The sequence below is a fragment of the Enterobacter sp. 120016 genome (assembly GCF_018383635.1).
In the GTDB taxonomy this organism is placed as follows: Bacteria; Pseudomonadota; Gammaproteobacteria; order Enterobacterales; family Enterobacteriaceae; genus Enterobacter; species Enterobacter asburiae_D.
Map to the genome: position 1 here is coordinate 1 of NZ_JAHAWC010000011.1, position 111,537 is coordinate 111,537.

General features: G+C 55.8%; 114 protein-coding genes (1 of these 114 only partly in view). 55 read left to right on the forward strand and 59 right to left on the reverse strand.

Annotated features, from left to right (window positions below; all coding sequences use genetic code 11):
* Positions 1-451: 451 nt before the first annotated feature.
* Positions 452-1,252, reverse strand: a complete 801-nt coding sequence (locus KIF87_RS15620) for a YdcF family protein (protein WP_213329281.1) — start codon at positions 1,250-1,252, stop codon at positions 452-454.
* A 389-nt stretch (positions 1,253-1,641) separates the two neighbouring features.
* On the opposite strand from KIF87_RS15620, the gene KIF87_RS15625 reads away from it, so the two are divergent.
* The 5 genes from KIF87_RS15625 (at position 1,642) to KIF87_RS15645 (ending at position 7,987) form a co-directional block, all read left to right on the forward strand.
* Positions 1,642-2,961 (forward strand): MFS transporter, encoded by a 1,320-nt coding sequence (locus KIF87_RS15625; protein ID WP_213329284.1) that lies wholly within the window; start codon positions 1,642-1,644, stop codon positions 2,959-2,961.
* A gap of 157 nt (positions 2,962-3,118) precedes the next feature.
* Positions 3,119-4,771: an MFS transporter gene (locus KIF87_RS15630; protein WP_213329287.1), complete on the forward strand. Its 1,653-nt coding sequence runs from the start codon at positions 3,119-3,121 to the stop codon at positions 4,769-4,771.
* A gap of 22 nt (positions 4,772-4,793) precedes the next feature.
* Positions 4,794-5,876: an HlyD family secretion protein gene (locus tag KIF87_RS15635; RefSeq protein WP_213329289.1), complete on the forward strand. Its 1,083-nt coding sequence runs from the start codon at positions 4,794-4,796 to the stop codon at positions 5,874-5,876.
* Positions 5,873-7,252 (forward strand): efflux transporter outer membrane subunit, encoded by a 1,380-nt coding sequence (locus tag KIF87_RS15640; protein WP_213329292.1) that lies wholly within the window; start codon positions 5,873-5,875, stop codon positions 7,250-7,252. Before KIF87_RS15635 ends, KIF87_RS15640 begins: the two co-directional genes overlap by 4 nt.
* A 75-nt stretch (positions 7,253-7,327) precedes the next feature.
* Entirely contained in the window at positions 7,328-7,987 is a 660-nt protein-coding gene (locus KIF87_RS15645; protein WP_213329295.1) for an O-methyltransferase, read from the forward strand.
* A gap of 70 nt (positions 7,988-8,057) precedes the next feature.
* On the opposite strand, the gene hrpA is transcribed toward KIF87_RS15645, so the two are convergent.
* Positions 8,058-11,960 carry an ATP-dependent RNA helicase HrpA gene (gene hrpA, locus KIF87_RS15650; protein WP_213329298.1) on the reverse strand — a complete coding sequence of 1,301 codons (3,903 nt, stop codon included), beginning with the start codon at positions 11,958-11,960 and terminating at the stop codon, positions 8,058-8,060.
* Positions 11,961-12,165: 205 nt separating this feature from the next.
* Here hrpA and azoR point away from each other — a divergent pair, with 205 nt between their 5' ends.
* Entirely contained in the window at positions 12,166-12,771 is a 606-nt protein-coding gene (gene azoR, locus KIF87_RS15655; protein ID WP_080327161.1) for an FMN-dependent NADH-azoreductase, read from the forward strand.
* 90 nt (positions 12,772-12,861) lie between these two features.
* A complete protein-coding gene (locus tag KIF87_RS15660; protein ID WP_213329301.1) occupies positions 12,862-13,548 on the forward strand; it encodes an RluA family pseudouridine synthase in 687 nt (228 codons plus the stop codon).
* Between the two features lie 7 nt (positions 13,549-13,555).
* Here KIF87_RS15660 and KIF87_RS15665 read toward each other — a convergent pair whose 3' ends face one another.
* Positions 13,556-14,095: a DUF2058 domain-containing protein gene (locus KIF87_RS15665; protein ID WP_029740565.1), complete on the reverse strand. Its 540-nt coding sequence runs from the start codon at positions 14,093-14,095 to the stop codon at positions 13,556-13,558.
* 253 nt (positions 14,096-14,348) lie between these two features.
* Here KIF87_RS15665 and KIF87_RS15670 point away from each other — a divergent pair, with 253 nt between their 5' ends.
* Both KIF87_RS15670 and KIF87_RS15675 read left to right on the forward strand, forming a co-directional pair.
* Positions 14,349-15,323 (forward strand): DUF1852 domain-containing protein, encoded by a 975-nt coding sequence (locus tag KIF87_RS15670; protein WP_213329303.1) that lies wholly within the window; start codon positions 14,349-14,351, stop codon positions 15,321-15,323.
* A gap of 23 nt (positions 15,324-15,346) precedes the next feature.
* Positions 15,347-16,375, forward strand: coding sequence for a methionine synthase (locus tag KIF87_RS15675; protein ID WP_213329305.1), 1,029 nt, complete (start codon positions 15,347-15,349; stop codon positions 16,373-16,375).
* Positions 16,376-16,379: 4 nt separating this feature from the next.
* Here the strand turns inward: KIF87_RS15675 and KIF87_RS15680 are convergent, their stop codons facing one another.
* The gene (locus KIF87_RS15680) at positions 16,380-17,312 is read right to left on the reverse strand and encodes a LysR family transcriptional regulator (protein WP_213329307.1); all 933 of its coding nucleotides are present in this window, start codon (positions 17,310-17,312) and stop codon (positions 16,380-16,382) included.
* Between the two features lie 95 nt (positions 17,313-17,407).
* Here KIF87_RS15680 and KIF87_RS15685 point away from each other — a divergent pair, with 95 nt between their 5' ends.
* The gene (locus KIF87_RS15685; RefSeq protein WP_023335619.1) at positions 17,408-17,842 is read left to right on the forward strand and encodes a DMT family transporter; all 435 of its coding nucleotides are present in this window, start codon (positions 17,408-17,410) and stop codon (positions 17,840-17,842) included.
* A gap of 4 nt (positions 17,843-17,846) precedes the next feature.
* Positions 17,847-18,305, forward strand: a complete 459-nt coding sequence (locus KIF87_RS15690) for a DMT family transporter (protein WP_213329309.1) — start codon at positions 17,847-17,849, stop codon at positions 18,303-18,305.
* Here KIF87_RS15690 and KIF87_RS15695 read toward each other — a convergent pair.
* Genes KIF87_RS15695 through KIF87_RS15730 form a run of 8 tightly spaced genes read right to left on the reverse strand, consistent with a single transcriptional unit; the run spans position 18,302 to position 24,180 of the window.
* Positions 18,302-18,835 (reverse strand): DUF3833 domain-containing protein, encoded by a 534-nt coding sequence (locus KIF87_RS15695; RefSeq protein WP_121423644.1) that lies wholly within the window; start codon positions 18,833-18,835, stop codon positions 18,302-18,304. The two genes, KIF87_RS15690 and KIF87_RS15695, sit on opposite strands and share 4 nt — an antisense overlap.
* A complete protein-coding gene (locus tag KIF87_RS15700) occupies positions 18,832-19,353 on the reverse strand; it encodes a hypothetical protein (RefSeq protein WP_213329310.1) in 522 nt (173 codons plus the stop codon). Before KIF87_RS15700 ends, KIF87_RS15695 begins: the two co-directional genes overlap by 4 nt.
* Positions 19,350-19,835 carry a DUF2878 domain-containing protein gene (locus KIF87_RS15705; RefSeq protein ID WP_213329311.1) on the reverse strand — a complete coding sequence of 162 codons (486 nt, stop codon included), beginning with the start codon at positions 19,833-19,835 and terminating at the stop codon, positions 19,350-19,352. The genes KIF87_RS15700 and KIF87_RS15705 overlap by 4 nt, the downstream gene beginning before the upstream one ends.
* A complete protein-coding gene (locus tag KIF87_RS15710) occupies positions 19,832-21,052 on the reverse strand; it encodes an SAM-dependent methyltransferase (protein WP_213329312.1) in 1,221 nt (406 codons plus the stop codon). The genes KIF87_RS15705 and KIF87_RS15710 overlap by 4 nt, the downstream gene beginning before the upstream one ends.
* On the reverse strand, positions 21,049-21,771 hold the full coding sequence (locus KIF87_RS15715; protein WP_213329314.1) for a DUF1365 domain-containing protein: 723 nt from the start codon (positions 21,769-21,771) through the stop codon (positions 21,049-21,051). The genes KIF87_RS15710 and KIF87_RS15715 overlap by 4 nt, the downstream gene beginning before the upstream one ends.
* On the reverse strand, positions 21,768-23,033 hold the full coding sequence (locus KIF87_RS15720; RefSeq protein WP_213329317.1) for an NAD(P)/FAD-dependent oxidoreductase: 1,266 nt from the start codon (positions 23,031-23,033) through the stop codon (positions 21,768-21,770). Before KIF87_RS15720 ends, KIF87_RS15715 begins: the two co-directional genes overlap by 4 nt.
* Positions 23,030-23,749 carry an SDR family NAD(P)-dependent oxidoreductase gene (locus KIF87_RS15725; RefSeq protein ID WP_213329320.1) on the reverse strand — a complete coding sequence of 240 codons (720 nt, stop codon included), beginning with the start codon at positions 23,747-23,749 and terminating at the stop codon, positions 23,030-23,032. Before KIF87_RS15725 ends, KIF87_RS15720 begins: the two co-directional genes overlap by 4 nt.
* Complete coding sequence (locus tag KIF87_RS15730) at positions 23,746-24,180, reverse strand: nuclear transport factor 2 family protein (protein WP_063145714.1); 435 nt, start codon at positions 24,178-24,180, stop codon at positions 23,746-23,748. The genes KIF87_RS15725 and KIF87_RS15730 overlap by 4 nt, the downstream gene beginning before the upstream one ends.
* 256 nt (positions 24,181-24,436) lie before the next feature.
* On the opposite strand from KIF87_RS15730, the gene KIF87_RS15735 reads away from it, so the two are divergent.
* Both KIF87_RS15735 and KIF87_RS15740 read left to right on the forward strand, forming a co-directional pair.
* Positions 24,437-24,634: a hypothetical protein gene (locus KIF87_RS15735; protein ID WP_024908361.1), complete on the forward strand. Its 198-nt coding sequence runs from the start codon at positions 24,437-24,439 to the stop codon at positions 24,632-24,634.
* 1 nt (position 24,635) lies between these two features.
* Complete coding sequence (locus tag KIF87_RS15740) at positions 24,636-25,418, forward strand: hypothetical protein (protein WP_213329322.1); 783 nt, start codon at positions 24,636-24,638, stop codon at positions 25,416-25,418.
* On the opposite strand, the gene KIF87_RS15745 is transcribed toward KIF87_RS15740, so the two are convergent.
* Entirely contained in the window at positions 25,399-25,911 is a 513-nt protein-coding gene (locus tag KIF87_RS15745; protein WP_213329323.1) for a GNAT family N-acetyltransferase, read from the reverse strand. The two genes, KIF87_RS15740 and KIF87_RS15745, sit on opposite strands and share 20 nt — an antisense overlap.
* A gap of 197 nt (positions 25,912-26,108) precedes the next feature.
* Here KIF87_RS15745 and KIF87_RS15750 point away from each other — a divergent pair, with 197 nt between their 5' ends.
* Entirely contained in the window at positions 26,109-26,696 is a 588-nt protein-coding gene (locus KIF87_RS15750; RefSeq protein ID WP_249665931.1) for a histidine phosphatase family protein, read from the forward strand.
* A gap of 43 nt (positions 26,697-26,739) precedes the next feature.
* On the opposite strand, the gene KIF87_RS15755 is transcribed toward KIF87_RS15750, so the two are convergent.
* The 3 genes from KIF87_RS15755 to KIF87_RS15765 all read right to left on the reverse strand — a co-directional run bounded on the left by KIF87_RS15755 (position 26,740) and on the right by KIF87_RS15765 (position 29,225).
* The gene (locus KIF87_RS15755) at positions 26,740-27,570 is read right to left on the reverse strand and encodes an oxidoreductase (RefSeq protein WP_213329326.1); all 831 of its coding nucleotides are present in this window, start codon (positions 27,568-27,570) and stop codon (positions 26,740-26,742) included.
* A 116-nt stretch (positions 27,571-27,686) separates the two neighbouring features.
* Positions 27,687-28,694, reverse strand: coding sequence for an AraC family transcriptional regulator (locus KIF87_RS15760; RefSeq protein ID WP_213329329.1), 1,008 nt, complete (start codon positions 28,692-28,694; stop codon positions 27,687-27,689).
* Positions 28,695-28,733: 39 nt separating this feature from the next.
* Positions 28,734-29,225: an OsmC family protein gene (locus KIF87_RS15765; RefSeq protein WP_213329331.1), complete on the reverse strand. Its 492-nt coding sequence runs from the start codon at positions 29,223-29,225 to the stop codon at positions 28,734-28,736.
* A gap of 121 nt (positions 29,226-29,346) precedes the next feature.
* On the opposite strand from KIF87_RS15765, the gene KIF87_RS15770 reads away from it, so the two are divergent.
* The gene (locus KIF87_RS15770) at positions 29,347-29,997 is read left to right on the forward strand and encodes a GntR family transcriptional regulator (RefSeq protein ID WP_213329333.1); all 651 of its coding nucleotides are present in this window, start codon (positions 29,347-29,349) and stop codon (positions 29,995-29,997) included.
* 12 nt (positions 29,998-30,009) lie between these two features.
* Here KIF87_RS15770 and KIF87_RS15775 read toward each other — a convergent pair whose 3' ends face one another.
* Positions 30,010-30,588: a TetR/AcrR family transcriptional regulator gene (locus KIF87_RS15775; RefSeq protein ID WP_213329334.1), complete on the reverse strand. Its 579-nt coding sequence runs from the start codon at positions 30,586-30,588 to the stop codon at positions 30,010-30,012.
* 103 nt (positions 30,589-30,691) lie between these two features.
* On the opposite strand from KIF87_RS15775, the gene KIF87_RS15780 reads away from it, so the two are divergent.
* Positions 30,692-31,159: a nuclear transport factor 2 family protein gene (locus tag KIF87_RS15780; protein WP_213329336.1), complete on the forward strand. Its 468-nt coding sequence runs from the start codon at positions 30,692-30,694 to the stop codon at positions 31,157-31,159.
* A gap of 39 nt (positions 31,160-31,198) precedes the next feature.
* Here KIF87_RS15780 and KIF87_RS15785 read toward each other — a convergent pair whose 3' ends face one another.
* Entirely contained in the window at positions 31,199-31,738 is a 540-nt protein-coding gene (locus tag KIF87_RS15785; RefSeq protein WP_213329339.1) for an ester cyclase, read from the reverse strand.
* Positions 31,739-31,907: 169 nt separating this feature from the next.
* On the opposite strand from KIF87_RS15785, the gene KIF87_RS15790 reads away from it, so the two are divergent.
* Together KIF87_RS15790 and KIF87_RS15795 are read left to right on the forward strand one after the other, a co-directional pair.
* A complete protein-coding gene (locus KIF87_RS15790; RefSeq protein WP_213329342.1) occupies positions 31,908-32,819 on the forward strand; it encodes a LysR family transcriptional regulator in 912 nt (303 codons plus the stop codon).
* A gap of 112 nt (positions 32,820-32,931) precedes the next feature.
* Positions 32,932-33,246: a PTS sugar transporter subunit IIB gene (locus KIF87_RS15795; protein ID WP_213329343.1), complete on the forward strand. Its 315-nt coding sequence runs from the start codon at positions 32,932-32,934 to the stop codon at positions 33,244-33,246.
* A 44-nt stretch (positions 33,247-33,290) separates the two neighbouring features.
* Here the strand turns inward: KIF87_RS15795 and KIF87_RS15800 are convergent, their stop codons facing one another.
* Positions 33,291-33,659: a MerR family transcriptional regulator gene (locus KIF87_RS15800; protein ID WP_213329345.1), complete on the reverse strand. Its 369-nt coding sequence runs from the start codon at positions 33,657-33,659 to the stop codon at positions 33,291-33,293.
* Between the two features lie 96 nt (positions 33,660-33,755).
* Between KIF87_RS15800 and KIF87_RS15805 the strand changes: the two genes are divergently transcribed.
* From KIF87_RS15805 to KIF87_RS15835, 7 genes are all read left to right on the forward strand, one after another.
* Positions 33,756-34,550: an SDR family NAD(P)-dependent oxidoreductase gene (locus KIF87_RS15805; RefSeq protein ID WP_213329348.1), complete on the forward strand. Its 795-nt coding sequence runs from the start codon at positions 33,756-33,758 to the stop codon at positions 34,548-34,550.
* Positions 34,551-34,758: 208 nt separating this feature from the next.
* Positions 34,759-35,373 carry a TetR/AcrR family transcriptional regulator gene (locus KIF87_RS15810; protein ID WP_213329350.1) on the forward strand — a complete coding sequence of 205 codons (615 nt, stop codon included), beginning with the start codon at positions 34,759-34,761 and terminating at the stop codon, positions 35,371-35,373.
* 74 nt (positions 35,374-35,447) lie between these two features.
* Positions 35,448-36,557, forward strand: a complete 1,110-nt coding sequence (locus KIF87_RS15815; protein WP_213329352.1) for an efflux RND transporter periplasmic adaptor subunit — start codon at positions 35,448-35,450, stop codon at positions 36,555-36,557.
* Positions 36,554-39,643, forward strand: coding sequence for an efflux RND transporter permease subunit (locus KIF87_RS15820; protein ID WP_213329355.1), 3,090 nt, complete (start codon positions 36,554-36,556; stop codon positions 39,641-39,643). The genes KIF87_RS15815 and KIF87_RS15820 overlap by 4 nt, the downstream gene beginning before the upstream one ends.
* Positions 39,644-39,677: 34 nt before the next feature.
* A complete protein-coding gene (locus KIF87_RS15825) occupies positions 39,678-40,271 on the forward strand; it encodes a TetR/AcrR family transcriptional regulator (RefSeq protein ID WP_213329357.1) in 594 nt (197 codons plus the stop codon).
* Between the two features lie 73 nt (positions 40,272-40,344).
* The gene (locus KIF87_RS15830; protein WP_213329359.1) at positions 40,345-40,944 is read left to right on the forward strand and encodes an NAD(P)H-dependent oxidoreductase; all 600 of its coding nucleotides are present in this window, start codon (positions 40,345-40,347) and stop codon (positions 40,942-40,944) included.
* 303 nt (positions 40,945-41,247) lie between these two features.
* Positions 41,248-41,790: a cysteine hydrolase family protein gene (locus KIF87_RS15835; RefSeq protein WP_213329361.1), complete on the forward strand. Its 543-nt coding sequence runs from the start codon at positions 41,248-41,250 to the stop codon at positions 41,788-41,790.
* Between the two features lie 65 nt (positions 41,791-41,855).
* Here KIF87_RS15835 and KIF87_RS15840 read toward each other — a convergent pair whose 3' ends face one another.
* Entirely contained in the window at positions 41,856-42,332 is a 477-nt protein-coding gene (locus KIF87_RS15840) for a WbuC family cupin fold metalloprotein (protein WP_213329363.1), read from the reverse strand.
* 268 nt (positions 42,333-42,600) lie between these two features.
* Between KIF87_RS15840 and KIF87_RS15845 the strand changes: the two genes are divergently transcribed.
* Complete coding sequence (locus tag KIF87_RS15845; protein WP_213329365.1) at positions 42,601-43,071, forward strand: hypothetical protein; 471 nt, start codon at positions 42,601-42,603, stop codon at positions 43,069-43,071.
* Positions 43,072-43,117: 46 nt separating this feature from the next.
* Here the strand turns inward: KIF87_RS15845 and KIF87_RS15850 are convergent, their stop codons facing one another.
* Positions 43,118-44,041: a LysR substrate-binding domain-containing protein gene (locus tag KIF87_RS15850; protein ID WP_213329366.1), complete on the reverse strand. Its 924-nt coding sequence runs from the start codon at positions 44,039-44,041 to the stop codon at positions 43,118-43,120.
* A gap of 24 nt (positions 44,042-44,065) precedes the next feature.
* Positions 44,066-44,602 carry a MarR family winged helix-turn-helix transcriptional regulator gene (locus tag KIF87_RS15855; protein WP_213329368.1) on the reverse strand — a complete coding sequence of 179 codons (537 nt, stop codon included), beginning with the start codon at positions 44,600-44,602 and terminating at the stop codon, positions 44,066-44,068.
* Between the two features lie 130 nt (positions 44,603-44,732).
* Between KIF87_RS15855 and KIF87_RS15860 the strand changes: the two genes are divergently transcribed.
* Together KIF87_RS15860 and KIF87_RS15865 are read left to right on the forward strand one after the other, a co-directional pair.
* Positions 44,733-45,893 (forward strand): MFS transporter, encoded by a 1,161-nt coding sequence (locus tag KIF87_RS15860; RefSeq protein ID WP_213329370.1) that lies wholly within the window; start codon positions 44,733-44,735, stop codon positions 45,891-45,893.
* Between the two features lie 82 nt (positions 45,894-45,975).
* Positions 45,976-46,413 carry a VOC family protein gene (locus KIF87_RS15865; protein WP_213329373.1) on the forward strand — a complete coding sequence of 146 codons (438 nt, stop codon included), beginning with the start codon at positions 45,976-45,978 and terminating at the stop codon, positions 46,411-46,413.
* A 113-nt stretch (positions 46,414-46,526) separates the two neighbouring features.
* Here KIF87_RS15865 and KIF87_RS15870 read toward each other — a convergent pair whose 3' ends face one another.
* Entirely contained in the window at positions 46,527-46,913 is a 387-nt protein-coding gene (locus tag KIF87_RS15870) for a VOC family protein (protein WP_213329375.1), read from the reverse strand.
* 707 nt (positions 46,914-47,620) lie between these two features.
* Between KIF87_RS15870 and KIF87_RS15875 the strand changes: the two genes are divergently transcribed.
* Positions 47,621-48,088, forward strand: coding sequence for a GNAT family N-acetyltransferase (locus KIF87_RS15875; protein ID WP_213329378.1), 468 nt, complete (start codon positions 47,621-47,623; stop codon positions 48,086-48,088).
* Between the two features lie 105 nt (positions 48,089-48,193).
* Here KIF87_RS15875 and KIF87_RS15880 read toward each other — a convergent pair whose 3' ends face one another.
* Entirely contained in the window at positions 48,194-48,520 is a 327-nt protein-coding gene (locus tag KIF87_RS15880; RefSeq protein ID WP_213329380.1) for a gamma-glutamylcyclotransferase family protein, read from the reverse strand.
* A gap of 116 nt (positions 48,521-48,636) precedes the next feature.
* Between KIF87_RS15880 and gcvA the strand changes: the two genes are divergently transcribed.
* Positions 48,637-49,539, forward strand: coding sequence for a transcriptional regulator GcvA (gene gcvA / locus KIF87_RS15885; protein ID WP_213329383.1), 903 nt, complete (start codon positions 48,637-48,639; stop codon positions 49,537-49,539).
* A gap of 107 nt (positions 49,540-49,646) precedes the next feature.
* On the opposite strand, the gene KIF87_RS15890 is transcribed toward gcvA, so the two are convergent.
* Complete coding sequence (locus KIF87_RS15890) at positions 49,647-49,973, reverse strand: winged helix-turn-helix transcriptional regulator (RefSeq protein WP_213329385.1); 327 nt, start codon at positions 49,971-49,973, stop codon at positions 49,647-49,649.
* A gap of 90 nt (positions 49,974-50,063) precedes the next feature.
* On the opposite strand from KIF87_RS15890, the gene KIF87_RS15895 reads away from it, so the two are divergent.
* Both KIF87_RS15895 and KIF87_RS15900 read left to right on the forward strand, forming a co-directional pair.
* The gene (locus KIF87_RS15895; protein ID WP_213329387.1) at positions 50,064-50,390 is read left to right on the forward strand and encodes a nuclear transport factor 2 family protein; all 327 of its coding nucleotides are present in this window, start codon (positions 50,064-50,066) and stop codon (positions 50,388-50,390) included.
* Positions 50,390-51,169 (forward strand): SDR family oxidoreductase, encoded by a 780-nt coding sequence (locus KIF87_RS15900; RefSeq protein ID WP_213329389.1) that lies wholly within the window; start codon positions 50,390-50,392, stop codon positions 51,167-51,169. The genes KIF87_RS15895 and KIF87_RS15900 overlap by 1 nt, the downstream gene beginning before the upstream one ends.
* A gap of 49 nt (positions 51,170-51,218) precedes the next feature.
* Here KIF87_RS15900 and KIF87_RS15905 read toward each other — a convergent pair whose 3' ends face one another.
* Positions 51,219-51,701: a glutathione peroxidase gene (locus tag KIF87_RS15905; protein WP_213329391.1), complete on the reverse strand. Its 483-nt coding sequence runs from the start codon at positions 51,699-51,701 to the stop codon at positions 51,219-51,221.
* A 135-nt stretch (positions 51,702-51,836) separates the two neighbouring features.
* Here KIF87_RS15905 and KIF87_RS15910 point away from each other — a divergent pair, with 135 nt between their 5' ends.
* On the forward strand, positions 51,837-53,069 hold the full coding sequence (locus KIF87_RS15910; RefSeq protein ID WP_213329392.1) for a serine hydrolase domain-containing protein: 1,233 nt from the start codon (positions 51,837-51,839) through the stop codon (positions 53,067-53,069).
* A 22-nt stretch (positions 53,070-53,091) separates the two neighbouring features.
* Here the strand turns inward: KIF87_RS15910 and KIF87_RS15915 are convergent, their stop codons facing one another.
* The gene (locus tag KIF87_RS15915) at positions 53,092-53,835 is read right to left on the reverse strand and encodes an SDR family oxidoreductase (RefSeq protein WP_213329395.1); all 744 of its coding nucleotides are present in this window, start codon (positions 53,833-53,835) and stop codon (positions 53,092-53,094) included.
* Positions 53,836-54,046: 211 nt separating this feature from the next.
* Between KIF87_RS15915 and KIF87_RS15920 the strand changes: the two genes are divergently transcribed.
* The gene (locus KIF87_RS15920) at positions 54,047-54,520 is read left to right on the forward strand and encodes a hypothetical protein (RefSeq protein ID WP_213329398.1); all 474 of its coding nucleotides are present in this window, start codon (positions 54,047-54,049) and stop codon (positions 54,518-54,520) included.
* Positions 54,521-54,855: 335 nt separating this feature from the next.
* Here the strand turns inward: KIF87_RS15920 and paaY are convergent, their stop codons facing one another.
* From paaY to paaA, 13 genes are all read right to left on the reverse strand, one after another.
* Positions 54,856-55,452 (reverse strand): phenylacetic acid degradation protein PaaY, encoded by a 597-nt coding sequence (gene paaY / locus KIF87_RS15925; RefSeq protein WP_023619119.1) that lies wholly within the window; start codon positions 55,450-55,452, stop codon positions 54,856-54,858.
* 9 nt (positions 55,453-55,461) lie between these two features.
* Positions 55,462-56,397, reverse strand: coding sequence for a phenylacetic acid degradation operon negative regulatory protein PaaX (gene paaX, locus KIF87_RS15930; RefSeq protein ID WP_021241337.1), 936 nt, complete (start codon positions 56,395-56,397; stop codon positions 55,462-55,464).
* Between the two features lie 132 nt (positions 56,398-56,529).
* Positions 56,530-57,846 (reverse strand): phenylacetate--CoA ligase PaaK, encoded by a 1,317-nt coding sequence (paaK, locus tag KIF87_RS15935; RefSeq protein ID WP_047647866.1) that lies wholly within the window; start codon positions 57,844-57,846, stop codon positions 56,530-56,532.
* Positions 57,847-57,873: 27 nt separating this feature from the next.
* On the reverse strand, positions 57,874-59,079 hold the full coding sequence (gene pcaF / locus KIF87_RS15940) for a 3-oxoadipyl-CoA thiolase (protein WP_213329399.1): 1,206 nt from the start codon (positions 59,077-59,079) through the stop codon (positions 57,874-57,876).
* Positions 59,072-59,500 carry a hydroxyphenylacetyl-CoA thioesterase PaaI gene (paaI, locus tag KIF87_RS15945; RefSeq protein ID WP_045399003.1) on the reverse strand — a complete coding sequence of 143 codons (429 nt, stop codon included), beginning with the start codon at positions 59,498-59,500 and terminating at the stop codon, positions 59,072-59,074. Before paaI ends, pcaF begins: the two co-directional genes overlap by 8 nt.
* The gene (gene paaH, locus KIF87_RS15950; protein WP_213329401.1) at positions 59,490-60,914 is read right to left on the reverse strand and encodes a 3-hydroxyacyl-CoA dehydrogenase PaaH; all 1,425 of its coding nucleotides are present in this window, start codon (positions 60,912-60,914) and stop codon (positions 59,490-59,492) included. The genes paaI and paaH overlap by 11 nt, the downstream gene beginning before the upstream one ends.
* 1 nt (position 60,915) lies before the next feature.
* On the reverse strand, positions 60,916-61,704 hold the full coding sequence (gene paaG, locus KIF87_RS15955) for a 2-(1,2-epoxy-1,2-dihydrophenyl)acetyl-CoA isomerase PaaG (protein ID WP_213329553.1): 789 nt from the start codon (positions 61,702-61,704) through the stop codon (positions 60,916-60,918).
* Complete coding sequence (gene paaF, locus KIF87_RS15960) at positions 61,704-62,471, reverse strand: 2,3-dehydroadipyl-CoA hydratase PaaF (protein ID WP_213329404.1); 768 nt, start codon at positions 62,469-62,471, stop codon at positions 61,704-61,706. Before paaF ends, paaG begins: the two co-directional genes overlap by 1 nt.
* The gene (gene paaE / locus KIF87_RS15965; protein ID WP_213329406.1) at positions 62,468-63,538 is read right to left on the reverse strand and encodes a 1,2-phenylacetyl-CoA epoxidase subunit PaaE; all 1,071 of its coding nucleotides are present in this window, start codon (positions 63,536-63,538) and stop codon (positions 62,468-62,470) included. Before paaE ends, paaF begins: the two co-directional genes overlap by 4 nt.
* Before the next feature lie 7 nt (positions 63,539-63,545).
* A complete protein-coding gene (paaD, locus tag KIF87_RS15970; protein WP_213329408.1) occupies positions 63,546-64,043 on the reverse strand; it encodes a 1,2-phenylacetyl-CoA epoxidase subunit PaaD in 498 nt (165 codons plus the stop codon).
* An 11-nt stretch (positions 64,044-64,054) separates the two neighbouring features.
* Positions 64,055-64,801 carry a 1,2-phenylacetyl-CoA epoxidase subunit PaaC gene (paaC, locus tag KIF87_RS15975; protein WP_213329409.1) on the reverse strand — a complete coding sequence of 249 codons (747 nt, stop codon included), beginning with the start codon at positions 64,799-64,801 and terminating at the stop codon, positions 64,055-64,057.
* An 8-nt stretch (positions 64,802-64,809) separates the two neighbouring features.
* Entirely contained in the window at positions 64,810-65,097 is a 288-nt protein-coding gene (gene paaB, locus KIF87_RS15980; protein WP_003857353.1) for a 1,2-phenylacetyl-CoA epoxidase subunit PaaB, read from the reverse strand.
* Positions 65,098-65,108: 11 nt separating this feature from the next.
* Positions 65,109-66,038 (reverse strand): 1,2-phenylacetyl-CoA epoxidase subunit PaaA, encoded by a 930-nt coding sequence (gene paaA, locus KIF87_RS15985; RefSeq protein WP_349628236.1) that lies wholly within the window; start codon positions 66,036-66,038, stop codon positions 65,109-65,111.
* A gap of 284 nt (positions 66,039-66,322) precedes the next feature.
* Between paaA and paaZ the strand changes: the two genes are divergently transcribed.
* From paaZ to KIF87_RS16005, 4 genes are all read left to right on the forward strand, one after another.
* Positions 66,323-68,362: a phenylacetic acid degradation bifunctional protein PaaZ gene (gene paaZ / locus KIF87_RS15990; protein ID WP_213329412.1), complete on the forward strand. Its 2,040-nt coding sequence runs from the start codon at positions 66,323-66,325 to the stop codon at positions 68,360-68,362.
* A 205-nt stretch (positions 68,363-68,567) separates the two neighbouring features.
* A complete protein-coding gene (gene tynA, locus KIF87_RS15995) occupies positions 68,568-70,844 on the forward strand; it encodes a primary-amine oxidase (protein ID WP_213329414.1) in 2,277 nt (758 codons plus the stop codon).
* 167 nt (positions 70,845-71,011) lie between these two features.
* On the forward strand, positions 71,012-72,985 hold the full coding sequence (locus KIF87_RS16000; protein WP_213329417.1) for an alkyl/aryl-sulfatase: 1,974 nt from the start codon (positions 71,012-71,014) through the stop codon (positions 72,983-72,985).
* Positions 72,986-73,057: 72 nt separating this feature from the next.
* Positions 73,058-74,164: a GGDEF domain-containing protein gene (locus KIF87_RS16005; RefSeq protein WP_213329419.1), complete on the forward strand. Its 1,107-nt coding sequence runs from the start codon at positions 73,058-73,060 to the stop codon at positions 74,162-74,164.
* Positions 74,165-74,173: 9 nt separating this feature from the next.
* Here the strand turns inward: KIF87_RS16005 and KIF87_RS16010 are convergent, their stop codons facing one another.
* A complete protein-coding gene (locus KIF87_RS16010) occupies positions 74,174-75,115 on the reverse strand; it encodes a GlxA family transcriptional regulator (RefSeq protein ID WP_349628237.1) in 942 nt (313 codons plus the stop codon).
* Between the two features lie 166 nt (positions 75,116-75,281).
* Here KIF87_RS16010 and KIF87_RS16015 point away from each other — a divergent pair, with 166 nt between their 5' ends.
* Both KIF87_RS16015 and KIF87_RS16020 read left to right on the forward strand, forming a co-directional pair.
* On the forward strand, positions 75,282-76,046 hold the full coding sequence (locus tag KIF87_RS16015) for an alpha/beta hydrolase (protein ID WP_213329424.1): 765 nt from the start codon (positions 75,282-75,284) through the stop codon (positions 76,044-76,046).
* Entirely contained in the window at positions 76,043-76,657 is a 615-nt protein-coding gene (locus KIF87_RS16020; protein ID WP_213329427.1) for an FMN-dependent NADH-azoreductase, read from the forward strand. Before KIF87_RS16015 ends, KIF87_RS16020 begins: the two co-directional genes overlap by 4 nt.
* Positions 76,658-76,707: 50 nt before the next feature.
* On the opposite strand, the gene KIF87_RS16025 is transcribed toward KIF87_RS16020, so the two are convergent.
* Positions 76,708-78,207, reverse strand: coding sequence for an aldehyde dehydrogenase family protein (locus KIF87_RS16025; protein WP_213329430.1), 1,500 nt, complete (start codon positions 78,205-78,207; stop codon positions 76,708-76,710).
* Between the two features lie 241 nt (positions 78,208-78,448).
* Here KIF87_RS16025 and feaR point away from each other — a divergent pair, with 241 nt between their 5' ends.
* The gene (feaR, locus tag KIF87_RS16030) at positions 78,449-79,357 is read left to right on the forward strand and encodes a transcriptional regulator FeaR (RefSeq protein WP_213329432.1); all 909 of its coding nucleotides are present in this window, start codon (positions 78,449-78,451) and stop codon (positions 79,355-79,357) included.
* On the opposite strand, the gene KIF87_RS16035 is transcribed toward feaR, so the two are convergent.
* From KIF87_RS16035 to KIF87_RS16045, 3 genes are read right to left on the reverse strand one after another with little or no spacing between them, the layout of a single operon-like run.
* The gene (locus tag KIF87_RS16035) at positions 79,358-79,675 is read right to left on the reverse strand and encodes a YdbL family probable chaperone protein (RefSeq protein WP_064672419.1); all 318 of its coding nucleotides are present in this window, start codon (positions 79,673-79,675) and stop codon (positions 79,358-79,360) included.
* Between the two features lie 7 nt (positions 79,676-79,682).
* Positions 79,683-79,874, reverse strand: coding sequence for a YnbE family lipoprotein (locus KIF87_RS16040; RefSeq protein WP_213329435.1), 192 nt, complete (start codon positions 79,872-79,874; stop codon positions 79,683-79,685).
* Positions 79,871-82,510, reverse strand: a complete 2,640-nt coding sequence (locus tag KIF87_RS16045; RefSeq protein WP_213329438.1) for a YdbH family protein — start codon at positions 82,508-82,510, stop codon at positions 79,871-79,873. The genes KIF87_RS16040 and KIF87_RS16045 overlap by 4 nt, the downstream gene beginning before the upstream one ends.
* 210 nt (positions 82,511-82,720) lie before the next feature.
* Between KIF87_RS16045 and KIF87_RS16050 the strand changes: the two genes are divergently transcribed.
* A complete protein-coding gene (locus KIF87_RS16050; RefSeq protein WP_008502392.1) occupies positions 82,721-83,710 on the forward strand; it encodes a 2-hydroxyacid dehydrogenase in 990 nt (329 codons plus the stop codon).
* Positions 83,711-83,729: 19 nt separating this feature from the next.
* Here the strand turns inward: KIF87_RS16050 and KIF87_RS16055 are convergent, their stop codons facing one another.
* Positions 83,730-84,938 (reverse strand): MFS transporter, encoded by a 1,209-nt coding sequence (locus KIF87_RS16055; protein ID WP_213329440.1) that lies wholly within the window; start codon positions 84,936-84,938, stop codon positions 83,730-83,732.
* 457 nt (positions 84,939-85,395) lie between these two features.
* On the opposite strand from KIF87_RS16055, the gene KIF87_RS16060 reads away from it, so the two are divergent.
* Complete coding sequence (locus tag KIF87_RS16060; protein WP_213329442.1) at positions 85,396-86,067, forward strand: MgtC family protein; 672 nt, start codon at positions 85,396-85,398, stop codon at positions 86,065-86,067.
* Positions 86,068-86,140: 73 nt separating this feature from the next.
* On the opposite strand, the gene KIF87_RS16065 is transcribed toward KIF87_RS16060, so the two are convergent.
* Entirely contained in the window at positions 86,141-86,596 is a 456-nt protein-coding gene (locus KIF87_RS16065; protein WP_249665933.1) for a MarR family winged helix-turn-helix transcriptional regulator, read from the reverse strand.
* 68 nt (positions 86,597-86,664) lie between these two features.
* On the opposite strand from KIF87_RS16065, the gene KIF87_RS16070 reads away from it, so the two are divergent.
* Entirely contained in the window at positions 86,665-86,955 is a 291-nt protein-coding gene (locus KIF87_RS16070; protein ID WP_121423590.1) for a DUF1330 domain-containing protein, read from the forward strand.
* 125 nt (positions 86,956-87,080) lie between these two features.
* Entirely contained in the window at positions 87,081-87,515 is a 435-nt protein-coding gene (uspF, locus tag KIF87_RS16075) for a universal stress protein UspF (RefSeq protein ID WP_213329444.1), read from the forward strand.
* Between the two features lie 65 nt (positions 87,516-87,580).
* On the opposite strand, the gene KIF87_RS16080 is transcribed toward uspF, so the two are convergent.
* Positions 87,581-90,163 (reverse strand): EAL domain-containing protein, encoded by a 2,583-nt coding sequence (locus KIF87_RS16080; protein ID WP_213329561.1) that lies wholly within the window; start codon positions 90,161-90,163, stop codon positions 87,581-87,583.
* A gap of 309 nt (positions 90,164-90,472) precedes the next feature.
* Positions 90,473-92,506, reverse strand: coding sequence for a peptidyl-dipeptidase Dcp (gene dcp / locus KIF87_RS16085; protein WP_213329446.1), 2,034 nt, complete (start codon positions 92,504-92,506; stop codon positions 90,473-90,475).
* A 142-nt stretch (positions 92,507-92,648) separates the two neighbouring features.
* Between dcp and ydfG the strand changes: the two genes are divergently transcribed.
* Both ydfG and KIF87_RS16095 read left to right on the forward strand, forming a co-directional pair.
* Complete coding sequence (gene ydfG, locus KIF87_RS16090) at positions 92,649-93,395, forward strand: bifunctional NADP-dependent 3-hydroxy acid dehydrogenase/3-hydroxypropionate dehydrogenase YdfG (protein ID WP_023311558.1); 747 nt, start codon at positions 92,649-92,651, stop codon at positions 93,393-93,395.
* A 91-nt stretch (positions 93,396-93,486) separates the two neighbouring features.
* Positions 93,487-94,173, forward strand: a complete 687-nt coding sequence (locus tag KIF87_RS16095; RefSeq protein WP_063145668.1) for a GntR family transcriptional regulator — start codon at positions 93,487-93,489, stop codon at positions 94,171-94,173.
* A 34-nt stretch (positions 94,174-94,207) separates the two neighbouring features.
* Here KIF87_RS16095 and KIF87_RS16100 read toward each other — a convergent pair whose 3' ends face one another.
* Complete coding sequence (locus KIF87_RS16100; RefSeq protein WP_023335546.1) at positions 94,208-94,639, reverse strand: universal stress protein; 432 nt, start codon at positions 94,637-94,639, stop codon at positions 94,208-94,210.
* 286 nt (positions 94,640-94,925) lie between these two features.
* On the opposite strand from KIF87_RS16100, the gene ydfZ reads away from it, so the two are divergent.
* Positions 94,926-95,129, forward strand: coding sequence for a putative selenium delivery protein YdfZ (gene ydfZ, locus KIF87_RS16105; protein WP_014883679.1), 204 nt, complete (start codon positions 94,926-94,928; stop codon positions 95,127-95,129).
* Between the two features lie 43 nt (positions 95,130-95,172).
* On the opposite strand, the gene KIF87_RS16110 is transcribed toward ydfZ, so the two are convergent.
* From KIF87_RS16110 to KIF87_RS16130, 5 genes are all read right to left on the reverse strand, one after another.
* Positions 95,173-96,636 carry a mannitol dehydrogenase family protein gene (locus KIF87_RS16110; RefSeq protein ID WP_213329448.1) on the reverse strand — a complete coding sequence of 488 codons (1,464 nt, stop codon included), beginning with the start codon at positions 96,634-96,636 and terminating at the stop codon, positions 95,173-95,175.
* Positions 96,637-96,856: 220 nt separating this feature from the next.
* On the reverse strand, positions 96,857-98,224 hold the full coding sequence (locus KIF87_RS16115) for an MFS transporter (protein WP_213329450.1): 1,368 nt from the start codon (positions 98,222-98,224) through the stop codon (positions 96,857-96,859).
* Between the two features lie 72 nt (positions 98,225-98,296).
* Positions 98,297-99,316, reverse strand: coding sequence for a Zn-dependent oxidoreductase (locus KIF87_RS16120; RefSeq protein WP_213329453.1), 1,020 nt, complete (start codon positions 99,314-99,316; stop codon positions 98,297-98,299).
* 14 nt (positions 99,317-99,330) lie between these two features.
* Positions 99,331-100,545 carry a D-mannonate dehydratase ManD gene (gene manD, locus KIF87_RS16125; RefSeq protein WP_063145672.1) on the reverse strand — a complete coding sequence of 405 codons (1,215 nt, stop codon included), beginning with the start codon at positions 100,543-100,545 and terminating at the stop codon, positions 99,331-99,333.
* Positions 100,546-100,656: 111 nt separating this feature from the next.
* Positions 100,657-100,983: a YnfA family protein gene (locus KIF87_RS16130; protein WP_032657499.1), complete on the reverse strand. Its 327-nt coding sequence runs from the start codon at positions 100,981-100,983 to the stop codon at positions 100,657-100,659.
* 152 nt (positions 100,984-101,135) lie between these two features.
* Here KIF87_RS16130 and KIF87_RS16135 point away from each other — a divergent pair, with 152 nt between their 5' ends.
* Positions 101,136-101,474, forward strand: coding sequence for a DUF1283 family protein (locus KIF87_RS16135; protein WP_023311550.1), 339 nt, complete (start codon positions 101,136-101,138; stop codon positions 101,472-101,474).
* A complete protein-coding gene (gene speG, locus KIF87_RS16140) occupies positions 101,474-102,034 on the forward strand; it encodes a spermidine N1-acetyltransferase (protein WP_029739396.1) in 561 nt (186 codons plus the stop codon). The genes KIF87_RS16135 and speG overlap by 1 nt, the downstream gene beginning before the upstream one ends.
* Before the next feature lie 17 nt (positions 102,035-102,051).
* Here speG and KIF87_RS16145 read toward each other — a convergent pair whose 3' ends face one another.
* Positions 102,052-102,762 (reverse strand): YnfC family lipoprotein, encoded by a 711-nt coding sequence (locus KIF87_RS16145; RefSeq protein WP_213329456.1) that lies wholly within the window; start codon positions 102,760-102,762, stop codon positions 102,052-102,054.
* Positions 102,763-102,866: 104 nt separating this feature from the next.
* Between KIF87_RS16145 and KIF87_RS16150 the strand changes: the two genes are divergently transcribed.
* The 3 genes from KIF87_RS16150 (at position 102,867) to dmsD (ending at position 106,412) form a co-directional block, all read left to right on the forward strand.
* Positions 102,867-103,133, forward strand: a complete 267-nt coding sequence (locus KIF87_RS16150) for a DUF1161 domain-containing protein (RefSeq protein WP_029739394.1) — start codon at positions 102,867-102,869, stop codon at positions 103,131-103,133.
* Between the two features lie 132 nt (positions 103,134-103,265).
* Positions 103,266-105,704, forward strand: a complete 2,439-nt coding sequence (gene ynfE / locus KIF87_RS16155) for a selenate/tellurate reductase subunit YnfE (RefSeq protein WP_213329459.1) — start codon at positions 103,266-103,268, stop codon at positions 105,702-105,704.
* A 93-nt stretch (positions 105,705-105,797) separates the two neighbouring features.
* Positions 105,798-106,412 carry a Tat proofreading chaperone DmsD gene (gene dmsD, locus KIF87_RS16160; RefSeq protein WP_213329462.1) on the forward strand — a complete coding sequence of 205 codons (615 nt, stop codon included), beginning with the start codon at positions 105,798-105,800 and terminating at the stop codon, positions 106,410-106,412.
* Positions 106,413-106,455: 43 nt separating this feature from the next.
* Here the strand turns inward: dmsD and KIF87_RS16165 are convergent, their stop codons facing one another.
* Positions 106,456-108,171, reverse strand: a complete 1,716-nt coding sequence (locus KIF87_RS16165; protein WP_213329465.1) for a SulP family inorganic anion transporter — start codon at positions 108,169-108,171, stop codon at positions 106,456-106,458.
* Positions 108,172-108,617: 446 nt separating this feature from the next.
* Between KIF87_RS16165 and KIF87_RS16170 the strand changes: the two genes are divergently transcribed.
* Positions 108,618-109,385, forward strand: a complete 768-nt coding sequence (locus KIF87_RS16170; RefSeq protein ID WP_213329467.1) for a COG4705 family protein — start codon at positions 108,618-108,620, stop codon at positions 109,383-109,385.
* Between the two features lie 303 nt (positions 109,386-109,688).
* On the opposite strand, the gene KIF87_RS16175 is transcribed toward KIF87_RS16170, so the two are convergent.
* The gene (locus KIF87_RS16175) at positions 109,689-110,114 is read right to left on the reverse strand and encodes a VOC family protein (RefSeq protein ID WP_213329470.1); all 426 of its coding nucleotides are present in this window, start codon (positions 110,112-110,114) and stop codon (positions 109,689-109,691) included.
* 179 nt (positions 110,115-110,293) lie between these two features.
* On the opposite strand from KIF87_RS16175, the gene KIF87_RS16180 reads away from it, so the two are divergent.
* Positions 110,294-110,842 carry a hypothetical protein gene (locus KIF87_RS16180; RefSeq protein ID WP_249665935.1) on the forward strand — a complete coding sequence of 183 codons (549 nt, stop codon included), beginning with the start codon at positions 110,294-110,296 and terminating at the stop codon, positions 110,840-110,842.
* Between the two features lie 123 nt (positions 110,843-110,965).
* Here the strand turns inward: KIF87_RS16180 and KIF87_RS16185 are convergent, their stop codons facing one another.
* Positions 110,966-111,537: the 3' portion of a MipA/OmpV family protein gene (locus tag KIF87_RS16185; protein WP_213329473.1), read on the reverse strand. The gene runs 265 nt beyond the window's last position; the window shows 572 of its 837 coding nt (coding positions 266-837); the start codon falls outside the window, past its right edge; its stop codon occupies positions 110,966-110,968.

Genomic DNA, 111,537 nt, shown 5'->3' on the forward strand with positions numbered 1-111,537 from the left:
GGCATAAGCGACTCCATAAACGGGTTCTTATGCCTTAGTTGTAAGTGTCTACCATGTCCCCGAACAAGTGTTCACTATGTCCCCGGACCGTACAGTGGGAGAGGGTTAGGGTGAGGGGAACATACGGGTCTGGTGGTCATTCCGTTCACTTTATGTTCCTTGCTACTCTTTAACGACATAACCGGTGAACGTGCCAGGGTGGCTCAATCGCCACCACCCTGGCGACCCGGGCTCCCGGCGGTAAATCGCCGCTTCGCGGTACCCTCAGCTTATTCCTTCAGGCTATCGGGTCGGGCATGAGCCTGCATCCCTGCAGGCCACGCCCTCTCGGCGCATCCCTGCGCCTCGCCCCGGCCTTACGGAAACGCTTCGGCGATTTACAGCCGGACCAGGACATTGCTGTAAGCCAAAGGTTATTCTGAAGCAGTTGTTATCGCTTCTGATTACACCCTTAAATCGAGCGCCTGGACAACGCATCCGCGAGGACCGGATCCTGCTGCAGCTGTTTACACGCGGCAATCACCCCCTCAGGAAAGTCAACGTGTGCGATAAAATCCCGCCCGGCCGGGCCATAGCCGTTAACGTCATCATACAAACGCGGCAGTTCCCCCAGAACCAGTGACAGGTAGCGGTCAACGGGCCATAGTCCGCTATTGCCCCCGCAAAACTCCACGCCCTCTTTGCCGTTATGCAGTATCGGCGTAATCCCTGGGTGGCTTATCCACTCCGGTGACGCGGGTTCATCCTGACAAACGCGGGCAAACGTCGCCATCGTACGGCGCTGCATCGTCGGATCCTGCACCACCAGCACCCGCCCGGTTGCGCGCTGATGCTGTTTCAGCATGTTCCAGCTAAAACGCGCGTTCTCACCGCAGTTGGTGGAGCGATCTTCAATCCACAGGCGCGCCTCGGGGATCTGCCAGAACTCCCGCGCAATGTCTGCAAGAATGCTCGCTTCCGCCCGCCCTTCGACCTGTAAAGTGTGATAACGCGGATGACTGCGGATAGCTGAATATAAAAACGCGGTCGAGTGACCAATACCGCCGCTAATCAGGAGCGGGATTTCTCGCTGCGCGGCAATTCGACAGGCCGCCTCAATGGTCGGGATCACCGCGTTCCCTGCCAGAATTACCGCATCGACGTCCGGGTGCAGGCGGCTGCCGCTCAGGTCATCCTGCGCCAGCCATTCACCGACAGTATTGATGGCCGCCAGCGTGGCATCCGGCAGGATGGGAAAATGGGGCTGAACCATGGTGAACTCCTCGTTTGTGTCTCTTCAGGTTAGCGGCTTCTAACGGATAAAGCAGATGCGAGATCTGAAACCAGACGTTGTTTTATCGCCCAAATTGTCATTTTTCTGAAATAACCAGAAACATCCAAAAACAATCGGGTTGCACCTGCTTATTATGCTTTTAGTTTTCCATCATACAAAACATCCTGTTGCTCGCGCTCTCTGAAAAAGCACCCAACGCTGCTTATTTCGTCGTGATCTGACCAGTTTCATTCCCCGTGAGCTTGCCAAATGTAACATCAAAACCTAAGTTGCTTAACAATTTCACAACCACTTCATCATTGCAGGTTGCACCTGAAGCGCGCCAGGTGACACCTATAACTTTTATCAATGTGGCGGAGTTTCAGGTCATGACAGAACATGAAAGTACGACGACGGTATTACGAAAAAATAAGAAGGTGTTAATCGCCAGCCTTACCGGGAGCGCCATTGAATGGTTTGACTATTTTCTCTACGGTACGGCGGCCGCGCTGGTCTTTAATAAGATCTTTTTCCCGATGGTCGATCCGGTGATCGGACTCATACTCTCTTATCTCTCGTTCTCATTAACCTTTTTTATTCGTCCCATTGGCGGGGTCCTTTTCGCCCATATCGGTGACCGCATCGGACGTAAAAAAACCCTCGTTCTCACCCTCTCACTTATGGGAGGTGCAACCGTCATGATCGGCCTGCTGCCCACGTATGAGATGATTGGCCTGTGGGCTCCCGCTCTGCTGATCCTGATGCGTATCATTCAGGGGATGGGCATCGGCGGTGAATGGGGCGGCGCGCTGTTGCTGGCCTATGAATACGCGCCCGAAAAACGTAAAGGCTTCTTCGGCAGTATTCCGCAGGCGGGCGTCACCATCGGCATGCTGATGGCAACCTTTATCGTTTCGCTGATGACGCTTTTCAGCGAGGAGGATTTCCTCTCCTGGGGCTGGCGCATCCCGTTCCTGCTGAGCTCGGTTCTGGTGTTGCTTGGCCTGTGGATCCGTAAGGACATCGACGAGACGCCTGATTTCAAGAAGGTAAAACAATCGGGTCAGGTGGCGAAGGCCCCACTACGCGATACGCTGAAGCATCACTGGCGCGAAGTGTTGATTGCCGCCGGTTTAAAGGTTGTGGAAACCGCTCCGTTCTATATTTTCTCAACGTTCGTGGTGAGCTATGCCACCAGCACGCTGGCCTATCAGAAATCGCAGGCGCTGGAAGCCGTGACGCTGGGAGCCCTGGTGGCCACGGTTATGATTCCGTTAATGGGACTTCTCTCGGATAAAATTGGCCGTCAACGCATGTATGCCACCAGCGTCTTCATCCTGGGTTTGTTTATCGTGCCGTGGTTTATGCTGCTCAATACCGGAACAACCTGGGGCATTGTGCTCGCGACGGTCATCGCCTTTGGCGTGTTGTGGGCACCGGTAACGGCGGTACTCGGTACGCTGTGCTCTGAAATTTTTAGTGCAAACGTACGCTACACCGGCATTACGCTCGGTTATCAGCTGGGTGCCGCGCTGGCAGGCGGTACCGCGCCGCTGATTGCCACCGGACTGCTGGCAAAATATGACGGCGACTGGGTTCCGGTGGCCTGGTATCTTGCCGTCACGGTAGTCATTTCCCTAATCGCGATTTTCTGCGCCAGCCGCGTCAAGCGAGCGTCCCACCTGCAGGCGCAACCCGAACATCTCTGACATTGTCGGCCCGACATTCGGGCCGCTCTTTTTCCTTAAACTTCCCTTCTACATTTGATTAACATGCGTAAATCATATTCACTTGAATTATCATTTGCGGCAGACGTAGAATCGCTAGCCCGCTAATTATTCAACTATTTCTAAGGTAAACGACGTTATGCGCCTGCCCGAACGCGACCCTTATGCTCCTCGCGAGTGGCAGCCACATGAGAAACCCGCCCTACTGGGTTCGCCTTCCACACCCGAGCACACTACGCCAAAACGTATTGCCTACGGCGTCGTTGGCCTGCTGGTGTGCCTGACGGGAGCGCTGGGAAATGCGGTGGTGACCGCCAACCTGCAAAATCTGCAGGGTACCTTCGGGGCCTGGTCGACCGAAATCGCCTGGCTGCCCGCGGTCTACGTCATGACCAACATCTCTATCAACCTGCTGCTGGTTAAGTTCCGCCAGCAGTACGGTCTGCGCGCCTTCACGGAAGGTTTTCTGGTGCTGTACGTGCTGGTGACCTTTTTCCACCTGTTCGTTAACGATCTCAGTTCGGCGCTAATGGTTCGCGCCGCGCACGGGATGGTGGCCGCCGCGCTCAGCTCGCTGGGGATTTACTATCAGATCCAGGCCTGGCCTGCGAAACACCGCCTGAAGGCGCTCACCATCGGGATTACCGGGTCGTCACTCGCTATCCCTCTGGCCCGCCTGTTTTCGACCGAACTGCTGCAGCTGGACGAGTGGCGCGGGCTCTATTTCTTCGAGCTCGGGCTGGCGCTGATCTCCCTGGCCTGCGTAATAGCCTTAAAACTGCCGCCGGGCGACAGGCGCAAGGTCTTTGAGAAGAAAGACTTCATCACCTTCTTTTTAATGGCCCCGGGAATGGCCCTGCTCTGCGCCGTGCTCTCTTTAGGCCGTCTTGACTGGTGGTTCGAGGCGCCGTGGATCGGCTGGTCGCTGGCGCTGTCGCTGGTATTAATTGTGTCTGCCATCGTCTTTGAACATAACCGCACCAACCCGCTGCTGAACACCCGCTGGCTGTCGAGCGGCAGCATCGTCCGTCTGGGGCTCATCATGCTGCTGATCCGTATCGTGCTGGCAGAGCAAAACACCGGCGTCATCGGCTGGCTTCAGTACGTGGGGTTACAGAACGAGCAGATGACCCACCTGGCGTGGTCCATTTTCGCCGGGATCGTCTGTGGGATCGTCACCAGCTGTCTCACCATCAAGCCGACGAAACTTGCGTGGCCAATCATCACCTCTCTGGCGCTGATGATTGTTGCCTCGCTGCTGGACAGCCAGTCCAACAACCTGACCCGGCCGGATCAGCTGATGCTAAGCCAGTTTCTGCTGGGCTTCGGCAGCGCCTTCTTCCTGGCACCCGCCATGCTGGCCGCCATTGGCGGGGTGATCGCCGATCCGCGCAACCTGGTCAGCTTCTCGGTGATGTTTGGCATGAGTCAGAACCTTGGCGGCCTGCTGGGTTCCGCGATCCTCGGGACCTTCCAGACCTGGCGCGAGAAGTACCACTCTAGCCTGCTGGCGGACCAGCTCACCACGCTCAATCCGCTGGTCAACGAGCGTATCCAGATTTACACCCAGATGTACCAAAGCCTGATTGGCGACAGTTCGCTGCTGGGAACGCAGGCGATAACGCAGCTGCAAACGGCGACCTCGCTGGAGGCGAATATTCTGGCTTACAACGATACTTATCTGCTGACGGCGAGCATCGCTGCCGCCACGCTGGTCTGGATTTTATGGCGCTTGCTGCGCCTGCGCATCACTGCCCGTATGGCGCTTAAGAACGCCACCGGCAATAAATAATTGAAATAGTTCTGGAGAGTTTATGAGTCAGCAGGATGCCGCCAAAGAGCAGGCCAACACCCGCAAAAATGTGCGCATTGTTTCCGTTTTCACCGCCGCTGCCATCGGTATTGTCGGCGTACTGGTGATCCTTTATGCGTGGCAGCTGCCGCCGTTCACCCGCCACGCGCAGTTTACCGACAACGCCTACGTGCGCGGTCAGACGACGTTTATCAGCCCCCAGGTGAATGGCTATATCACCGAGGTGAAGGTTCAGGACTTTGTGCAGGTTAAAAAAGGCGACCTGCTGCTGCAGATTGATGACCGCATCTATCGTCAGCGCGTGCATCAGGCCGAGGCACAGCTGGCGATGAAAATTGCCGCGCTCAATAACAACCTGCAGCAGCGTAAAAGCGCCGAAGCGACGATCGCCAAAAACGACGCGGCGCTGAAGAATGCGCGCGCCCAGAGCCTGAAAACGCAGGCAGATTTAAAGCGCGTGAAGGATCTGACGGCTGATGGTTCCCTTTCTATTCGCGAGCGCGACGCGGCGCTGGCCAGCGCCGCCCAGGGCAGCGCCGATATCGACCAGGCTAAAGCCACGCTTGAGATGTCGCGTCAGGATCTGCAGACGGTGATTGTCAATCGCGGCGCGCTGGAGGCGGATGTCGAAAACGCGAAAGCGGCGCTGGAGCTGGCGCAGATTGACCTGCAAAACACCCGCATTATCGCCCCGCGCGACGGTCAGCTCGGCCAGATAGCCGTGCGTCTCGGGGCGTATGTGACCGCCGGGACCCATCTCACCACCCTTGTGCCGCCTCAGCACTGGGTCATTGCCAATATTAAAGAGACCCAGCTTGCGGAGCTGCGCGTTGGTCAGCCTGTCAAATTCACCGTCGATGCGCTGAACAACAAAGCGTATCAGGGCCGCGTGGAGAGTATTTCGCCGGCAACCGGGGTTGAATTCAGCGCCATCACGCCGGACAACGCCACCGGCAACTTTGTCAAAATCGCCCAGCGTATTCCGGTGCGCATCGAGGTGCTCGGCGAGCCAGAGGCGATCGCGCTGCTGCGTCCGGGCATGTCGGTGCAGGTGACCATTGATACGCGGGAGGCGAAGCCATGATCCTTCGCCCGATAGCCGGTCTGGTGCTGGCGGTGATGCTCGCCGGATGCCAGTCCGTCGACGTAAAACCGGCTCAGCCGACGCTGCAAATCCCCACCCAGTGGCGCGCCGATTCCGGTCCTGCCAGCCCGGCGGAGCAGCTCTGGTGGCGCAATTTCCATGACAACAACCTCAACCGCTATGTGGATCAGGCGCTTAAGAACAATAGCGACGTGCTGATCGCCCGCGAACGGATTAACGAGTATCAGGCGCGGGTCTTTGCGGCCGACGGCAGCCTGTTTCCTTCGCTTGACGCGGGCGTAACGGGGACGCGCGCCCGTTCGCAATCCGCCGCGACCGGGCTGCCGGTCTACGGCACGCTGTACAGAGGTAGCCTGACGGCGAGCTATGACGTTGATATCTGGGGCGTCAACCGCAGCACGGCCAGTGCCGCCGAAGCCTCGCTTGAGGCGCAAAAAGCCGCCGCTGCCGCCGCGGATTTGACCGTTGCGTCTTCCGTTGCCTCCGGGTATGTCACCCTGCTCTCGCTTGACGAACAGCTGCGCGTGACCGAATCGACGCTGAAATCACGCGAAGAGGCATTTAACCTCGCGAAACGTCAGTTTGAGACGGGCTACAGCTCGCGTCTGGAGCTGATGCAGTCGGATTCCGAGCTGCGCTCGACGCGAGCGCAGGTTCCCTTGCTGCAGCATCAGATTGCGCAGCAGGAGAACGCCCTGAGCCTGCTGCTGGGAAGCAATCCCGGCGCAGTAGCGCGCAGCGAAAGCTATGCGACGCTGACGCCGCTGAAGCTGCCGTCACAGCTGCCGTCTACGCTCCTGAACCGTCGACCGGATATCGTTCAGGCCGAACGACAGCTGGTTGCGGCAGACGCCTCGCTTGCCGCGTCGCGCGCGAGCCTGCTGCCGTCGATCAACCTGACCGCGACCGGATCGGTCCAGGATCGTACCCTTTCAGGCCTGCTGGACAACCCGCTTCAGCTCTGGAGCGTCGGGGGCAGTATTCTTGCCCCGCTGCTGAACCGCCAGGCGCTGAATGCGCAGGTAGACATTTCCCAGTCCCAGCGGAACCAGGCGCTGTACGCCTATGAAAAAACCGTGCGTAACGCGTTTGCCGAAGTGAACAACAGCCTTGATGCTTTTACGCGCTATCAGGAACAGCTGACGGAGCTGCTTGCACAGCAGGATGTGGCGCAGGAGACGCTGCGCATTGCGCAGAATCGCTATCGCAACGGTTATTCATCCTATCTGGACGTGCTGGACGCGCAGCGCACGCTGTTCTCGGTTCAGACCAGCGTCGTACAGGCTAAAAATAACCTGCTGCTGGCGCAGGTTGATTTGTATAAAGCGCTGGGCGGCGGCTGGAAGAACGCATGAACCGCCTTGCGCGCTGATGCCCTCACCCCGACCCTCTCCCACAGGGAGAGGGAGAAAAATCCAAGGAGTCAATCTATGCAACAACAATGGTCTGCAGTAGATAATTACATGATTTCTTCGCTTATTCCTGAAGATGACGTGCTGAGTCAGGTACTGGAAAACAACAAGCGCGCCGGGCTACCTGAACACGATGTTGCGGCCAATCAGGGGCAGCTGCTGGCGCTGTTCGTGCGCATGACGCAGGCAAGACGCATTCTTGAGATCGGGACGCTGGGTGCCTATAGCTCAATCTGGATGGCGCGCACCCTGCCGCCGGACGGAAAGCTGATTACGCTTGAGGCTGACCCGACGCATGCCGATGTTGCCCGCCAGAATATTCGCCTCGCGGGGCTGAACGATCGTATTGAATTAATTGAAGGCCCGGCGCTGAACTCGCTGGAGAATTTCGGTGACGTTCCGCCGTTTGACCTGATCTTTATTGATGCCGATAAGCCAAACAATCCCGGCTATCTGGAGTGGGCGCTGCACTATTCCCGTCCCGGCACGGTGATTATCGGCGATAACGTGGTGCGCGACGGCGAGGTCATTAACGGACAAAGCGACGACGCGCGCGTGCTGGGCGTGCGGCGTTTTATCGAGATGATTGGGGATAACCCGCGCTTAACCGCCACCGCGCTGCAAACGGTGGGGGTTAAGGGATGGGATGGGTTTACGCTGGCAATGGTGAACGGGTGAAAATTGTGCGGCCTGATGCCCTCACCCCGACCCTCTCCCACAGGGAGAGGGAGAAAACCGGGCAAGGGTTTTAACCGGAGATCTGCTCCATCGCCTGCAGAATACGCTTATCCGAAATCGGATACGGCGTACCGAGCTGCTGGGCAAAGAAGCTGACGCGCAGCTCCTCGATCATCCAGCGGATCGCCTGAACGTCTTCATCGTCGCGGCGCGCCGGCGGCAGCTTGTTTAGCCACTGCTGCCACGCCTGCTGCACGCTTTCCACTTTCAGCATCTGCGCGCGATCGCGGTGCGGGTCGATAGCCATTTTTTCCAGACGTTTTTCAATCGCCTGCAGATAGCGCAGCGTATCGCCGAGACGGTTGAAGCCGTTGCCGGTGACAAAGCCGCGATAGACCAGCCCCGCCATCTGCGCCTTCACGTCCGACAGACCCAGCGCCATGGTCATATCCACGCGCCCCTTCAGGCGCTTGTTGATATTGAACACGGCGGTGAGGATCTGCTCGACCTGTTTGGCAATCTCCACCACGGTGTCGTTCAGCTCCGCGCGCACCTTTTCATGAAGCTGAGCAAAGCCCTCTTCCGTCCAGACCGGACCGCCCGCCTCGTGGATCAGCTTGTCCACGCCGCAGGAGATGCAGTCGTCAATCAGATCCAGCACCTTGCCGTACGGGTTAAAGTACAGCCCCAGCTTGGCTTTGTTCGGCAGCTTCTCGTGCAGATACTTAATCGGAGACGGAATGTTCAGCAGCAGCAGGCGACGCAGCCCGCGCCACATCATCTGCTGCTGTTCCAGCGGGTTATCGAACAGTTTGATCGCCACGCTGTCGCGCTCGTCCACCAGCGCAGGCCAGGCTTTGACCTTATAGTTACCGCGCTTCTGTTCGTAGCTTTCCGGAAGCTGACCAAAGCTCCAGATATGTAGCCCGCTCTGCTCGATACCGTCGTCCGCCACCGCAGAAAGCGTCTCCTGAACTTTCCCTTTCAGCGACTCTTTCAGCTCGCTCAGCGAACGTCCTTCCAGCAGCTTTTTGTTTTTATCATCCACCACGCGGAAGCTGATTTTCAGGTGATCGGGCACCTGATCCCAGTTCCAGTCATCGCGGTCGATGGTGGTGCCGGTCATGCGCCGGAATTCACGCTCCAGCGCGTCCAGCAGCGGCAGCTCCAGCGGCGTGACGCGGCCTAAAAACGCTTCCGCGTAGTTTGGCGCAGGCACAAAGTTGCGGCGCACCGGCTTAGGCAGGGATTTGATCAGCGCAATCACCAGCTCGCGGCGCAGGCCGGGGATTTGCCACTCAAACCCGCCCTCATCGACCTGGTTTAACAGCGGCAGCGGAATATGAACGGTCACGCCATCCGCGTCGGCACCCGGTTCAAACTGATACGTCAGACGCAGCTTGAGGTTGCCCTGATGCCAGAAGTTCGGGTAGTCGAGCTTGCTGACCGACTCCGCCCCCTCTTTAATCAGCATGCTCTTTTCGAAGTTGAGCAGGTCCGGCGTCTCTTTGCTGGCTTTCTTCCACCAGCTGTCAAAATGGCGGGCGGAAATAACCTCGTGGCTAATACGCTGATCGTAAAACTCAAACAGCGCCTCATCGTCCACCAGAATGTCGCGGCGGCGGGACTTGTGCTCAAGCTCCTCCACTTCGGCGCGCAGCTTCAGGTTTTCGCGGAAGAAGGCGTGGCGCGTCTGCCAGTCCCCCTCCACCAGCGCGTGGCGGATAAACAGCTCGCGGCTGAGCGCAGGGTCAATCTGGCTGTAGTTGACCTTACGCGCGGCGACCACCGGCAGGCCGTAAACGGTCACCTTCTCGGTCGCCATTACCGCGCCCTGCGCGCGCTCCCAGTGCGGTTCACTGTACGAGCGTTTCAGCAGGTGCTGAGCCACCGGCTCCACCCATTCCGGATCGATACGCGCGGCAATGCGCCCCCACAGGCGGCTGGTTTCCACCAGCTCCGCAACCATGGTCCATTTCGGCGGCTTCTTGAACAGGCCGGAACCGGGGAAGATGGAGAAACGGGCGTTACGCGCGCCGGTATACTCCTGCTTTTCGGCGTCCTTCATCCCAATGTGGGACAGCAGGCCGGTCAGCAGCGCGATGTGAATTTCGCGGTACTCCGCCGGTTCGCTGTTAACCGGAATGCCCAGCTCTTTCACCACCTGGCGCAGCTGGGTGTAGATATCCTGCCACTCGCGCACGCGCAGGTAGTTGAGAAAATCCACGCGGCACTGACGGCGGAACTGGTTCGAGGAGAGCGCTTTCTGCTGCTCGCCGAGATAGTTCCACAGGTTTACGAAGGCGAGGAAATCGGACTCTTTGTCGTGGAAGCGACGATGCTTTTCGTCAGACGCCTGCTGTTTGTCCATCGGACGCTCGCGCGGATCCTGAATGGAGAGCGCCGAGGTAATGATCATCGCCTCGCGCACGCAGCCGTGCTTTTGCGCTTCCAGCACCATACGGGCCAGGCGCGGATCCACCGGCAGCTGGCTGAGCTGGCGGCCCAGCGGCGTCAGCTTGTAGACCGTGGCCTGCTCGTCGGTGGTAATGGCGCCGAGCTCTTCCAGCAGACGTACGCCGTCCTGAATGTTGCGTTTGTCCGGCGCTTCGACAAACGGGAACGCCGCGATATCGCCCAGCCCCAGCGCGGTCATCTGCAGGATAACGGACGCCAGGTTGGTACGCAGAATTTCCGGGTCGGTAAATTCCGGACGCGACAGGAAATCATCTTCGGAATAGAGGCGAATACAGATCCCTTCCGACACGCGGCCGCAGCGGCCTTTACGCTGGTTGGCGGAAGCCTGGGAGACCGGCTCAATCGGCAGCCGCTGGACCTTGGTGCGGTAGCTGTAGCGGCTGATGCGCGCCGTGCCCGGGTCGATAACGTATTTAATCCCCGGCACGGTCAGCGAGGTTTCCGCCACGTTGGTCGCCAGAACGATGCGTCGCCCGCCGTGCGGCTGGAATACGCGGTTCTGCTCGCTGTTTGACAGGCGCGCGTAAAGCGGCAGGATCTCCGTGTGGCGCAGATCGCGCTTGCTGAGCGCATCGGCAGTGTCGCGGATTTCGCGCTCGCCGCTCATGAAGATCAGAATGTCGCCCGCGCTTTCGTTGCCCAGCTCGTCAACGGCATCGAAGATGGCCTGCAGCTGGTCGCGCTCGGTATCATCCGCCTCTTCAACAATCGGGCGATAGCGCACCTCAACCGGATAGGTACGGCCAGAGACTTCGATAATCGGCGCATTGTTGAAATGCTTTGAGAAGCGTTCCGGGTCGATGGTCGCGGAGGTGATGATGATTTTCAGATCCGGGCGACGCGGCAGCAGCTCTTTCAGGTAGCCGAGCAGGAAGTCGATGTTCAGGCTTCGCTCGTGCGCTTCGTCAATGATGATGGTGTCGTACTGCATCAGCAGGCGATCCTGCTGGATTTCCGCCAGCAGAATACCGTCGGTCATCAGCTTGACCATGGTGTTATCGCTAACGTGGTCGCTGAATCGCACCTTGTAACCAATGCAGCCGCCCGGCTCCGTTTGCAGCTCTTCGGCAATACGGTTCGCCACGGTACGCGCCGCCAGTCGACGCGGCTGGGTGTGGCCAATCAGTCCTTTTAGCCCGCGCCCCAGCTCCATACAGATTTTCGGCAGCTGGGTGGTTTTCCCCGAACCGGTTTCCCCCGCGACAATCACCACCTGGTGGTCGCGTACGGCCTCAAGGATGTCCTGTTTTTTCTGGCTGACGGGCAGGTTTTCCGGGTAGGTAATCGCCGGACGCGCGGCTTCGCGCAGCACAACTTTCCCTGCCGCCTGTTCAATCTCTTTCGCCATCTCCTGGTAAATGGCCTGTTGTGCATCAGGATTTTTAACCTTCTTCACGCCGTGCAGACGGCGGGCAAAGCGCTGTTTATCGCGCAGCATCAGAGAATCAAGCTGTTGCAGGAGCATCGGGAAGGTTAATTTTTGTTGTTCTGTCATAGCGTTAAAGGGCAGTACACGCCCTGATAAACTCTCTTTTTAATGATTGCTATAGAGTACCACATCGACGCCTTTAGCGCCTTATTCAAAAAATTCGAACATAGGCTTCGATATATTGCGCTATCTCTGTGGCAGGATTGTGAATAGAGTGTCAACAAGCAACGGGGCAACCCCCTTCAATCAAATGCAACAACAGGAATCACCCATGAGCAAAGTATTAGTTTTGAAATCCAGTATTCTGGCAGGGTACTCTCAGTCTGGTCAGCTGTCTGATTACTTCGTTGAACAGTGGCGTGAACAGCATTCTGCTGACGAAATCACCGTGCGTGACCTGGCTGCAAACCCAATTCCTGTGCTGGATGGCGAGCTGGTTGGCGCGCTGCGCCCAAGCGATGCACCGCTGTCTCCACGTCAGCAGGAAGCTCTGGCCCTGTCCGACGAGCTGATTGCTGAGCTGCAGGCGCACGACGTTATCGTCATCAACGCCCCAATGTACAACTTCAACATTCCTACCCAGCTGAAGAACTACTTCGACCTGGTGGCTCGCGCTGGCGTAACCTTCCGTTACACCGAGAACGGTCCTGAAGGTCTGGTGAAAGGCAAGCGTGCGGTTGTACTGACCAGCCGTGGCGGCATCCATAAAGACACCCCAACCGACCTGGTTGCGCCGTACCTGAGCCTGTTCCTGGGCTTCATCGGCATCACTGACGTGAACTTCGTGTTCGCGGAAGGTATCGCTTACGGTCCGGAAGTGGCGACCAAAGCGCAGACCGATGCGAAAGCCGCAATCGACAGCCTGGTTGCAGCGTAAGATTTTGCCCTCTCACCGCCAGGTGGGAGGGTTTTTCTTTTCTCCCGCATTTCGTTATCATCCGCTCCCACTCTCCAGCCGGGCGGCCTGATGTCTGCGATTACTGATTCTTTTATAGCCCCACCGTGTCACGACGACATTGAGATCCTCTGGCAGGATGAACATCTGCTGCTGATCAATAAACCTTCCGGTCTGCTCAGCCTCTCGGGCAAAAATCCGCAAAACCTTGATTCTGTCCATTATCGTCTGGTCCAGACGTTCCCCGGCTGCACGCTGGTACACCGTCTGGATTTTGGCACGTCCGGGCTGATGGTGGTTGCGCGCAATAAGGCCATCAACGCGGCGCTGTGCCAGCAGTTCAGCCAGCGCAGCGTGGAGAAAGTCTACAGCGCCCTGCTTTGCGGACATCTGGAAAACGACGAGGGAGTGATAGACGCGCCGATCGCCAAAGACCCTGCGCTGTTCCCGCTGATGTCGATCTGCGCTATCAACGGTAAACCCGCCCGCTCCCGCTATCGGGTGGTGGAACGATTTTATCAGGGGACAGGACTGCCGTTAACGCGGGTGAAACTGACACCGGAGACCGGGCGAACCCATCAGCTGCGTATTCACTGCCAGCAGCTGGGGCACCCTATTCTGGGCTGCGATCTGTATGGCGGTCTTGACGCGCCGGGGACTGAGGAAACGCCCCGGCTGATGCTGCATGCCAGCGAGTTGAATTTTATTCATCCCGTGAGCGGAGAGCCGGTTAACGCCCGTCACGCCGCCCCGTTCTGAATGCGGTTTACCACATCAAATCGTCAGGGATTTTGAAGTCCGCGTACGGATCGTCTTCGTCCTGTTCTTCCTGACTGAGCGCGCTGTTTAACACGATGCTGTCGGCATCGCGCTGGGCAATTTTATCGGCCACCACCGCCGGAATAATCGCGTATTCACAGTCGCCGCTGGCGTTAATGACCAGACGGGCAATAGCCAGACGGCCGTTGATCAGCTGAGCCTGAGTTTGCTTGTCGACCTCGATTTTTTTGATGAGATTGCCGTCGGTGAAGTTAAAGGTAATGTTGCCTCTCGCCACGGTGATGCGGTTCATCTCAATCAGCTGCTTCACCTGTGCTTTAAACTCTTTCGCCAGCACGGCCTGCTTCTGCTGCTCGCTCAGCTGCTTGTCGCGCTCGATCTGCGCCTTTTTGTTCTCTTCTACCGCTTCACGAGCTTCACGCGCCTGAACGCGTGATTTCTTTGCCGTGCGCTGCACTTTCGCCGCTTTCTTGCTGCTGACTAAGCCCGCTTTCAGCATCTGCTCTTGTAAGGTGAGTTTTGTCATGATCGTTTCTAAACCGGTTGGAAATTTTGGGGATTATAGCGGGAATTGAGGAAAGAGTGCGACATTAGCAGAACCGTAGGCCGGGTAAGCGCAGCGCCACCCGGCATGAAGGCAGCGACACCTCAAGCATTACACTTCATGAACTTCGCTCATGTTGCATTGAAATTAAGTCACTTCCCCTACGCTGCGGGCTCAGGCATAAATTATGCATCGGCAACTTCTTAGCAACATGAACTTAGGATGCATAACCACAATGAGCAAAGCTTTCACATATACCCTTAAGCGCAGTTGCTTCGATGAGAATTACAACCCGTCAGAAAATACGCGTACGACCACCAACTTTGCCAACCTGGCGCGCGGTGAAAAACGTCAGGAAAACCTGCGCAATACGCTGGTGATGATCAACAACCGCTTTAACGCCTTAGCGCGCTGGGATAACCCAAACGCCGATCGCTACGCGGTTGAGCTTGAAATCATCTCTGTCGATTTGAACATTGGCGCGGAAAAACCGTTCCCGGCCATTGAGATATTGCAAACCACTATTGTCGACAAAAAAAATAACCTGCGTATCCCAGGCATCGTCGGGAATAACTTCTCTTCTTACGTGCGGGACTATGATTTCAGCGTGCTGCTGCTGGAACACAACAAGAACCAGCCGCACTTCAGCATTCCGGAAAAGTTTGGCGAACTGCACGGCAATATTTTCCGCCACTTTGTGAATTCGCCGGAATACAAAGAGAACTTCAGAAAGGGACCGGTGATCTGCCTGAGCGTCTCCAGCAAAGACACCTACCGCCGCACCGGTAACCAGCACCCCGTGCTGGGCATTGAGTATCAGCCGGATGGCGAGTCGCTAACGGAACAGTACTTCGCGAAGATGGGCCTGCAGGTTCGCTATTTCATGCCGGAAAACAGCGTGGCGCCTTTCGCGTTCTTCTTTACCGGGGATTTGCTGAGTGATTACACCGATCTGGAACTGATTGCCACCATCAGCACGATGGAGACGTTCCAGAAAATCTATCGCCCGGAAATTTATAACGCAAACTCGACGGCGGGACTGTACTACCGACCGGATCTGAACCAGCAGGATCACTCCTTAACCAAAATTGTCTATGACCGGGAAGAGCGAAGCCAGCTGGCGATTGAACAGGGCCGCTTTACCGAAGCGTACTTCATTAAGCCTTACCAACATATTCTTGAGCAGTGGTCTGATAACTACACGCTTTAATTCATTCAAAAAGGTCTTTTATTATGAAAACATTGCTCCCGACGTCTACGGCTGGCAGCCTCCCTAAGCCGACCTGGCTTGCACAACCCGAAACGCTGTGGTCACCCTGGAAATTACAGGATCAAGAACTGCTGGCGGGTAAACAGGATGCGCTGCGTCTGTCTCTGGATGAGCAGATCCGTGCGGGAATCGATATTGTCAGCGACGGGGAACAGACCCGCCAGCACTTCGTCACCACCTTTATTGAACACCTGAGCGGCGTGGATTTCGAAAATCGCCAGACGGTACGCATTCGTAACCGCTATGACGCCAGCGTGCCGACCGTGGTTTCAGCCGTTGCGCGTCAGAAGCCGGTATTCGTGGACGATGCGAAGTATCTGCGCCAGCTGACGGAAAAGCCAATCAAATGGGCCCTGCCCGGGCCGATGACCATGATCGACACCCTTTACGACGCGCACTATAAAAGCCGTGAAAAGCTGGCCTGGGAATTCGCCAAAATCCTCAATCAGGAAGCGCGTGAGCTAGAGGCCGCAGGCGTCGATATTATCCAGTTTGATGAACCGGCATTTAACGTCTTTTTTGACGAGGTGAACGACTGGGGTATCGCCGCGCTGGAGCGCGCCGTTGAAGGGCTGAAGTGCGAAACCGCCGTACACATCTGCTACGGCTACGGCATCAAAGCCAATACGGACTGGAAAAAGACGCTCGGCTCAGAATGGCGCCAGTATGAAGAGGCCTTCCCTAAGCTGCAGACGTCTAACATCGACATCATCTCCCTGGAATGCCACAACTCCCGCGTGCCGATGGATCTGCTGGAGCTGATTCGCGGTAAGAAAGTGATGGTCGGCGCGATCGACGTGGCAACGAACGCCGTTGAAACGCCGGAGGAAGTCGCCGATACGCTGCGTAAAGCGCTGCAGTTTGTCGATGCGGACAAGCTTTACCCGTCAACCAACTGCGGTATGGCTCCTCTCTCCCGCGAGGTTGCTAACGGCAAGCTGAGAGCGCTCAGCGCTGGCGCAGAAATTATCCGCAAAGAGCTCGGCGCGTAATCCTTTACGTTTGCCAGTACGGCGGCGTACCAAAGTGCTCGATGTAATAATCAATCACCGCCCTGACGTTCAGGGGCGGATGTCGGGCATCAGGATATATCGCCGCAATAGCCTGCTGTTCCGTATTGATGGCACACTCCAGCGAAGGGAGGAGCGGTATCAGTTCGCCGCGCTGGAGCTGCTCGCTCACCAGCCAGTCCGGGAACAGCACGATCCCCATCCCACCCAGCGCCGCAGCCAGTAACGCTTCCGCATTATTGGAGGTCATCAATGGCGTAACGGGATAGTGTATCCACGCCTCGCCCCTCCTGCGAAACAGCCAGCGGTTAGGCCCTGACGATCCGCGATAGACAAGACAGTGATGACGGTTCAGATCGTCCGGCCCTTCAGGCGCACCCTGTTTTCGCACGTAGTCTGGCGATGCCGCCAGATGATAAATCTGCTGCCCGAACACCCGCGCATGAAACGAGGAGTCCGTCAGCACGCCAATCCGGAAGATCACGTCGGCGGCATCCCGATGGGGATCGATAAAATCATCGGTCAGCGTCAGCTCTACGCTGAGGCGGGGATAGCGTTCCGACAGGCCGGGAAGGCCGGGTGCAATATGCTTCTGACCAAAAAACACCGGTCCGTTAATGCGGATCGCGCCGGAAGGCTCCACCGCACGCGCGTCCAGCTCCCGGCGCGCCTCTTCCAGATTTTCCGCCATCGACCGGGCATAGCGAATAAACAGATGACCGCTTTCCGTCGGGATGACGGCCCGCGTATTGCGGTAGAAAAGCTGTTGACCGAGCGCATCCTCAAGCTGGTGGATCACGCGCGATATCTGCGAGGCCGATATCCCCTGCCGCCGCGCCACGACGGAGAAATTCTGCGCTTCATACACGTCAATAAAGATCAGCAGCGCGCGGACGTTGATGTTGCTGGCGTCGACCATTAATGCATATCCTGCAAAGGTGTTTCCAGCATTATGGCATTTTTCTCACGAGGCTGCCGACGTAATCTTCTTCGCCTGAAAACGGAGGAAGCGTAATGCAGTTTGTGTTGATTTTACTGGTGATTGCCGGCGGGATGGGCCTCTCCGTCGAGGCGGGACTGCTTGGGCCGCTGGGCGGCGAAGTGGGTGACTTATGGGCGACGTTCAGCATCTTCGGCGTAGGCGCCGCGCTGACGTTTCTGCTGATGCTGTTTTTCAGCCCGCGTAATAGCCCGTCGTTTTTCGCACAGCCCGGCTGGCAGCTGCTCGGCGGCGTGCTTGGCCCTGTTTACGTGGTCATTTTGACCGTTGCGACCCCCGCTATCGGCATCGCAATGACCATGATTGGCATTCTGGCCGGTCAGGTCTTTAAAAGCCTGATCATCGATCACTTTGGTCTGCTGGGTACGCCGCACCGGAAGATAAACGCGAAACGCATCGTGGCGCTGGTTTTTATTATTGCCGCACTGGTTCTGGTGGCACAGGGGTAAACGTATGACACTGATTATGATTCTTCTGGCCGTCTGTGGCGGCGCAACGCTGAGCATACAGGCAGCAATTAACGGGCAGCTCGGCAGCAGCGTGGGCGTTTTCAAGAGCGCGTTTCTGACGTTTTCCGTCGGCGCGCTGGTGACCGCCCTGCTCATTTTCTTCTTTGAGCCTAAGCAGGCGGTCACGCTGCTGGACGTGCCGAAATGGCAGCTCCTCGGGGCGATGTTTGGCGTGCCCTATATCGTGATAATGGTGCTCGCCGTACAGCGGATCGGCACCGCCGTCGCCACGGTGGCGGTGATATTCGGCCAGCTCGCCATGAGTATGCTGATTGATAACTTTGGCTGGCTGGGCAATCCCGCCATTCCGTTTTCACCGAGCCGTCTGCGCGCGGTGGTGTGCCTGGGGATTGCCCTGTACTTCATCTACTCCAGCAGCAAAACCGGCAGCGTCCGCGACTAAGCTGAGGTCTTACGGGTAAAGAACAGCGTCACCGTGGCGACGGTGACGCCAAATTTCTTCATCTCGGTTTTGTTAAACAGATGGGTCTCATCCTGCAGGTACATCCAGTCGTCGAAGTTCAGCAGCCAGGTGCTGCCGTTGGCCGTCACGTTCATGCTGTAATGCCAGTTAAAGGCGTTGCCTGCGGCCTGTCCCGTGGCAACTCCTTCAATATCCCCTGCAGTTCCCTCGTAGCGATCGTTCCCCACGCGGCGAATATGCCAGACCCGCTGCTGCTTCTCGCCATCGTCGTAGACAAAGTGCTCATTGAGCGTCAGCGTATCGCCGATAACGTCCCCGGCAATCTCAACGTGGAAACGGCGGATCTGCTTGCCGCTGCGATCCTGCACCATTCCCCACGCTTCGGTTTTGCCCTGAAAGTAGTGGAAGATATCAAGCCGCGGCTGCTGCTGGCGATACTCGGCCACCTCCGTGCTACAGCCCGCCAGCAGCATCGTGAATGCCAGCGCCATCATCAGGATACGTTTCATTTTTGGCCTCCGATTAACTGCTGACGCAGCTCAGGATATTGCGTGCGGGGATCGAGCCAGATGGCCAGAAAACGGGTGCTGAACGCTTCCGACTGGCGTGGTCCGAGTGGAATAAAGGTTTTCCGGGCAGCCGACTCGCGGTACCAGAACTGCCCCTGCTTATCGTTGAGAACAAACGCCAGCTGTGAGCCCGGTCGGACATCAGGCCACAGGGACTGGAGCATCCGCAGCCAGGCTTCGCTTTGCGGTTCCTGCGCCAGGATGCCCTGCGCCTGCCACTGGTCGCGGGTCGCCTCAACCAGTTCATCGCGATCGATGTCGCGCGCATAGGTAATGATCAGCGCCTGATCCTGGTCCCGGCTGTAACGCCCATCAGGGGTGCGCAGCTGGGAGGTATAGACGGTGAAAGGTCCCCAGGTGAGCGTGGCGTCCCCCACCTTACGCCAGGCAAGCCAGTCGGCGGCCTGGGCAGCAGGCACAACCAGCGCCAGCCAAAGCAGCAAAACCGCAGCTCTCATTTTTGTCTCCCCATCAGCAGGTGGAAAAACAGCATCAACACCAGCCAGCCCGGTGCCATCCAGCTCACGACGATAAAGGTCGGCTCCAGAAACGTGATGCCCCCTAGCCGCTCGCCAAACAGGTAGGCCACCGGCCCCCCCGCGGCGGCCAGCAGGGTCAGCAGCCAGCCGGGTAGCGTGGTGGTGCGCGTCAGCTGCGTCCAGACCGTGGCGAACATCAGCCACAGTGCCACCATCCATAACGGCATCAGGGACTCGCCGGTGAAGGCAATCAGCCCGGTCAGGGCCCAGAGGGCATCCAGCAGGCTGCCCGCCGCCGCCAGCCCAATGGCGTAAAAACGGTATGCAGGCGGCAAGAGCAGGCACGCCAGGATCGCCAGCGCGAGCCAGATAATCAGGCCCTGTTCGCGAAAGAGCACCACCAGCGCCCAGTAAAGGTCGAACGCGACGGCCAACAGGAAGACCTGAAAATACCGTCTCATACGCGCTCGGCGGTCAGCTGCACCACGCTGATGGTGCGAGCGTTAAACCCGGCTTCGCAGTAGCCGAAGTAGTACAGCCACATGCGGCGGAACCGTTCATCGAAGCCGAGCTTTTCAATCTCCTGCCAGGCGTGGACAAAGCGCTGCCGCCAGTGGGCCAGCGTGCGGGCGTAGTCGGGGCCCATGTCGAAGAGGTTACGCACCACGAAATCGGTGTGGCGCGTCATCAGCTCGTTCATCGCGGTAATGCTCGGCAAGAAACCGCCGGGAAAAATGTAGCGCTGGATAAAATCGACGCTTTTGCTGTAGTCGCGATAGCGCTGGTCCTGAATGGTAATGGCCTGAATTGCCATCCGTCCTCCGGGGCGCAGCCGCGCCTGGCAGGTGCGGAAGAACGTCGGCAGATAGCGTTGCCCGACGGCCTCAATCATCTCTATTGAGACCAGCTTGTCGTACTGTCCGGTAAGGTCGCGATAGTCGCAGAGCAGTACCTCAACGCGATCCTGCAACCCGGCGCGGGCGATCCGCTCGGTCGCCCAGATATATTGCTCCTGCGACAGCGTAGTGGTCGTTACCCGACAGCCATAATGACGGGCGGCGTATTCCGCCATCGCGCCCCAGCCGGTGCCAATTTCCAGCAGGTGGTCACCCGGGCTTAGCGCTAGCTGGTTACAGAGGCGCGCCATTTTGGCCTGCTGGGCCGCCGTCAGATCCTGCTCGTCAGCGGTAAACAGCGCGCTGGAATAGAGCAGCTCCTTATCCAGAAAATGGGCATAAAAGGTATTGCCCAGATCGTAATGGGCGGCAATATTTTCGCGCGCCTGCAGGCGGGAGTTACGCCGCGTCCAGTGGCGTATCCGCTCCAGCGGCCTGCCGAGCAGGCGGAACCCGTTTTCCAGACGACCGAGCACCTCGCCGTTGAGCGCCAGCAGCTCCAGAAGCGGCGTGAGGTGCGCGGTTTCCCATTCGCCGTCCATCCAGGCTTCTGCCGCAGCAAGGCTCCCGCCCGTTAAGACACGCCAGTAGACGCCGGGCGTGAGGATCTGCACGTCGGCATGCAGCGCGGAGGACGTCTCGCCAAAATGAAAGGTCTGTGCCCCTTCACGCAGCGTGAGCGAGCCGCCGCGGATGCCGCTTAACAGACGAAACAGCAGCCATCGCGCGAGGCGGACGTTGCGCGGGATATCGGGTTCTAACGCAAAGACGGGATCGGTCATGAGCGTTCACTCCTGCTGACGGGGTGGTTATACAGCGGCACGCGCTTGAGCCACAGGCGCAGCGCCTGCCAGTAAATGGCAAAAACGGTTTTCAGGGTCATGAGCGGGATGCGCAGCAACAGCGAGCGCAGCGCGGGGCGCGTCAACGGCTCCCGGCGCAGCGCGAGCGTGGCGTCAAAGACCTTCGCTTCCTGATGATTTTCAATGTGCATATGCAGCGAGTTATCCGGGTCGTTAAAGCGCCAGTGGTAGATCATGTCCATCGGGTTGAAGGGGGAAACGTGAAACGCTTTTTCCGTGGGCTGCGCATCCTGTCCGTTGACGGCATAGTAATGGCGTTCATTCCACGGCGTGTTGCGAACCTCCGCCAGCACCCAGCGCAGCGTTCCCTTCCCGTCGTAGCAGTAGTAAAAGTTGACCGGATTGAAATGAAAGCCGAAATAGCGCAGCTGCGTCAGAAGCATGACCCGCCCGTCCGGGCGTTCTCCGGTCAGGCTCTCCAGCCTGCTCAGCACGTTCTCTTTGAGCGGCGTACCGAGCGGGTAGTCGGCGTCGTGGAACGAGGCGCCGGCAAAGCGATTGCGCCGCACGCCGACGGACGACAGCTGTGTCAGTTCATCGAGATCCAGCCAGGCCATAAAGACGCTGTAGCTAAATTCATGGGTTTTCGGCTGGAGGCGACGGTGGCGTAAGACGCCGTGGTAGAGGCAGCTGTTCATCTCAGTTCCCCCTCTCCGGCCGCTATCGCATTGACCACGTCCAGCGCGCTGCGCACGCCATCTTCATGAAAACCGTTGTACCAGTAGGCCCCGCAGTACCAGCTCCGGTTATGACCGTTGATCTCGCCGCGCCGCGCCTGCGCCCGCCAGCTTTGCGGGTTAAACAGCGGGTGTTCATAGACAAAGCGTTGCAGAACGAAGCGTTCATCTACCGGCGCGTCCGGATTCAGGGTGACGCAGAACAGCGGACTGCCCGCAGGCAGCCCCTGCAGGATGTTCATGTTGTAGGTGACGCAGGCGCTGGCCTGTTCCTGCGCGCTCAGGCGGTAGTTCCAGCTGGCCCACGCGCGCTGCCGCACCGGCAGCCAGCGCGGATCGCTGTGTAAAACGACCTCGTTGCGCTGCCAGCCGATATCGCCCAGCACCTCGCGCTCCGCGGGGGTTGGGTCATCAAGCATCGCCAGCGCGCTGGCGGAGTGGCAGGCAAAAATCACCCGATCGAAGGTCTGGCTGCCGTTTTCGAGCTGAAGCGTAACCCCGTGCGCGTGGCGGCTTACCCGCTGCACCGGCGCGTTCAGGTGCAGCTTCAGGCGGTCACCCAATTTTTCCATCATCGCGCGGATATACTCCCGCGAGCCGCCCGGCACCACGTACCACTGCGGGCGCTGGGTGATATCCAGCAGGCCGTGGTGGTGGAAGAAGCGCAAAAAGAGCGGCAGCGGGAAACGCTTCATCTCCTGCAGCGACGATGACCAGATGGCGGCCCCCATCGGCAGAACGTAGTGCCGCGCGAAAAACGTCGTGAAGCCGTGCTGTTCCAGAAACGTCTGCAGCGTGGCGTTCGGGTCCACCTCCCCGTCCAGCGCCTGTTTCGCCAGACGATTGAAGCGCACGATCTCCCCGAGCAGCCGCCAGAATGCCGGATTCACCAGGTTTCGGCGCTGGGCAAACAGCGACGTCAGGGTGTGTCCGTTGTACTCCAGCCCCGTTGCCGGGTTGTGCACCGAAAAGCTCATCTGCGTTTTTTGCCCGCTGATGCCCAGCTCGCTGAGCAGGCCCATAAAGCGCGGATAGGTGCGATCGTTGTAGACGATAAACCCGGTATCGATCGCGTATGTGCCCTGTGGCGTCGTCACGTCAACCGTTGCGGTATGGCCGCCGGGCGTGGCGCCCGCTTCAAACAGGGTCACCTGATGGTGTCCGGCCAGGCGCCAGGCGCAGGTCAGCCCGGCAATGCCGCTGCCGATAATCGCAATGTTCATGAACGCACCATCCTGCGCAGCAGCGCGCGCTGAAGAAACGCGGGCAGCCCGGAGAGCAACCGCAAAATAAAGCCGAACCCGTCAGGAAACGCAATATGCATTTTCCCTGCCGCCAGCCCGGTACGGATCGCCCTTACCGCCTCGTCGACGCTCACCCTGCCCGGCATGGCAAAATCGTTTTTGCGCGTCAGCGGCGTATCGACAAAGCCCGGGGAGACCACCGTCACGGCAATCCCTTTTGGCTCCCAGTCAAGACGCAGACTTTCGGCAAACCAGCTCAGGGCCGCTTTAGACGCGCCGTAGGCCTCTGCGCGAGGAAAAGGCAGCCAGTGGGCCATCGAGCTCACCAGCACCACGCGGTTGCCAGCAGCCAGCTGCGGCTGCAGCGCGTCAAGGCAGTTCACCGGGCCAAGGAAATTTGTCGCCATAACCCGCTCCACCAGCGCCGCATCCACCACGCCCTGCTCGAGGTATTCGCAGGTACCGGCGCAGAGAATAATCAGATCGGCGTAGCTGCCGGTCAGCGCCTGGCGACAGGCGTCCCTGTCTGTCATATCGAACAGGCGAACGGTGAGATTGGGGCAGGTCTGATGCAGCGCTTCAAGACGCGCCGGATCGCGTCCGCAGGCAATCACGTGGTAGCCGTCAGCGGCATAGGATTTCGCCAGCCCGGCACCGATGCCCGAGCTTGCGCCGGTAATCAGCACCGTCTTCATGATTTGACCCTCCGCTTCACGCCGCGCACCGCCCAGCCAAGCAGAGGAAGATGTTCGTAGATCATCTCTCCCGCATCGTAGTAGTCGCGCTGGTGCGTGATGAGATCGTTTTCCGTCTGCACCACTGAACACCCCGGCAGTTCAAGCGGCTCTCCCCCGGCGATGCGCGGGTGCGACCAGTGCATCACCCAGGTGACAACAAACCGGCTTCCGCTGCACAGCGGCGAATCGATGGAAAAACGGCAATGCTCGACGTTGGCCAGCAGATGGGTGAAATAGCGCTGAAGCGCGAAAATCCCGTCATGCTCGCCAAACGGATCGATAAGCGTGGCATTCGAATGGTAAAGCCCCACCAGCGCGGACGGCGGCTGGCTATCCAGTGCGGCGTAGTACTCAACAAACCGACTCACGACAGAGGGCAAAGTGCTCATGGGTCACATCCTGGCTGTAAACAACGTGGCGTAATCGCATAATTAAAACTTACACAATTAACGTTATTTGTCCAAGTTTGTGGTGATTTATTTTTTATTTTAGATATACATCAATAGCTTAAGGATAGACAAAAGAGTGGATTTTGTAGGCCGGGTAAGGCGAAACCGCCACCCGGCTTTCACTTTCAGGATATCCTTAAGGCAAACTCGCCGGTCTTCTTCCAGGCTTATCCTTTTTATTCATAAGGATGCCCTCGTGAAACGTTTCTTTCTCTCCCTTTTCTCCAGCCCGGAATCCTTACTGCAGGTGATGAGTCAGCAGGAAATCATTGAAGCCGTCGAAGATGGCGATCGCATCATTATCGACCAGGACGGGAACGCCTCGGTGAACTACAAAAGCAACGAGGTGCGTCAGGATTTTCTGCGTCACGTCAACACGCTGAAGAGGGCCTGATATGGGAACGGCGATATTTATGGTGCTGATGGTATGCGGGTACTGGTACACCAGCCGCGACCTGTCGACCCGCTTTAAAATCAAGCGCTCATTTGGCTGGGACGTCTATTTCCTTGTGGCGCTGTACGGCTGTATTTTCGTTCTGCAGGGCGTGATTGCCACCGGTCTGCTCTGGCTGCTCCTGCTTACCCTTTCTGCCGCCAACAACGCTTTTCACTTTGCCTCACCGAAATATACCGACTGGCAAATCGACTTTATGAACTGGAGCTTTTTAGGCATTCAGGCGCCGGTGGTCGTGATGCTGGCGTTTGCCATCCTGTTTTGCCTCTACCGCTCTAACTGGGCAGGCAGCGCCAGGCTGGACGGTGAAAGCCGGAAAAAGCTCTACAAACGTCTGGCGCAGTCGAGCGGTATCGAACAACTGCTGTACCAGTGTATGGAGCAAGGCGAACTGGCGCAGGTTACGCTCCGGTCGAGGCGGATTTACGTCGGCATGATCCACACCGCGACGCTGGAATATGAAAAAACGGCCAATATCGTGCTGATCCCGATGTTAAGCGGGTACAGAGACGCGAAGACGATGAACTTTCGCATCGAGAATAATTACAGCAAGTGGTATGCGGAGCATGACATCACGCTCGACTCTGAACCCCGCAGCGCCATGTCATTCCGGAAGGTGATTTTACTCAATCAGATCGAGAGCCTCTCACTGTTCGACCCCGCCAGCGCCAGCGCGCTGTCGCTGGCACAGCATGACGCGCATTCTAAAGAGGCATCCCCATAATCCTGATTATGCTCTGCTGTGAAGCGGTTTCGAAAAGGACGTTCTTAACGCAGAGCATGCCCTGCTTCTGGTAGAACCGGTACGCTCCCGCGTTCTGCTCAAGCACCTCCAGCCAGAGATAGTCTTTCCCCCTGCTCCGGGCCATGTCGGTGATGCTGTTGAACATCACCTGACCATAGTTCTTGCTGGTCTCAGCGGGATCGAGGTAGAGCTTATTGAGGAGAACGCCCTTCTTGTCCGTTTCCGGGATCCTGGCATCCCAGGTCACTTTCATGAATCCCACTGGCCGATCGGTCTCGGCAACATACCAGGAAACAGCGTTGTCTTTCAGGCTCTGTTCAAGTACAGAAAGCGCGTAATCGCCGTGCAGAAAATCCTTCATCTCTGACTCTGACACCCACAAATGCTGAAAATGGGCGGGGTAAATGCGGTATCCAAGTTCGCTTAAGAGCGCAGAATCGGCCCCGGTGGCCTGTCGAATTCGAAGAGACATGGAGGGTATCCTTACTAACCCGCTTTACGTGTGATGCCGCGCGAAACGAGAAAGACAAAAAACAGTTAAATTCTTGCGACATATATTATTGTGGTGAACGACGTTAAGTACAGCCTGCAGGTGATGGATCTCGCCCTGACACACCAAAACGGGTGGGTGAAAACGCTCACCAGTTCGCGCTAGTCTGGCTGTGATGAATGGAAGATCAGGACTCGCGATTAGAAGGTATGGAAATTATTTTGATGCGACATGGAGAACCCCATTACAGGGGCGCGCCAAAGGTCTCGTGCAGGGAAATGGCCGGGTGGATCGACAGCTACAACCACTCTTCGACGGGCAGTGACAGGCCGCCTGAAATGGCTCAAATCCAGGCGTACCGCGCGCTCGCTTTCCTCAGCAGCCCTCTCCCGAGAGCCCTCTCATCGTTAAAAACGCTGGGGTGTGAACCGGGCGTAATTGATGATGTATTTCGGGAAGCGGAACTGCCGGTATTTCGTATCCCAGGGTTACGGTTATCGCCTTTTTACTGGGCGGCGCTGTTTCGTATACTTTGGCTCTGCGGCCTGTCTGGCGAGGCAGAGTGCGTTAACAGCGCAAAAAAGCGTGCCGCTAGGGCGGCCGAGATCCTCGTGACGGCGGCTAAGGGATCCGACGGACCCGTTTTGCTCATGGGGCATGGGATCATCAATCGGTTTATTGCAAAAGAACTGATTGCATCAGGCTGGAAAGAACAGACTCGTCCGGGTAAGGGGTATTGGGGAGCGGGTGTTTACAGCGTTGTGTAGCGGCACATGCGGAGCCGAGGGTTTTTAATCCTCGGCGCTCGGGTCATCGGGTCTGGCTAAGAATAATGCGATCGAACAGACGGTCACCCAACCAGACGCGCATGCCGATGAGCATCCTGGCATACTTGCCGGCTGCATAGCGCGTACGCGGGTGAGGACTTTTAACGGCGCGGGCAACCACGTCCGCAATCACCTTCGGGTCACTGCCTTTGCCATTCCCATAAGCATTTTTGACCGAGTTCGCCACGTTCCCCACCAGATGACCATAAGGGCCACTTGCTGAACGTTTGACAAAATTGCCGCTGACCACAGCACCAAAGCCTGTCTCGATTAAACCCGGTTCAACAATCACAACCTTAATGCCAAATTCAGCCACTTCAAGACGCAGACAGTCAGACCATCCTTCGAGCGCATGTTTCGTTGCGTGATACCATGCTCCCAGAGGGGTGTAAATCTTCCCTCCTATCGAAGTGATGTTGATAATGTAGCCACTGCGTCTGGCGCGCATGGTCGGGAGCAGCAGCTGCGTAAGGCGGGCCGCACCAAACACGTTAACCTCAAACTGATAGCGAGCTTCATCAATACCGATCTCTTCTACCGGCCCATAGAGCCCAAAACCCGCATTGTTGACCAGTACGTCAACCCCACCCGTCTGCGACACGATGGTATCCACCGCAGCCAAAATGTCTTCATCACGTGAGATATCCATCCGCAGAGGGCGCGCGCCAAGCTGGGCGAGATCGTTCATTTTCTCAACGCTGCGGGCAGCAGCGTAAACCTGATAGCCATCCTGAATAAGACGACGGGCGATGACTTTGCCCATACCTGACGATGCACCGGTGACCAGCGCGGTTTTCTTGTCCTGAGTAAACATAAATACCTCGGTGAGTAGACTGTCGTTAGTTTGCCCTCCCTCGGCCCCGCGTTAACTAGCGCATCGCGCCATATGACTCGCAAACTGCGCCATTATAGCGATAGATATGCCCGGATTTACTCAAGGCGCATGGCTGTTCTGGCCGCTTCAGGAGTCTGGCCCGTCCAGGTCATAAATGCGCGATAGAATGAGTTAGGATCTTCGAAACCCAGTAAAAATGCGATCTCATACCCGGAAAGACGTGTATTGCAAAGATAATGACGGGCCAGGTGTTCACGACACGCGTTGACAAGGTTGCGAAAATTATCCCCTTCCTGCTCAAGCCTGCGCTGCAGCGTGCGTTTGCTCATTCCCAGGCGCTCCGCCGCTTTTTCAATTGTCGCTTCGTTACCGGGAATAAGTTCCAGGAGTACCGCACGAACGCGCTCGGCGGTTGAAGCCTGTTCATTTAACTGACCGAGACGACGCTGCAGTTCCGGTTCAAATACCTGCCACATCCCCTCATTTACCGTTAAAAAGGGCCGAAGCGCTTCGGCTGCGGAAAAGCTGATGGCAGGCTGTTCTCCGTATTGCACGTCAGTACCAAAGAAACGCGAAAAGTGGCTGTTTTGAACCGCTGACGGGAGCGCAGAAACGCAGATCCGTAAGGGATTAACCGGTTCGCGGGTCCCCAGCCGCAGAAGTTTGAGCAGGAAGCCCAGCTCTGCCACCTGCAGAAACGGCGGGAGATCTGTCGCAAAAAGCCAGCGCGGTGAAACGGTAAGGTTGCCGTTTTGGTCGACCGTTGTCTCCAGAACCATGGGGGCAATAAGCTGTTTATATCTGGCCAGACGCTGGACAGCCTGCATCATATTGCTACTGCACAGTGCGGCAAAAAGTGGCGGATCAAACACATCCGCAGAGATCAACTCAATGAGCGGGACAGGAAAGGCAGGATCGTTCGTTTCGGCCTCCAGCGCGTTCCAGAAGCGGATGTATTCATTCGTATCGAGTCCGCGCGCTTTTTGCAAAAAGAGATCGTCAGGTAATCCTGCCCTGCGGAGAATGCGTTCTGGCTCAAGCCCCGCGTCTTTCAGCAGCGTTTTCCAGCTTATATCGAGGGCGAAAGTACGGTTATAGGCCATTTGCTCATTCCCGGTGTGAAGGTTATTCAACGCTTAGCGCTATTGCTCATCCACGGGTGAACTGGCGCTATGCAGTATTGTTGGCTGGCAGGTCACCGGGAAATTCAGTGAGTTAGCAATAAAGCAAAGCTCATGAGCGCGGTGATGGAGTTCCACCGCGAGATCGATATCATCCCCAGGACGAAGCGTGATGTAGGGTTTGAGCACGATAGAGGTGAAGCATCCTTTTTCTCCTTCGCGCATCGTTCCTTCCGCCCGGTCAATATAGGTATAAACGCTTATCCCCGCTTCCGCGCAAAGATGCAAATACCATAATTTGTGACAGGCAGAAGCTGACGCGACAAGAAGATCTTCAGGATTCCAGCAAGATGCATCGCCAAGAAACGCAGGATCTGATGAGCCTGAAATCGGAGATTTATCACCCGCCGTGATGTCATAAAGCCGATCGTAGGCTTTATAGGATTCCGTCCCCCGGCCTTTGTTCCCTTTCCACTCAACCTTAACCTGATAATGATGCTCACGATGGCTCATCTTGATGCTCCCAATAATGATATCCGATGGATTTTGCTGACAATGTTTGTTCGCACATCCCCTGTCTCGACGTAAGCTATCAGATGGTATACCATTATTCCATCTTTTCTGGAGAAACAGTATGCAACTGAACGCCCTTTCGACGCCGGACGTGCTCGCCAGTGAATTAAGAAAGATGATCAACAGCGGACGTATGCGTGATGGAGAGAGGCTTGTTGAAAGGGATCTCGCCAGTCATTTTTCTGTCAGCCGAATTCCCATGAGAGAAGCGATCAGACAGCTTGAACGCGATGGGCTGGTGGAAATTTTCAGGAATCGCGGCGCTGTTGTGAGAACGCTATCCGTCGAGGATCTGGATGAGATTTACTCTCTACGCGCCTTGCTGGAAGGTGAAGCCGTCTTTCAGAGCGCGAAAACCGTTAGCTCTGATACGCTGATGAGGGCCGAACTGGCGCATGCGCTGCTCGCCAGAACGACTGAATTTGAAATGCAGGGCACTCTAAACCGGGAGTTCCACGATCTTCTCTACAGCGGGTGCAAAAACCAACGCCTGCTGAGGCTGATTAATGATACCCGCAATCAGATAGAGCGGTATGAATACCTTCAGCGAAAGCTCCTTTTCGAAACCCCGGTTTTTCAGGATGACCATGAAGGTATCATTACAGCCTGCAAGGAACGGGATGCAGAGAAAGCGCGAGCTGAAGTCATGCGACATATTCATAGTGCCGGAGAAATGCTGAAAACGTTTATCAGCCGTCGCGTTGAGGGTTAAGGGGAAATCTCATTAGCCCCCCATTAACCCGGCTAATGCCCTCTTCAACGAATTGATGACCTCATCCGTATCCATACCCATTTGCGCATGAATAATTGCGCCGTCAATGAGCAGCATGATCTCATTGACGACGCGCTCGTCAGCGATCTTCGTCAGCGATGCAATCATTTTCTTTGTTTCGCATTTATGACTGCGGCAAATCTCTTTTATTTCGCTTTCAATATCTTCCGATTTTGCCTCTGCGCTGGCGTTAATAAACGCGCAGCCGTGAAACTCGGGCGAAATAAACCATTCATAAAGCGCTGAAGATATCGCATCAGCAGGTATTTCACCTTCGACGAGATGTCGACGCAGCGTGGTCTCAAACCAGCTCATCCATATTTCATGCCGATAATGCAAATAGGCAAGAATAAGCAAGCTTTTACTCGGAAAATGGCGATAGAAAGTCACCTTGGTCACTTTAGACGCTTTAATCAGCGTATCCACCCCCGTCGCCCTGAAGCCCGTGGAATAAAACAGATCGTGCGCCGTGAGTAATATCTTATCTCTGACGCTAATTTTTGTATCGTTGCCTGCGGGTTCTTTTTTCACTTTTGGGTAGCCTCAAAACGGATGTTGACAGCGTTATTTTAGAGGCATAGATTACCTCACGTAGACAGACCTGTCTATATCATATAACGCAGAGGTAATAGCAATGAACACTCGTCCTCCTTTACCGCCCTTCACGCGTGAAAGCGCCATCGAAAAAGTCAGGCTGGCAGAAGATGGCTGGAACAGCCGCGACCCGGCGAAAGTCGCGCTTGCCTATACGCTGGATACCCAGTGGCGCAACCGCGCAGAGTTCGCCACTAACCGCGAAGAAGCCCGGGAGTTTCTGGAGCGGAAATGGAAAAAAGAGCTGGACTATCGTCTGATTAAAGAGCTCTGGGCATTTACGGATAACCGGATCGCGGTGCGCTATGCCTATGAATGGCATGATGATTCCGGCAACTGGTTCCGCTCGTATGGCAATGAAAACTGGGAGTTTGAGCCGGACGGACTGATGAAGCGACGCTTTGCCTGCGTAAACGATATGCCGATAAAAGAATCCGAGCGTCTGTTCCACTGGCCGTTGGGCAGACGCCCGGACGATCACCCCTCGCTGAGCGATCTTGGCTTATAGGATTTTCGCATCACTCCGGGCCGACCCGGAGTAATGAATTTACAGGGCGCCCAGCTGTTTCATCAGCGTCAGGTTGTCCTCAATATGCCAGTTAGCCACAATCTTACCGTCAGCGATCTCATAAATATCCGTGGCGATAAAATCTATTTTCTGCCCCTTTCCTTTCAGCTTGCCAAATGTCCCGGTGAAGGTACCGTGAAAATGTAAATGCGAAACCACGCGATTGCCTGAAATAATCATTTGCTCAACGTCACAGCGCAAATCAGGCACGGCGGTACGAAACGCCCGGGAGGCTAAAATAGCGCCTTCGGGACCCTGCTTACGACCTTCCGGAGGCGTTTTATCAACAAAACTTGCCGCCAGGGCATCACGGGCCAGCGTTTCATTACCGGTGTTCCAGAACGAGGCATATTCACGGGAAACAGCTTCATTCGTCTTTAATTGCGTCTTTGGCAGGCTGTTGTCAATAATAAGCCGCTCCGGTTTCAGCCATTCCCCCTGCGTCGAAAACGCGGTTCCCGACAGACCTGCAAGAATAACCATCGCTACAGCGGAATTGAAATACGTAGAAAATTTCATGATATCTCTCAAAAGTATATTACGTTACCCGCAGACAATTTCCTGCGGTTCAAAAGTGAGGTACGTTGCAGGTTTTCACCCCTTATCGTTTGGTGAAATCACTTTACAGGCGGCATCGGGTTTTGATAATTACGCTAAAAGCAGATGCACTTTTCGGAAAATATGAATAATGGGCAAACTCGAAGACATGGCGTTACTGGTTGAAGTGGCCGAGGCCGGCGGTCTTTCTGCCGCCGGACGACGCCTGTCGCTTTCCCCCGCCACCATGACGGCCAGGCTGAAGGCGATTGAGGAGCGTTACCAGACGCGTCTGTTTCACCGTTCAACGCGGTCCATCACGCTGACCCGCGCCGGAGAAGAGTTTTACCATGCCGCGCTGCGCGTGCTGGAGGAAGTGCATCACGCCGAGTCGTTACTAACGCAAAAAGAAGGCGTGCTCAGCGGCAACATTCGCCTTTCTGCACCCTCGGACTTTGGTCGGCAGTATCTTAGCCCCGCCGTTGTGGAATTCTCCCGATGCCATCCTGTGGTTAAATTTTTCATCTCATTAAGAGAACACGTTGAGGACCTGGTCGCTAACCGGCTGGATATGAGCGTGCGTTTCGGCAACCTGCCGGACAGCAGCCTTGTCGTCAGAAACATCCGTCCGAACCATCGGGTGCTGGTCGCCTCCGGGGAGTACCTTAACGAACGCGGTATCCCCTCCACGTTTGCAGATTTAACCCGGCACCGGTGCCTGGCGCTTGAGTCTCAGGGCGTGGTGATGAACGAATGGCGCTTTGAAACCAACGGCGAGGAAAGCATTGTTCGCGTAGAGCCTGCCATGGTGTGCGACGACGGGGCATTGCTTCGCCAGTGGGCTCTCAGCGGGGCTGGCATCGCGGGGAAATCGTGGTGGGACATCAAAGACGATGTTGAAACCGGAAGGCTCACGGTGCTGTTTGCCGACAGCTTCACCGGCTTTAGCCGATACGATCGCAAAGATGTCGGGCTGCAGTTTGTTTACCCACAGCGCAAACTGCAGCCGCTTCAGGTCACGGCGTTTAGCCAGTTTTTTCTCGACTGGCTAAAAAAGCATTAAATGAGATCGCGTCAGGCACCTGCGGTTAATTTGTCGCCAAAATAAGAGATAGCGCGCATTTCGGAGACAACCTCAGGACTACCCTAGGAGCGGTTTTCAGGAGGTACAAAATATGAAAAAGCTTCTGATATGTTGTTTGTTTGGCAATACCGCAAACTCTCTCGCCAAAAAGATGCAGTCTCTGGCAGAACGCGAAGGCTATCCGCTGATGATTAGCGCCGTTGGGCTGGATAACTTCGCCAGTGTCGCTCCCGCTTTCGATGGTTTCCTCGTCGCGCCGCACATTCAGTATAAACTCGATGAGATAAAAGAAACGGTGGGTAATACGCGATCAATTGCCATTATTGAGAGCCTGCCCTATGCGTCCCTGGACGCGAAGAAAGTGTTGAATTTCGTGAAGGAGCAGATGCCAGAGCTGGCTGCCTGATAGACAAGGCCGCATCGGTTTTGCGGCCTCCTCTCAGCCGCCGATCAAAACGTGTCGACACAAGGCTGGCCGACCTTATTAAGGGCGTTTTTCAGTCTGGCTCTGAGTTCAGTTAACGCCGCCTCTTTCTCTTCAAGCTGCTGCAGCTTGCGGCGCAGAGACGCTTGTTTTTGCTCAGCGGTAAAGTTGTCGTCAACCCAGACAGCTAAAACCTCTGAAATCTCGGCTAAGGTAAAGCCCAGCATTTTGGCATGCTTGATCATGTTTAAACGCTGTAAATCGACGGCGGAATAAACTTTGTAGTTATTGCTGCGATTGGGCTGCGGGATATTTTCTAATAGCCCCTTCCGCTCATAGTAACGCACCGTCTCTTTCGACAGCCCCGTTTTCGCACACAGTTCACCAATTTGCATCGCGTCGCCCTCACCTCGTAAAAATCACGCTTGACCGTGTACCTAAGTACACGGTTTATCCTGTGCAGCATACATTAGGGAAACGGGATTAAAGATATGAATTCTTTTGATTATACAGGAAAAACGGCGCTGATTACCGGAGCGTCTTCGGGCATCGGTCGTGATTTCGCCAGGCAGCTCGCCGCACGCGGCACGGCTTTGATCCTGGTCGCCCGCTCCGAGCCAAAGCTGCAGGCGCTTGCCGCAGAGTTGGTCAGAAAGCATGGCGTATCCATCACGATAATTGTGCAGGATTTAGTGAAACCGCAAGCCATTCCCCACATTGTGGAACGGCTTGAAACCTTAAGACGTTTCCCCGACATTCTGATCAATTGCGCCGGGTTTGCCACCTATGGGCCATTCGAAAAGCTGTCGATCGACAGGCAGCGTGATGAGATAAACGTGAACTGCCTGGCCCCCGTGGAGCTGACTCACGCCCTGCTGCCGGGAATGCTGCTGCAGGGCTCCGGGGTAATTATTAACGTTGCCTCAACGGCCGCGATGCAACCCGATCCCTATATGGCGATTTATGGCGCTACCAAAGCCTTCCTGCTCTCGTTTTCGAATGCGCTGTGGGGAGAGTATCGCTCAAAGGGTATCCGCGTCCTGGCGCTTTGCCCCGGCGCAACGGATACGGCCTTTTTTGATGTGGTGAATGCTGAGGAAGCCTCGGTAGGCAAAAGGATGCCCGCTGACAAAGTGGTCACCCTGGCGCTGAAGGCCGTGGAGAGTAACCGCAGCTACCTGATTACCGGATGCGGTAACTGGCTTCTGGGGCAGCTACACCGGTTCGTGACGCGCAGGCGTCTGGTGCTCATCGTTGAAAAAATATTGCGTCCACGCTCGGCTTAAGCAAAAACGGCTCTGTTCAGCGCAAGGGAGTTGCGCTGAAACCCTCGCTTATCGCAGACAGATAGATGCCATAGTGCACGAAAAACAGTGATACACTTACCCCACCTGGTTGATCGTCCCGTCTGAAGGGCTCATGATGAATGACGGTAACCAAAGTACTAAATGGTCACTCGTTGTTAATCGTAGCCTGTCACGCTAAGCTTAAATAATGACTAAAAATATGAACCCCCCATCAGCACGTGGTCCACTTGACCACGCGGTCAGAGAGCAAATCGTCGAAGCCGCTTTTGAGCACTTCGGTCACTACGGCTATGAAAAAACCACCGTCGCCGAACTGGCTAAATCCATCGGTTTTTCAAAGTCCTACATTTATAAATTTTTCGATTCCAAACAGGCTATCGGCGAGGTGATCTGCGCTAACCGCCTGGAGCTGATCATGGCGGCGGTGCTTTCCGCCATCAAGGATGCCCCGTCAGCAAGCGAAAGATTACGCCGCCTATTCAAGGCGCTCACCGAAGCGGGGAGCGAGCTGTTTTTCCACGACCGTAAGCTTTACGACATTGCCGCAGTCGCCGCACGCGAGCAGTGGCCGTCGACAGAACGGTATGCAGAAAGCCTGATGAAGCTGATTGAGAGCATCATCATCGAAGGCAGGCAGGCCGGAGAGTTTGAGAGAAAAACGCCGCTGGATGAGGTTACACAGGCTATCCACATGGTGATGTGTCCTTTTATCAATCCCGTTCAGCTGCAGTACAACCTCGAAATGGCCCCTACCGCGGCGGTGCTTCTCTCTTCACTGATTTTAAGAAGCCTGGCCCCCTAATTTGTGACCATTGACTTTTTTGGTCACTAGTCAGAGAATGCGGATACCGTTCTGTTACGTCAAAAAGGTTTCCCATGCTCAGGCTCACTTCAGCCCGCGTTGCCGTTTGTCTCCTGCCGTTTGCCCTGGTGGCGTGCGGCGATATTTCCGCAAGTGACGATCCGCGCACAAAGCCACCGCTCGTCAGATCCGCATCCGTCGAGCTTGCGAACAATACCGCCCGCGCCTTCACCGGCGTTGTGGTCGCAAGAACGCAAAGCGATTTGGGTTTCAGAGTTCAGGGAAAAATCCTTGAGCGGCTGGTTGATACGGGTCAGACCGTCAAACAGGGCCAACCCTTGCTGCGACTGGATCCGGTTGACCTGAAATTACAGGCCCAGGCGCAGCAGCGCGCGGTGGATGCAGCCCAGGCGCGCGCGCGAAAAGCCTCCAGCGATGAGGCGCGCTATCGCGGTCTTGTGGCGTCCGGTGCCGTATCTGCTTCGGAGTATGACCAGATCAAAGCGGCGGCCGATACGGCCAGGGCCGATCTCAGCGCCGCCCGGGCGCAGGCCAGCGTGGCGCAAAACGCCACGGGCTATGCCGTACTGCTGGCAGATTCAGACGGCGTGGTCATGGAGACGCTCGCCGAGCCGGGTCAGGTCGTCAGTGCCGGACAGGTGACGATCAGGCTCGCCAGAGCGGGACAGCGTGAAGCGCTCGTGCAGCTTCCGGAAACCCTGCGCCCTGCCGTCGGCAGCGAAGCGCAGGCCACACTTTATGGCAATGAAGAACACCCGGTCACCGCAACGCTGCGACTGCTGTCTGACTCGGCCGATGCCGCGACCCGCACGTATGAAGCCCGCTACGTGCTGGATGGCCTGCTGGCGAACGCGCCGCTGGGGGCGACCGTCACGCTGAACATTCAGAACAATAAAGCGGAAGGTCAGGTCATGCAGGTCCCGCTGGCTTCACTCTATGATGCAGGAAAAGGTCCCGGCGTCTGGCGCATTTCCGCCCAGCCGGCAAAGGTCGAATGGACGCCCGTCAAGGTGCTGAGCGTGGGTGAAGATGCGGTGCAGGTCACGGGCGGGGTGAAGCCCGGTGAGAAGATTGTTGCGTTAGGCGCACATCTTCTGCACGAAGGTGAAGTCGTCAGGCTTGCTAAACAACGCAATGCCGCCCTGGCGGAGAACACACCATGAGCGGAAGCCGCTTCAACCTGTCAGCGCTGGCCGTCCGCGAACGTTCCATCACGCTGTTTCTGATCGTTCTGGTCACGATTGCCGGAATTTACGCCTTCTTTGGGCTCGGGCGCGCGGAAGATCCGCCCTTCACGGTAAAGCAAATGACGGTGATAACCGTCTGGCCGGGCGCCACCGCGCAGGAGATCCAGGATCAGGTCGCCGAACCGCTGGAAAAGCGCCTGCAGGAACTCAAATGGTATGACCGTACCGAAACCTATACCCGTCCCGGCATGGCGTTTATTACGTTGTCATTGCAGGACAAGACCCCGCCTGCCGAAGTGCAGGAGGAGTTCTATCAGGCGCGTAAGAAGCTTGGAGATGAATCGCAGCGTCTTCCGGCGGGCGTCATCGGCCCGATGATCAATGACGAATTCTCGGATGTCACCTTCGCCCTCTTTGCCCTGAAAGCGAAAGGCGAGCCGCAGCGGCAGCTGGTACGTGATGCCGAAGGCCTGCGCCAGCAGCTTCTGCACGTTCCCGGCGTGAAGAAAGTGAATATTATCGGCGAACAGGCCGAGCGGATTTATATCTCCTTCTCTCATGACCGTCTGGCGACGATAGGGCTCTCACCCCAGGATATTTTCAATGCCCTCAACAGCCAGAACGCGCTAGCCGCGGCGGGTTCCATTGAGACCCGAGGCGCGCAAATTTTTATCCGCCTGGACGGCGCGTTCGATGAACTGCAGAAAATCCGCGATACGCCATTTGTTGCTCAGGGCAAAACGCTCAAGCTGTCCGATGTGGCGACGGTTGAACGGGGCTACGAAGATCCCCCGACGATGCTGATACGTAATCAGCATGAACCCGCCCTTCTGCTGGGCATCGTGATGCGCGAAGGCTGGAACGGTCTGGCTCTGGGTAAAGCGCTGGATGCGGCAACGGCAAAAATAAATGATAGCCTGCCGCTTGGCATGTCCCTGACCAAGGTCACCGACCAGTCCGTGAATATTCGCTCTTCGGTCGATGAGTTCATGATTAAATTCTTCGTCGCCCTGCTTGTGGTCATGGTGGTGTGTTTTGTCAGCATGGGCTGGCGCGTGGGGGTGGTGGTTGCGGCGGCGGTCCCGCTGACGCTGGCGGTCGTCTTCGTGGTGATGGAGGCCGCGGGAATAAACTTCGACCGCGTCACGCTGGGCTCCCTGATCCTCGCCCTCGGCCTGCTGGTTGATGATGCCATTATCGCCATCGAAATGATGGTGGTGAAAATGGAGGAAGGCTACGACAGAATCAAAGCCTCGGCCTTCGCCTGGAGCCATACCGCCGCGCCCATGCTGGCCGGAACCCTGGTGACGGCCATTGGCTTTATGCCGAATGGTTTTGCCCAGTCGACCGCCGGGGAATACACCAGCAATATGTTCTGGATTGTCGGCCTCGCCCTGATTGCATCGTGGTTTGTCGCGGTGGTGTTCACGCCCTATCTTGGGGTGAAGATCCTGCCGGCGATCCCCAAAGTCGAAGGGGGTCATGCCGCCATCTATAACACGCCTCGCTATAACCGTTTTCGCCAGCTTCTTGGCCGCGTTATCGCCAGAAAATGGCGGGTGGCCGGGTCGGTGGTCGCCATTTTCATCGTGGCCGTGCTCGGCATGGGTCTGGTAAAAAAACAATTTTTCCCGACCTCCGACCGCCCGGAAGTACTGGTTGAGGTGCAGATGCCCTACGGTACCTCGATTGAGCAAACCAGCGCCGCAGCGGCAAAAATAGAAGCGTGGCTGGGCCAGCAGCCTGAAGCCAAAATTGTCACAGCTTATATTGGTCAGGGTTCGCCCCGCTTTTATCTGGCGATGGCGCCTGAACTGCCCGACCCGTCTTTTGCGAAAATCGTGATCCTGACGGACAGCGAGACGTCACGCGAGGCGCTTAAGCTCCGGCTGAGAGAAGCTGTCGCCAACGGCCTTGCGCCCGAGGCGCGCGTGCGGGTGACGCAGCTGGTGTTTGGCCCTTACTCGCCCTTCCCGGTTGCCTGGCGCGTGACGGGTCCGGATGTCGAACAGGTGCACGACATCGCTGATAAGGTGAAAGCCGTGCTTCAGGCAAGCCCGTTGATGAGAACCGTCAACACCGACTGGGGGTCACGCGTTCCCGTATTGCATTTCACCCTCGATCAAAACCGCCTGCAGGCGACCGGATTAACCTCCAGTGCCGTCGCCGAGCAGCTTCAGTTCCTGCTGTCTGGCGTGCCCGTCACCTCCGTGCGGGAAGATATTCGCTCGGTAGAGGTGATTGGCCGCGCGGCAGGAGATATCCGTCTTGATCCGGCAAAAATAGAGGGCTTTACCCTTGTCGGCAATGCGGGACAGCGCGTACCGCTGTCTCAAATCGGCAAGATTGAGATCGGTATGGAAGATCCGATCCTGCGCCGTCGCGATCGCACGCCGACGATAACCGTCCGGGGCGATATCGCTAACAATCTTCAGCCACCGGATGTGTCGGTCGCCATCATGAAGCAGCTCCAGCCGATTGTTGATGCGCTGCCGGCCGGGTACCGAATCGACATGGCGGGTTCGATTGAGGAATCGGGTAAAGCCACGCAGGCAATGCTTCCGCTTTTCCCGATCATGATTGCTCTGACGCTGCTGATCATCATTTTGCAGGTGCGCTCAATCTCGGCGATGGTGATGGTGTTCCTAACCGCGCCGCTGGGGCTGATTGGCGTGGTGCCCGTGCTGCTGATTTTCAATCAGCCGTTTGGCATCAACGCGCTGGTCGGTTTGATCGCCCTTTCCGGCATTCTTATGCGCAATACGCTGATCCTGATCGGTCAAATCGATCATAACCAGAAGGAGGGTCTCGAGCCGTTCCAGGCAGTGGTTGAAGCGACGGTCCAGCGCGCACGCCCGGTCCTTCTGACCGCCATGGCCGCCGTGCTGGCGTTCATTCCCCTGACGCATTCGGTGTTCTGGGGCACGCTGGCCTACACGCTGATAGGCGGAACGCTGGGCGGGACGATCATCACGCTCGTCTTCCTGCCCGCGATGTATGCGATCTGGTTCCGGATCCGCCCAGCGGAACAACGCGTGCTGCACCCCGCAGAAAACGTGTAAACTACCATGAGTAGATAACACATCTGAGGAAAGCATGGTTGTTAAGCGCTTAAGAAAAGAGGACCGCCGCGTGCAGCTGCTGGAGGTTGCACGCGGAATCGTTCGTCAGCAAGGCACGGAGGCATTGACGCTTGGCTACCTGGCCGAGCGGGCCAACGTGACCAAGCCTATCCCCTACGACCACTTTGGCGATCGAGAAGGATTGCTGATGGCGCTGTACCAGGACTATAGCGATCGGCAGCTGGCGAAATTCCGCGAGACGCTGGCGTTCGACAGCAAAACGCTGGAAAAGACGATCCGCTTTTTCAGCGCCGCCTATATCGACTGCGCCATTACCGCCGGGCCTGAAACCGGGCCAATCGCCGCGGCGCTGTCCGGTTCCCACGCGTTGCAGACGTTTCGTGAGGCATGCGTAGCCGAATGTGCAGACTGCCTGCGTACCGCGCTTTCCCCTTTTGTTACGCTGAAAGGCGTTCAGGGGGAAGCGGCACTGACGGCCATCATTGGCGCGGCGGACGCGCTCAGCACCGCCGCAGGCAACGGCGCGCTCGCCCGGAACGTGGCGGAAGATACGCTCAGCGGCGCCATGACCGGCGTGCTGGAGACCTACGTGAATAGCACAAAATGATCGCTTTGGACGGATTGACACCTAAGTTACCAATAGTAATATAGGCGTCAGTTCTCACCCATTCGAGGTCGCTATGTCTGCTACAAATGCTATTAATAACGCACTGATCGTGACGGCTCACCCTGTCGACAATTCGTTATCCCATTCGCTGGCTGACCGCATTGCCGGGAAATTACGCGAGCAAGGTACCCAGGTTGAGATTGCCGATCTGCATGCTGAAGGGTTTAACGCAGCGATGACCCGCGCCGATCTCGATTTGTATCACGGCGATCCGAGCGCCCTTCCCGACGATATTCTGCGCGAGCAGCAGCGCGTCGAGCGAGCGGATATGCTGGTGTTTGTCTTCCCGGTGTACTGGTGGTCTGTCCCCGCGCTGTTGAAGGGCTGGTTCGATCGCGTATTAACCCTGAACTGGGCGTATAAGGTGGCCGAAGACGGCCGGATTGTGGGCAGCTTACGTGATGTTCCCGTCCGCCTGATTGCGACCGGCGGCAGCGATCTCAGCGGATTCGACAAACACGGCTATTCGACGGCGATTCAGACGCAGATAATCGAAGGAGTATTTGGCTTCTGCGGGCTGAAGAACGTTAAGCTCGATATCCTTTACGAGGCAGACACGGCGACGCCTGAGCAGGTTGAGGATTTCCTGCAAAGCCTCGGCAATATTAAATAATATCAGCCAGTGAACTTCATATACTTCAGGTGCAACGCTAACGTTGAACCTACCGATGTTAGTGTATTGAAGAGAATCTCTCACCAGCGCTATAACTGGATGCGATAGTTGCGCTAACAGCGAAATAAACAAAGTTCATTACATGGTTAAGTCAGTTCAGCCAACAACCACCCTCACCACCACCGGCACCTTCGGCGGCGTGGGCGTATCTGTAGCGAACGACTGACAGACAGAACCTCAACCCCCGCCAGTCTGGACGGGGAAATATCTCTCCGTTCACCACCCTCTGAATGGAGAAAGAAAATGGTTTCATCTGACAATGCTCTATTAATTATCGACATGCAGCAGGGCCTCTTCCGGGGCCCGGTTTCCCCCAGTTCCGCCGATGCCGTTCTGGCAAATATCCGTTTGTTAATAGCCAACGCGCGGCACGCGCAGGTGCCCGTCTTTTTTGCCCGCCATATTGGACCAGACGACTCCCCCTTCTCAGAGAAGGGGCCCTTAACACAGCTGATACCCGAGCTGGGCGTGAAGGAGCAGGATGTTGTTTTCACCAAGCGCTATCCCAGCTGTTTTCGGGATACCGAACTGCTGCGTGAGCTTAATCAGAGAGGCATCAAACAGCTGGTCATTACCGGGATGAAAACAGAATTTTGTGTCGACACCACCTGCCGGGCCGCGCCGGAGCTGGGTTTCAGGACGGTATTGATTTCAGATGCGCATACCACAATGGACAATGCACATTTATCCGCCAATGACATCATTGCGCATCACAACAGCACCCTGGCCGGTCCGTTCGTGACGCTGTCGACTGCCAGCGACTGGCATTTTAATACGGTCAGTTGAGTGGGCGGGATCGTCTCTCTCTTTTCCGGCGCGCCTTTCCGCGCGCCGGGCACATGAGAAAATAATTACAGCTTAAAACCACCGTCACCCACCTGTGCCTGGGCGTACCATTTCATCAGCTCCGCGCTACCGGGCGCGTTCTCAGCCGGTGACCATGGGGCGGTATCGTGCTCAGGAACAGGCTGGTAGCCGCCGTGTTTTACCTCAAAAATGACGCCGCCTTTATCCAGCGACAGCACGGCATGCCAGGTACCGGCATCCATCTCCAGCACCTTGCAGTCTTCACCTAACACCACGCGCTGGGTCACGTTACCGTTCTCGTCAAAATTCAGCACCAGAAAGCGACCGCTCAGAGCGGTTAACAGTTCAAACGTGTGCGGGTGGCGATGGGGGCGAACATAGGTGCCGGGCTCCATCGCGATGGCCAGGCGCTGCACCGGGTCGCTCAGCTCAGGATGTAAATTGCGATGCGCGCGTAAGCGAGGAGAATTGGCAGCCTGCTCGCTTTGTTGCTGCAGGTCACTGAACGTAATTTGTTTCATATACACCTTTGTTAATGGGGTCAGCGGACGGCAACCCGATTGCCGCAAGACGTTATACCATTCTGAACGGTCGATGAGCGATGGCATTTGTGAAACAAATCGCTGCAACGTGAGGATGTGCGTGATTGCACTCCAAGGCGCAACATTGAGTAAAACTCACATTGATTCCCACTATTTATCGTTTTTCAAAAGTGACGCCCCTGAAATACCATCCATTCATCCCTGAGATATAAAAAAATAAATAACACCAAGCCTGTATGGAGCACGTATGACACTCGATGTTTTATTCCATGTAATGAATATTATCTCGCCACATAAATTTAGCGCCCAAGCAAATGCGCATGAGTTGATAACGTTACTTTCAACAGAAAAGGAAAGTTCAGAGGTGCTTTCACCTCTTATCCATCGACTACACCTCCTCTCTTTCGCCCAAAGCAATTCAGCTAACGCCGAAGAGTTGCTCTCAGCGCATTTACCAAAAGAGGATGGGATCCTTCCGCTGCTTGACTTTGCGGAGTGGCCAAAGGTGCGTTACGCCACGTCAGGAGAAGCTCAGACGCGTGAATCTGAGGAGTATTTCCGTGACATGACCTCGGCTGCGAATCTGTTACGCACTGCGCTGATCGATGCTGAACGCGCAAAGGGGACGCCTGCGCTTTATATTCTGGATAAATTGCTCAACCTGAACAGCGCCCTGCCGGAGAGATATAAAAAGATGGCGAATATTCCCTACGCATAAATACGTTCAGGATGCGGAATATCCCACAATAAATATTCCGCTATTTTTAAGCCCGATTTTCATTGTAATCAAGACAGACGATATTCAAAGAAGGCACCACCGGCGCGTTAAGGTTAAGCCACGCCAGCAATCGTTCAATACTCTGTCTTCTGAGCGAATGTTTCGGCCAGACAAGGTAATAGCCGTCCCCTGATGCTATCGCTTCCCTGAAGGGCAGCGCGAGCAGACCGCTTTTCAGCGCGTCGAGCGCGAGGCGGAGATCGGCCATCGCCACGCCGTGACCGTGCATGGCGGCCAGGCTTCCCTGCTCCAGGGTGTCGAACACTATCCCTCGGCTCACGTCGAGTCCGGGGAATAACCCCGTTCTTTTCAGCCAGCGCTTCCAGTCACGTCTGTCCGGCGAGGGATGGATAAGATCGCACTGTGGAAGTTGATGCCGGGCAGAATCAAGCAAAGACGGGGTACAAACGGGAATGAGCCATTCGCTGAAAAGCAGCCTGCTTTCTGTTGATTCGCCGAAATAGCCATTACCGAGCAAGATCGCACAATCGTATGGCTCACGGCTGAAGTCAACGGAGTCAATGTCCATCCAGACGCTGGCTATCTCAACTTTAGGTTTCGCATGGTTATCACGAAATATTTTCAGAACGTCAAGAAGCCACCGCATCGTCAGGGAGCTGGGGGCTTTGAGGCGCAGAAGGTGGTTTTCACTTTTAAATGCGCGACAGGCCCACTCGATGCTGGTGAAACTTTCGCTCAAATGTCCGGCCAGAACGCGCCCGGCATCACTAACCTCCACTCTTGGCCCTTGACGTTTAAAGAGTTCACAGTCGAACCACATTTCAAGGGTCCGGACATGCCTGCTGACCGCGCCAGGCGTAATATTCAGTGCTTCAGCCGCTTTGCTGAAGGAGTTCAGCCGCGCGGCAACTTCAAAAGCGCGAAGCGCATACAGTGGCGGTAAAGACATACATTCCCTTTCTGTGAGGTTTAACTATGCAGTGTTTGTATTATCGGCACTCGGTGACTTGTCGCCCAGGTCCTCGGGCGGAAACGTCAGCAGCAGCTCCCTGAGCAGGGACTCAAGCTGCGCGCGCTGCGCGTCAGATAAGCTGCTCAGCAGCGCATTTTGGGTTTGTGTATGCACGATCAGCGCCTGTTCGATACGCTCCTGCCCGTGCGGTGTCAGGCTTACGAGGGTGCTGCGCTTATCATCCGGATCGGCAATTCGCCTGATAAGCCCTTGCTGTTCGAGATGGCTGAGCCGGTTCGTCATTGCCCCTGAGGTGATCAGCAGCGATTTATACAGCTGCGTGGGGGAAAGACGGTACGGCTCACCGGCGCGGCGCAGCGTGGCGAGCACGTCAAACTCGCCCTCGCGAAAGCCAAACTGCGCCATGGCCTGCGCCCGTTTTTTTCCCAGATGCTTCATCAGCCGGAGCATTCGGCCAAAAATTTTCATCGACGAGGCGTCCAGCCCCGGCATGGCACGGCTCCACTGGTCGACAACAAAGTCTACATGGTCTTTCATTTTCACCCCTGATGGCGTGGGTATTTATCCTGTTGTGCGGTACATCTTACGCAAAAACAGATTTTATCTTAACGTTAAGATAAATGCTCGCAGCAATTTGCGCGAGCCATTCACAACCGAAAAGGACTCCATGTTGAAACGCACGTCGCCTTTACTCTTCGCCGTTATCGCTTTTATCGTCGGGCTGAACCTGCGCCCTATTCTGGCTTCTGTCGGACCGTTGTTTTCCGTGCTGCAGCACGAAGCGGGGCTGACCGCTACGCAATTCAGCCTGCTGACCACCCTGCCGGTCGCGATGATGGGGCTGGCCGCCTTATGTGGGCCCTGGCTTTTAGCCAGAGTCGGCGCCGTACGGGGAATTATGTTCGGGCTCTTCACCCTGCTTGTGGCCTGCTTATTACGCGGTTTTAGCGCCTCACCGCAGAGTCTTATGGGCACCGCGTTACTGGGCGGGGCAAGCATAGGCACGATCCAGGCGTTAATGCCTGCCCTGATCAAAAAGGAATATACGCAAACGGCCAGCACGGTAATGTCGCTTTTCAGCACGGGCATTATGGCCGGTGCGGCAGTCGCCGCCGCCAGCGCCGAGCCGTTGTTTTCATGGCTCACGCTGAAGCCCGCGCTGGCAATGGCCGGGCTGTTAGCGCTGCTGGCGCTGATACTGTGGTTAACCCTGGTTAAGCATCCTCAAGGGGAAAAAACAGCACACGAAACCGTTACGCTCTCGTCCTCCCGTACAGCACTACTGTTGCTCTTTTTCGGCGTGGGAACGGGAGCCTATACGCTGGTATTGGCCTGGCTGCCCCCGCTCTATATTCAGGCGGGATGGTCCGCACGCAGCAGCGGCTACATGCTGGCCTGGCTGACGTTAACCGAGGTTGTCGCAGGGTTTGCCGTCTCCGCGCTGATCGGTAAATTCCCCGATCGTCGCGTGCCGCTGATCGCCGTATTGCTGCTTCTGCTGGCGGGATTACTGTGTCTGGTCTTTTCGCCGGGTACAACGCCGGTATTATCCACGTTGCTGCTTGGCACCGGGATCGGCGCCCTCTTCCCGCTGTCGCTCATCGTCACGTTCGATCATGCGCGAACGCCCGCGCAGGCGGGGAAGTTACTGTCTAAAGTTCAGGGCGGCGGATACATGCTCGCCGCGCTTATGCCGTTAATTGCGGGGATCGTTCGCGACAGTTCGGTCTCGCTGACCAGCGCATGGCTGATCATGAGTGCAGGAGTCGTGCTGCTGATCGTCATCGCGCTGAATTTTAAACCCGTCGTGGACGTGCAGGCACGATGAATGCGATACCATAATTGAGAGTCGTATTTGAGCCAGCCGTAAGATAAATTCAGGGTGAATTTCACCTCATTCAGGAGTGGATATGTCGCATACGCTACCAGAAATTGATGTCTTATTTGTTGCCGGGTTCGGGCCCATTTCGCGGGATACGGAGTCCAGCACCGCGTTTTATGTCCAGACACTCGGCCTTCCGCTGAAGCCGATGGAGGGGAACAGCGATTATCTGCTCACTGAGGAGGGTCAGTTGGAAGGCGTGAAGCATTTTGCAGTCTGGCCTCTTGCACAGGCTGCTGCATCCTGTTTTGGAGAGGAACAGTGGCCAGTTGAGCAACCGATACCGCAGGGCTGGGTTGAGTATGAGGTTCAGGATCTGGACTCGGCCACCCGTGTTCTGAGCGAAAAAGGCTATCGGTTACTGGTGGCTAACCGTATGGAACCGTGGGGGCAAACCGTCACTCGCCTGCTGAGCCCGGAAGGCTTGCTTACCGGGCTGACGATTACACCGTGGCTGCGGGGGTAATGGGTTTTGTTGTAACGCGAAGCAGACTTGCATGAGGGTAGTGTCTGCTTTGAGCGAGAAGCGGATGTTAAGCTTGCAGCAAGGTGGTGACAACAAGCAATATTTCTTGGAGGTTATGCCCATGCCTTGTTTTGCATGACCACTCTATATCCGTCGTGGTCAACAAATGTCTTTCCGTTAACATCCCAATAGGGGTTGAACGACGTTGACACTCTGAAACCAGCGTCGGTCATTCTTTTGCAAGCACGCATCCATTCATTTTCATCCGAATAATAAAGAACGAGTAAATCCTCTTCGGTGTGCAGGGGTTGAACGGGATGGTTATGGCAAAAGGTGAATTCTATATGCCATTGTAAGTCTCCCCGTCCTAACATTATGCCATTGAAACCGTCATGATCCTCAAATTCAGCAATTTTATGCAGACCCAGACCTTGGCTATACATCAGAAAAGACCTTTCGAGATTGGTGACAGGTTTGGCAATACGCATATGAGTAAACATCTGGGATTCTCCAAGGATAGATACTGCTTTAACGTTGAAATCCTGGCAGAGTCTACATGTGATTACGCTTTTCATTTGTCCATAAGAGCCCCTGCAATCTCCTGCTACGACCTGTTAGCGGCCAGCTTCTGGCACAGACAGCTTCGAGCGAGAAGCGGAATGATGGCATTAATTCCCATGCTGACGAAGTAGTTGTCTAGAGTCTGACTTTATCTAAAATTCGCCCTAAATCATTTAACAACGTAAAAGCGGTTTCTTTTGACGCCCCGATTCTAGTTTCAAATTCAGGTACAGAAATACCATTGCAAACTTCATTCAACGCTGAATAGTGAATTAACAACTCATTGTTATCTAGAGATAATTCAGTCTTTTTTTCGTCAACTGATACGGCGTCCATTACTCACCTCAAATTATCTAACTATGCTCTGGCATGTACATGCCTAAGAAGTTCAGCCTTATAAAACAATATTCCACATCAGTTGAGAGGTTTCAAACTCATTAGTCTAGATAGGTTGGCCGTCAATGTCCGCTTCTGGCACCAAGCGGACCGCCTGAAGCGCCATTAGGCCAGCTTTAAACGAACAGCAGACGCAATCCCTCATTGATAGCAGCAGCAGGCTTTAACTATTGGGAAGCAGCACTGATAGCACGATTTTACATCAAGTGATAAGGTCAGGTTTCCCATAACCTTATGAGAAGGTACGTCCGTGAGCATTTCAGAGAAGTATGAGTGGCATAAGGATAACTACCTGGTGAGTACAGACAGGGATAAACTGGATGTACAGGCTATCCATCGCTATCTGACGAGGTCGAGCTGGGCTAAAGGGATTGACCTGTCAATTGTAGGCGCATCAATTGAAAACAGTCTTAATTTCGGCGTTTACCATGATGAAAAACAGATAGGTTTCGCGCGTTTGATAACAGATTACGCTACATTCGCTTATCTATGTGATGTTTATATTCTTGAGGAATATCAGGGAGAGGGCCTGGGAAGATGGATGATGCAATGCATACATCATCATCCCATCTTTGAGCAGCTTCGCAGAATCATGTTGTTTACAACAACAGCTCCCTGGCTCTATCAAAAATTTGGGTACGAACCCATTAATCGGGAAAACTATGCATGGAGTATCACCCGGCCTGATATTTATACCAATGAAATAAATCGCGGCTGACCTACGCTCATATTCATCTCCATCAGGCCAGTTTACCCTGACTTTACAGTGTCCGCTCCTGATGCCCAGGCCATTGTGTAACCCGCTTACAGCGGGCCTTATAGTTTATGCTTTGAGCATATAGATACATGATGGAACTGTCTGACCGGTAGATATGGTTACCTCTACCGTAACCCGTTCATACTCAGCACCTTCGAACTCATCGAGTATGTGCCAGTAATTATGTAAATTCTCAGACGTGAAAAGAAAACCCTGAACACGATTACCAGAGTCATCCAGTACAATCCCCGGATAACCCATCTCTGCACCCCAGCCTTTCTCTAATAGAGAACCACCAACGTGGCCTTCCTGCCATGTTCCCCCAATATTTTCAAGAATATGAGCATTAGGCCGACCCGGGCCGAGTGTCCCGTAAACAAACAAACTTTCCATGACTTCTCCGCGTATCGCTATGAAAAAGATAACGTTCTTTGTGCTAATTTTGATTTTCGGACTCTGGCCTGACAAATCATTTGTTCTCACAACACGCGTGAATTATTATCACGCGTATGATATTCGATCGCCTCCCCCCATTGCAGACGCTGTGCGCTTTTGAAGCCACTGCCCGCCTCTCAAGCATGACACTCGCGGCAGCGGAGTTGCACGTTACGCATGGCGCGATAAGCCGGCAAATCCGGAAGCTCGAAGAGCATCTGGGGTTAAAGCTATTTTTCAGGCTGACACGACAGATAATACTGACGGAGGAAGGGGCTGAATTTCACCATGTGGTTACCCGTCTTTTGAGTGATTTAATGAGGGAGTCCGAGCGTCTGCGTGGAAGAAACCTGATAAAGAGTTTACGTATAAGTACAACGGTTTCATTTGCCAGTAAGTGGTTAGCACCACGTCTCAATCGGTTCAGGCAGAGATATCCTGAATTTAATATTGAACTGGATGTTACTGACATTAATGTAGATCTTAATGATGGTCAGGTAGATGCTGCAATTCGTTACGGCCTTGGCAATTATCGAGATGTTTCGTCTGAACGTCTGTTCGATGAAACAGTCACCCCTGTCTGTAGCCCAGATTTTCTTGAGAAACATAATGGCCTGACAGAGGTTAAGGAACTTTTAAACTGCGTTCTTCTTCATGAGTACAGAATGCTGGCGAACTGGAAAGCATGGTTTGAGTTGGCCGGAGAAAATAATTTTAGCTGCCACCAGGGGCCCTTATGGACTCTTGGCAGCATGGCGACTGAGGCTGCTATACGTGGCGAAGGTGTTGCTCTGGGACGCAGCGTTCTGATTGCAGATTATGTAGCTGCTGGAAGGCTTGTTGTTCCGTTTCCACAGTACAAACTTAAGGCTGAGCGGGGTTACGATTTAGTCTACCGTTCAGATAATCAGGATTCATTAAAAGTCAGCATTCTAAGACAATGGATCTCTGAAGAAATGAGTTCGCTGAAAGATTGAATGGCGCGCTAGAAAGGTCCGCTCCTGCACCAAGATACGAACTGACCGAGTAGCAGGTTCGCTGTGAGCAAGGAGCTGACATCAACGCTTTAATTTACCCGTTATACCTAAGCCTCGCGCTTTTCCGCCCATTTCAGCATTGCATCGAGAGCCGGGCAAAGCTCCTTCCCCCAGTCAGTGAGTCGATATTCAACTTTCGGTGGCACCTGGGGATACACCATACGCGAAACAATGCCATCGGCTTCCAGCTGTCGCAGTTGTTGTGCCAGCATTTTCTGCGAAATTTCTGGGATCAGTTTTTGAAAATCAGAATAGCGCTGTACTTTTCCGTCGAATAGATGAAACAGAATAATTAATTTCCAACGACCTTCCAAAACTCGCAAGACTTGCTCCACGCCGCTTGCGGCAGATTCCGGGCTATATAACTTACTCATAGTTCAATTACTCACTTTTTCGTGCGTACTTGTCAATTTCACAGTCTATGTTAAAAATTCCCGTACTGTAAATAACGGGAGTTTAGAGTAATGTCATTATCACTGCCGAAATCTATTTCTACCTATTTTGCAATCAGTAATGGTGCCGATACTGCAGGCATTAAACACTGTTTTACCACCGAGGCCGTTGTGAAGGATGAAGGTAAAACGCATCAAGGACATGCGGCAATTGAAGCCTGGCAACGTGCCGCGCAGGCTGCGTTTGACTACAGCGTTGAGCCTATTGAAGTACTCATCGAAAATAACCTTGTAACGGTCACATCGAATGTAGTTGGTAATTTTCCCGGCAGTCCATTAATGCTCAAACATGCTTTCGGTCTTGTTGGTGACAGAATTAACACTCTGGAGATTGTCTAATGCCGATGAATCTTGATTTTCGAGGCAGGCGCGTGCTCGTTACAGCAGGCACAAAAGGGATCGGCAAAGCTGTTGTTGCGCTTTTAAAACAGCAGGGAGCCACGGTGATAGCCACCGCTCGCCACATACCCACAGAAACGATTGCAGACGCTTTCGTTGCGGCAGATTTGACCACATTAAAAGGATGTGAATTAGTCGCGGAAGCCGTTCAGAAGTACCTGGGGGGTGTCGATATCATCGTCCACATAGCTGGGGGCTCTACTGCACCCGGCGGTGGCTTTGCAGCGCTGAGTGAGGAAGAGTGGCAACAGGAACTCAATCTTAATCTGTTGTCTGCGGTACGCTTAGACCGTGCTTTGTTGCCAGGAATGCTGGTACAGCAGGACGGGGTGATCATTCACGTCACCTCTATTCAGCGCGAGATGCCGCTACCGGAATCGACAACTGGATATGCGGCGGCGAAAGCGGCGCTGTCGGCGTATAGCAAAAGTCTGTCGAAAGAAGTATCCCCAAAAGGGGTTCGGGTGGTTCGTGTTGCGCCTGGCTGGGTAGAAACCGAAGCGTCGGTAGCGATGGCGGAACGACTGGCGGAACAGGCAGGCACGGACTACGAGGGGGGTAAGCAGATCATTATGAATGCACTTGGTGGTATTCCGCTGGGCCGCCCCTCAAAGCCCTTTGAAGTGGCGAACCTCATCGTCTTCCTTGCCTCTTCCTATGCTGCCACTATTACGGGTACGGAATATGTAATTGATGGCGGCACCATCCCAACGGTGTAATCCTGTAACTTAAACGGCTGCTTATTTTGGCCGTTTAATTACAAAACCCTCAACTTTCCAGTGCCTCAACAACTACCCCCTCCATTTTCTCTGGCGTCGTCATCGGCGCAAAACGCTTGAGTGGTTTACCGTCGCGGCCGATCAGGAACTTGGTAAAGTTCCACTTGATCCGCCCACCCAGCACGCCGGGCAATTCGTTTTTTAGATAACGAAACAGCGGGTGCGCTGCGCTACCGTTAACCTCGACCTTCTCGAACATCGGGAAGCTCACGCCGTAGTTGATGTAACAGGTTTTCGAGATTTCGTCGGCGCCGCCGGGTTCCTGTTTACCGAACTGGTTGCAGGGGAAGCCCAGCACCACTAACCCTTGAGCGGCGTATTTCTTGTATAGCGCTTCAAGGCCACCGTACTGTGGCGTGAAGCCGCACTGGCTGGCGGTATTAACGACCAAAACCACCTTTCCCGCATAGTCGGCCATAGAGATAAGCTGCCCGTCCAGACGGGTGGCGGTAAGTTGATAAAAGCGAGTCATGCTGAAATCCTCAAAGCAGGCCGAAAAGTCGCGGTGTCCATCAACAGGGACGCCATCGTTAGAAAGTTTACATTCAAGCTGGCTATTTGTGATACATTCCTGGCGCGTCAATGACCACCACACTCGCTATCAGGTATGCAGAACATAACAAAAAAAATTCACTGGCTTCTGCTTACTCTCCCACTCCTCAGCGGTTGTGGCACGCTCTCGCAAATGTCCTCCCCGGAAGGTACTCAGGAACTTCTCACTCATGATTCGCTGGATGGCGACGTTGACAGCGTGGTGCGTCACTACATGGCGCAAAAATCCGTTCCCGGGATGACGGTCGCGGTGATCCATAATCACGGCTCACCGCAGTTTTATACCTGGGGCGTAACCGATGCGGTCAATCGCTATCCGGTCAGGCCCGACACCCTGTTTGCGCTTGGCTCGCTCAGCAAAGGGATCACGGCGGAAGTGGTGGCTTGTTTGGTGAATGAAGGGCAACTGAACTGGAACGATAACCTGGCGACAATGCTTCCGCCGGGGACGCCGCTTAGCGCGGATGCACAAAAAATCACCCTGCTTGAACTGGTAACCCACACCTCCGGCCTGCCGCGTCAGAATATGGATGTTCCGATGCTTGGAAAATTCATCAGCTACTTAAGCACGGGCGATAATTTCTACGGTGAGCTGGATAGCGATAACGTGCTGCGCTACCTCGCCGACTGGCGAGCGCCAAAGGATAAAGTGCCGCAATACTCCAATACCGGCTACGCGCTGATCGGCTATATTCTGAAACACAAAACCGGCGAAGATATCCAGAGTTTAGCCTCGCGCTATATTTTCCATCCGCTGCAAATGGCTAACAGCAGCTTTACGCCCCGGCAGCTAAAAGGGTACCCCCAGCGTGCGCTTGGCCACGCGGGCGATCAGCCGAAATTTATCCCGCGCGGGCAGCTCACCCCTGACTGGCATTTTTCCAATAACATGGTGGCGGCAGCGAGCCTATACAGTAACGCCGAAGATCTGGCGACCTATGCCCGCTATCACGTCTCAACGACCCACAATCCCTTGCTGGACAATGTCTTTGCCGAAGTGAGAAATACCGATATTCAACGTCCCGACGGGGTACAGGGTATTGCCTGGACCACCGACTTTATCGGTCTGGAAAAAATCACCTACCAGGTCGGCTATATCGGCGGCTACTCCAGCTTTATCGGCTATGACAAAGAAAAAGGCAATGCGGTGGTGGTGCTGCAAAATACCTTTAACTGGAGTAATTACATTGGCATCGCGCTATTAATGGATATGGCGAAAAAAGACAGCCAGAGCCCCAGCAGCCGCTTTGCGATTAATGAGATGCCAAAACGCGTTTATCAGCAATAGTAGTGAACGCCCGCCGTCAGATTCAGGCCTGATGCGCAAGATCTTCTCGAGTCGGCCCCTGAAAGTAGACAGTACTAATATGGCAACTTCGAGGCTGAGTCAGTACAAAACGAATCGTTTCCCAGATTGACCATCCGTTCATCAGACGCTCCCCCATTCTTGATTGATTATCGACATGCGCATCTAAACCGGTCAGTTCAAAATCAGGCGGATATAACCCTGTTACCCGAATGTTTTCTTTGGATAAGTGTTCTGACAGTTTTGTTGTAAAGCCGCTGAGCCCGTGTTTGCTGGCAAAAAAAGCGGGATGGGCAATCGAATCTGTAAAATTCGGAATACCGCACGCAGATATAATCGCAATGATGTCTGCACTGTCTGAGCGTCTTAAACCCGGAAGCATTGCCTGGGTGAGCAGGATTGAACCTGTCAGGCCTGAACTGACGGTATTGAAGATTTCTGTGCTCGAATGTTCGTCTATTGCCCCAGACAACCACTGAGCAGCATTCAGAATTAAAATATCGATTGGCCTGTCTGAATGTAAGACCTGCGAAGAAAACTTAGAAATGGATTCCGGCAGGGCTAAATCACATAGATACCCTTTCGCCTCACCACCTTCAGCCGCGATGAGGCTGCAGGTTTTTTGAATATCCACCGCCCGACGGGCGCTAAAATCCACTTCAACGCCCTCTCGGGCAAGCCAGACGCACAGCGCCTGACCAAATCCCCCGCCGCCACCCGTGATAACAGCTCTTTTACCCCTCAGCATAACTCCGCGTCCTCTGTCGTGATAAATCTGTGTCGAGGATTAATAGCATGATGAGGTGAGTAACATCTTCCCGTTAGTGCCATTTACAATGGGAAAAAGCGCTTGAACGTCATCAACTGTCTCCGCGTTGTATTTAAGAATTAAAAACATATAATAGCTTCTTTAACGCTCGCACTTCACGGAAAACATGAGTTAGAAGGAATATGGCGCTATGCAATACAAAAGAATGAGCGATGAGTTTATAAAACTTGACGTTGAAAAAATTAACGGTTATCTGTGTGCCATCGAAAGTCTAAATGGGGCCGATTATCCAAAAGTTGATTATTCATTCACCCACCTTAAAAATACTGGCTCATTGTTAAAATCCATAGAAGACCATATCGCGGCAACCTATCCCAATACGGCCTTAGATTACTGGCATATCAAAATCGAGAACATTAGCAAAAGTCAGTTCAGTGATAGTATAAAAACTTGGTTTTTCCGTTTTGGTAGAGCAGAAGTACTGCGTGATCAATTAAAACCTTTACAGGATGGTTTTTTAGAGTTGCTCAATCAACTTGTTCACACCCCTCATATTTACCGTGTCAATATGATTCCGCCTGTTTGGTATGCAACTTGTTGGGAATCCATTTTACTGAACTCGGATAATGGTTTATTTATACTTGAATTTAACTTTGATGAATAATTTATACTGCGCCATACTTCGATTTTATATCTAACTCTCTTTCAACTCGGGAGTCCCTTGATGAAACACCAGTGTGCGCATTTATTTCAGCAGAAAGGCATTCTATTGTCTCTTTACGAGTGACTAACACGCCTGTGCGTGTTATTTCTCTAAATTCTTTATGAAGTATCTGTTCAAGCCATTCCCTGTCTTTTCGCATGTCGCCATGTAGAGAACATTCAAGTCTAATAAGCTTCTCAAGGAGCATAGTGATTGTCCTCATTACATGTCAGTGTTTATAAAACGATAATCGATCTAAGGCAATGCCCGCTCCTGCCACGAAGCGGACTTTCCCCCTACACCGCCGACTTCGGCCTTAAATTCTCATCAAACGTCAGCCGTTTTCGGTCAGGCTCAGCCTCGCGCAGCGGCTCCACCTGGTGCATAGTGAGCTTGCAGCGCTCCACCAGCACCTGATACTCCCGCGTGCCCTGCTGCTTCCATGCCAGCTCCTGCTCGCTGAGTTCGCGAATCGCTTTGGCAGGGCTACCGATAATCAAATGGTTGGCGGGCATCTCCGCTTTCGCCTTCACGAACGCCGCCGCGCCGACGATGCTGTTTTCACCGATGACCGCGCCGTCCATCACCACCGCGTTCATGCCCACCAGCGCATTGCGACGGATCACGCAGCCGTGGAGAATGGCGCTGTGGCCGATATGCCCGTCCTCTTCCACCACCGTGTCCTGCTCCGGGAAACCGTGCATCACGCAGTTGTCCTGAATGTTGGCACCGTCTTTCACCACGATACGGCCAAAATCACCGCGCAGGCTGGCGTTAGGACCAACATAAACGCCTTTGCCCAGAATCACGTCCCCAATCAGCACCGCCGTCGGGTGAACATAGCTCTCGTCAGGCACGACCGGCGTCAGACCGTCAATTTGATAAACTGGCATCTTCACTCCTTATGCGCTTGTAAGACCACCAAAGCGTTGATAGTAAAGCGTTCCGGGCACGGGCAGTTCGCCCACGGAGGTTTCGCCCTTCTCGCTGACAAACGCCAGCGCCCCCGGCGCGACACGCTGATAGATGTTAATGCAGAGCTGTCGGGCGCTTTGCCCCGCCCAGTGCGCGGGCAGCAACTCTTCCGGCAGCAGCGGGTCTTTCAGCACCACGCGACGATAAAAATGAATCAGCAGCAGCTGGATCTGGAAACAGCGTTCCGGCGTCAGCTCCTCCGGCGCGGCCTCTTTCAGCAGCGGCAGCAGCGGGCGGAACGAATTGATAAAGGACTCGTACATCGCATTTTGCTCGGTTAACTGCCAGCACTCTTCCACCCGTGAACGCAGCGCGGCGCGGGAGAGCGCCAGCGGCGAGTGGGCTTCAAAGAAAATCACGTTTTCCGCCACCCCGGCATCGTGAAGCAGGGACTGCACGTCCGCCAGATGCTGCGACGGCGAGGCCATCAGGCTCGGTGCCAGGGTGCCAAACCCCTGCCAGATCAGCTGTTTTTTGACGTCGGCAAGGGTGGTTTTATCCAGCCCTTCTGAAAGCAGCAATAACCATTTGCCGTCCCAGGCGGGCAGCTCCGCGCGGTAGATCTTATTCTCCGCGCGACGCGTCAGGCGCAGCCCTTTGTCGCTCAGGCGGTAAAAGCTGCGACGCCCGATGCGGGAAACGTCCAGCCAGCCCTCTTTGTTGAGGCGAAACAGCGCGGTGCGCACGAAGCGCTCGCCAAACCCCATGCCTTCCAGCAGGGCGGCCAGGCTGCCGAGCCAAATCTCACCGCCGCGATGGGAAAGCGCGTCACCGTATAACGAGGAGATAAGCGAGGTCCCGCTGACGGGAACGGAGCTGACCGCGTGCTGGATGAAGGCGTCGAGTTTATTCATGTGATTCATTCTGTTGTTATTTTTGTCCTGGATGAATCATAGCATAGGATTCTGGGATAGCCCCTCACCCTAACCCTCTCCCAAAGGGAGAGGGAACTTCTTACACCCTCTCCCTTTGGGAGAGGGCTGGGTGAGGGAAACTCAACCGTTGGCAGCAACTTTACGCAGGTCAAACACCCGGCAGGCTTTCCCCTCGGAGCGCGGGATGCTGCCGCAGTTCACAATCGTCACGTCGGTTGAAATCCCCACCATCGACTTAATGCGGTGGCGCAGCTGGTGGCAAACCTGACAGCGCTGCTCGTGCGTCAGCGTGAGGCTACTCTCTTTCAGCTCCACCTTCACGGAAAGTGAATCAAGATGCCCGCGACGGTTCACCTCCAGCTGGTAGTGTGGAGAAAGGTGTTCGAACTTCACGATCTCCTCTTCCAGCTGCGACGGGAAGACGTTGACGCCGCGGATGATCAGCATATCATCACTGCGGCCGCTGATCCGGTCCATACGACGCATGCTGCGCGCGGTTGCCGGGAGCAGGCGCGTCAGGTCGCGGGTCCGGTAGCGGATCACCGGCAGCGCCTCTTTGGTCAGCGTGGTGAACAGCAGTTCGCCCTGCTGACCGTCATCCAGCGGCGTGCCGTCGTTCGGGTTGACGATCTCCGGGTAGAAGTGATCTTCCCAGATGGTTGGCCCGTCGACGGTTTCGATACACTCCATCGCCACGCCCGGCCCCATCACCTCGGAGAGGCCATAGATATCCAGCGCCGTAATACCTAAGCGTTTTTCAATTTCGCGACGCATGGCCTGCGTCCACGGCTCGGCGCCGAAGACGCCCACGCGCAGGGAACAGCCGCTGGCATCGCCGCCCATCTGGCGCTCCAGCTCTTCAATCAGGTTGAGGCAGTAGGATGGCGTGACCATGATCATGTCCGGCTGGAAATCACGGATCAGCTGTGCCTGTTTCTCCGTCTGGCCGCCGGACATCGGGATCACCGTCGCGCCTAAACGCTCGGCGCCGTAGTGCGCGCCCAGCCCACCGGTAAACAGACCATAGCCATACGCCACGTGAATTTTGTCCTTCGCGCTGCCGCCCGCCGCGCGCAGGGAGCGGGCCACCAGATTGGCCCAGTTGTCGATATCGCCCTGCGTGTAGCCGACAACGGTCGGTTTGCCGGTGGTGCCGGATGACGCGTGAATGCGCACCACCTGCTCCATCGGCACGGCAAAGGTATCGAACGGATAGTTATCCCGCAGGTCCTGCTTGGTGGTGCACGGGAATTTGCGGATATCCGCCAGCTCTTTGAAATCGTCAGGGTGAACGCCCGCGGCGTCAAACTTGCGTTTGTACATCGGCACGTTGTTGTAGGCGTGATGCAGCGTCCATTTCAGACGCTCGGTCTGCAGCGCCTGTAACTCGTCAAGGGAGGCCGTTTCAATCGGATCAAGCTTTGTTGTATTTGTCATTGTAGGGTACTCACATTGTTTTTATGCTCAAACACGCTCAAGGATCATGGCAATGCCCTGACCCACACCGATGCACATCGTACACAGCGCGTAGCGCCCGCCGCGTCGGTGCAGTTCGTTGCTCGCGGCCAGCGCCAGTCTGGCACCGCTCATGCCCAGCGGGTGGCCCAGCGCAATCGCGCCACCGTTCGGGTTGACGTGCGCGGCATCATCCGGCAGGCCCAGCTGACGCAGAACGCCCAGCGCCTGCGAGGCGAAAGCTTCGTTAAGCTCGACAACGTCCATATCGTTAATACTGAGTCCGGCGCGCTCCAGCACCTTACGGGTAGCGGGTACCGGGCCAAGCCCCATCAGACGTGGCTCCACGCCTGCCGTCGCCATCGCCACGATCCGCGTGCGCGGGACTAACCCCTGCGCCAGCGCCATCTTCTCGCTGGCGACGATCAGCGCCGCAGCGCCGTCGTTGACGCCGGAGGCATTTCCCGCCGTAACCACCCCGTTCTTACGGAACGGCGTTTTCAGACCGGCGAGCTGCGCGAGCGTGGTGTCCGCGCGCGGATGTTCATCCACGCTGAACTCAGTGACCGCCCCTTTTTTGCCCGGCACCAGTACCGGCACAATCTCCTGCGCCAGAATGCCGTTCTGCTGCGCCTGCGCGGTACGCTGCTGGCTGCGCAGCGCGAACGCGTCCTGATCGGCACGGCTGATATTTAACAATTCAGCTACATTCTCTGCCGTTTCCGGCATACTGTCAGTTCCGAATTGCTGATGCATGAGCGGATTCACAAATCGCCAGCCGATGGTGGTATCAAAGATCTCCGCCTGACGCTGAAACGCGGCGGTGGCTTTGCCCATCACAAACGGCGCGCGGGACATGGACTCCACGCCGCCCGCGATCAGCAGGTCGCCATCGCCCGCCTTAATGGCGCGCGCCGCAAAACCAATCGCGTCCAGCCCCGACCCGCACAGGCGGTTAATGGTGGTTCCGGACACCGTCTGCGGCAGCCCGGCGAGCAGGGACGACATGCGCGCTACGTTGCGGTTATCTTCCCCCGCCTGGTTGGCGCAGCCGAAGATCACATCATCGATCTGCTCAATGTCGAGCTGCGGATAGCGGGCCAGCAGCGCGCGCAGCGGCACGGCGCCGAGATCGTCGGCTCGGACTGCGGAAAGCGCGCCGCCGTAGCGCCCCACCGGGGTTCGAACGCCATCACAAATAAATGCGTCACGCATCTGCCTCTCCTGTCACGCTGCCGCCGATGCGGTGAGATTTTCCGCGAAAAAGGGCGACGGTTTTCTGTTGTTGGTTCTGGATTTCAATGTCATACACGCCGGTCAGCTTGCCCTGATGCATCACCCGCGCGGTGGCGGTGAGCGTGTCCCCGGCAAAGCCCGGACGCAGAAAATCAATCGAGCAGCCAGAGGCTACCGCCGCCAGCCCCTGGCTGTTGCAGGCGTAGGCAAAGGCGGTGTCTGCCAGCGAAAAAAGCTGTCCGCCGTGGCAGGTTTTGTGGCCGTTAAGCATCTGCGGGGTGATGGTCATGGTCACCACCGCGTAGCCTTCATCCATGTCGACAATGTCCATCCCCATCGCCTGCGCGCAGGCGTCCCGTTCGTACATCGCGCGGGCGTTATGCCAGGCGTTATGACTCATAGCTACTCTCCAGAAGCGCACGCTGGCGCAGCAGTGAACAGGGGCGATAGCGCTCTTCGCCGTAATGACGCTGCAGGTTCTCCAGCAGCGTCAGCAGCCGCTGCCAGCCCAGACGCTCGCCCCAGGCGATCGGCCCGCTCGGGTAGTTCACGCCCAGGCGCATGGCGGTATCGATGTCCTTCTCGCTGGCGACCCCTTTTTGCAGGGCATCCAGCGCTTCGTTGGCAATCATCGCCAGCGTGCGCCAGACCAGCAGGCCGGGATAATCGGCAATTTGCACCACCCGGTTACCCTGCTGCTGTAGGTAGCGGATGACCTTTTGCGTCGCGGTGTGCGGGTTGCTGGCGGCCGCTGCAATCACCGCCACATCGCGCTCAATGCGGTCCACTACCACCACCGCGCCGTTGAGCCGCAGCGCCAGCGCCTGAGCGGTTTCCCCCTGCGTTTCAATCAGATATACATCATCAATTTCGGTGACGCCGTCACGTCTCTTTTCCACGCGCATCGGGCTGTAGCTGTCGTTAACGGCTGGCACCCACCGCACCTCGGGTTTGTCACCCTGCCAGTCGTAGACGCCCTTCCCGCTCTTTTTGCCCAGTCTTCCTGCCAGCACCAGCTCCTGCTGCACCAGCGAAGGCAGAAAACGACGCTCCTGCCAGAAGGCGTTAAACACCGAGCAGGTCACCGCGAAATTCACGTCCTGACCAATCATGTCGGTCAGCTCCAGCGGCCCCATCGGGAAACCGCCGCCTTCGCGCAGGGCGGCATCAATCACCTCCGGCGGCGCGACCTGCTCTTCCAGCGCGCGCCAGGCTTCGGAATAGAACGGACGGGCGACGCGGTTGACGATGAACCCCGGCGTTGACTGGCAGCGAACGGGCTGTTTGCCCCAGTTCAGCGCCAGCTCGCACAGCGCGTCTGCTACTTCCGGAGAGGTCGCCAGCCCGCTGACCACCTCCACCAGCTTCATCACCGGCGCTGGGTTAAAGAAGTGCAGCCCTGCGACCCGCTCCGGGTGGTGGATGTCCGCCGCAATCGCCGTGACGGAGATGGAAGAGGTATTGCTGGTCAACACCGTCTGCGGCGGGCAGATCTCAGCCAGCTGTGCAAACAGCGCCTTTTTCACCTCCAGACGCTCGGAGGCCGCTTCAATGACCAGATCGGCCGCGGAGAGCGCCTCGATATCCGTTACCGGAAGCAGCCGGGCAAGGATCTGGCTCCCGGCATCGGCGGAGAGTTTTCCGCGCGTCACCCGGGAGGCCAGACGCTGGCGGATCCCGTCGATGGCGCGCGATATCGCATCGCTGGAGATGTCGTAGATCAGAACCTGGTGACCATGGCTGGCGGCGACTTCGGCAATCCCTGCGCCCATCGTGCCGCTGCCAATCACGGCGACAGTGCGTATGTTCAGCATCTTATTTCCCCGTAAAGTTCGGCGCGCGCTTCGCCAGGAAGGCGCTGACGCCCTCGCGGTAATCGTCGCTGCGTCCGGCCAGGCGCTGATAGTCGCGCTCCAGATCGAGCTGGGCGTCCAGGGTGTTGGTTTCCGCGGCATTGATGGCCTGCTTGATCAGACCCAGCCCGAAGGTCGGCTGAGAGGCAAAATGCAGCGCCATCTGCTGCGCCGTAGTGGAGAGCTGTTCGTCATCCACCACCTGCCAGATCATTCCCCACGCCTGCGCCTGTTCGGCGCTGAGTTTGTCACCGAGCAGCGCCAGCCCCATGGCGCGGGCGCGTCCGGCCACGCGCGGCAGCAGCCAGGTGCCGCCGCAGTCCGGCACCAGGCCGAGCTTGCTGAAGGCCATCACGAAGTTGGCGGAACGGGCGGCAATGACCATGTCACACCCCAGCGCCAGCGTGGCCCCTGCGCCGGCCGCCACGCCGTTAACGGCACAAATGACCGGTTTCGGCAGCTTTGCCAGGCGGCGCACCAGCGGGTTATAGAAAGTTTCAACGGACATCCCCAGATCCGGCGCCGGGCCGCTGGGGTCGACGTTGCGGTCGTTCAGATCCTGACCGGCACAGAAACCACGTCCCGCCCCGGTGATCAGCAGGCAGCGGATAGCGTCATCACGCTCGGCCTGCTTCAGGCATTCGGCAAGCTGCTGATGCATCACGTCATTGAAGCTGTTCAGACGCTCCGGACGGTTCAGCGTAATGGTCATTACGCCCTGCTCAACATGACTGAGAATAAATTCCACAATTAGCGTCCTTTAAAGTCGGGGGTGCGTTTTTGTAAGAAGGCGTCGATGCCCTCCCGGCGGTCTTCGGTGGCAGACAGCAGCGTAAACAGCTGGCGCTCCTGCGCGAGCCCGGCCTGGAGCGGTACCTCCTGAGACTGGCGCAGCGCCTGTTTCGCCGCCTGCAGCGCCAGCGGAGAGTGGCGCGCCATCAGCGCCGCCTGCTTCAGGGCATACTCCAGCGTCAGCGCTGGCGGGAAAACATCGCTGACCAGCCCCGCGCTCAGCGCCTGCTGCGCGGAAATACTCTCGCCGGTCAGCACCATTTTGCTGGCAAGGGATTTACCGACGCTGCGGATAAGACGCTGGGTGCCGCCCGCGCCGGGCATAATGCCCAGCGTGATTTCCGGCAGACCAAAACGGGCGTTATCGCCAGCAATGACCACGTCGCACAGCAGCGCCAGCTCGCAGCCTGCGCCCAGCGCGAAGCCGTTCACGGCAGCGATCAGCGGTTTGCTGAACGCGTTAATGCGCGCCCACAGCTGCGGGCGGATATCGTTCAGGGTGGCGGGCAGGTCTTTCTCCGCCATTTCGTTGAGATCGGCCCCGGCGGCAAAGCAGCGCTCGCTGCCGTAAATCACGCAGACGGCGATGTCAGCATCCACGGCGGCGGCCTCAAGCTGCTCAGCAAGCTGCGTCAACAGCGCATTGTGGAGGGCGTTGCGCGCTGCCGGACGGTTGAGCGTCAGCTGCAGCACGCGGCCATGACGGGTAACAATCAGTTCGCTCATGCCATCCCCTTGGCGTCGAAGTCGACGATCACGTCGGCGGTTAACGGCAGCGACTGGCAGCTCAGCACGTATCCGGCGGCCAGCTCGTCCGGCTCCAGGCTGTAGTTGGTCGCCATGTCCACCTTCCCGCGCAGTACTTTGCATTTACAGGTGGCGCACACGCCGCCCTTGCAGGCATACGGGAGATCCGCCCCCTGGCGCAGGGCTGCATCCAGGATGCTTTCGTCATCCGCCGTCAGGGTGATTTCACGGTCGCGCCCGTCCTGGCGGACGGTCACTTTCTGCCCTTCCGACTGTACGTGCACCGCGCGCTTAACGGAGATCCCCGGGGTGTTAAAACGCTCAAGGTGAATCGCTTTGTCCGGCATCCCCAGCGCTTTCAGGGCGGCTTCGGCGTCGTCCATCATCGCCGACGGGCCGCAGATAAACGCCTCGTCGTACTGGCGGAAGTTGATCAGGGTTTTCGCCAGCGCCTGCAGCTTTTCCCCGTCGATGCGGCCAAAAAGCAGATCGCTGTCCAGCCGCTCCTGGCTGAAGATAGAGACCAGCTGCAGCCGCTGCGGGTATTTGTCCTTCAGGTCCGCCAGCGCCCGACGGAACATCATGCTCTGGCTGCTGCGGTTGCCGTAGATCAGGGTGAAATGGCTGTTGGGTTCGGTCGCAAGCGTTGCGGAGATAATCGCCAGCATCGGGGTGATCCCGGAGCCTGCCGCAATCGACAGATAGTGACCTTCACGTTCAGCCTGCGGCTGGTAGCCAAACTGCCCCTGAGGAACCATCACCTCCAGCGCCATGCCAGCTTTGATCTCATCCCGGGCGTAGCGGGAAAAGCGCCCGCCGTCGATGGCTTTGACCGCCACGCTGATCTCGCCCGGGGCGGTACTCCGGCAGATGGAGTAGCAGCGGCGCAGCTCGTCCCCGTCAAGCTTCGTTTTTAACGTCAGGTGCTGGCCGGGGCGGAAGCGGTAGGCGTCCTGCAGCGCCTGCGGCACCGCGAACGTGATGGTCACCGCGTCGCGGGTTTCGGGTTCCACTTTTGCCACTGTTAATGAATGAAACGTTGTCATGGCAGCCTCAAATACATTTGAAATAGTCGAATGGCTCGCGGCAGGTATTGCAGCGGTAGAGCGCTTTGCAGGCCGTCGAGCCAAATTCACTGATAAGCGAGGTATCGGTGCTGGCGCAGCGCGGGCAGCTCACCTCCAAAGGCGCGTGCGCGTGACAGCTATGCCCTACGGGCGGACTGATGCCGTACGCCCGCAGGCGCTCGCGCGCGTCGGCGGTCATCCAGTCGGTGGTCCAGGCGGGGTCAAGCTGGAGCACAATGTGCACCGGGGTAAAGCCGCGCCTGGTCATCGCGTCGCGGATTGCCCCCAGCAGGTGTTCCGTTGCCGGGCAGCCCGAGTAGGTTGGCGTGAAGCCAATAACCCAGCCTTCCCCCTGCGCCTTCACGCTGCGCACCATGCCTAAATCGGTGATGGTTAACACCGGCACTTCCGGATCGGGGATCTGGCTTAACAGCGCCCAGATCTGCGGAATTTGCGCAGGCGCGATGTCGACGAGGCGTTGCATAGCGTTCTCCTTTACCACTGCTGACCGGGATACGCGCGCTGGAGATACTGCATCTCCGCCAGCATCGGGCCCAGATGTTCAGTATGCAGCCCCTTCTTGCCCCCGGTGCGGTAGGCCACCTCTGCGGGCACCGTCAGATTGGCGTCCTTGAGACCGGCAAATACTTCGCTTTCCCACGGCTGGCGCAGAACGCGCGGGTCAACCGCCACGCCGGCATCAATCAGCGCCAGCTCGACCTCATCTGCTTCAAACAGCTCCGCCGTAAAACGCCACAGGCCGTCGATGGCCTGCTGCATCTTTTGCGCGGACGTTTCGGTCCCGTCGCCAAGACGCACCAGCCAGCCTCGGCTGAAGCGCAGGTGGTAGCGCGCCTCTTTAATCGCTTTGGCGGCAATGGCGGCAAGCTGGCCGTCGCTGCTTTGGGTCAGGCGTTCGTACAGCGCCACGTTCCAGGCATCCATTAGGTACTGGCGGGCAATCGTGTCGGCGAAGCTGCCGTTCGGCTGCTCCACTAGCAGGACGTTGCGGAACTGGCGCTCGTCGCGGCCAAACGCCAGCGTGTCTTCATCACCCTGGCCTTCCCGTTCCGCGGCATAGGTCAGGAAATTGCGCGCCTGGCCCAGCAGGTCGAGACCGATATTGGCGAGCGCGAGGTCAATTTCCAGCTCCGGCGCGTGGCCGCACCAGGCGCCGAGGCGCTGGGAGAGCACCAGACCGTTGTCGCCCAGACGCAGGGCATAGGCAGTCACTGAATTCATTCTTTGCCTCACATATGCTCGATGCCGTCAGGGATGGTGTAGAACGTCGGATGGCGGTAAACCTTGCTTTCCGCCGGGTCGAAGAACTCACCGCTCTCTTCCGGCTGGGAGGCGACAATTTCGCTCGCCTTAACCACCCAGATAGAACACCCTTCGCTGCGGCGGGTGTAGGCATCACGCGCATTTTCCAGCGCCATGCGATCGTCGGCGGCATGCAGACTGCCCACGTGACGGTGGGATAACCCTTGTTTGCTGCGTACGAACACTTCGTACAGCGGCCAGTAGACATTGCTCATCGTGATTCCTCTTAAGCCACTTTGCGGGCGTGTTGTTTTTCCGCGTGCGCCAGTGCGGCTTCCCGCACCCACGCCCCCTCTTCCCAGGCTTTGCGTTTGGCGGCCAGGCGTTCGTGGTTGCAGATGCCGCGCCCGTTAATGACCTCGTCAAACTCCTGCCAGTCGATCTCGCCGAAGCGATAATGACCGCTCTCTTCATCCAAACGCAGGTCGGGATCCGGCACCGTCATGCCCAGCATCTCCACCTGCGGCACCGTGTTGTCGACAAAGCGCTGGCGAAGTTCGTCATTGCCGAAATGTTTGATTTTCCAGGCCAGACTGCGGGCGCTGTTCGGCGAGTTGTCGTCGTTCGGCCCGAACATCATCAGCGCGGGCCACCAGAAGCGGTTGATGGCGTCCTGCAGCATCTGGCGCTGGGCCTCGCTGCCCTGCGCCAGCGCCATGCAGGCCTCAAAGCCCTGGCGCTGGTGGAAGCTCTCTTCTTTACAGATTTTCACCATCGCGCGGGCATACGGACCGTAGGAGGTCCGGCACAGCGCCACCTGGTTGACGATAGCGGCGCCGTCCACCAGCCAGCCGATCACGCCGATATCGGCCCAGCTCAGGGTCGGATAGTTGAAGATGGAGGAGTATTTCATCTTGCCGTCGAGCATCTTCTGGTAGATGTCTTCCCGCGCGCAGCCCAGCGTTTCCGCCGCGCTGTAGAGGTAGAGCCCGTGCCCGGCTTCGTCCTGCACTTTCGCCAGCAGGATCGCTTTTCGGCGCAGCGTCGGCGCGCGGGCGATCCAGTTCCCCTCCGGCAGCATGCCGACGATTTCGGAGTGCGCATGCTGGCCAATCTGGCGGATCAACGTCTTACGGTAGGCGTCAGGCATCCAGTCCTGAGGCTCAATCGCCGTCTCCTGCGCTATGCGCTGCTCAAACCGTTGTTCTTGCGTCACGTCATCACCTTTATGATTCGTTAGTTTGCAAATTAAAGCGTAATGTTGAATCACTTTGTTTTTTAAAAGTTACACAAAGGTTAAATATAACCCCAAGAATTGTTTCCTGGTTTTGTGATGTTGCTCGCAAGGCTTTTGCTGCGCGCCCTCTGAACAGTCGCTTTACGCGCTGCAATTCATCAGACCGGATCACAATGTTAACAATTCATTAAAACTCAGCTTGATTTTTATGATTCGTGATTAAACTATTAATGAGTAAATTACGTAACATTTGGAGATAAGCGATGCAGCAGTTAGCCAGCTTCGTGTCCGGTACCTGGCAGTCTGGCCGGGGCCGCGAACGCACTATTCATCACGCCGTCAGCGGCGAAGCGCTGTGGAGCGTGACCAGCGAAGGCCTGGACATGGCGGCCGCCCGTCGCTATGCGATTGAGCGCGGCGGTGAAGCGCTTCACGAGATGACCTTTATCGAACGTGCGGCCATGCTGAAGGCGGTGGCAAAGCACCTGCTTAGCGAGAAAGAGACGTTTTATGCCCTGTCGGCCCAGACGGGCGCGACGAAGGCGGACAGCTGGGTAGATATTGAAGGCGGCATCGGCACCCTCTTCACTTACGCCAGCCTGGGGAGCCGCGAGCTGCCGGATGACACGCTGTGGCCGGAAGACGAGTTAATCCCGCTGTCGAAAGAAGGCGGCTTTGCGGCGCGCCACGTCCTGACCTCCAAATCCGGGGTGGCGGTGCACATCAACGCCTTTAACTTCCCCTGCTGGGGGATGCTGGAAAAGCTGGCGCCGACCTGGCTTGCCGGGATGCCCGCCATCATTAAACCCGCTACCGCTACCGCGCAGGTGACGCAGGCGATGGTGAAATCCATCGTGGACAGCGGACTGGTGCCGGACGGTGCCATCAGCCTGATCTGCGGCGGCGCGGGGGATCTCCTTGACCAGCTCGACAGCCAGGACGTGGTGACCTTTACCGGCTCCGCCAGTACAGGGCAAAGCCTGCGCGTGCACCCGAATATTGTGGCGAATTCGATTCCGTTCACCATGGAAGCCGACTCCCTGAATTGCTGCGTGCTGGGGGAAGACGTCACGCCGGAACAGCCGGAATTTGCCCTGTTCATCCGGGAAGTGGTCCGCGAGATGACCGCTAAGGCCGGGCAAAAATGTACGGCCATTCGCCGGATTATCGTCCCGCAAAACCAGATTGACGCCGTGAGCCAGGCGCTGATTGCCCGCCTGGAAAAGGTGGTGGTGGGCGACCCGGCGCAGGAAGGGGTGAAGATGGGTGCGCTGGTCAACGCCGAACAGCGGGCGGACGTGCAGGAGAAAGTGGAGCAACTGATCGCCGCAGGCTGCCAGATCCGTCTGGGTGGCAAAGCGGATATGCAGGCCGCGGGCGCGTTCTTCCCGCCGACCCTGCTGTTCTGCCCGCAGCCGGATGAAACCCCGGCCGTCCACGCTACCGAAGCCTTCGGCCCGGTGGCAACGCTGATGCCGTATCGCAACGCACGCCACGCGATTCAGCTTGCCCGCGCGGGCGGCGGCAGCCTGGCGGGTACGCTGGTCACCGCAGACCAGGACATTGCCCGCCAGTTTATTGCCGGTGCGGCGCGCGCCCACGGGCGTATTCAGATCCTTAATGAGGAATCATCAAAAGAGTCTACCGGCCACGGCTCCCCGCTTCCTCAGCTGGTGCACGGTGGCCCGGGCCGTGCGGGCGGCGGCGAAGAGCTGGGCGGCCTGCGCGCGGTGAAGCACTACCTGCAGCGCACCGCGATTCAGGGCAGTCCGACGATGCTGGCGGCCATTGGCAAACAGTGGGTGCGTGGCGCAACGGTGCAGGAAGATCGCGTGCATCCGTTCCGCAAATACTTTGAGGAGCTACAGCCGGGCGACAGCCTGCTGACGCCGCGCCGCACCCTCACGGAAGCAGACATTGTGAACTTTGCCTGCCTGAGCGGCGACCATTTCTATGCCCATATGGATAAGATCGGCGCGGCAGAGTCGATCTTCGGCGAGCGCGTGGTGCACGGCTACTTCCTGATCTCCGCCGCAGCGGGGCTGTTTGTAGATGCGGGCGTCGGGCCAGTTATTGCTAACTACGGCATGGAGAACCTGCGCTTTATCGAGCCGGTTAAACCGGGCGATACCATACAGGTGCGTCTGACCTGCAAACGTAAAACGCTGAAGAAACAGCGTACCGCCGAGGAAAAACCGACCGGCGTGGTGGAATGGGCGGTTGAGATCTTCAACCAGCACCAGCAGGCCGTGGCGCTCTACTCCATTCTGACGCTGGTGGCGCGCCAGCGGGGCGATTTCTGACACCTTCCCTTCACCGCCTTTCTTGCCGGGTGGCGCGATGCTTACCCGGCCTACGATGATCTGCCGAGGTGTGACGCCGCTCCGCTCTTTTTTTAACCTGGCAAGACTGACAAATAACCTGGCAGATGCAGGCAAACGCTTTTCTCATGGGCCTGTCAGGATAAGGCTGTCACAACACAATAAACACAACAAGATGAGGTCTACGATGGGAAGCAATTCTTCTTTTTCTGCCCGTAGAACGGCGCTGGCCATGGCCGTTGCGCTGTGTTGCGCCTGGCAATCCCCTGTTTTCGCCCACGGCAGCGAGGCGCATATGGTCCCGATGGACAAAACGCTGCAGGACTTTGGCGCGGACGTTCAGTGGGATGATTACGCACAGATGTTCACCATTGCGAAAGACGGTGCCTTTGTGAAGGTCAAACCGGGCGCAAAAACCGCCATCGTCAACGGTAAAACCCTCAAGCTCGAGGTGCCGGTGGTGATGAAAGGCAAGAAAGCCTTTATTTCCGATACCTTCATCAACGATGTTTTCCAGTCTGGCCTCGATCGGACCTTCCAGGTTGAAAAACGCCCTCACCCGTTAAACGCGCTAACGGCGGACGAAATTAAGCAGGCCGTTGAGATTGTCAAAGCCTCGGCGGACTTTAAACCAAATACCCGCTTTACCCAGATTGCCCTTGCAGAGCCTGAGAAAGCCAAAGTGTGGGACTTTGTGCTCAACGGTACGGCAGTGGATGCCCCTCGCCAGGCGAAGATCGTCATGCTCGATGGAAAGCACGTTATCGAAAGCGTGGTGGACCTGAAGGATAAAAAAATCCTGCGCTGGGAACCGGTGAAAGACGCGCACGGCATGGTGCTGCTGGATGATTTCACCGCGGTTCAGCAGATTATCAACGAGAGCACAGAGTTCGCCGAGGTGCTTAAAAAACACGGCATCACCGACCCGAAAAAAGTGATTACCACGCCGCTGACCGTCGGCTATTTCGACGGTAAAGACGGCCTGAAGCAGGAAGATCGCCTGCTGAAGGTGGTGAGCTATCTGGATGTCGGCGACGGAAACTACTGGGCGCACCCGATTGAGAACCTGGTCGCGGTTGTCGATCTTGAGCAGAAGAAAATTCAGAAGATCGAAGAAGGCCCGGTCATCCCGGTTCCGCTCACCCCGCGCCCGTATGACGGCCGCGACCGGGTAGAAACGGAGAAGAAACCCCTGGAGATCGTCGAGCCGGAAGGCAAGAACTACACCATCACCGGGGATATGGTGCACTGGCAGAACTGGGATTTCCATCTGAGCCTGGACTCCCGCGTCGGCCCGATGATTTCAACCGTTACGTATAACGACAACGGCAAAAAGCGCCAGATTATGTATCAGGGGTCGCTCGGCGGCATGATCGTCCCTTATGGCGATCCGGACGTGGGCTGGTACTTTAAAGCTTATCTCGACTCCGGCGACTACGGTATGGGCACCCTGACCTCACCGCTGGTACGCGGTAAAGACGTGCCGTCCAACGCCGTGATGCTCAATGAAACCATCCCGGATTACACCGGCGCGCCGATGGAGATCCCGCGCGCGATCGCCATTTTCGAACGCTACGCGGGGCCGGAATACAAGCATCAGGAGATGGGCCAGCCAAACGTCAGCACCGAGCGCCGCGAGCTGGTGGTGCGCTGGGTGAGTACCGTGGGCAATTACGATTACATCTTCGACTGGGTGTTCCATGAAAATGGCACCATCGGCATTGATGCCGGCGCGACGGGTATCGAAGCGGTGAAAGGCGTGCAGGCGAAAACCATGCACGACGCCACCGCCAAAGACGACACAAAATACGGCACGCTGATCGACCATAATATCGTGGGCACCACGCACCAGCACATCTACAACTTCCGTCTTGATATGGACGTGGACGGCATCAACAACAAGCTGGTGGCCATGGATCCGGAAGTGAAGCCGAATACCGCCGGTGGCCCGCGCACCAGCACCATGCAGATCAATCAGTACGATATTGATACCGAGCAGCAGGCGGCGCAGAAATTCGACCCGGGCACCATTCGACTGCTGAGCAACACAAGTAAAGAGAACCGCATGGGCAACCCGGTCTCATACCAGATTATCCCTTACGCGGGCGGTACGCACCCGGTGGCAACCGGCGCGAAATTTGCCCCGGACGAGTGGATCTACCATCGACTCAGCTTTATGGACAAACAGCTTTGGGTGACCCGTTACCATCCGGATGAACTTTACCCGGAAGGAAAATTCCCGAACCGCTCCATCCACGACACGGGCCTGGGGCAGTACAGCAAGGATAATGAGTCGCTGAACGGCCAGGATGACGTGGTCTGGATGACCACCGGCACCACCCACGTCGCCCGCGCGGAGGAGTGGCCGATCATGCCGACGGAATGGGTGCATACCCTGCTTAAACCGTGGAACTTCTTCGACGAGACGCCAACGCTCGGGAAAAAGAAAGACGTACAGAAATAAATAACGCACCGGGCGCAATGCCCGGTTTTTCATCTATTTACTTGCTGAATACCTCTCCCCGATTATAGTTATTTCTACCTCGTTTATTTCCCTTGCATTTCTTGAACCACTTTCAGCCAGGACACGAAGTTTCAACGAACGACGTAATACACCACTGAGAGGTTAGGATGAAATTCAATTTGATCGTCAGGAGTCTTGCTCTGGCTGGACTTGTTATTTCCGTTAGCTCCGCGTATGCCGCAGAAGCCCCGAAGGATGCCACGGCCGCAACGCAACAAGCCAATAACGCCCTGTTTAATCAGCTTCCTTTCTCCGACAACACCGATTTTACGGACGCCCATAAAGGGTTTATCGCCCCTATTCCTCAGGAAATTATCAAAGGGGAACAAGGCAATGTTATCTGGGATCCACAGCAGTATTCGTTTATTAAAGAAGGCGATAAAGCACCGGACTCCGTTAATCCCAGCTTATGGCGTCAATCTCAGCTGATTAATATTAGCGGCCTGTTTGAAGTGACCGACGGCGTATATCAGATCCGAAATCTTGATCTGTCAAATATGACCATCATTGAAGGGAAAGAAGGTATTACCGTGGTTGACCCGCTGGTGTCGGCAGAAACGGCGAAGGTCGGGATGGATCTCTATTTTAAAAATCGCGGCAAAAAACCGGTCGTCGCCATTATTTATACCCATAGCCACGTTGACCACTATGGCGGCGTGCGCGGCGTGGTGGATGAAGCCGACGTGAAGTCCGGCAAAGTGAAGGTCTACGCGCCTGCCGGGTTTATGGAAGCGGCCGTTGCCGAGAATATCATGGCGGGTAACGTGATGAGCCGCCGCGCCAGCTATATGTATGGCAACCTGCTGAAGCCAGACGCCAAAGGCCAGGTGGGTGCCGGTCTTGGAACAACGACCTCCGCCGGGACGGTCACGCTGATTGCCCCGACCAATATCATTGAGAAAGATGGGCAAAAAGAGGTTATCGACGGCCTGACCTATGATTTTATGCTCGCACCGGGATCCGAAGCGCCGTCCGAAATGCTCTGGTATATCGAAGAGAAAAAGCTGATTGAATCCGCTGAGGACGTGACCCATACCCTGCACAACACCTACTCGCTGCGCGGGGCCAAAATCCGCGAGCCGCTGCCGTGGTCGAAATACATCAACCAGGCGATTGTGCGCTGGGGTGATAAGGCCGAAATCATCATGGCGCAGCACCACTGGCCGACCTGGGGCAACGAAAACGTGGTCAAGCTGCTGAAAAGCCAGCGTGACCTCTATCGTTACATCAACGATCAGACGCTGCGTATGGCGAACGAAGGGCTGACGCGCGACGAAATCGCTGCGAACTTCAAGCTCCCGGATTCACTGGCGCATACCTGGGCTAACCGCGGCTATTACGGTTCGGTGAGCCATGACGTAAAAGCCACCTATGTGCTGTATCTGGGCTGGTTTGACGGCAACCCGGCGACGCTGGATGAACTGCCGCCTGAAGAAGCCGCGAAGAAATTCGTGGAGTATATGGGCGGCGCGGATGCCATCCTCAACAAGGCGAAAACCGACTTCGACCAGGGGAACTACCGCTGGGTGGCGCAGGTGGTCAGCAAAGTGGTCTTTGCCGATCCAAATAACCAGGCGGCACGTAACCTGGAAGCGGATGCGCTGGAACAGCTTGGCTATCAGGCTGAATCCGGTCCGTGGCGTAACTTCTACCTGACCGGCGCGCAGGAGCTGCGTAACGGCGTGGTGAAAGGTCCAACGCCGAATACCGCAAGCCCGGATACGGTGCGCGCGATGACGCCAGAGATGTTCTTCGACTATCTGGCTGTCCATATCAACGGACAAAAAGCCGGTGAGGCTAAGTCGGTGTTTAACATTGATTTAGGCAGCGATGGAGGGAAGTACAAACTCGAGCTTGAAAACGGCGTGCTGAACCACACGGCGAACGCTGAAGCAAAAGAGGCGGACGCTACGCTGACGCTTAACCGTGACACCCTGAATAAAATCATTCTCAAGGAGGTTACGCTGAAACAGGCCCAGAACAGCGGAAATATTAAAATTACTGGCGACAGCGCGAAACTTGATGCCATGCTTAGCTATATGGACAAGTTTGATTTCTGGTTTAATATTGTGACACCGTAACGGTGCATGCAAAAGGGCGGTTCGTCCGCCCTTTCCTGCTTCACGTGTTAGCCAGACAGGGTAAAAGCGTCAATGGAAAAAAGAAAAAAACCGACACTTGAACGGGCAACCTGGCCAACGCGCCATGCCATGGTCATGCACGGGCTGGCGATGAACCTGCCGTGGCTGGCCTTCGTCAATATCAGCTTCGCGGTGATGATTCTGCTGCGACACGTCCTGCTTAATACCAGCGATCCCCTTTATCCCCACTCGCCGCAGCTGACGAGAATGGTCGATGCCTCCATGCTCGGCATTATCATCCTCTCCGCGGCGCTGATCCTCATGGCCTGGCGGCGCATCGCCGGTATCAGCGTGGTGTTGTTTATCTGCAGCGCTATCTGGTCGGTCTCCTGCTTCTGGTTTATCACCCAGCTGCTGCTCCCGCACGTCTGGCCGCTGTGCGTTATTTTATTACTCGCGGGCTTAACGGCGCTCTATTTTTACCCTGAAGGGTTGCTCGCCTTTGTGCTCCCGCTCTGGATCACCCTGCCGATAGCAAGCTGGATACGGAACGATGGCCTCAACCTTCACTTCGTCGTTATCTGGAGCGTCTTTACGCTGATCCTGATCTGCGGGCGTTTCATCCTGTTGAGCTGGTTTGACGAGGCCTGGCGACGTAACCAGCAAAATCAGCTGCTGATTTCCAGACTGGATGCGCTGGCGCATCAGGATCCGTTAACCAAAACCGCCAATCGCCGGAAAATGGAAGTGGTGCTGGAGAACGCGGTTGAGCAGAAAAAAACCTTCTCGGTGATTATGCTGGATATCGACTATTTCAAACGCTACAACGACACCTACGGGCACCAGGCGGGTGACGACTGCCTGACGCGCGTGGCGCGGGTGCTGAAGCAGTCGGTGCGAACGCCTGACGATGTGGTGTCACGCTACGGCGGCGAGGAGTTCGTGGTGATCCTGTTTAACTGCCCGGAAAACATCGCTGAAAAGGTGGCCCTACGCATTCAGGACGGCCTGCGCGCGGAGTCCATACCGCACAGCGCGTCAACCGTTAGCGACCAGGTCACCGTGAGCATGGGGATTGCGAGCATGGCGGAAGGGTTAGCGGGCACCGAGATCATCGCCCGCGCCGATGCGGCGCTGTATCGGGCTAAGGAGGCCGGGCGAGATCGAGTATGCCGCTGAGAACGGCGGCTATTCCGCATGACGCCCGGCGATCCACTTGCGATACTGGCCGGGCGACATTCCCGTCGCGCCAGTGAAGGCGCGCCTGAACGCCGTGTCGTCAGCGTAACCGCAATCGCCAGCAATCTGCGCTATGACGTACCCCGGCTGCTCCAGGAGACGCATCGCCTTTTCAATGCGCATGCGCGTCAAAAAGTTTTTAGGGCTTTCATTCATCTCCTCCGCCATTTTTCGGTGGAGGGTTCGAGTGGTCATATTCAGCGCCCGGGCAAGCTGCTCTACGGTAATTGCCGGATTTTCATACCGAACGATATGTTCCGCTTTCATTATCATCGGATGTACCGAATTTAAAAAACCTGCTGGCGCGTAAACCTGCTGAGACAACGGCTGGCTGTCAGCCACGGCCATATCGGCCGTCAGACGCGCCAGCTTCTGCCCCGCGTGCAGACGGATGATATGCAGCGCCAGGTCAACCCACGAGAGCGGGCCGCCGGAGGTGATAACCCGCGCGTCCTGCACCAGCGCTTTACCCCAGACGGGTTTGCTGAGCGGGTAACGCTGGCGGAAAGTATGGTAAAGCCACCAGGTCGTCGTGCATGCCCGCCCATTGAGTACCCCCGCCTCGGCGAGAACCAACCCACCGGCACAGGCTCCCGCAAGCATCACGCCTTTATCATACTGGTCGCGCAGCCATATGCCAGCCTCGTGGACCGCCGCTAGCGAGACCGGGCGTTTCTGCTCGTCAAGCTTCATCCCGCAGGCAATCACGAGGTCGAAGGTTCCCCCGGTGACAAAGCTCCCATCGGTCTCGATCGGCCGACCCTGCGCGTCCGGGACCGGCTTTCCTTCCGCCGTGATGATGACCGCCTCAAATGGCGATATGCCCGCGCCGTCCGGCTGCTGGGAAATCACCTCGTTAGCCAGCCAGAACATGTCGCAGAGCCCAGCCACGGCGGATTTCATACTTCCGGGTAACGCTAAAATGCCAATTCTCATGATTCAGGCCCGAATAAAATGTCTGATTTCGTATGTTAACCGTCATTTCAGACACTACAAGCTTCTTTGCGCCTCTCGTTACACTGTGCTTCAACGTCTCTCAGGAAATTACGTCACGCCTATGAAACCGACACGCTTGCCCGTTCTTCTCTCTTTGCTTTGCATGGCTGCATCGCAGCCTGTACAGGCGCGGATTAATAACATCATCCTCGTGCACGGTGCCTTTACCGATGGTTCCGCCTGGCAGGAAGTGATAGACCGTTTGCAGACCCGGGGCTATCACGTCACGGCAGTGCAGAACCCCCTGACCTCGCTGAAAGATGACGTCGCCGCCACTGAGCGTGTCATTGACCGTCAGCAAGGGGAAGTGGTCCTTGTCGGCCACTCCTGGGCTGGCGCGGTCATCGCTCAGGCAGGCAATAACCCGAAGGTGAAAAAGCTGGTTTTTCTCTCCGCCCTTGCCCCCGACAGCGGTGAATCGGTCACCTCTCTTCTTACCCGGCTTAACGCCCCGATGGCCGACATGCGCCCGGATAAAAAAGGGCTGATCTGGCTGGACGATCCCGATGCCTATCAGCGCACGATGGCCAATGACCTGCCTCTTAAACGCGTAAAGCTGCTGACGGCAACGCAGCAGCCCATCGCGGCAAACGCCTTTAGCGAGAAGGTAGAACATGCCGCCTGGCGCGAAAAACCCTCATGGTATCTGATAACCGAAGACGATCGCGCCCTTTCTCCCGGCGTCCAGCAGCAGCTTGCCGGCGCCATGAACGCCACCGTCCTGCGTATTAAGAGCAGCCATATGTCGATGATTTCCCACCCGGACGCCGTCAGCCAGTTCATCGAACAAGCAACCCAGACCGACGCAAAGGAAACAAAAAAATGAATATTCTGCATATAGATTCAAGCATTAACGGCGAGTTCTCACTTTCACGTCAGCTGACGGCAGAGGTGGTTCGCCAGCTCGCGTCAGATCGGGTGGTCTATCGCGACGTCGTTAAAACCCCCATCGCCCATCTCACCGGCACCGTTGCTGCAGGCTTCCGGCCGCTGCGGATAGCCACGGACGCTACGGCTGAAGACGTCCGCGAACACGAGCTGTCCGAGGCGCTTGTGAACGAATTTCTCAATAGCGACCTCATCGTGATAGGTGCGCCTATGTATAACTTCTCCGTCTCAACGCAGCTTAAAGCCTGGTTAGATCGACTGGCCCAGCCGGGAAAAACCTTTAGCTATACCCCGACGGGCCCGGTGGGGCATGCGACCGGCAAAAGGATTGTCGTCGTTTCAACCCGCGGGGGGATATATCACGGTACGCCAATCGAAGACATGGATTTTCAGGAGCGATACCTGCAGAAATTTTTTGGCTTTCTGGGCATCGACAGAGTGGAATTCGTTCGTGCCGAAGGGGCGACGCGCGGTGAGGAGATCCGGACTAAAGGCGTTGCTCAGGCGTTTGACACTATTCCATCGGTCATCGCCGCAGCATTAAAATAGCCGCCGGGTTAAACACTGCCGGGTAACCGCAGCGTTACCCGGCAGTGTTTTTAATACCGCACGCAAACCGACTTGGTTTCACACCAGCCGTCCAGCCAGTCCGGGCCAAAGTCACGCCCGGTGCCGGACTGCTTCATGCCGCCGAACGGCAGGTTGGCGTCGATCAGCGTATGGCTGTTCACCCAGACGGTGCCCGCCTGCAGCCTGTCGGTGTACTCCAGCGCCTTGCTGATATTCTGCGTCCAGACGCTGGCCGTCAGGCCATATTCGCTGTCGTTTGCCAGCTGGAGCGCCTCTTCCCCGTCGGCGACGCGCACCAGGTTGACCACCGGGCCAAACACCTCTTCACGCGACAGGCGCAGTGAGGCATCCGGGTTCACCACCAGCGTCGGCGAAACGTAATAGCCTTTGCCTTCCGGCCCCCGGTTACCGACGATCAGCTCCGCGTTGCGCGACCTGGCTTCATCAAGGAAGGTCTGCACCTTGTCACAGTGCGCGCGCGACACCAGCGGGTTGATAAACGCTTCCGGCGACATGCCCGGCCCGACGCTCAGGGATTTCACCGCCTGCTCAAACCCGCTGACCAGCGTGTCAAACAGCGGTGCTTCAATGTAGATGCGCGAGCTCGCCGCGCACACCTGCCCCTGGTTCAGGAAGCTGCCGGTCATCAGGCCTTCGATCACCCACGCCGGGTCCGCGTCTTTCAGTACGATAGCCGGGTTTTTCCCACCCAGCTCCAGGGTCACCCCGGTTAGCGTATCCGCCGCCGCGCGGGCGATTTGCTTACCCGTCGCCGTTGAGCCGGTAAAGCTCACCTTTGCAATATGCGGATGTGAGGTCAGCGCTGCGCCACACACCGCGCCGCTCCCGGTTACCACATTGAACACCCCGTCCGGAATGCCCGCTTCGCTTGCCAGTTCCGCCACGCGCAGCATGGTCAGCGGCGTGGTCTCTGACGGCTTGATGACAATAGAGCAGCCCGCGGCCAGCGCAGGCATCACTTTCCACATCCCGATCATCAGCGGGAAGTTCCAGGGCACAATCCCGGCCACCACGCCAACCGGCTCCTTACGCGTCCACGCCTGGTAGCGGGCGCCCTGCGGCAGCGGGATGGAAAGGTCGAGGGTCTTACCCGAAATTTTGGTGGTCAGCCCGGCGGTATAGCGCATCCAGTTCAGGGTGCAGCTGACTTCAAACATGCGGGAAATGTTAATGGATTTGCCCTGCTCCAGCGTTTCAAGCTGGGCCAGCTCCTCGCTGTGCTGTTCGACCAGATCGGCGAAATGAAGCAGGATCCGCTCGCGCTCTGCCGGCAGTTTTCCGGCCCAGCTGCGGGCGACAAACGCGCGCCAGCCGGACATGACGGCGCGGTCAACGTCATCGACGCTGGCATCGGCAGTTGAGGCAATGACCTCGCCCGTGGCCGGGTTGAAGACGTTCAGCCGCTTTTCACTGTCCGACGCGGCCTGACGCCCTTCAATCCACAGGCCATGCTGTCGGTCTAAAAATTGTTGTACGGCAGGCTGAATGGCCACCTGTGATTCAGACATAGGATACTCCTTCGTTATTCTTCGCAGGGTGTCCATCCAGTCTAAGTGGGGTTTTGCATTCTCGCTTTTGTCTCTGTGACATTCGCTTTGCCACCTGTGACAGGCTCCGCAAATCGCGATAATTGCCGCTTATATCGCTGTTACCGGTGAGTGTTCTTTCCTATAGTCAGCCTCATAGCTCTGACAAAATGCAACACAAATGCAACAATGCGAAAACGTTGACGGAGCAGTGAGAGAAACGATGGCGTGTGCAAGCGAGCAGGAACAGTATCAGCAGTGGCTGGCGCAAATTAACCAGGTTTGCGGGCGTTTTAACGCGCAGCCCACCGAGGGGAAGTTCTTCGGCGAGCTGGAGACCAGCTATGCGCGCAGCCTGAAGCTCAGCACCGTGACCGCAGGCGGCGTTAACCTGTTCCGCTCCCGTCAGGAGATTACGCAGAGTAACGATGCCTGGTTCTATACCGTGTTCCAGCTTGAAGGCAGCGCGGAAATTGAACAGGATGAGCGTCGGGCGGTACTCAGAACCGGTGATATCACGCTGATTGACGCGTCGCGTCCCTGCTCGATCAACTGGCGGGAAAAATCCCGCCAGATTTCGCTGCTGGTTCCCCGCCAGATTATTGAGCAGCAGTGTCGTTTCCAGGAGATAAGCTGCGCGACCGCCCTTTCCCGCACCTTGCCCACGGTACAGCTGAGCCATCGCCTGCTGATGGAGAGCATGAGCAATGCCGACCTGAGTGACCGGGAGAGTGAAGCGGCGCTCGAAGCGATGATCTGCCTGCTGCGCCCCGCTTTCCAGCAGCGTGAAATCATTCAGCCGCGCAAGGAACGCCAGTTCCTGCATGTAGTCGCGCTGATTGACGACCATATTCAGTCTGAATCACTGCGCCCCGAATGGATTGCCGCCGAGAGCGGTATGTCCGTGCGCAGCCTCTATCGCATGTTTGCGGAAAAGGGGCTGGTGGTGGCGCAGTACATCAAAAACCGTCGTCTGGATCTGTGTGCGCAGGTACTGCGCGCTGCCGGTGATGATGAAAAGCTGGCGGGCATTGGCTACAGCTGGGGTTTCACCGACCATAGCCATTTTTCAACGGCGTTTAAGCAGCGTTTTGGCGTCTCGCCGGGTGAATACCGCAGGCGCTACCGCTAACTACTTTTTGAGCCATTTTCCGTTAATACCCTTCACGTATTCGCCCGGCTGCGCGCGGGCAACCAGCTTTTGACCTGCCATTTTGGCCACTTCATCGACCGGCAAATTATTGCTGTCAGCCAGCTTCTGGTAGTTTTCCGTGCGTGCCGCATTGATACGATTGACCAGCGCCAGCGTTTCCGCATCCTGTTGAATCGGGGCAATATAACCGCTGAGGGTTTCCCCCACGCGCCCCTGCGCCCGGGCATCGTTTAAGGTCAGCGCAGCCGCCTGCACGTTCATCCCCAGCGCCAGTAAAATCAGAGCTAATCGTTTCATGGCATCCTCAGAACAGATCGCTGCGCGATTTCAGCAGAGTTTCAACGTCTTTATCGACCTTAATATGGATCTCATGTTCGATTTTGACATTCATATTGATGGTAATCGGCTCCTTTGGCGCAGCGACTTCAATACGCGGCGTACAGCCGGTCAGTAGCGCGGCAACGGCAACGGTGAGCACACCAGCCATCTTTATCATTGTTGTTCCTCACTTTCCTTGCCAGTCGAACTGCGGGGAGCAGGTATCGCCGCATGTTGCTCAAACCAGGTTTGCAGGTTGTCCCCAAAACGCAGGCTGCGCCAGAGGGTAAAGACATTCTCGTCATGGGTATAGTTCAGGTTGACGGAGCTGCTTTTGCCATCCACCCGGCTGGTCCCCTTGATGGTCGCCTGCATGGTTAATTCACCCAGGTTATCTAAATTGATTCTCGTCCACGAACGCGAAATTTCCATATAGCGGAGCCAGTTAATCGCCGCGCCCGCAACCATATTATCCTTCACGATGGCGTCTGCCGTATCTTTGTCGATACGTAGCGTCATTGGCCCCGGGTTGGTCAGCCAGCCATCTTTAATGATCCATTTTTCATTGTCCAGCCAGAACGGCAGAGCCCCGCTCACCGGCCCTGACATGGCAAACTGTTTCGGATTAACGGCGCTAATCAGCTCGCTGGAGGAGATATTGTCCACGCGCAGCAGGGCCGGATCGTGCTGTGGCATCCGCAGCTGCTGCATGGTGATCTTCCCGCCGAGGGTTTCCACCTTCACATTGGTGAGCAGCAGCGGGTTGTCCTCCGTCCAGGGATAATCCCCCTGTAGATCGGCGGTAATGTTGCGTGCGGTCACCAGGTTTTCCACTTCGCCGATGCGCAGCGTGACCGGCCCGCGCGTGCCGAGGGACCAGGTTCCCTCGCTGAAGCGGAACGGCAGCACAAAATCGACGCCGTTAATCTGGTTATCCGGCATCCAGGCGCTACCGGATTTCAGCACGCCGTGCCCGCCCGCTTCAAAGCCCTGATCGGCCGCCGCCGAGAAGGCGACCTGCGCGTAAAGTTCCCCGTCGCGCAGCGTCATTTTCCAGTCCGGCGGGATCAGCGGCTGGAAGACGGTGAGGGACTGTTTCGGCCACCAGGCCTGCCCGCGAAGACGTACGCCGTCCCAGCGACCGTTCACCTGTACCGGGCCGATTTTGTCCGCATGGAGGTCGCCCTTAAACTGAAAAAGGGTCGGGTCGGTGCCGTCGACGCTGAAGGTCAGGACCGAGGGCGGCAACGCGCTGCCGCCGGAGAAACGGGTTTGCCCGGCGTTGAGCGACAGCGCGCCGCTGAAGGATGGTTTATCGGGGTCACGCAGCCAGCGCACCGGTTGATCCAGCACCAGACGCGGCTTGCTGACCTCCATAGTGCCGTACTGGAGCTTGTCAAAACCGGTGGAGAGCGCCGTCAGCTCAATAAGGTTGTCGCGCCACTCGCCTTTCCCGGCAACATCCCAGCGGGCATGCATCGGCGTAAAACCGCCTTTGCCCCAGTAGCGCCACTGCCACAGGCCGTTATCAGGTAAAAAGTCGTTGGCCTGGCCGTCCAGGTGGAGTTCAAAATCACCCATCTTGTTTTCATGGGCGCGCAGAATCGCCTGTAAACGGCCGTCCACGCCCTTCTGCGTCAGCTTCACGCCCGCCAGCGGCCAGCGGATTTCATCGATATCGAGTGAGTCAATGATGCGCCCGCGCGAGCGGAGCAGCGCGCCCGGCTCAAAGGCCAGCTGCGGTTCATACAGGCTGCCGGTCAGCGTGGCGGGCAATTTGGCGTAAAGAATGAGATCGTTTTGCTTCGCCTCGCCGCTGAGATACAGGGGCATGTCGCTGTTTTCCATGCCGAGCCTGCCGGGCCCAATATTCAAGACCGCGTTGCCTTTCCCCGCGTCACCGTGAGTAAGCACATTCAGTCGTCCGGTCAGGGTGGTTTTATCCAGCCCCTGCTGCCAGTTGTCCGCGCGAAGCGACACGCGCCCGCTAAGCGGCATACCGGAAAGATCCCAGTTCCAGCGCCCGTCGCTGATGTTCAGCTGCTCCGCCGTGATCTGCCACGGCAGGTCGAGCAGCGGATCGGGGTTGTCCCGCGCCATCACCACCAACTGCCCCTGATTGTCTTCCCAGTCCAGATCGGCATCGACCAGAGACGTTAACTGTGGCACGTTAAAGGTCGCGACCGCGTGGCCTTTCACCGGCACGCCATCCGGTACCAGCGGCAGGGTAAACTCGCCCACCAGCTTAATCGGCTGCGGCTGGTCCGGAAGCTGTACATCGAACTGGCTGACCGAGAGCGTCTGACCGCGAAGCGTGCCTTTAATGCTGACCTGCTCGCCTTTATAGGCGATCTCCTGACGGGACGGCGTCAGCGATGCCTGAAGTTCGCCCTGCCACTGCTGCCAGGGCGAAAGCGTCAGACGGTGAATCGTGAGCCAGGTATTGGGTAACACGGCCTGCCATTGCGCCAGCGTTTTGGGGGCGACCGTTGAGGGCGCAGACTGGGGAATTTTGCTCAGACAGACGGAGTTAAGATCCAGCGCGCCGATATCCAGCTTCCAGCGGCTCGGATGTGACAGCGTCACGTTATCGATGCGGGCAATTTCGCAGTCTTCAACCAGATAGCGAAGATCGGGGATCACCAGCGCGTGGCGAGTCAGTTTCGGACTTTCTTCGAATGCGATGCGCGTCCCGACGGGCAGCCAGATCCCGGCGAGCGTCGGTACCCACTGGGCGAGCGTCATCAGCAGCGTCAGCGGCAACAATATGAACAGCAGTAAAAGCGCAAGAGCGGCTTTGTATTTACCCTTCATGGGCAGTTAATATCCTGATTTAGCGAAAGAATTAAGCCGGCAGTGCCGATCATTGTCGCATGTTTAGCCAGTCAGTTGAAGGGAATGCCATTTTTAAGGATAGATGCTCTAGAATAATTGATAGAACTTATTGAATTCAATAATATTTTAGAAATTGTAAGATAATTTTAATCATGCTAACGTGGATGTAAAATCACTGGAGAAAGTCTTATGAAACTCGCGGTATATAGCACAAAGCAGTACGACAAAAAGTATCTGCAACATGTTAACGAGGCTTACGGGTTTGAGCTTGAATTTTTCGACTTTCTGCTGTCCGAAAAAACCGCCAAAACGGCGCACGGCTGTGAAGGCGTCTGCATTTTTGTTAACGACGACGGCAGTCGTCCGGTGCTGGAAGAGTTGAAAAAACAGGGGGTGAAGTACATCGCCCTGCGCTGCGCGGGCTTTAATAACGTGGACCTCGACGCGGCGAAAGAGCTCGGTCTGAAGGTGGTGCGCGTCCCGGCGTATTCCCCGGAAGCGGTGGCGGAACATGCGATTGGCATGATGATGTCTCTCAACCGTCGTATTCACCGCGCCTATCAGCGTACCCGTGACGCCAACTTCTCGCTGGAAGGGCTGACCGGCTTCACCATGTACGGCAAAACCGCGGGCGTGATCGGCACCGGTAAAATTGGCGTGGCTGCCCTGCGCATTCTGAAAGGCTTCGGCATGCGTCTTCTGGCGTTCGATCCGTACCCGAGCGCAGCTGCGCTGGATCTGGGCGTGGAATACGTCGACCTGCCGACCCTGTTCTCGCAGTCCGACGTGATCTCCCTGCACTGCCCGCTGACGCCGGAAAACTACCACCTGCTCAACCAGGCTGCGTTTGACCAGATGAAAGATGGCGTGATGATCATCAACACCAGCCGCGGTGGGCTGGTTGACTCTCAGGCCGCTATCGAAGCGCTGAAAACCCAGAAAATCGGCGCGCTGGGGATGGACGTGTATGAGAACGAACGCGATCTGTTCTTTGAAGACAAGTCTAATGATGTGATCCAGGACGACGTGTTCCGCCGCCTGTCTGCCTGCCATAACGTGCTGTTTACCGGACACCAGGCGTTTCTGACTGCCGAAGCGCTGATCAGCATTTCGGAAACCACGCTGGGTAACCTGCAGCAGTTGGAAAAGGGCGAAGCGTGCCCTAACGAACTGGCATAAGCGTGACGCCGGGTGGCGGCTATGCCCCACCCGGCGTACTGTCTGTTTCCCAGGTCCGGTGCGCAAAGCACCACCAGAGCAGGACGGCCACCAGCGCAATCGCGCTCAGGACGCTGAATGCTGCCGCAAAGGAGTAATGACCCGCAATCGTGCCGGTTAACGCCGGACTCATGGATGCCCCAACCCCCTGCATCAGCATCACCACGCTCTGCCCGGCATTGACGTGCCCGCTTCCGCGCAACAGCACCACGATAAACGACGGCACCACCACCCCCAGGATCCCTGCGGCCAGCCCGTCGAGGATTTGTACCGGGATCATCATTAACGGCGCGTCCGTAGACGCCGCCAGCGCCGCGCGCACCGGCATCACCAGCAGCGCCAGCATAATCAAGCGCCAGTAGCCGTAGCGGTCTATTCGGTGGGCGACCCAGATGGCAACGGGGATCATCACCGCCTGAGAGATGATGACGGTGCCTGCCGCGTACAACCCGGGGTTGATCGAGGCGGGTGCCGCGGCCACCCTCATGCTCAGCATCGGCAGCAGCGCGGCGTTCGCCAGGTGAAACAGCAGCAGCGTCAGCCCGGTGACAAACAGCGCCCGGTTTTTAATCAGCACGGCAAAGCCGGGGACCGGCAGGCTCGTGGAAGAGGACAGCCCGCGCGCCGCGTCGTTATCAATATCCCCGTTACGGATAGCAAGCAGCGCGCACAGCGTTAACAGCGTGGTACAGGTCATCAGCAGGAAAATCCCGCCTACGCCCCAGTACCAGGCAATGCCGCCCGCAATCAGCGCGGTGACAAAATTGCCGCCGTGATTGAACGCCTCATTTTTGCCCATCTGCGCGCTGAACCCGCTCTGGCCGGTCAGCCCCAGCGTAATCCCGGCGATCAGCGGCCCCACAAATGCCGCGCAGATACCGGTGACGATTTGCGAAACTGCGACAACACCGCTCTGCTGGCTAAACCACAGCAGGAGCGTGCTAAGGGTGATGAGCAGGCACACCAGCGCCAGAACGGTCCGCTTGCTGCGTGAGGTGTCGGTGATGAATCCCGCCGGCAGCGTAGCGAGTAGTCCCGCCAGCCCACCTGCCGTCATCAGGATGCCGATATCATCGGGTGTCCAGTGGCGTTCGGTCAGAAAAATACCGAGAAAAGGACCGAGTCCATCGCGGACATCCGCAATGAAAAAACTTGTCAGGCATAATGCCCGCAGCGAACGAAGAGACATACTGCCTGCCTTTGTCTGTTATCGCCTGTAAAAAAGGAAATGTAGTATACCGGGTATTTTTGAAAATCAGATGACGTCTTAAAAAACATGTCCTCCGAACTTAAACAATTCATAACGGAGGCTGTTTTTTCGCTTTACTCATTATCTTGCCTGTCTATACTGGCAATAAATTTTCACAGGAGCCCTTCGTTGGAAAGTTATTTTATAGTCGATACGAAGGTAAGCTAGCGCAATTTTCTCGCTGCTTACCTTAAACGGTGGGCAGCAATCCTCTTTAAGCGATTGTATCCCGAAATAGTAAAACCGCTCAATTTGTGGGGCATCGCGATGTTCATGTTTACACATTCACTCTTTCCGCCACCGTCGTCCTGACACGCTTAGCATTTAAACAGCGTTATGATGTGCTTAGCAAAGCACTGACGCTTATTATTTAATAACGTTAACAGGCGACAGGCTGATGTTCCCTTATATCTCTCATCTGCTCGCAGCGATGCTGCTGGGCGCAATTATTGGCGCGGAAAGACAGTGGCGCCAGCGTATGGCCGGGCTTCGTACCAATGCACTGGTTGCTACGGGCGCGGCGGTGTTCATTTTGAGTTCGGTATCTACCTCTCCTGATAGCCCGGGGCGTATCGCAGCGCAGATCGTCTCCGGAATTGGTTTTCTTGGCGCTGGCGTCATTATGCGTGAAGGAATGAATATTCGTGGTCTGAATACCGCCGCAACGCTGTGGTGCTCGGCCGGAATTGGCGTGCTGTGCGGATTAGGCCAGTTCTGGAATGCCGCCATGGCCAGCGTAATTATTCTCTGTGCCAACATATTGCTACGCGAAGCCGCGCAGCGAATTAATCAACTGCCCGTGCTCCATGAAGGCGAAAAATGCTATGTACTGAAAATCACCTGCAATGATGAGCATGAAGATGCGGTGCGGCAGAGCGTCGTAAACATGGCCAAAGAGCTGACGCTAAGTCTGAAAGCGATTTATTCCGCAACGGCGCAGGCAGAAGGTAAAACTGAAATTCGGGCGGAGGTGATGACCCGGGAGGAATACCGAAAATTACTCGATCTGATTATGGGTAATATGGGCGGGAATAAAATTATCGCCTCCGTCAGCTGTCACGCAATATAAGTATATTACCGGGCATGACGCCCGGTATAGCCTTTGCCGTTTTGCACGGTCACTGACAATAACGCGGAAAGCTTCATAAGGCAGCACTGGTTTTAGCCAGCTGTCTCATCATCTCCGTCGCCAGGCTGAGCTGTTCGCTGCCCATCAGATGGGACAATTTCTCCTTAGCTGACTGCCACACCGGGATGACCTCTTCAAGCAGACGCCAGCCTTCACCCGTCAGCGTGAGTCGTTTTCCGGCACGTCCACGGCCTCCAGCCGAGTCAATAATGCCCCGGGATTCCAGACTACGGATATTTCGACTCAGCGTTGTCGCATCCACCCCTGCTCTGGCGGCGAGTTCAGCAACGGTTTCATTCGGGGAACCCCCAATGCCGACCAACAGACTGAACTGCTCTGCGGTCAGATCAAAAGGTCTAAAGCAGGCGTTGTAATAGCGTGTAATAGCCCGAGCGGTAGCGCGCGCCTGAAACCCCGGGCAAACTTCCGGAATGGTCTTCAACAGCGCCACATCAATGTTGTTCATCATTTCATCTCGACAAGCAATGCTAAAGTTAATAATGTATATACACTATTAATCATGTTTAAGGAACGGCTATGCCAGCCTTTGTTCATATCAACTTACGCATTATTGACCCTGCCAGACAGGCCAGCCTGGCCCCTCGCTTCACGTCAGCATTAGAGGAAGCAGGAGGTAAAATTGTTCATTTTGGAGCTGTTACACAGGTACTGGAAGGCGAAGTTGAGCCGTTACCCTATGCAGGCATTTTTGAATTCCCGACGCTAGATCAGGCTCTTGCCTTCTATCATTCGGAAAAATATGCGCCGATTAAGGCTGAACGCCAGCTCGCCCAGGAAGCGAGAATGTTCATCGTCACGACGGAATAACAGGCAGGTTCGACTGTACCTAAATCACAGAACTGAAATTTGTACCCGTTATGACAGCGTGCTCTCTGTTTTGCTGGAATTAACGGTTTAACCTGAGTTGTGCAAAAAACACTCAGGAGGGACACATGTACAACACAATTTTGGTTCCAATTGATATTTCCGAGGATAGCCTGACACATATGGTTATCCCGTTCGTTCAGGCACATACCGCCCTTAACACCGCCAAAGTCCACTTTCTTACCGTTATTCCATCGCTTCCTTATTATTCATCATTAGGTTTGGCCTACTCCGTAGAAATGCCGAAGATGAAAGAGTTCCAGCACGCGGCCTTAGCAAGGCTGGATGAAATTGTTAAGCAATTTAAAATCCCTGCAGACAAGATTCAGACTCACGCCGTGACGGGATCCCCTAAGGATCAAATCCTTAAGCTCGCTGACACGATCGGCGCCGACCTGATTATCATCGCCTCCCACAAGCCTGACATATCAACATATCTGTTGGGTTCAAACGCTGCGGCAGTGGTGCGGCATGCGAAATGTCCGGTACTGGTCGTAAGATAGAAAACCGGGCGAGAAGCCCGGTTTTTTTGTTGACGCATCCCTGAGTCAGGGCTGAATAAACGCGTTTAAACATTCAGTACGTGTGCGTTTAAATTGAGATCGGTAATGGCGGCCGGTTTTCCGAGCAAGTAGCCCTGAACTTCATCACACTTATTTTTTTTAAGGAAAGAGAGCTGTTCGGCGGTCTCCACCCCTTCTGCGGTTACCGCCATCGAATAGGCTTTACCGAGATCGATAATTTTCTCTACGACTGATTGGTTCTGGGGCGAATCGCCCAGGGTAAAAATAAAGCTCTTGTCGAGCTTGAGCCCGTCAAACTGAAACTTCCGGAGATAGCTCAGGGATGCATAGCCGGTACCGAAGTCGTCAATCAGAATGCGGACGCCCATTTTTTTGAGAGACTTCATGGTCTGCAAGGTTTTTTCAGGATCGGAAAGCGTGACATTTTCAGTCACTTCTATTTCCAGACGGTTAGCTTCAAGCCCTGTTTCGTGGAGTATCTCTTTTATCCTTTCGGCAAGATCGCTTGCCTGAAATTCGATAGCAGAAATATTTACGGATACCGATAACCCCGGCAATTTATCTTTTGTCTCCGCGCACGCTGTGCGTATGACCCAGTTGCTGAGGTTAATAATCAGCCCGGTTTCTTCCGCCAGCGTGATGAACTGATCGGGCATCATAGTCCCTCGCTGCGGGTGCTTCCAACGTACCAGCGCTTCGACGGCATCTATTTTCGAGTATCGGAGGTTATAACGCGGCTGGTAAACCAGGTAGAGTTGCTCTTCGCGAATTGCGGTCTTCAGTTCTAATTCCAGTTTTCTCCGTTCGGTCAACTTTTCAGACATATCCGGGCGATAATAGACCCATCGGTTTCTTCCAGATTGTTTCGCCTGGTAAAGGGCAATATCCGCATAGCGTAAAAGATCGTTTGCGCTGCTGCTATCCTGGGGAGCCAGCGCAATACCCATGCTTACGCCTATCGCCACGTCATTGCCGTCAATGGAGAAAGGACGGTTAAGTTCTTGCACGATGCGGTGACACACCTCCTCAATCTGCTCTGTTTGGCTGGTGTTGCCGAGGAGGAGCATAAATTCATCCCCTCCCTGCCTTGCGACAAAATCACCTCGACGAACGCAGTTTTTAAGCCGTAAAGCGACCTCGCCAAGCAGAGCATCGCCCGTGGAATGCCCAAAAATATCATTAACGGGTTTAAACTTGTCTAAATCGAGGCAAATCATGGCGAAGGGATAATGATTGACGCCGTCTTTAGCGAACTGGCCTGCCAGAAACTCCTTAATATGATACCGGTTCGGCAGACCGGTTAATTCATCATGGCGTGACAGGAACTCCACCCGTTTTGTTGCTTCAACTTCCTGAGAGACGTCGGTTGCCGCGCCTCGCAAAACCACCGTTCCATCATGCTGAGCAGACAACTTTGCCAGAAGCGTGCAATAGGACGTGGATTGTTGCGCGTGAGTATAAGGACAGTTCCGGAATTCAAAGCGTTCAGTTAACTCGCGGCGGCTGACACAGCCATGTAATAATCCGCTTGTAGAGGGAAAGAGTTCATCCAACCTGCGGCCTATCCATTCGCTATTTTCATATCCCGTCACTATAGAAAAACGGCCTGAAAGCCAGGTTATTTTTAACGATAAATCTGTTTCCCAGAACCAGTCGCTGGTTGTTTCACTGACGTCCCGGAATCGTTTTTCACTCGTGATGAGATTCAACCGCGCCTGCTCGAGGAGAAAGGTATTTTCGTCAAGCATTCTCGCCTTCTGCATAATATGGCGCATGAGAATAACCGTCATCGATACCGTCAGAATGACGGAAAGGATGAGTAAGGGTAAAAAATAAATAATCAACGCCTGGCCGGGGTTTTCGCTGTCCCAGATAATGTGCACATCACCATTCTGGGTGCTTAAGGTAAATTCTGTCTGATTGTTTATTTGAGAAGTGACTGTATCGGGTGAAGTACGAACATTTTTGACTCCGGCATCCTGCCCAATGGTGAGGAGTTTTTTAGCCGTTAGCTTGTCTATAAACACCATTGTCGAAGCTTTCCCCGGTAAGGGTTGCACGCTCGTATCATCGCCCGTCGTTATCCATTCCGCAGAAACAATGGCCGGAACGGAATCGATAAGCGTTAGCATAGAAACCGGCAATCCCTTTTTTATGCTCACATCACGGAGTAAACGGTCTTTGGTTGATTTATCTAACCAGCGCTCCAGATCCAGCAGCTTCAGTTTCCCGTCAACCACGCTGTACCGCGTGCTCCCTTCCGGGGAGAGAACAAACACCCCTTCGTAGCCAAAATTGTCATAGAGGGACTTACCCAGGTTTTGCTTATCCCATGCCCAGTGAACGTCGGTGCTCAGATGAAGATGTTTGTAGGCATCTCCCCACTCAGCATTGTCTTTCAAATGGCTTCGCATGCTTTCCTGGCGGGTATCCAGGGCTTTCCTTAACAAAAATTCATCGTGCTTGTCGCTGATTTCATTAACATTACCTTTTATTATTAGCAGGGAAATTATTGCCGCAATGAAAATACTTATCAACAACGTGACAATATAGGTAAAGGTTTTATTTATCAGGCCTTTAGAAGGCTCGGCATCCATAAAATCTGGATTGTTCAACGGTAGGGTCATCATTCGCCTTCTTAACGGCTATTACGTCAATTTTATGCCATCTTCATTTATCGGCATTTAATAATAAAAATTTATAGCTAAGACCCTGAAGCTAAAGAATATGTAATTTTTACAACCCAGATCAAATTATTAATCATTAACTCTTTTACTGCCTAAACTCGGTAAATTAAATATACCGATAGGAGTGACGTTTAACCTCACCGTTTTATTTATATAGAACGCATATTAAGACACTTTTTGGCTGAAGCGGTTACAGGCGTATAAAAAACCGGGCGTAAAGCCCGGTTCTTTTTTCTGACGAGACTGACTCTATTCGCTCAGCCCGCGATTCTCCAGCATCGGTTCAATCTTCGGATCGTGCCCGCGCCAGCTGCGATACAGCTCAGCTAAATCCGTGCTGTTACCACGGGACAAAATCGCCTCGCGGAATTTTTGCCCGTTTTCACGCGTCAGGCCGCCCTGTTCGACGAACCACTGATAGCCATCGTCAGCGAGCATTTGCGTCCACAGGTAGGCGTAATATCCCGCCGCGTAGCCGCCGCCAAAAATATGGGCAAAATAGCTGCTGCGATAGCGCGGCGGTACGGCGGGCAGATCCAGCCCCTCTTTTTTCAGTGCTGCCGCTTCAAACGCGTCTACGCTCGAAACGGCCTCACCGATGCCGTGCCAGTTCATGTCCAGCAGCGCGGCAGCCAGCAGCTCCGTCATGTCATAACCCTTGTTGAAATGGGTCGCGTTGAGCATGCTTTCCCGCAGCGCGTCCGGCATCGGTTCACCGGTTTCGTAATGGCGGGCATAGTGGGTAAACACCTGTGGATGGCTGGCCCAGTGTTCGTTGATTTGCGACGGGAATTCAACGAAATCACGCGGCGTATTGGTGCCGGAGAGCGTGGCGAAACGCTGGCTGGCAAACAGGCCGTGCAGCGTATGGCCGAACTCGTGGAACAGGGTGATCACGTCATCCCAGGAGAGAAGCGCGACGCCGCCGTTAGCCGGTTTTTGGTAGTTACAGACGTTATAGATCACCGGACGCGCAGCAAACTCGAAGGATTGCTCGACGAAATTCCCCATCCACGCTCCGCCCTGCTTGGAATCGCGGGCAAAGAAGTCGCCGTAAAACAGCGCCATGCCCTCACCGGTGTGATCGAAAATTTCCCAGACGCGAACGTCCGGGTGATACACCGGGATATCGAAGCGCTCCACAAAGCGGATGCCAAACAGCTGGCTGGCTGCCCAGAAGACGCCATCCTGCAATACGGTATTGAGCGCAAAATAGGGTTTGATTTGCGATTCATCGAGGGCATATTTTGCCTGGCGCACGCGCTCTGCATAAAAGGCCCAGTCCCAGGCCTGCACGGTGAAACCGCCCTGCTCGTCATCAATGACGTTCTGAATATCGGCCTGCTCGCGCTCTGCACGGGCGCGGGCGGCAGGCACAATGCCTCGCATAAAGGTCAGCGCGGCGTCCGGGGTTTTCGCCATCTGGTCGGCGATACTCCAGCTGGCGTAATCCTCAAAGCCCAGCAGGCGGGCCTGCCGCGCACGTAGCGCCGTAAGGCGGAGGATCAGCTCGCGAGTGTCGTTTTCATCCCCTTTCTGGGTGCGCGTCCAGCCCGCGTTGAACAGGTTTTCGCGGGTCTGACGATTGCGCAGCGCGGAAAGCGCAGGCTGCTGGGTCGTGTTCAGAAGCGGGATCAGCCAGCGATCGTTTAGCCCTCGCTCCGCGGCAGCCTGCGCCGCGTCGGCGATCTCGCTGGCGCTGAGCCCGTCAAGCTGGTGCGCGTAATCCACCACCAGCCCGCCCGTCTTATCGGCAGCCAGCAGACGCTGGTTAAACTGGCTGGTCAGGGTGGCCGCCTCGGTATTCAGCGCCTTCAGCTCGGCTTTTTCTGCTTCATTGAGACGCGCGCCCGCCAGAATAAACCGCTGCCAGGTCTCCTCAACCAGCCGACGGGATTCGGCGTCCAGCGCGGCACGGTCCTGCCAGACGCTCTCCACGCGGGCGAAAAGCACGTCATTCAGCCAGATATCGTTCGCCAGCGCGGCAAGCTCGGTGGAGAACTGCTCCTCAAGCTCCTGCAGGTACGCATTGGTATGTGCGGAGGTCATGGCGAAGAACACGCTGCTGACGCGCGAGAGCATGGCGCCGCTTTTCTCCAGCGCCAGCACGGTGTTAGTGAAGTCAGGCGCAGCGGCCTGAGACACGATGGCGTCAATGTCCGCCCGCTTCTGGCGAAGCGCTTCATCGAAGGCCGGGCGATAGTGACCGTCGTTGATTTCATCAAAATGGGGGGCCTGATAGGGCAACAGGCTGATGTCAAAAAAGGGATTCGTGGCCGTCATCTTTCGCTCCTGAGTACGAGTATCCTCCCAGAGTAGGCCAGGCCGCCATCCCCTGCAACGCCGTCATACAAATGTTGCCTTAACGCACCCTCTGCGGCCGTGCTATGTTAGTACAACACAAAAAGCGTTGAGGAACAGTGAGATGATTATTTTAGTTACCGGGGCAACGGCAGGTTTTGGTGAAAGCATCACGCGTCGCTTCGTCGCCAACGGGCACAAGGTTATTGCCACGGGCCGTCGTCAGGAGCGCCTGCAGGAGCTGAAAGACGAATTAGGCGACAGCATCCTGACCGCGCAGCTGGACGTGCGTAACCGCGCGGCCATTGAAGAGATGATTGCAAACCTGCCCGCCGAGTGGCGCGCCATCGACGTGCTGGTCAACAATGCCGGTCTGGCGCTGGGCATGGAGCCCGCGCACAAAGCCAGCGTAGAAGACTGGGAAAACATGATCGACACCAACAACAAAGGGCTGGTCTATATGACCCGCGCGGTGCTGCCGGGCATGGTCGAGCGCAACCGCGGCCACATTATCAATATTGGCTCCACCGCCGGGAGCTGGCCTTACGCGGGCGGCAACGTCTATGGCGCGACGAAGGCGTTTGTGCGCCAGTTCAGCCTTAACCTGCGTACCGATCTTCACGGCACCGCCATTCGCGTCACCGATATCGAGCCGGGCCTGGTGGGCGGCACCGAGTTTTCCAACGTGCGTTTCAAAGGCGATGACGCGAAAGCGGGCAAAACCTACGAAAATGCTAACGCGCTGACGCCGGAAGATGTGACCGAAACGGTCTGGTGGGTGGCGACGCTGCCAAAGCACGTCAACATCAATACCGTAGAAATGATGCCAGTCAGCCAGAGTTTTGCCGGACTTAGCGTCCATCGTGGCTAAACCTGCCCTACCCGGCCTGCGGGCCGGGTCTGTTTCGGGCCCTAAAAGAATGGTAGTATGTTCAGGCTAACTCTCTGAGAAATGACAACTCATGGCCGCTGAATCGCAACTCAATCCCACCCAGCCCGTAAACCAGCAAATCTATCGCATTTTGCGACGTGATATTGTCCATTGCCTGATCCCACCGGGAACGCCGCTTTCTGAAAAAGAGGTGTCCGTGCGATTTGACGTTTCCCGTCAGCCGGTGCGTGAAGCGTTTATAAAGCTTGCCGAGAACGGGCTGATTCAGATCCGCCCGCAGCGCGGCAGCTACGTGAACAAAATTTCACTCTCTCAGGTACGCAACGGCTGTTTCGTTCGCCAGGCCATTGAGTGCGCGGTGGCGCGCCGTGCCGCAACGCTTATCAACGACAACCAGTGTTACCTGCTGGAGCAGAACCTGCACCAGCAGCGCATTGCCATTGACCGCAAGCAGCTGAATGACTTCTTCCAGCTTGATGATGAATTCCACCAGAAACTGGCGCAGATTGCCGATTGCCAACTGGCCTGGGACACCATCGAGAACATCAAGGCCACCATTGACCGCGTGCGCTACATGAGCCTCGATCACGTCTCCCCGCCGGAAATGCTGCTTCGACAGCATCATGATATTTTCAGCGCGCTAGAAAAACGCGATGCGGACGGCGTGGAAAAAGCGATGACGCTGCATCTGCAGGAGATCAGCGAATCCGTGCAGCTTATTCGTCAGGAAAATAGCGAGTGGTTTAGCGAAGAGTAATATTCGCCGCCCCCTTTCGGGTGCGGCGGCGTGATTAGCGCACGACTAACACCGGGATCGTGGCGTAGCGCAGAATAGATTCCGCGTTTGAACCCAGCAGATGGGTAGAGATGCTCGGATTTTTCGACCCGATGACAATCGCATCATATTCCCCCTCCTTGCTCAGCTTGATAATTTCATCGCGGACGTTGCCAAAACGCACCATGCTGTGAATATTCTCCGGGGCGATATCGAACAGTCTTTTTAACTCGTTCATTTTCTTGCCGGATTCTGCGGTCATATACTCTTCAAACTTTTTAATATCGGCGTTGAACCCGCGCAGCAGAGACCGGCTGCTGGCTGGCAGAATGTTGACCAGGGTAATCGACGCGCCCTCTGCCTTCGCCAGGTTTGCCGCGTGGCGAACCGCTTTGTCGCTCAAATCCATTTCAAACACGTCTACAGGCATCAAAATGCTCTTATACATAAGCCTGACTCCTTATTCCGATGAAGGGTTATTTCCTGCACCCAGAATGACATCCGGAATATAAACCAACCCTCAACGCTTCCCTGTCGAAACTATCAGTTAATGAAAATAACGGTCTGCTTTGTAAATTACTGTCCTGAACGGTCAGCGCCCGGCGAAATAAAGAAAAAAGTGTGAGTTTGATCAAAAACAAAAACATGAAGCGCGGACAGGCGTATTTATATGCCCCGTGAACGGCAAACCTGAAATAGCGCCGTAACGAACAGGTTAGAGAGGAGAATATACCATGATGACATACGACCGTAACCGCAATGCAATCACCACCGGCAGCCGCGTCATGATTAGCGGCACGGGCAAAACTGGCGTGATTAAAGCGATCCACAGCGACGGGCTGGATGCCGCGCAGGTGCGCCGCAGCAAAACGGTTGAAGTGGAAGGATGCGAAGGTAAGTTCGAGCCGATTGAGCTGATTCGCCTGGGGATGCACTAAGCTGTGCGCAGACATGCCGCCGCGCGCGGCGGCATGTGCTGAATTACCGTTGAGACACGTACTGCGCGACGGTCGCTTTCGCCCCCTTTTGCAGCAACGACCGGTACGCGGTCATCACCGCAGCAACGAAGCGCGGCTCCTGCGGTAACTCTTTACCAAAGATGGCCTCAATGCCGAGCAGCGCGTTAACCCGATTTTCCCCTTCCGCACTTCCCTTCACCGCCGCCTGAATCACCGCCAGCTGCGGATCGCTCACGTCAATGGCGTTACCCTGCTCATCCACGCCGCCGACATAACGCATCCACCCAGCCACACCCAGTGCCAGCAGTGGGAAAGGTTTCTGGTGCACCAGGTGCCAGCGCACGGAGTCCAGCATACGCTGCGGGAGCTTCTGGCTGCCGTCCATCGCGATTTGCCATGTCCGATGGCGCAGGGCCGGGTTGCTGTAACGGGCAATCAGGAGATCGGCATAGCGGCCTAAATCAACGCCCTTCACTTTCAGCGTGGGGGCCTGCTCGTTAAGCATCAGCGCGTGCGCGGCGAGGCGGTAGTTCTCATCTTCCATACAGTCGTTGATATGCGGGTATCCGGCCAGGTAGCCCAGGTACGCCAGGAACGAGTGGCTGCCGTTGAGCATGCGCAGCTTCATCTCTTCAAACGGGATCACGTCTGACACCAGCTCGGCACCGGCTTTTTCCCACTCGGGACGTCCTGCCACAAAGTTGTCTTCGATTACCCACTGGCGGAACGGTTCACAGGCTACAGCCGCCGGGTCACGCACGCCGGTCAGCTGCTCAATTTTATCCAGCGTATCGGGAGTGACCGCTGGCACGATGCGGTCCACCATGGTTGACGGGAAGGTGACGTTAGCCTCGATCCAGTCCGCCAGCTCGCCGTCTACCGCACGGGCGTACGCGCAGGTCACATTGCGCATCACGTGGCCGTTCTCCGGCATGTTATCGCAGGACATCACGCTAAACGCAGGCAGACCCGCCGCTTTGCGACGCGCCAGCGCTTCCAGCACCACGCCCGGCGCGGATTTCGGCTGGTGCGGGTTTTGCAGGTCGGCGACGATAAACGGGTGATCGAGCATCAGTTGCCCCGTCGCCGGTGAGTGGCAGTACCCTTTCTCGGTGATGGTCAGCGAGACAATCGCCACCTGAGGTTCACACATCGCTGCCAGCACGGTCTCCAGCCCGTCAACCTGCGCATGGAGGGCCTTTTTGACCACGCCAACCACGCGGGATGTCCATGCATCGGCAGACATCTCCGCCACGGTGTAAAGATTATCCTGCGCGTTCAGATCGGCAATCTGCTGCTCGCCGCCAATCAGGTTAACCTCACAGTAGCCCCAGTCGCTGCCGTGCTCGGCCGCGAGAATGTCGGCGTACACCGCCTGATGCGCGCGGTGAAATGCGCCGAAGCCTAAATGTACAATGCGTGCTTTAAGGCTGTCGCGATCGTAATGAGGCAGCGTCGCGTTGGCCTGTAATAAGGTGTTTTCCATGATTAAGACTCGTTAATTAGAAAGCTGTGGATCGCTGCCGCTCCTTCTGAAGCGGCAGTGCCTGCTGACTACACCAACTAGAATGGCAGTTGGGGTAAAAAAATAACTGCCATCAACCATACTGATACTGCCGTTTGAGATTTTGATTTATATTAACTTTTGCTCATGTGGTGTGACATAAACATAAAGTTGTGTGATAAGTCACGGAAGCTATAAACCATTAGCGTCGCGAGGAGATCGCGCCGTAACCCACACTCTCTTCGGGCGCGGACTCCGCTGCGTCTTGCGCAGCGCTCAAATCACGGTCGCGCACTTCCGGCATCAGGATCGCCGAGATCAGCCCAATCACGGAATAGGCCACCAGCATGGCGACAATCGGCCACCAGGAGCCGGTCATATTGCAGAAGATCCCCGCCAGTACCGGACCAAAGCCCACCGCCACCAGACCGCCCGCCTCTTTCGAGATAGCCATACGGGTAAAGCGATTTCGCGAGCCAAACATTTCCGCCATGGTGATATTTTCCAGCGCAAACAGCCCCAGCACGGCGAAGTTATGGATAACGATGATAGAGAGCATGATTGTCCCCGGCGCATAGCTCTTATCGACGATGATCGACAGCATCGGGTACGTGAGAAGAATGGCGGAGATATTGAGGATAATGTACGGCAGACGGCGTCCCACTTTATCGGAAAGCCAGCCCAGCAGCGGAATGGAGATAAACCCGAGAATGGAGCTTATCATCAGCGCATCGGTAGGGATGGCTTTATCGAACAGCAGCGTCTGGACCAGATACCCGGCAAGGAACGTCTGGATCAGACCTGAGTTGCCCGCCTGACCAAACCGCAGGCCGGTCGCCAGCCAGAAGGATTTACTTTTCACCATTGAACCCAGCGATGTGTCCGGCTGCGCGGTTTGTGCATCGTTCACTTTCTCAAACACCGGGCTCTCTTTCAGGTTCATACGCAGCCAGATGGCGAAGATCATCACCACGACGCTGGCGAGGAACGGCACGCGCCAGCCCCAGGCAATCAGCTCTTCACGATCGAGGGCAAAGAACATCACCGCCCAGATCGCCGTGGCGCTCAGCGTTCCGCAGTTAGTGCCCATCGCCACCAGCGAGGAGATGATGCCGCGTTTGCCTTTCGGCGCGTACTCCGCCAGCATGGTCCCGGCCCCGGAAATCTCCGCCCCGGCCCCGAGCCCCTGAATAATGCGCAGCGTCACCAGCAGAACCGGGGCAAAAATCCCGATCTGCGCATAGGTTGGCAGGACGCCAATCAGCGTGGTGCAGATCCCCATCATGGTGATGGTGATAAACAGCACCTTCTTACGACCAATGCTGTCGCCCATTCTGCCGAAGATAAAGGCGCCGACAATACGTGCTATGTAGCCTGCGCCGTAGGTCCCCATCGCGAGGATCAGCGCCATCGCGGCTGACTGTTCAGGGAAGAAGATCTCATGGAAGACCAGGGCGGCCCCCAGTGAGTAAAGCTGAAAGTCCATAAACTCCAGGGCGGTGCCCAGCCAGCCGGAAACGGCGGCTTTCACCAGATCGGAGGTGGTTCTTTGAGGTTGTGCTTGCGTCATAATGGCTATCTCTAAAAGGTAAGATGCGTACCACCAGAGCCTGTCTGCGCAGGCTCTTAACCGCGTAAATGATTATTGGCCGAACGTGAGCAAGACTTTGCAGCACTGCCGCTGGTCTTTCTCAAACAGTTCAATGGCGTCTGTTACATGGTGATAGTCAAAGGTATGGGTGATCAGTTTTTCCGGGTCGATCAGCCCCTTCTTCAGCCAGTCGATGACGACCGGGAATTTATTGGCATTGAGGCGCGAGGAGAAGATCGCCAGCTCTTTGCCCGTGATGCCCTGCTGAACAATCTGGCTCGGCTCGCTGGAGAAGCCCATCAGCACGATGCGCGCCGCCGGAGAGGCCAGGGTTATCGCTTCCTGCAAAATCGCCGGATGACAGGCGGCATCAATGATTAACGTCGGTTTGATGCCCTTTTCGTCCAGCGCGGCCTGCAACGACTGCTCGCCGTTATTCAACACCCAATCCGCGCCGCTGCTCTGGGCCATTTTCAGGCGTTCATCAATGCGGTCAACCACGATAACCTGCTTCACCTTATAGACGCCTTTCAGCGCCTGCACGGTGACCAGCCCCATCGGGCCAGCGCCGTAAATCAGCGCAACGTCCTGCTCGGTAGGATTGGCCTGACCCGTCACGTTGGCGGCGATGGTGAAGGGCTCAACCATGACGGCGTGTTTATCCGGAATGTCATCCGGGATAGGCCAGGCATTTTTAGCGGGCACTGCCGCATATTCGCTGAAGCCCCCGTCGCGGTGTACGCCCAGCACCACCAGCGAGGTGCAGACGTTCGGTTTTCCGACGGAACACGGGTAGCAGTGTCCGCAGCTGATCACCGGATCAACCGAGACGCGCTGGCCCAGACGGGCGCTGTCTACGCCCTCGCCCACGGCGTCAATCACGCCAAAGAACTCGTGGCCGATCGTGCGTGGATACTTCGCAAACGGGTTATGGCCGCGATAGATGTGGCTGTCCGAACCGCAGATCCCCGCCAGCGTGATTTTGACGCGGACTTCGCCTGCGCCTGGCTCGGGGCGTGGCCGCTCTTCAATCACCAGTTCGTTCGGCTGTTGAATCACTACGCTTTTCATCGTTCGCTCCTCGTTTACCAGTTCCACAGCGTGCCGTCTTCAAGACGGGCCACCGGCAGATAGGCCGGATCGTAGGGGTATTTCGCCGCCAGTTTTTCATCAAACTCGATGCCCAGCCCCGGCTTGTCGCCCGGATGCATATAGCCGTTATCAAAGCGCCAGCTGTGCGGGAAGACTTCCAGCATCTGTTCGGAATAGCCCATATATTCCTGGACGCCAAAGTTTGGCACCCACAGGTCGAAATGCAGCGCGGCGGCGTGGCAGACGGGCGAGAGATCCGACGGGCCGTGCGAGCCGGTGCGCACCTGGTAGAGCGAGGCAAAGTCCGCGATGCGACGCATCCCGGTGATCCCGCCCGCGTGGGTAATGGTGGTGCGAATATAGTCGATGAGCTGCTCTTCGATGAGCTGCTTGCAGTCCCAGATGCTGTTAAACACTTCCCCCACCGCAATAGGCGTGACGGTGTGCTGGCGGATCAGGCGGAAGCAGGCCTGGTTTTCCGCAGGCGTTGGGTCTTCCATCCAGAACATGCGGAATTCTTCGATGCTCTTGCCGAAGCGCGCCGCTTCGATTGGCGTCAGGCGGTGGTGCATGTCGTGCAGGAGATGTTCATTAAAGCCGAATTTACTGCGCACCGCGTCGAACAGCTTCGGTGTGAAATCGAGGTATTTTTCGGTGGACCACAGCTGCTCTTCCGGCCAGTCGCCTTTGGTCGCAGGCTCGTAGGCCAGCCCCTTCCCTTTGGCCATGCCGTAGGTGGTTTTCATGCCCGGCACGCCGCACTGGACGCGGATCGCCTTAAAGCCCATCTCTTTATGACGGGCGTAGTCCTCCAGCACGTCGTCAATCGTGTGTCCGGTGGTGTGGCAATAGACCATCACCCCTTCACGGGATGCGCCGCCCAGCAGCTGGTAGAGCGGCATGTTGGCCGCTTTGGCTTTGATGTCCCACAGCGCCATGTCCACGGCGGAGATGGCCGACATGGTGACCGGGCCGCGACGCCAGTAGGCGCCCTTATAGAAAAACTGCCAGATGTCTTCGATGCGGTGCGCATCGCGGCCAATCAGCTGGGGGCAAAGGTGATCCTTGAGGTACGAGGCAACGGAGAGCTCGCGTCCGTTCAGCGTAGCGTCACCGAGGCCAACAATCCCCTCATCGGTGGTGATTTTAAGGGTGACAAAGTTCCGCCCCGGGCAGGTAACAAACACGTCAGCCGCGACAATCTTCATAGTTCCTTTCCTTACATCGTTCGTTGTGATGCTGGAAATTTACCCATCAACCCTACTACCATACAAGTATAATGATCATAAAATCAGCTAGCGATCACAAAACCTAGGGGCTCAGGCGCGCCCCCATCCCGCCACAATGATCAGCATACCGCACAGGGCAACCAGCGCGCCGGCCCAGTCGTACGCGCTAAGTTTGACGCCGTCCACCACGCGTAACCACAGCAGCGCGGTACAGACATAGACACCACCGTATGCGGCGTAGACGCGGCCGCTGGCAGCCGGATGCAGCGTTAACAGCCAGACAAACAGGGCCAGCGCGACGCTTGCCGGGATGAGCAGCAATACGGATCCTCCCTTCTTCAGCCAGAGCCACGGCAGGAAGCAGCCGATGATTTCGCATAGCGCGGTAGCAAAAAAAAGCAGCGTCGTTTTGAGCATAGTTAACGTCAGGTGAGGATCTATTTAGACATCATACCCGATAATGTCCTTTACTTTTCCATACTTGCTCCGCGGGTATGCCGTCATTTCTCTTTGGTGTAGAATCTGTTCGGGGTAACTTGATTATCTGCACCCATTTAAAAGGAAACGCTATGACCACATTAAGCAAACGCCTTTGTCTGACAGCCCTGCTGGCGCTGTCATCGTTCGCCTTTGCCGCCTCTGCGACAGCGGAAACCAGCAAGCTCATTATTGAGTCTGGTGACAGCGCGCAAAGCCGCCAGAACGCCGCCATGGACAAAGAACAATGGAATGACACCCGCAGCCTTCGTCACAAAGTCAACAAACGTGCTGAAAAAGAGTGGGACAAAGAAGATGTCGCTTTTGACGCGCGCGATAAGTGTCAGCAAAGTGCAAACGTCAATGCCTACTGGGAGCCAAACACCCTGCGCTGCCTGGATCGCCGCACTGGCCGCACGGTAGCCCCGTAATGTCGGCGCCCTGCGACATTAAACTCCGTCCGCTGGAGCGTGAAGACCTGCGCTTCGTCCACCAGCTCGACAATAACGCCAGCGTGATGCGCTACTGGTTCGAAGAGCCTTACGAGGCCTTTGTTGAGCTGTCCGATCTCTACGATAAGCACATTCACGATCAGAGTGAACGTCGTTTTGTGGTGGAATGTGAAGGCGAAAAAGCCGGACTTGTGGAGCTGGTTGAAATCAACCATGTTCACCGTCGGGCGGAGTTTCAGATCATTATTTCCCCGGAGCATCAGGGAAAAGGCCTTGCCTCACGGGCAGCGAAGCTGGCAATGGATTACGGGTTCAACGTTCTGAATCTCTACAAGCTCTATCTGATTGTGGACAAAGAGAACGAGAAAGCGATCCATATCTACCGCAAGCTGGGCTTTATGGTGGAAGGCGAGCTGGTTCACGAGTTCTTTATCAACGGTGAATACCGCAATACCATTCGCATGTGCATCTTCCAGCATCAGCACCTGGCCGGGCACAAGCCGTCAGGCGCCAGCCTGCTGAAACCGACCGCGCAGTAACCTGCGCGGTTTTATTCTCAGTAGTATTCAATCGTGTTTTTGATGGTGTACTTGTGCTCAACGGCAGGTTTCACGCTGTCGTCGGTGATCGTAAGATCGCAGCTCACCGGATTATTGTGTCGATCGTAATCGCAGCTCTGCTTCACGTTGCCCATCGGCTTGTCATTCAGCATGCTCACCGCCGAGTAATCCATCCTTTTGCGAACATCTTTAGACGGCGTCGACTGGACGGACAGGTGCTGATCCCCGGAGACGGTGGTTTTGCCCAGCGGGTAGCCATCCGCATCGTAGCGATACTTCACTTCCATCTCTTTGCCGTGCGCCGCCACCACAAAACCGTTGTCGTCGGTATCCCACGTCACCCCGGCTGACGGCAGTTCGGCCAGCTGGCATTTCCCCTGCAGCTTCACTTTGCGCTGCTGGGTTTCCGCATCAAGGTAGTAATTGGCATCCAGCACCAGCGCCACGCCGGTGTTGGCCTCCAGGTCGTGCAGCTCCAGCGTATCGAAACACCCTTCCGCCGACACGGTGCCGGTGACCCGTTTGGACACTTCGCCCTTCTCGTTGAACAGCGTCTGGGTAAAGTCTTTGACCGGGCCGCGCAGAGGATCAAAATCAAACTCGTTTGAAAAACTCGCCATCTCGGGCGTAAACGACAGCGGCGCGGAGCTGTTGTCGCACCCCACCAGTGTTGCTGCCAGTAGCGTTATCGCTGCGTATTTCTTCACATTTATTACCGTAAAGGGAGATTATTCCCAATCATATTAGCAAATACAGTTGTTTACACGAAGCCTGCTAAAATTAATCTCTACACAGAGAAAAGGAGCAAGAGATGAAACGGTTACCCTGGATTACCGCCCTGCTGTTAATGAGTGCCTCAACGGCCGCGCTGGCGGCACCGGATTCCTGCGAACGCGTGAAAAGCGACATTCAGCAGAAGATTATCAACAACGGCGTACCTGAGTCAGGTTTTACGCTCAGCATTGTGCCGAACGACCAGGCCGACCAGGCGGGCACGCAGGTGGTGGGCCACTGCGCCAACGACACGTTTAAAATTTTGTACACCCGTACAGGCAACGGGGCTGCTGAAGCTCAGTAATTTACCCTCAATCCCCTTTGATTTGATGAGGATTAAGATCTAATACCTCCAAATAAGTAACACTCACCCCATCATTAGCCCGGTTGTAATCACGGGTAAAAATAATACGTAATCTCAATGTTGGGGTGAGCCATGTCTGAGGTCGATCATCACGGCGGTATTAGCCGCCGAACTCTCGTGAAATCTACGGCTATAGGTTCTCTGGCGCTTGCCGCTGGCGGGATCTCGCTTCCTTTTGGTTTAAAAAGCGCCGCCGCCGCGGTGAAGGATGCCGTTCAGCCTGCTGAAGATAAAGTGGTGTGGGGCGCCTGCTCGGTCAACTGCGGCAGCCGCTGCGCGCTGCGTCTGCACGTCCGCGACGACGAAGTGTACTGGGTCGAAACGGACAACACGGGCGAGGATATTTACGGTAACCATCAGGTGCGCGCCTGCCTGCGCGGACGCTCTATTCGCCGTCGTATCAATCACCCCGACCGTCTGAACTACCCGATGAAACGCGTGGGCAAGCGCGGTGAGGGCAAGTTTGAGCGCATCACTTGGGATGAAGCGCTGAACGCTATCACCGCCAGCCTGAAAGACGTGGTCGACAAATACGGCAACGAAGCGGTGTATATTAACTACTCCTCCGGCATTGTCGGCGGCAATATCACCCGCTCCTCCCCTTACGCTTCGCTGGTGGCGCGCCTGATGAACTGCTACGGCGGTTTCCTGAGCCATTACGGTACCTACAGCACGGCGCAAATCGCCTGCGCGATGCCTTACACCTACGGCAGCAACGACGGGAACAGCACCTCGGATATTGAAAACACCAGGCTGGTGGTGATGTTCGGCAATAATCCGGCGGAAACGCGCATGAGCGGCGGTGGGATTACGTATTATCTGGAGCAGGCTCGCGAGCGGTCCAACGCGCGCATGATTGTCATCGACCCGCGCTATACCGATACGGCGGCCGGACGCGAAGATGAGTGGATCCCGATCCGTCCGGGTACCGATGCCGCACTGGTGGCGGGTATTGCCTGGGTATTAATCGACGAAAACCTGGTCGACCAGCCGTTTCTGGATAAATACTGCGTTGGCTACGACGAAAAAACGCTGCCGGAAGGCGCGCCCGCTAACGGCCACTACAAAGCGTACATTCTCGGCCAGGGCGATGACCACACGGCGAAAACGCCGGAGTGGGCCTCACGCATCACCGGCATTCCGGCGGATCGTATCGTCAAGCTTGCCCGCGAAATCGGCTCCGCCAAACCAGCCTACATCGGCCAGGGCTGGGGACCGCAGCGTCAGGCAAACGGCGAGCTGACGTCCCGCGCCATCGCCATGCTGCCAATCCTCACCGGAAACGTAGGCATCAACGGCGGTAACAGCGGCGCGCGTGAATCAACGTATACCATCACCATCGAGCGTATGCCGCTGCCGGATAACCCGGTCAAAACGCAAATCTCCTGCTTCAGCTGGACGGACGCCATTGCCCGCGGGCCGGAGATGACCGCCCTGCGCGACGGCGTGCGTGGGAAAGATAAGCTGGACGTGCCGATTAAGTTCATCTGGAACTATGCGGGTAATACCATCATCAACCAGCACTCCGATATCAATAAAACCCACGATATCCTGCAGGATGAAAGCAAGTGCGAAATGATTGTCGTCATCGACAACTTCATGACCTCGTCAGCGAAGTACGCCGATATCGTGCTGCCGGACCTGATGACCGTCGAGCAGGAAGACATCATTCCTAACGATTATGCGGGCAACATGGGCTACCTGATTTTCCTCCAGCCCGTGACCGCGCCGAAGTTCGAGCGTAAGCCTATCTACTGGATCATGAGCGAAGTGGCGAAACGCCTCGGGCCGGATATCCATCAGAAATTCACCGAAGGACGCACGCAGGAACAGTGGCTCCAGTTCCTGTATGCCAAAATGCTCGAAAAAGACCCTATGCTGCCGTCCTATGACGAGCTGAAAAAAATGGGCATTTATAAGCGCAAAGATCCTAACGGACACTTTGTGGCCTATAAAAAATTCCGCGAGAATCCGGAAGCCAATCCGCTGAAAACGCCATCGGGCAAGATTGAAATTTACTCCAGCAAGCTAGCGGAGATTGCGGCCACCTGGGAGCTGGCAAAAGATGAGACCATCAGCCCTCTGCCCGTCTACGCATCGACCTTTGACGGCTGGGACGCGCCCGACCGCGCGCAGTTCCCGCTGCAGCTGTTCGGCTTCCACTTCAAAGCCCGTACCCACTCGAGCTACGGTAACGTCGACGTGCTGAAAGCGGCCTGCCGTCAGGAGGTCTGGCTTAATCCTGTCGATGCCGAAAAACGCGGCATCAAGAACGGCGATACGGTGCGCGTCTTTAATAGCCGCGGCGAGGTGCGAATTGAAGCGAAGGTCACGCCGCGCATCATGCCCGGCGTGAGCGCCATGGGCCAGGGTGCCTGGCACGATGCCAATATGAGTGGCGATCGTATCGACCACGGCTCATGCATCAACACGCTGACGACCCATCGACCTTCTCCGCTGGCAAAAGGCAACCCGCAGCATACCAATCTGGTGCAGATTGAGAAGGTATAGAGAGTGAAACGCGAGACCCTGGTTTATTCTATGGTCAGTATTATCGGTTAACACAGTCGCGCGGACGTCATCCGCGCGAGCAAGGAAGGTTTAATGAAAGACGTCTCACATCGTGAATCGTTCGCGTTCAGCGCCCGGGTGCTGGGCGCGCTGTTTTACTTCGCTCCCGACAGCGAGCAGGCCGCGCCGCTGGTGAAAGCGCTCACCGCTGGCGAATGGATTCAGGACTGGCCCCTGCCTTCTGAAACGCTGCAGCCTGTAGCCGATACGTTTGCCTCATCTTCCGATGAGCCGCTGACGGACGCCTGGCAACGCCTGTTTATTGGCCCTTACGCCCTGCCTGCCCCGCCGTGGGGATCCGTCTGGCTTGACCGCGAATCCGTGCTGTTTGGCGACTCGACCCTCGCGCTGCGCCAGTGGATGCGGGAGAACAATATCACTTTTGAGATGCAGCAGAACGAGCCGGAAGATCACTTTGGTACGCTGCTGCTGCTGGCAGCATGGCTGGCCGAGAATGGCCGCGAAGCGGAGTGCGCTCAGCTTCTGGCGTGGCACCTGCTGCCGTGGAGCACCCGTTTCCTGTCGGTGTTTGTCGACAACGCCGGGCATCCGTTTTTTACCGCGCTGGGCAGGCTTGCGCAGCTGACGCTCGCGGACTGGCGATCCGGGCTGCTTATTCCGATTGCGGAAAAGACGCTGTATCGCTAAGGCGGGAGGCTTGCTCGCGAGTGGCGGGCAAGCCTTTAACTTCTTATGCCTCTCCACCTGTTTCACTCACACTCTCTTTGCTTTGAATGAACCGAAGTGCGAGATAGAGGTCTGGCGCCAGAATCATGTCATCGTCATTCATCGTTGGCCGACTCTCTTTAAACCAGCGCGTTAATTCCGTTTTCCTGCCCGCAAGGATTAATTTAATCTGTCGACCCTTCAGGTCACGCTTTAACTCATTAATGGTTGCCAGAACGCTGATGTCTGAATAGGTGAAGCAAGCAACGGCATCAATGACCACCCATTTAGGTTGTAATGCCGCACCATCAACCAGGTTCAATACCCGACGTTTAAAATAAGCCACATTAAAATAGGTCAACGGTGAGTTAAATCGATACATCAGCACGCCCGGGACCATTTTAATATCGGTTGTATTGCCTAATGAGTGAATCATTCCATCTTCGTCAGTGCCCAGCAAGTGCTCAGAGGGACGAAACACTGTACGAAGGAACTGTAGCAGCCCAAGCAGCACCGCAAGGCCGATCCCCTGAATAACGCCGATAATTAACACACAGCCAAACGTGAAGAAGGCCAGGCGAAATGCCTGTTTATTTCTGCGCCTCAGATTCCATAGCCCGCGTAAATCAATTAATGACCACGAGGCATACATTAGAACAATACCTAATGCAGATACCGGAATAAATTGTAATGGGTGAGTGAAAAACACCACGACGATACCGATGAGTAAGGCCGCGACGATGGAAACCAGCTGACTTTTCCCACCCACTGAATCATTAACCGCGGTCCGGGAGTCGGCTCCACTGATAGCAAACCCCTGAGATAACCCAGACATAATGTTCGCAATACCCAGCGCTCTGAACTCTGCATCAGCATTGATTTCATAGCCATTTTTCGCGGCAAAACTGCGGGCGGTCAGCATCAGGCTGACAAAACTGACTAAGGCCAGGTTCAGCGCCGGGATCACTAAATCACGCATCGGACCGGGCTGGAACGCTCCCCAGTTAACGACGGGTAAACCCGGCTGGAAGCCATCCCCCCCAATCGTGGCGATACCATACTGTTGCGCAGATGTTCCCCACACCAGAACCGTTGTCAGCACAATGGCAATCAACGGTGCTGGCCAGTGGCTGCGATACGTTTTGATAACGATTAAAATAATTAACGTTATAAGTGATATCCCTATCGTTAATAAATGGCTGTCTGAAAGTCGGCCTGGCAAGGCCATTATTTTCTCAATAACCTGCGCTTCATCTAGCTTGATGCCAAAAACCTTGCCTAATTGCCCGACAATAATCGTCACGGCTACGCCATTAAGCAAACCCGTAAGAATGGGATGAGAAAGCAGATCGGCAAGTGCGCCCAGGCGAAATTTACTGGCAAGCAGGCACCATCCGCCCATCATCAACGTCATGATGATTGTTAGTTGCCAGTGCAGTTCGGGATTACCTGCAGAAAGAGGAAACACGACGGCCGCAATCACCGCGCAGGTCGTGGCATCAGGGCCAACAATAAGCTGACGTGAAGAACCAAACAGCGCATACGCTATCATCGGTAAAACGCAGGAATACAGCCCCACTATTGCCCCAACACCTGCCAGCTCAGCATACGCAATAGCAACGGGTAGCGCGACAGCCGCAACGGATAACCCGGCTTTAACATCCTGTTTTAGCCAGCTTTTGTCGTAGGCTAACAAATTTTGTAAACCTGGCATGTAGTTTAATAAAACTTTTCCGAACACGTTATTCTCCGGATATAAATATTACCCGCGTTATGTTGGCACACTTCTCAGTGAGGTTCTGGCTTTCAAATGCTCCGGATTAAGACCGCCACTGTTCAGAATTTAATAACAGTTCAACTATTTATTATTCTGATTGTGTTAAACATAGTTCAAAAACGACCGCTTAGCAGGAGTGGGCCCTTTCACATGTTGCAGTGCTACATACTGGTGAGAGATCGGTTACCAGCAGACAGGCAGCCGAGGATCTGACAGGTTTGAGGTTCGGTGTTAGATGCAAGTCAAAACTGTTCATCATTTGTACTTTCTTGTATGCAAGAGATTAAAAATCAAAGCTTTTTGCAAACAGGACAAAGACTACGATGACTTGAAAAAAAATGTCTCCCTAAGGTACAGCTAAGTTAGCCACGTTAGTGTGAAATAATCACACTATGGCAAAGGGCGCCAAAATGATAACCAACCCAAAGAATACCTGGCTCAATAAAGTCCCAGAAGTTACGCTTTTCTTCTGGCTTATCAAAATGATGTCTACAACTGTTGGCGAAACAGCTGCCGATTTTCTGAATATGGATCTCGGCTGGGGACTGACTTACACCACACTACTAACCTTCGTGTTATTTATCATTTCACTGGTAACCCAACTGCGCACCACGCGCTATATCCCGTCTATTTACTGGACGACAGTGCTACTAATAAGTGTATTCGGTACGCTGGTAACCGATAATTTGACCGACCATTTTGCCGTACCTCTTTCTTTGTCCTCAGGCGTGTTTGGTGCACTGCTGATTCTGACCTTTGTGCTCTGGTATAACGAAGAACACACGCTCTCTATCCATAGTATTACAACCCGTAAGCGCGAGATTTTTTACTGGGTGGCCATCCTCTTTACCTTTTCGTTGGGAACCGCAGCTGGCGACTGGCTATCGGAGGGCTTAGATCTTGGTTACATGAATGCCGCAGCGCTATTCGGTGCCGGTATAGGATTAACAGCAATTGCTTTTTATCGCTTTAGAGCAAACAGCATCACGTGCTTCTGGGTCGCCTATATTCTTACACGCCCATTCGGGGCTTCCTGTGGTGATTTACTTTCTCAATCGGAAGGGAATGGAGGTTTTGGATTGGGCACAACCGGCACCAGCGTTATCTTTTTATTGATCATTATAAGCTTGATCGGCTACCTGACCTTTCGTCACAAGATGGATGCGCTGGAAAAATAATCGTAGATTCCCCGGGTTAAGCATCCGGGGTTTATGATTCTTTTAGCTCTTGAACGGGTTGCAGCTAATTTTCTCCCTACGTCTCTACTGCCGGAGCGCTAGCGATGAAGTTATTACTAATACTACAATTGGTGTTAGCTCTGTTTGTTCTCTTTATTAATCCGGACCTTTGCTATGATATTGTGCATTATTTAAAACAAATACTGGCTTAACTCTTTCATTTGAAATGCGCCCCAGAAGCGCCGAATTTCACTGCTATGTTTTGAAAACGCTCAAAACCCTAAAATTTAATAGGGAAAGTGACTATTCTTCGTCCGTGAACGTATCGGCTTCAGGAGAATAATGCTGGAAAACGCATGCCAGCTTATGCCCGTCAGGATCGCGCAGATAGGCAACATAAAAATCGGGGCCGTATGCGGTTCGTGTCCCTGGCGCGCCTTCATTCTTCCCTCCCGCAAGGAGGCCTGCGGCATGGAACCGTCTGACAAGGTCCGCGTTATCTGCACGGAATGCGAACATGGTTCCGTTTCCCGCCGTTGCGGGATGCCCGTCAAAAGGAGGGCAAATACAGAAGCTGAACCCCTCGTCCCGATTATTTTCATCTCCCCACATTGCCCAGTCCTCGGTCCAGGCAGGCAAACGTGAATAGCCAAGCACGCTAAAAATAGCGTCATAAAACGCCACGGCGCGCTGAAGGTCATTTGTACCTATAGTGATATAAGTCAGCATCTTGTCACATCCTCTTTGCCGTTTATCTGAACAAACATTATACCTCAGAGGGTAAGGTCATCTCCCCCCCAACCCGTGACGAGAAGACCTCAAGTTTCCGTATGTATGCTAAAATTTGTTCAGCTAAAGGCCGAAGATCGGGCCTTATAATTTCAGTACGTTAGCCAGAGTGAGCGAATATGGATGATATTCCACATAAGCAGGCAGATCGAAAAACATCCCCCACATGGCTGAGGTGCGGAAGTTTTTATCTGGTTACATTGCATTGTTTTGCAGACGAAATAAATCTGTATTCAATAAACACTGGATCATACGTTTATCATCTGACGCATAATCACGGACAATACACGGAGAACTTTGAAAATAAGTTTGTTTCCGTGGAGAGAAAATTCTCGGATACGTCGAAATACAGTGTTGTGCTAGGCACAATGAAAAACAGCTTTAATGACAGATGCCTGGCTGCTGGGGTTAGAAGAGACTGGGCTGGATGGGATAACGGTTGGGTTTTTAAAGGAATCTATGGATATGTAGGTGAATTTTTCTTTGATACTTTCGATGATTGTGGCGACCATGGTTCATACCATGATTTTAAAAAAGTAACAGGGATAGGGTTCTCTCCTTACATATATCATGGATTCCAGTATAATTTTACGTCTTATTTTGGAATGGATGTGGGTATTATCATACCTTCCGTGTTTGTCATTACGGCACAATGGAGCTTTAGATAAATCCGTCAACCACCTGTGCAGTGCTGTAACTGTCTGCAAAGGGAACCGCCCCGCCATCTCAACCGGAGCGGCTTAAATTACCGCTGGTGCGCGCTCAAAACGTTAAGCCACCGCAGCTAACGATCAGAAACTGTACGTCACCTTCAAACTCCCCGTGGGCGATGTTTTACGCTGCACAATGGGGCTATCCCCCGCATCCCCCGTGAGCTGCGTAACGCCCGCTGAGGCAAGCACGCTCCAGCGCGAGGTGAGCCTGTGGGTCCAGTCCAGATTCATTGAATATGCATAAATCCCTGCCCCGGCGTCATGTCGGGCAAACCCTGATGCGCTCGACTGAGCGGCGCTGACCCCGTAGTAGGTCTGCATATACTTGTCGGACCCCCAACTGCCGGTCAGCGCCAGCGTCACCTCATTTTTGGGTGAGGTATAGAACGGGCTGGAAATGCCGAAATGCACCGCTTCACCGTTGTCCCTCTCAGAAACCGGTACCTCTGCCTGCAGCTGCAGATGAAGCCAGTCGGTCACCTTGTACTCCAGCCCAGGCACAACGATTGCCGAGCCTTTTATCTCGCCCATCCCCCGCAGCTCGTCGCTGCCGGAGCTGATCGAATCGCTGCTCACGTCTTTATCTTTACGGCCAATTCGATAGCTCAGCGCGGCGCTGTAGTCCAGGTTGCCGAGGTTGTTGCCGTAAC

Bases quoted from the DNA above. Each gene is read 5' to 3' on its own strand.
- KIF87_RS15620 (WP_213329281.1), bottom strand. From the start codon at position 1,252: ATGGTTCAGCCCCATTTTCCCATCCTGCCGGATGCCACGCTGGCGGCC.
- KIF87_RS15625 (WP_213329284.1), top strand. From the start codon at position 1,642: ATGACAGAACATGAAAGTACGACGACGGTATTACGAAAAAATAAGAAG.
- KIF87_RS15630 (WP_213329287.1), top strand. From the start codon at position 3,119: ATGCGCCTGCCCGAACGCGACCCTTATGCTCCTCGCGAGTGGCAGCCA.
- KIF87_RS15635 (WP_213329289.1), top strand. From the start codon at position 4,794: ATGAGTCAGCAGGATGCCGCCAAAGAGCAGGCCAACACCCGCAAAAAT.
- KIF87_RS15640 (WP_213329292.1), top strand. From the start codon at position 5,873: ATGATCCTTCGCCCGATAGCCGGTCTGGTGCTGGCGGTGATGCTCGCC.
- KIF87_RS15645 (WP_213329295.1), top strand. From the start codon at position 7,328: ATGCAACAACAATGGTCTGCAGTAGATAATTACATGATTTCTTCGCTT.
- hrpA (WP_213329298.1), bottom strand. From the start codon at position 11,960: ATGACAGAACAACAAAAATTAACCTTCCCGATGCTCCTGCAACAGCTT.
- azoR (WP_080327161.1), top strand. From the start codon at position 12,166: ATGAGCAAAGTATTAGTTTTGAAATCCAGTATTCTGGCAGGGTACTCT.
- KIF87_RS15660 (WP_213329301.1), top strand. From the start codon at position 12,862: ATGTCTGCGATTACTGATTCTTTTATAGCCCCACCGTGTCACGACGAC.
- KIF87_RS15665 (WP_029740565.1), bottom strand. From the start codon at position 14,095: ATGACAAAACTCACCTTACAAGAGCAGATGCTGAAAGCGGGCTTAGTC.
- KIF87_RS15670 (WP_213329303.1), top strand. From the start codon at position 14,349: ATGAGCAAAGCTTTCACATATACCCTTAAGCGCAGTTGCTTCGATGAG.
- KIF87_RS15675 (WP_213329305.1), top strand. From the start codon at position 15,347: ATGAAAACATTGCTCCCGACGTCTACGGCTGGCAGCCTCCCTAAGCCG.
- KIF87_RS15680 (WP_213329307.1), bottom strand. From the start codon at position 17,312: ATGGTCGACGCCAGCAACATCAACGTCCGCGCGCTGCTGATCTTTATT.
- KIF87_RS15685 (WP_023335619.1), top strand. From the start codon at position 17,408: ATGCAGTTTGTGTTGATTTTACTGGTGATTGCCGGCGGGATGGGCCTC.
- KIF87_RS15690 (WP_213329309.1), top strand. From the start codon at position 17,847: ATGACACTGATTATGATTCTTCTGGCCGTCTGTGGCGGCGCAACGCTG.
- KIF87_RS15695 (WP_121423644.1), bottom strand. From the start codon at position 18,835: ATGAAACGTATCCTGATGATGGCGCTGGCATTCACGATGCTGCTGGCG.
- KIF87_RS15700 (WP_213329310.1), bottom strand. From the start codon at position 19,353: ATGAGAGCTGCGGTTTTGCTGCTTTGGCTGGCGCTGGTTGTGCCTGCT.
- KIF87_RS15705 (WP_213329311.1), bottom strand. From the start codon at position 19,835: ATGAGACGGTATTTTCAGGTCTTCCTGTTGGCCGTCGCGTTCGACCTT.
- KIF87_RS15710 (WP_213329312.1), bottom strand. From the start codon at position 21,052: ATGACCGATCCCGTCTTTGCGTTAGAACCCGATATCCCGCGCAACGTC.
- KIF87_RS15715 (WP_213329314.1), bottom strand. From the start codon at position 21,771: ATGAACAGCTGCCTCTACCACGGCGTCTTACGCCACCGTCGCCTCCAG.
- KIF87_RS15720 (WP_213329317.1), bottom strand. From the start codon at position 23,033: ATGAACATTGCGATTATCGGCAGCGGCATTGCCGGGCTGACCTGCGCC.
- KIF87_RS15725 (WP_213329320.1), bottom strand. From the start codon at position 23,749: ATGAAGACGGTGCTGATTACCGGCGCAAGCTCGGGCATCGGTGCCGGG.
- KIF87_RS15730 (WP_063145714.1), bottom strand. From the start codon at position 24,180: ATGAGCACTTTGCCCTCTGTCGTGAGTCGGTTTGTTGAGTACTACGCC.
- KIF87_RS15740 (WP_213329322.1), top strand. From the start codon at position 24,636: ATGGGAACGGCGATATTTATGGTGCTGATGGTATGCGGGTACTGGTAC.
- KIF87_RS15745 (WP_213329323.1), bottom strand. From the start codon at position 25,911: ATGTCTCTTCGAATTCGACAGGCCACCGGGGCCGATTCTGCGCTCTTA.
- KIF87_RS15750 (WP_249665931.1), top strand. From the start codon at position 26,109: ATGGAAGATCAGGACTCGCGATTAGAAGGTATGGAAATTATTTTGATG.
- KIF87_RS15755 (WP_213329326.1), bottom strand. From the start codon at position 27,570: ATGTTTACTCAGGACAAGAAAACCGCGCTGGTCACCGGTGCATCGTCA.
- KIF87_RS15760 (WP_213329329.1), bottom strand. From the start codon at position 28,694: ATGGCCTATAACCGTACTTTCGCCCTCGATATAAGCTGGAAAACGCTG.
- KIF87_RS15765 (WP_213329331.1), bottom strand. From the start codon at position 29,225: ATGAGCCATCGTGAGCATCATTATCAGGTTAAGGTTGAGTGGAAAGGG.
- KIF87_RS15770 (WP_213329333.1), top strand. From the start codon at position 29,347: ATGCAACTGAACGCCCTTTCGACGCCGGACGTGCTCGCCAGTGAATTA.
- KIF87_RS15780 (WP_213329336.1), top strand. From the start codon at position 30,692: ATGAACACTCGTCCTCCTTTACCGCCCTTCACGCGTGAAAGCGCCATC.
- KIF87_RS15785 (WP_213329339.1), bottom strand. From the start codon at position 31,738: ATGAAATTTTCTACGTATTTCAATTCCGCTGTAGCGATGGTTATTCTT.
- KIF87_RS15790 (WP_213329342.1), top strand. From the start codon at position 31,908: ATGGGCAAACTCGAAGACATGGCGTTACTGGTTGAAGTGGCCGAGGCC.
- KIF87_RS15795 (WP_213329343.1), top strand. From the start codon at position 32,932: ATGAAAAAGCTTCTGATATGTTGTTTGTTTGGCAATACCGCAAACTCT.
- KIF87_RS15800 (WP_213329345.1), bottom strand. From the start codon at position 33,659: ATGCAAATTGGTGAACTGTGTGCGAAAACGGGGCTGTCGAAAGAGACG.
- KIF87_RS15805 (WP_213329348.1), top strand. From the start codon at position 33,756: ATGAATTCTTTTGATTATACAGGAAAAACGGCGCTGATTACCGGAGCG.
- KIF87_RS15810 (WP_213329350.1), top strand. From the start codon at position 34,759: ATGACTAAAAATATGAACCCCCCATCAGCACGTGGTCCACTTGACCAC.
- KIF87_RS15815 (WP_213329352.1), top strand. From the start codon at position 35,448: ATGCTCAGGCTCACTTCAGCCCGCGTTGCCGTTTGTCTCCTGCCGTTT.
- KIF87_RS15820 (WP_213329355.1), top strand. From the start codon at position 36,554: ATGAGCGGAAGCCGCTTCAACCTGTCAGCGCTGGCCGTCCGCGAACGT.
- KIF87_RS15825 (WP_213329357.1), top strand. From the start codon at position 39,678: ATGGTTGTTAAGCGCTTAAGAAAAGAGGACCGCCGCGTGCAGCTGCTG.
- KIF87_RS15830 (WP_213329359.1), top strand. From the start codon at position 40,345: ATGTCTGCTACAAATGCTATTAATAACGCACTGATCGTGACGGCTCAC.
- KIF87_RS15835 (WP_213329361.1), top strand. From the start codon at position 41,248: ATGGTTTCATCTGACAATGCTCTATTAATTATCGACATGCAGCAGGGC.
- KIF87_RS15840 (WP_213329363.1), bottom strand. From the start codon at position 42,332: ATGAAACAAATTACGTTCAGTGACCTGCAGCAACAAAGCGAGCAGGCT.
- KIF87_RS15845 (WP_213329365.1), top strand. From the start codon at position 42,601: ATGACACTCGATGTTTTATTCCATGTAATGAATATTATCTCGCCACAT.
- KIF87_RS15850 (WP_213329366.1), bottom strand. From the start codon at position 44,041: ATGTCTTTACCGCCACTGTATGCGCTTCGCGCTTTTGAAGTTGCCGCG.
- KIF87_RS15855 (WP_213329368.1), bottom strand. From the start codon at position 44,602: ATGAAAGACCATGTAGACTTTGTTGTCGACCAGTGGAGCCGTGCCATG.
- KIF87_RS15860 (WP_213329370.1), top strand. From the start codon at position 44,733: ATGTTGAAACGCACGTCGCCTTTACTCTTCGCCGTTATCGCTTTTATC.
- KIF87_RS15865 (WP_213329373.1), top strand. From the start codon at position 45,976: ATGTCGCATACGCTACCAGAAATTGATGTCTTATTTGTTGCCGGGTTC.
- KIF87_RS15870 (WP_213329375.1), bottom strand. From the start codon at position 46,913: ATGTTTACTCATATGCGTATTGCCAAACCTGTCACCAATCTCGAAAGG.
- KIF87_RS15880 (WP_213329380.1), bottom strand. From the start codon at position 48,520: ATGGAAAGTTTGTTTGTTTACGGGACACTCGGCCCGGGTCGGCCTAAT.
- gcvA (WP_213329383.1), top strand. From the start codon at position 48,637: ATGATATTCGATCGCCTCCCCCCATTGCAGACGCTGTGCGCTTTTGAA.
- KIF87_RS15890 (WP_213329385.1), bottom strand. From the start codon at position 49,973: ATGAGTAAGTTATATAGCCCGGAATCTGCCGCAAGCGGCGTGGAGCAA.
- KIF87_RS15895 (WP_213329387.1), top strand. From the start codon at position 50,064: ATGTCATTATCACTGCCGAAATCTATTTCTACCTATTTTGCAATCAGT.
- KIF87_RS15900 (WP_213329389.1), top strand. From the start codon at position 50,390: ATGCCGATGAATCTTGATTTTCGAGGCAGGCGCGTGCTCGTTACAGCA.
- KIF87_RS15905 (WP_213329391.1), bottom strand. From the start codon at position 51,701: ATGACTCGCTTTTATCAACTTACCGCCACCCGTCTGGACGGGCAGCTT.
- KIF87_RS15910 (WP_213329392.1), top strand. From the start codon at position 51,837: ATGCAGAACATAACAAAAAAAATTCACTGGCTTCTGCTTACTCTCCCA.
- KIF87_RS15915 (WP_213329395.1), bottom strand. From the start codon at position 53,835: ATGCTGAGGGGTAAAAGAGCTGTTATCACGGGTGGCGGCGGGGGATTT.
- KIF87_RS15920 (WP_213329398.1), top strand. From the start codon at position 54,047: ATGCAATACAAAAGAATGAGCGATGAGTTTATAAAACTTGACGTTGAA.
- paaY (WP_023619119.1), bottom strand. From the start codon at position 55,452: ATGCCAGTTTATCAAATTGACGGTCTGACGCCGGTCGTGCCTGACGAG.
- paaX (WP_021241337.1), bottom strand. From the start codon at position 56,397: ATGAATCACATGAATAAACTCGACGCCTTCATCCAGCACGCGGTCAGC.
- paaK (WP_047647866.1), bottom strand. From the start codon at position 57,846: ATGACAAATACAACAAAGCTTGATCCGATTGAAACGGCCTCCCTTGAC.
- pcaF (WP_213329399.1), bottom strand. From the start codon at position 59,079: ATGCGTGACGCATTTATTTGTGATGGCGTTCGAACCCCGGTGGGGCGC.
- paaI (WP_045399003.1), bottom strand. From the start codon at position 59,500: ATGAGTCATAACGCCTGGCATAACGCCCGCGCGATGTACGAACGGGAC.
- paaH (WP_213329401.1), bottom strand. From the start codon at position 60,914: ATGCTGAACATACGCACTGTCGCCGTGATTGGCAGCGGCACGATGGGC.
- paaF (WP_213329404.1), bottom strand. From the start codon at position 62,471: ATGAGCGAACTGATTGTTACCCGTCATGGCCGCGTGCTGCAGCTGACG.
- paaE (WP_213329406.1), bottom strand. From the start codon at position 63,538: ATGACAACGTTTCATTCATTAACAGTGGCAAAAGTGGAACCCGAAACC.
- paaD (WP_213329408.1), bottom strand. From the start codon at position 64,043: ATGCAACGCCTCGTCGACATCGCGCCTGCGCAAATTCCGCAGATCTGG.
- paaC (WP_213329409.1), bottom strand. From the start codon at position 64,801: ATGAATTCAGTGACTGCCTATGCCCTGCGTCTGGGCGACAACGGTCTG.
- paaB (WP_003857353.1), bottom strand. From the start codon at position 65,097: ATGAGCAATGTCTACTGGCCGCTGTACGAAGTGTTCGTACGCAGCAAA.
- paaZ (WP_213329412.1), top strand. From the start codon at position 66,323: ATGCAGCAGTTAGCCAGCTTCGTGTCCGGTACCTGGCAGTCTGGCCGG.
- tynA (WP_213329414.1), top strand. From the start codon at position 68,568: ATGGGAAGCAATTCTTCTTTTTCTGCCCGTAGAACGGCGCTGGCCATG.
- KIF87_RS16000 (WP_213329417.1), top strand. From the start codon at position 71,012: ATGAAATTCAATTTGATCGTCAGGAGTCTTGCTCTGGCTGGACTTGTT.
- KIF87_RS16005 (WP_213329419.1), top strand. From the start codon at position 73,058: ATGGAAAAAAGAAAAAAACCGACACTTGAACGGGCAACCTGGCCAACG.
- KIF87_RS16015 (WP_213329424.1), top strand. From the start codon at position 75,282: ATGAAACCGACACGCTTGCCCGTTCTTCTCTCTTTGCTTTGCATGGCT.
- KIF87_RS16020 (WP_213329427.1), top strand. From the start codon at position 76,043: ATGAATATTCTGCATATAGATTCAAGCATTAACGGCGAGTTCTCACTT.
- KIF87_RS16025 (WP_213329430.1), bottom strand. From the start codon at position 78,207: ATGTCTGAATCACAGGTGGCCATTCAGCCTGCCGTACAACAATTTTTA.
- feaR (WP_213329432.1), top strand. From the start codon at position 78,449: ATGGCGTGTGCAAGCGAGCAGGAACAGTATCAGCAGTGGCTGGCGCAA.
- KIF87_RS16035 (WP_064672419.1), bottom strand. From the start codon at position 79,675: ATGAAACGATTAGCTCTGATTTTACTGGCGCTGGGGATGAACGTGCAG.
- KIF87_RS16040 (WP_213329435.1), bottom strand. From the start codon at position 79,874: ATGATAAAGATGGCTGGTGTGCTCACCGTTGCCGTTGCCGCGCTACTG.
- KIF87_RS16045 (WP_213329438.1), bottom strand. From the start codon at position 82,510: ATGAAGGGTAAATACAAAGCCGCTCTTGCGCTTTTACTGCTGTTCATA.
- KIF87_RS16050 (WP_008502392.1), top strand. From the start codon at position 82,721: ATGAAACTCGCGGTATATAGCACAAAGCAGTACGACAAAAAGTATCTG.
- KIF87_RS16055 (WP_213329440.1), bottom strand. From the start codon at position 84,938: ATGTCTCTTCGTTCGCTGCGGGCATTATGCCTGACAAGTTTTTTCATT.
- KIF87_RS16060 (WP_213329442.1), top strand. From the start codon at position 85,396: ATGTTCCCTTATATCTCTCATCTGCTCGCAGCGATGCTGCTGGGCGCA.
- KIF87_RS16065 (WP_249665933.1), bottom strand. From the start codon at position 86,596: ATGATGAACAACATTGATGTGGCGCTGTTGAAGACCATTCCGGAAGTT.
- KIF87_RS16070 (WP_121423590.1), top strand. From the start codon at position 86,665: ATGCCAGCCTTTGTTCATATCAACTTACGCATTATTGACCCTGCCAGA.
- uspF (WP_213329444.1), top strand. From the start codon at position 87,081: ATGTACAACACAATTTTGGTTCCAATTGATATTTCCGAGGATAGCCTG.
- KIF87_RS16080 (WP_213329561.1), bottom strand. From the start codon at position 90,163: ATGACCCTACCGTTGAACAATCCAGATTTTATGGATGCCGAGCCTTCT.
- dcp (WP_213329446.1), bottom strand. From the start codon at position 92,506: ATGACGGCCACGAATCCCTTTTTTGACATCAGCCTGTTGCCCTATCAG.
- ydfG (WP_023311558.1), top strand. From the start codon at position 92,649: ATGATTATTTTAGTTACCGGGGCAACGGCAGGTTTTGGTGAAAGCATC.
- KIF87_RS16095 (WP_063145668.1), top strand. From the start codon at position 93,487: ATGGCCGCTGAATCGCAACTCAATCCCACCCAGCCCGTAAACCAGCAA.
- KIF87_RS16100 (WP_023335546.1), bottom strand. From the start codon at position 94,639: ATGTATAAGAGCATTTTGATGCCTGTAGACGTGTTTGAAATGGATTTG.
- ydfZ (WP_014883679.1), top strand. From the start codon at position 94,926: ATGATGACATACGACCGTAACCGCAATGCAATCACCACCGGCAGCCGC.
- KIF87_RS16110 (WP_213329448.1), bottom strand. From the start codon at position 96,636: ATGGAAAACACCTTATTACAGGCCAACGCGACGCTGCCTCATTACGAT.
- KIF87_RS16115 (WP_213329450.1), bottom strand. From the start codon at position 98,224: ATGACGCAAGCACAACCTCAAAGAACCACCTCCGATCTGGTGAAAGCC.
- KIF87_RS16120 (WP_213329453.1), bottom strand. From the start codon at position 99,316: ATGAAAAGCGTAGTGATTCAACAGCCGAACGAACTGGTGATTGAAGAG.
- manD (WP_063145672.1), bottom strand. From the start codon at position 100,545: ATGAAGATTGTCGCGGCTGACGTGTTTGTTACCTGCCCGGGGCGGAAC.
- KIF87_RS16130 (WP_032657499.1), bottom strand. From the start codon at position 100,983: ATGCTCAAAACGACGCTGCTTTTTTTTGCTACCGCGCTATGCGAAATC.
- KIF87_RS16135 (WP_023311550.1), top strand. From the start codon at position 101,136: ATGACCACATTAAGCAAACGCCTTTGTCTGACAGCCCTGCTGGCGCTG.
- speG (WP_029739396.1), top strand. From the start codon at position 101,474: ATGTCGGCGCCCTGCGACATTAAACTCCGTCCGCTGGAGCGTGAAGAC.
- KIF87_RS16150 (WP_029739394.1), top strand. From the start codon at position 102,867: ATGAAACGGTTACCCTGGATTACCGCCCTGCTGTTAATGAGTGCCTCA.
- ynfE (WP_213329459.1), top strand. From the start codon at position 103,266: ATGTCTGAGGTCGATCATCACGGCGGTATTAGCCGCCGAACTCTCGTG.
- dmsD (WP_213329462.1), top strand. From the start codon at position 105,798: ATGAAAGACGTCTCACATCGTGAATCGTTCGCGTTCAGCGCCCGGGTG.
- KIF87_RS16170 (WP_213329467.1), top strand. From the start codon at position 108,618: ATGATAACCAACCCAAAGAATACCTGGCTCAATAAAGTCCCAGAAGTT.
- KIF87_RS16175 (WP_213329470.1), bottom strand. From the start codon at position 110,114: ATGCTGACTTATATCACTATAGGTACAAATGACCTTCAGCGCGCCGTG.
- KIF87_RS16180 (WP_249665935.1), top strand. From the start codon at position 110,294: ATGGATGATATTCCACATAAGCAGGCAGATCGAAAAACATCCCCCACA.